The organism is Stenotrophomonas sp. 78350_Sma (assembly GCF_056482105.1).
Window position 1 is genome coordinate 4421017 of record NZ_CM151182.1, and the last position, 115343, is coordinate 4536359.

99 protein-coding genes, 1 tRNA gene and 1 pseudogene (2 of these 101 only partly in view) are annotated in these 115343 nt (G+C 66.2%); 47 read left to right on the forward strand and 54 right to left on the reverse strand.

Annotated elements, in window-relative coordinates; translation table 11 throughout:
• Positions 1-216: the 5' portion of a hypothetical protein gene (locus ACZK4H_RS20375; RefSeq protein ID WP_006399378.1), read on the reverse strand. Its footprint begins 33 nt before the window's first position; the window shows 216 of its 249 coding nt (coding positions 1-216); it begins with the start codon at positions 214-216; its stop codon lies beyond the left edge, outside the window.
• 183 nt (positions 217-399) lie between these two features.
• Here ACZK4H_RS20375 and ACZK4H_RS20380 point away from each other — a divergent pair, with 183 nt between their 5' ends.
• The 3 genes from ACZK4H_RS20380 to ACZK4H_RS20390 all read left to right on the forward strand — a co-directional run bounded on the left by ACZK4H_RS20380 (position 400) and on the right by ACZK4H_RS20390 (position 2725).
• Positions 400-894, forward strand: a complete 495-nt coding sequence (locus ACZK4H_RS20380) for a lipocalin family protein (RefSeq protein WP_099554880.1) — start codon at positions 400-402, stop codon at positions 892-894.
• 13 nt (positions 895-907) lie between these two features.
• Complete coding sequence (locus ACZK4H_RS20385) at positions 908-2116, forward strand: NAD(P)/FAD-dependent oxidoreductase (RefSeq protein ID WP_099554882.1); 1209 nt, start codon at positions 908-910, stop codon at positions 2114-2116.
• Between the two features lie 126 nt (positions 2117-2242).
• Complete coding sequence (locus tag ACZK4H_RS20390; protein ID WP_099554884.1) at positions 2243-2725, forward strand: hypothetical protein; 483 nt, start codon at positions 2243-2245, stop codon at positions 2723-2725.
• 153 nt (positions 2726-2878) lie between these two features.
• Here the strand turns inward: ACZK4H_RS20390 and ACZK4H_RS20395 are convergent, their stop codons facing one another.
• Positions 2879-3313 (reverse strand): PepSY domain-containing protein, encoded by a 435-nt coding sequence (locus tag ACZK4H_RS20395; protein WP_043034271.1) that lies wholly within the window; start codon positions 3311-3313, stop codon positions 2879-2881.
• Between the two features lie 150 nt (positions 3314-3463).
• Between ACZK4H_RS20395 and ACZK4H_RS20400 the strand changes: the two genes are divergently transcribed.
• Genes ACZK4H_RS20400 through ACZK4H_RS20410 form a run of 3 tightly spaced genes read left to right on the forward strand, consistent with a single transcriptional unit; the run spans position 3464 to position 5729 of the window.
• Positions 3464-3754: a PepSY domain-containing protein gene (locus ACZK4H_RS20400; protein ID WP_099554886.1), complete on the forward strand. Its 291-nt coding sequence runs from the start codon at positions 3464-3466 to the stop codon at positions 3752-3754.
• Positions 3754-4413: a response regulator transcription factor gene (locus ACZK4H_RS20405; protein ID WP_099554888.1), complete on the forward strand. Its 660-nt coding sequence runs from the start codon at positions 3754-3756 to the stop codon at positions 4411-4413. Before ACZK4H_RS20400 ends, ACZK4H_RS20405 begins: the two co-directional genes overlap by 1 nt.
• On the forward strand, positions 4410-5729 hold the full coding sequence (locus ACZK4H_RS20410) for a sensor histidine kinase (protein WP_099554890.1): 1320 nt from the start codon (positions 4410-4412) through the stop codon (positions 5727-5729). The genes ACZK4H_RS20405 and ACZK4H_RS20410 overlap by 4 nt, the downstream gene beginning before the upstream one ends.
• Positions 5730-6297: 568 nt before the next feature.
• Here ACZK4H_RS20410 and ACZK4H_RS20415 read toward each other — a convergent pair.
• Both ACZK4H_RS20415 and speA read right to left on the reverse strand, forming a co-directional pair.
• Entirely contained in the window at positions 6298-6618 is a 321-nt protein-coding gene (locus ACZK4H_RS20415; protein WP_012512348.1) for a DUF6122 family protein, read from the reverse strand.
• A gap of 37 nt (positions 6619-6655) precedes the next feature.
• The gene (speA, locus tag ACZK4H_RS20420; RefSeq protein ID WP_012512349.1) at positions 6656-8545 is read right to left on the reverse strand and encodes an arginine decarboxylase; all 1890 of its coding nucleotides are present in this window, start codon (positions 8543-8545) and stop codon (positions 6656-6658) included.
• Between the two features lie 190 nt (positions 8546-8735).
• Between speA and speE the strand changes: the two genes are divergently transcribed.
• Positions 8736-9587, forward strand: coding sequence for a polyamine aminopropyltransferase (speE, locus tag ACZK4H_RS20425; RefSeq protein WP_099554892.1), 852 nt, complete (start codon positions 8736-8738; stop codon positions 9585-9587).
• Positions 9588-9704: 117 nt separating this feature from the next.
• Here speE and ACZK4H_RS20430 read toward each other — a convergent pair whose 3' ends face one another.
• Entirely contained in the window at positions 9705-10610 is a 906-nt protein-coding gene (locus ACZK4H_RS20430) for an aspartyl/asparaginyl beta-hydroxylase domain-containing protein (protein WP_185959249.1), read from the reverse strand.
• A 138-nt stretch (positions 10611-10748) separates the two neighbouring features.
• On the opposite strand from ACZK4H_RS20430, the gene ACZK4H_RS20435 reads away from it, so the two are divergent.
• From ACZK4H_RS20435 to ACZK4H_RS20445, 3 genes are all read left to right on the forward strand, one after another.
• Positions 10749-11768, forward strand: a complete 1020-nt coding sequence (locus ACZK4H_RS20435) for an alpha/beta fold hydrolase (protein WP_099554896.1) — start codon at positions 10749-10751, stop codon at positions 11766-11768.
• A 220-nt stretch (positions 11769-11988) separates the two neighbouring features.
• Complete coding sequence (locus ACZK4H_RS20440) at positions 11989-12648, forward strand: RIO1 family regulatory kinase/ATPase domain-containing protein (RefSeq protein ID WP_099554897.1); 660 nt, start codon at positions 11989-11991, stop codon at positions 12646-12648.
• 118 nt (positions 12649-12766) lie between these two features.
• A complete protein-coding gene (locus ACZK4H_RS20445; protein ID WP_239503842.1) occupies positions 12767-13414 on the forward strand; it encodes a hypothetical protein in 648 nt (215 codons plus the stop codon).
• 172 nt (positions 13415-13586) lie between these two features.
• On the opposite strand, the gene ACZK4H_RS20450 is transcribed toward ACZK4H_RS20445, so the two are convergent.
• A complete protein-coding gene (locus tag ACZK4H_RS20450; protein ID WP_005411374.1) occupies positions 13587-13925 on the reverse strand; it encodes a P-II family nitrogen regulator in 339 nt (112 codons plus the stop codon).
• A gap of 155 nt (positions 13926-14080) precedes the next feature.
• On the opposite strand from ACZK4H_RS20450, the gene ubiK reads away from it, so the two are divergent.
• Together ubiK and arr are read left to right on the forward strand one after the other, a co-directional pair.
• Positions 14081-14332, forward strand: coding sequence for a ubiquinone biosynthesis accessory factor UbiK (gene ubiK / locus ACZK4H_RS20455; protein WP_005419983.1), 252 nt, complete (start codon positions 14081-14083; stop codon positions 14330-14332).
• Between the two features lie 126 nt (positions 14333-14458).
• Positions 14459-14893, forward strand: a complete 435-nt coding sequence (gene arr / locus ACZK4H_RS20460; protein WP_099554867.1) for an NAD(+)--rifampin ADP-ribosyltransferase — start codon at positions 14459-14461, stop codon at positions 14891-14893.
• A gap of 128 nt (positions 14894-15021) precedes the next feature.
• Here the strand turns inward: arr and ACZK4H_RS20465 are convergent, their stop codons facing one another.
• The 5 genes from ACZK4H_RS20465 to ACZK4H_RS20485 all read right to left on the reverse strand — a co-directional run bounded on the left by ACZK4H_RS20465 (position 15022) and on the right by ACZK4H_RS20485 (position 17926).
• A complete protein-coding gene (locus ACZK4H_RS20465) occupies positions 15022-15162 on the reverse strand; it encodes a hypothetical protein (RefSeq protein ID WP_158230224.1) in 141 nt (46 codons plus the stop codon).
• A 36-nt stretch (positions 15163-15198) separates the two neighbouring features.
• A complete protein-coding gene (locus tag ACZK4H_RS20470; protein ID WP_099554866.1) occupies positions 15199-15660 on the reverse strand; it encodes a hypothetical protein in 462 nt (153 codons plus the stop codon).
• Between the two features lie 184 nt (positions 15661-15844).
• On the reverse strand, positions 15845-16243 hold the full coding sequence (locus tag ACZK4H_RS20475; protein WP_099554864.1) for a hypothetical protein: 399 nt from the start codon (positions 16241-16243) through the stop codon (positions 15845-15847).
• 510 nt (positions 16244-16753) lie between these two features.
• Positions 16754-17083, reverse strand: coding sequence for a hypothetical protein (locus tag ACZK4H_RS20480; protein WP_099554862.1), 330 nt, complete (start codon positions 17081-17083; stop codon positions 16754-16756).
• 240 nt (positions 17084-17323) lie between these two features.
• Positions 17324-17926 carry a DUF998 domain-containing protein gene (locus ACZK4H_RS20485; RefSeq protein ID WP_099554859.1) on the reverse strand — a complete coding sequence of 201 codons (603 nt, stop codon included), beginning with the start codon at positions 17924-17926 and terminating at the stop codon, positions 17324-17326.
• 646 nt (positions 17927-18572) lie between these two features.
• Between ACZK4H_RS20485 and ACZK4H_RS20490 the strand changes: the two genes are divergently transcribed.
• From ACZK4H_RS20490 to ACZK4H_RS20500, 3 genes are all read left to right on the forward strand, one after another.
• A complete protein-coding gene (locus ACZK4H_RS20490; RefSeq protein ID WP_099554857.1) occupies positions 18573-18929 on the forward strand; it encodes a hypothetical protein in 357 nt (118 codons plus the stop codon).
• Between the two features lie 46 nt (positions 18930-18975).
• Positions 18976-19362, forward strand: a complete 387-nt coding sequence (locus ACZK4H_RS20495) for a cold-shock protein (protein ID WP_428843488.1) — start codon at positions 18976-18978, stop codon at positions 19360-19362.
• A 165-nt stretch (positions 19363-19527) separates the two neighbouring features.
• Positions 19528-21027, forward strand: coding sequence for a YifB family Mg chelatase-like AAA ATPase (locus ACZK4H_RS20500; RefSeq protein WP_099554855.1), 1500 nt, complete (start codon positions 19528-19530; stop codon positions 21025-21027).
• 240 nt (positions 21028-21267) lie between these two features.
• Here the strand turns inward: ACZK4H_RS20500 and ACZK4H_RS20505 are convergent, their stop codons facing one another.
• From ACZK4H_RS20505 to yidA, 4 genes are all read right to left on the reverse strand, one after another.
• Positions 21268-21654: a hypothetical protein gene (locus ACZK4H_RS20505; protein WP_099554853.1), complete on the reverse strand. Its 387-nt coding sequence runs from the start codon at positions 21652-21654 to the stop codon at positions 21268-21270.
• Between the two features lie 107 nt (positions 21655-21761).
• The gene (locus ACZK4H_RS20510; RefSeq protein WP_099554851.1) at positions 21762-24080 is read right to left on the reverse strand and encodes a TonB-dependent receptor; all 2319 of its coding nucleotides are present in this window, start codon (positions 24078-24080) and stop codon (positions 21762-21764) included.
• Between the two features lie 285 nt (positions 24081-24365).
• The gene (locus ACZK4H_RS20515) at positions 24366-24653 is read right to left on the reverse strand and encodes a colicin immunity domain-containing protein (protein WP_239503761.1); all 288 of its coding nucleotides are present in this window, start codon (positions 24651-24653) and stop codon (positions 24366-24368) included.
• 13 nt (positions 24654-24666) lie between these two features.
• The gene (yidA, locus tag ACZK4H_RS20520; RefSeq protein ID WP_099554849.1) at positions 24667-25500 is read right to left on the reverse strand and encodes a sugar-phosphatase; all 834 of its coding nucleotides are present in this window, start codon (positions 25498-25500) and stop codon (positions 24667-24669) included.
• A gap of 149 nt (positions 25501-25649) precedes the next feature.
• Here yidA and ACZK4H_RS20525 point away from each other — a divergent pair, with 149 nt between their 5' ends.
• On the forward strand, positions 25650-26312 hold the full coding sequence (locus ACZK4H_RS20525) for an exopolysaccharide biosynthesis protein (RefSeq protein WP_099554847.1): 663 nt from the start codon (positions 25650-25652) through the stop codon (positions 26310-26312).
• 90 nt (positions 26313-26402) lie between these two features.
• Here ACZK4H_RS20525 and ACZK4H_RS20530 read toward each other — a convergent pair whose 3' ends face one another.
• The 3 genes from ACZK4H_RS20530 to ACZK4H_RS20540 all read right to left on the reverse strand — a co-directional run bounded on the left by ACZK4H_RS20530 (position 26403) and on the right by ACZK4H_RS20540 (position 28666).
• Complete coding sequence (locus ACZK4H_RS20530; protein WP_099554845.1) at positions 26403-27713, reverse strand: PQQ-dependent sugar dehydrogenase; 1311 nt, start codon at positions 27711-27713, stop codon at positions 26403-26405.
• Positions 27706-28146, reverse strand: coding sequence for a DUF2231 domain-containing protein (locus tag ACZK4H_RS20535; protein WP_099554874.1), 441 nt, complete (start codon positions 28144-28146; stop codon positions 27706-27708). Before ACZK4H_RS20535 ends, ACZK4H_RS20530 begins: the two co-directional genes overlap by 8 nt.
• A gap of 109 nt (positions 28147-28255) precedes the next feature.
• Entirely contained in the window at positions 28256-28666 is a 411-nt protein-coding gene (locus ACZK4H_RS20540) for a hypothetical protein (RefSeq protein ID WP_241896753.1), read from the reverse strand.
• A gap of 252 nt (positions 28667-28918) precedes the next feature.
• On the opposite strand from ACZK4H_RS20540, the gene ACZK4H_RS20545 reads away from it, so the two are divergent.
• Complete coding sequence (locus ACZK4H_RS20545) at positions 28919-30685, forward strand: S8 family serine peptidase (protein ID WP_099554841.1); 1767 nt, start codon at positions 28919-28921, stop codon at positions 30683-30685.
• Entirely contained in the window at positions 30685-31278 is a 594-nt protein-coding gene (locus ACZK4H_RS20550) for a S8 family serine peptidase (protein WP_099554839.1), read from the forward strand. Before ACZK4H_RS20545 ends, ACZK4H_RS20550 begins: the two co-directional genes overlap by 1 nt.
• A 165-nt stretch (positions 31279-31443) precedes the next feature.
• Here ACZK4H_RS20550 and ACZK4H_RS20555 read toward each other — a convergent pair whose 3' ends face one another.
• From ACZK4H_RS20555 to cyoA, 5 genes are all read right to left on the reverse strand, one after another.
• Positions 31444-32115: an SCO family protein gene (locus tag ACZK4H_RS20555; RefSeq protein WP_099554872.1), complete on the reverse strand. Its 672-nt coding sequence runs from the start codon at positions 32113-32115 to the stop codon at positions 31444-31446.
• Between the two features lie 142 nt (positions 32116-32257).
• Positions 32258-32590, reverse strand: coding sequence for a cytochrome o ubiquinol oxidase subunit IV (cyoD, locus tag ACZK4H_RS20560; protein ID WP_478473031.1), 333 nt, complete (start codon positions 32588-32590; stop codon positions 32258-32260).
• A 1-nt stretch (position 32591) separates the two neighbouring features.
• Positions 32592-33227: a cytochrome o ubiquinol oxidase subunit III gene (gene cyoC, locus ACZK4H_RS20565; protein ID WP_005414759.1), complete on the reverse strand. Its 636-nt coding sequence runs from the start codon at positions 33225-33227 to the stop codon at positions 32592-32594.
• Entirely contained in the window at positions 33224-35200 is a 1977-nt protein-coding gene (gene cyoB / locus ACZK4H_RS20570; protein WP_012481499.1) for a cytochrome o ubiquinol oxidase subunit I, read from the reverse strand. Before cyoB ends, cyoC begins: the two co-directional genes overlap by 4 nt.
• A gap of 5 nt (positions 35201-35205) precedes the next feature.
• Positions 35206-36111, reverse strand: coding sequence for a ubiquinol oxidase subunit II (gene cyoA / locus ACZK4H_RS20575; RefSeq protein WP_049435746.1), 906 nt, complete (start codon positions 36109-36111; stop codon positions 35206-35208).
• Between the two features lie 183 nt (positions 36112-36294).
• On the opposite strand from cyoA, the gene ACZK4H_RS20580 reads away from it, so the two are divergent.
• The 4 genes from ACZK4H_RS20580 to ACZK4H_RS20595 are packed head-to-tail and all read left to right on the forward strand — an operon-like array spanning position 36295 to position 40167.
• Positions 36295-37710: an aminotransferase-like domain-containing protein gene (locus tag ACZK4H_RS20580; RefSeq protein WP_099554834.1), complete on the forward strand. Its 1416-nt coding sequence runs from the start codon at positions 36295-36297 to the stop codon at positions 37708-37710.
• Between the two features lie 55 nt (positions 37711-37765).
• On the forward strand, positions 37766-38044 hold the full coding sequence (locus ACZK4H_RS20585; protein WP_012481502.1) for a hypothetical protein: 279 nt from the start codon (positions 37766-37768) through the stop codon (positions 38042-38044).
• The gene (locus ACZK4H_RS20590) at positions 38044-38643 is read left to right on the forward strand and encodes a DUF6436 domain-containing protein (protein WP_099554832.1); all 600 of its coding nucleotides are present in this window, start codon (positions 38044-38046) and stop codon (positions 38641-38643) included. Before ACZK4H_RS20585 ends, ACZK4H_RS20590 begins: the two co-directional genes overlap by 1 nt.
• A gap of 9 nt (positions 38644-38652) precedes the next feature.
• Positions 38653-40167, forward strand: a complete 1515-nt coding sequence (locus tag ACZK4H_RS20595) for an aminotransferase-like domain-containing protein (protein ID WP_099554831.1) — start codon at positions 38653-38655, stop codon at positions 40165-40167.
• A 181-nt stretch (positions 40168-40348) separates the two neighbouring features.
• Here ACZK4H_RS20595 and ACZK4H_RS20600 read toward each other — a convergent pair whose 3' ends face one another.
• Positions 40349-40837, reverse strand: a complete 489-nt coding sequence (locus tag ACZK4H_RS20600; RefSeq protein ID WP_239503758.1) for a hypothetical protein — start codon at positions 40835-40837, stop codon at positions 40349-40351.
• Between the two features lie 86 nt (positions 40838-40923).
• On the opposite strand from ACZK4H_RS20600, the gene ACZK4H_RS20605 reads away from it, so the two are divergent.
• Together ACZK4H_RS20605 and ACZK4H_RS20610 are read left to right on the forward strand one after the other, a co-directional pair.
• Positions 40924-41739: an AraC family transcriptional regulator gene (locus tag ACZK4H_RS20605; RefSeq protein WP_099554826.1), complete on the forward strand. Its 816-nt coding sequence runs from the start codon at positions 40924-40926 to the stop codon at positions 41737-41739.
• Between the two features lie 105 nt (positions 41740-41844).
• Positions 41845-42516 carry a VOC family protein gene (locus ACZK4H_RS20610; RefSeq protein WP_099554824.1) on the forward strand — a complete coding sequence of 224 codons (672 nt, stop codon included), beginning with the start codon at positions 41845-41847 and terminating at the stop codon, positions 42514-42516.
• A gap of 1 nt (position 42517) precedes the next feature.
• Here ACZK4H_RS20610 and ACZK4H_RS20615 read toward each other — a convergent pair whose 3' ends face one another.
• The 3 genes from ACZK4H_RS20615 to ACZK4H_RS20625 form a co-directional block, all read right to left on the reverse strand.
• Entirely contained in the window at positions 42518-43891 is a 1374-nt protein-coding gene (locus ACZK4H_RS20615; RefSeq protein ID WP_099554822.1) for a TPM domain-containing protein, read from the reverse strand.
• 32 nt (positions 43892-43923) lie between these two features.
• Entirely contained in the window at positions 43924-45762 is a 1839-nt protein-coding gene (locus ACZK4H_RS20620) for a M3 family metallopeptidase (RefSeq protein WP_099554820.1), read from the reverse strand.
• Positions 45763-45835: 73 nt separating this feature from the next.
• Positions 45836-46351, reverse strand: coding sequence for a hypothetical protein (locus tag ACZK4H_RS20625; protein WP_099554818.1), 516 nt, complete (start codon positions 46349-46351; stop codon positions 45836-45838).
• 82 nt (positions 46352-46433) lie between these two features.
• Between ACZK4H_RS20625 and ACZK4H_RS20630 the strand changes: the two genes are divergently transcribed.
• A complete protein-coding gene (locus ACZK4H_RS20630) occupies positions 46434-47060 on the forward strand; it encodes a YiiX/YebB-like N1pC/P60 family cysteine hydrolase (RefSeq protein ID WP_099603857.1) in 627 nt (208 codons plus the stop codon).
• 54 nt (positions 47061-47114) lie between these two features.
• Here ACZK4H_RS20630 and ACZK4H_RS20635 read toward each other — a convergent pair whose 3' ends face one another.
• The 3 genes from ACZK4H_RS20635 to ubiA all read right to left on the reverse strand — a co-directional run bounded on the left by ACZK4H_RS20635 (position 47115) and on the right by ubiA (position 50035).
• Positions 47115-47276 carry a hypothetical protein gene (locus tag ACZK4H_RS20635; RefSeq protein ID WP_010482135.1) on the reverse strand — a complete coding sequence of 54 codons (162 nt, stop codon included), beginning with the start codon at positions 47274-47276 and terminating at the stop codon, positions 47115-47117.
• 272 nt (positions 47277-47548) lie between these two features.
• Entirely contained in the window at positions 47549-48973 is a 1425-nt protein-coding gene (locus tag ACZK4H_RS20640; protein WP_197577837.1) for a short-chain fatty acid transporter, read from the reverse strand.
• A 168-nt stretch (positions 48974-49141) separates the two neighbouring features.
• Entirely contained in the window at positions 49142-50035 is an 894-nt protein-coding gene (gene ubiA / locus ACZK4H_RS20645) for a 4-hydroxybenzoate octaprenyltransferase (protein ID WP_049461703.1), read from the reverse strand.
• A gap of 149 nt (positions 50036-50184) precedes the next feature.
• Here ubiA and ACZK4H_RS20650 point away from each other — a divergent pair.
• Positions 50185-50261: transfer RNA gene (locus ACZK4H_RS20650), tRNA-Arg, on the forward strand.
• Positions 50262-50719: 458 nt separating this feature from the next.
• Here the strand turns inward: ACZK4H_RS20650 and ACZK4H_RS20655 are convergent.
• The 6 genes and pseudogenes from ACZK4H_RS20655 to ACZK4H_RS20680 form a co-directional block, all read right to left on the reverse strand.
• Positions 50720-51122, reverse strand: a pseudogene (locus tag ACZK4H_RS20655) (RHS repeat domain-containing protein); the annotation flags it as partial.
• A gap of 181 nt (positions 51123-51303) precedes the next feature.
• The gene (locus ACZK4H_RS20660; RefSeq protein ID WP_143567701.1) at positions 51304-51681 is read right to left on the reverse strand and encodes a hypothetical protein; all 378 of its coding nucleotides are present in this window, start codon (positions 51679-51681) and stop codon (positions 51304-51306) included.
• 52 nt (positions 51682-51733) lie between these two features.
• A complete protein-coding gene (locus tag ACZK4H_RS20665) occupies positions 51734-56428 on the reverse strand; it encodes an RHS repeat-associated core domain-containing protein (protein WP_099554813.1) in 4695 nt (1564 codons plus the stop codon).
• 311 nt (positions 56429-56739) lie between these two features.
• Complete coding sequence (locus tag ACZK4H_RS20670) at positions 56740-58095, reverse strand: Gfo/Idh/MocA family protein (RefSeq protein ID WP_099554871.1); 1356 nt, start codon at positions 58093-58095, stop codon at positions 56740-56742.
• Positions 58096-58160: 65 nt separating this feature from the next.
• Positions 58161-61136 carry a TonB-dependent receptor domain-containing protein gene (locus tag ACZK4H_RS20675; protein ID WP_099554811.1) on the reverse strand — a complete coding sequence of 992 codons (2976 nt, stop codon included), beginning with the start codon at positions 61134-61136 and terminating at the stop codon, positions 58161-58163.
• A gap of 133 nt (positions 61137-61269) precedes the next feature.
• Positions 61270-64629: a TIM-barrel domain-containing protein gene (locus tag ACZK4H_RS20680; RefSeq protein WP_099603856.1), complete on the reverse strand. Its 3360-nt coding sequence runs from the start codon at positions 64627-64629 to the stop codon at positions 61270-61272.
• 322 nt (positions 64630-64951) lie between these two features.
• Between ACZK4H_RS20680 and ACZK4H_RS20685 the strand changes: the two genes are divergently transcribed.
• From ACZK4H_RS20685 to ACZK4H_RS20710, 6 genes are all read left to right on the forward strand, one after another.
• Complete coding sequence (locus tag ACZK4H_RS20685; protein WP_099554809.1) at positions 64952-66118, forward strand: SIS domain-containing protein; 1167 nt, start codon at positions 64952-64954, stop codon at positions 66116-66118.
• Positions 66111-67049, forward strand: a complete 939-nt coding sequence (locus ACZK4H_RS20690) for an ROK family protein (protein WP_099554807.1) — start codon at positions 66111-66113, stop codon at positions 67047-67049. Before ACZK4H_RS20685 ends, ACZK4H_RS20690 begins: the two co-directional genes overlap by 8 nt.
• Positions 67050-67066: 17 nt before the next feature.
• A complete protein-coding gene (locus ACZK4H_RS20695) occupies positions 67067-68401 on the forward strand; it encodes a D-tagatose-bisphosphate aldolase, class II, non-catalytic subunit (RefSeq protein ID WP_099554805.1) in 1335 nt (444 codons plus the stop codon).
• A 33-nt stretch (positions 68402-68434) separates the two neighbouring features.
• Positions 68435-69211 (forward strand): DeoR family transcriptional regulator, encoded by a 777-nt coding sequence (locus ACZK4H_RS20700; protein WP_049453764.1) that lies wholly within the window; start codon positions 68435-68437, stop codon positions 69209-69211.
• Positions 69208-70335 carry an N-acetylglucosamine-6-phosphate deacetylase gene (gene nagA / locus ACZK4H_RS20705; RefSeq protein ID WP_099554803.1) on the forward strand — a complete coding sequence of 376 codons (1128 nt, stop codon included), beginning with the start codon at positions 69208-69210 and terminating at the stop codon, positions 70333-70335. Before ACZK4H_RS20700 ends, nagA begins: the two co-directional genes overlap by 4 nt.
• A 169-nt stretch (positions 70336-70504) precedes the next feature.
• Positions 70505-72307, forward strand: a complete 1803-nt coding sequence (locus ACZK4H_RS20710; RefSeq protein WP_099554801.1) for an MFS transporter — start codon at positions 70505-70507, stop codon at positions 72305-72307.
• A 52-nt stretch (positions 72308-72359) separates the two neighbouring features.
• Here ACZK4H_RS20710 and ACZK4H_RS20715 read toward each other — a convergent pair whose 3' ends face one another.
• From ACZK4H_RS20715 to ACZK4H_RS20775, 13 genes are all read right to left on the reverse strand, one after another.
• Positions 72360-72830, reverse strand: a complete 471-nt coding sequence (locus tag ACZK4H_RS20715; protein WP_099554798.1) for a SecDF P1 head subdomain-containing protein — start codon at positions 72828-72830, stop codon at positions 72360-72362.
• Positions 72827-73378 carry an HdeD family acid-resistance protein gene (locus tag ACZK4H_RS20720; protein ID WP_099554797.1) on the reverse strand — a complete coding sequence of 184 codons (552 nt, stop codon included), beginning with the start codon at positions 73376-73378 and terminating at the stop codon, positions 72827-72829. The genes ACZK4H_RS20715 and ACZK4H_RS20720 overlap by 4 nt, the downstream gene beginning before the upstream one ends.
• A gap of 521 nt (positions 73379-73899) precedes the next feature.
• On the reverse strand, positions 73900-74241 hold the full coding sequence (locus tag ACZK4H_RS20725; RefSeq protein WP_099554795.1) for a hypothetical protein: 342 nt from the start codon (positions 74239-74241) through the stop codon (positions 73900-73902).
• Positions 74242-74332: 91 nt separating this feature from the next.
• Positions 74333-74680 (reverse strand): barstar family protein, encoded by a 348-nt coding sequence (locus tag ACZK4H_RS20730; RefSeq protein ID WP_099554869.1) that lies wholly within the window; start codon positions 74678-74680, stop codon positions 74333-74335.
• Positions 74681-74715: 35 nt separating this feature from the next.
• Positions 74716-74976 carry a guanyl-specific ribonuclease gene (locus ACZK4H_RS20735; protein WP_428843487.1) on the reverse strand — a complete coding sequence of 87 codons (261 nt, stop codon included), beginning with the start codon at positions 74974-74976 and terminating at the stop codon, positions 74716-74718.
• Positions 74858-75184 carry a hypothetical protein gene (locus ACZK4H_RS20740; protein WP_242884696.1) on the reverse strand — a complete coding sequence of 109 codons (327 nt, stop codon included), beginning with the start codon at positions 75182-75184 and terminating at the stop codon, positions 74858-74860. Before ACZK4H_RS20740 ends, ACZK4H_RS20735 begins: the two co-directional genes overlap by 119 nt.
• Before the next feature lie 74 nt (positions 75185-75258).
• Positions 75259-75435, reverse strand: coding sequence for a hypothetical protein (locus ACZK4H_RS20745; RefSeq protein ID WP_478473032.1), 177 nt, complete (start codon positions 75433-75435; stop codon positions 75259-75261).
• 198 nt (positions 75436-75633) lie between these two features.
• Positions 75634-75966, reverse strand: a complete 333-nt coding sequence (locus ACZK4H_RS20750; protein WP_099555203.1) for a hypothetical protein — start codon at positions 75964-75966, stop codon at positions 75634-75636.
• Positions 75963-86372 (reverse strand): hemagglutinin repeat-containing protein, encoded by a 10410-nt coding sequence (locus ACZK4H_RS20755; protein ID WP_099555205.1) that lies wholly within the window; start codon positions 86370-86372, stop codon positions 75963-75965. The genes ACZK4H_RS20750 and ACZK4H_RS20755 overlap by 4 nt, the downstream gene beginning before the upstream one ends.
• 87 nt (positions 86373-86459) lie before the next feature.
• Positions 86460-88142 carry a ShlB/FhaC/HecB family hemolysin secretion/activation protein gene (locus ACZK4H_RS20760; RefSeq protein ID WP_239503692.1) on the reverse strand — a complete coding sequence of 561 codons (1683 nt, stop codon included), beginning with the start codon at positions 88140-88142 and terminating at the stop codon, positions 86460-86462.
• A gap of 256 nt (positions 88143-88398) precedes the next feature.
• Positions 88399-89088, reverse strand: a complete 690-nt coding sequence (locus tag ACZK4H_RS20765) for a ComF family protein (protein WP_099555209.1) — start codon at positions 89086-89088, stop codon at positions 88399-88401.
• An 88-nt stretch (positions 89089-89176) separates the two neighbouring features.
• Complete coding sequence (locus ACZK4H_RS20770; protein ID WP_099555211.1) at positions 89177-90346, reverse strand: L-dopachrome tautomerase-related protein; 1170 nt, start codon at positions 90344-90346, stop codon at positions 89177-89179.
• A gap of 147 nt (positions 90347-90493) precedes the next feature.
• Positions 90494-91819 (reverse strand): chloride channel protein, encoded by a 1326-nt coding sequence (locus ACZK4H_RS20775; RefSeq protein WP_099555226.1) that lies wholly within the window; start codon positions 91817-91819, stop codon positions 90494-90496.
• A gap of 203 nt (positions 91820-92022) precedes the next feature.
• Here ACZK4H_RS20775 and bioB point away from each other — a divergent pair, with 203 nt between their 5' ends.
• From bioB to bioC, 5 genes are all read left to right on the forward strand, one after another.
• A complete protein-coding gene (gene bioB / locus ACZK4H_RS20780; RefSeq protein ID WP_005411515.1) occupies positions 92023-93066 on the forward strand; it encodes a biotin synthase BioB in 1044 nt (347 codons plus the stop codon).
• A gap of 67 nt (positions 93067-93133) precedes the next feature.
• Complete coding sequence (gene bioF / locus ACZK4H_RS20785; protein WP_099555214.1) at positions 93134-94357, forward strand: 8-amino-7-oxononanoate synthase; 1224 nt, start codon at positions 93134-93136, stop codon at positions 94355-94357.
• A 17-nt stretch (positions 94358-94374) separates the two neighbouring features.
• Positions 94375-95154, forward strand: a complete 780-nt coding sequence (gene bioH, locus ACZK4H_RS20790) for a pimeloyl-ACP methyl ester esterase BioH (RefSeq protein WP_099555216.1) — start codon at positions 94375-94377, stop codon at positions 95152-95154.
• A 29-nt stretch (positions 95155-95183) separates the two neighbouring features.
• Positions 95184-95963, forward strand: coding sequence for an SDR family oxidoreductase (locus ACZK4H_RS20795; protein WP_099555218.1), 780 nt, complete (start codon positions 95184-95186; stop codon positions 95961-95963).
• Positions 95964-95975: 12 nt separating this feature from the next.
• Complete coding sequence (bioC, locus tag ACZK4H_RS20800) at positions 95976-96860, forward strand: malonyl-ACP O-methyltransferase BioC (protein WP_099555220.1); 885 nt, start codon at positions 95976-95978, stop codon at positions 96858-96860.
• Between the two features lie 156 nt (positions 96861-97016).
• On the opposite strand, the gene ACZK4H_RS20805 is transcribed toward bioC, so the two are convergent.
• The gene (locus ACZK4H_RS20805; RefSeq protein WP_099555222.1) at positions 97017-97649 is read right to left on the reverse strand and encodes a YdcF family protein; all 633 of its coding nucleotides are present in this window, start codon (positions 97647-97649) and stop codon (positions 97017-97019) included.
• Positions 97646-98608, reverse strand: coding sequence for a pyridoxal-phosphate dependent enzyme (locus ACZK4H_RS20810; protein WP_099555224.1), 963 nt, complete (start codon positions 98606-98608; stop codon positions 97646-97648). The genes ACZK4H_RS20805 and ACZK4H_RS20810 overlap by 4 nt, the downstream gene beginning before the upstream one ends.
• A gap of 159 nt (positions 98609-98767) precedes the next feature.
• Here ACZK4H_RS20810 and ACZK4H_RS20815 point away from each other — a divergent pair, with 159 nt between their 5' ends.
• On the forward strand, positions 98768-99256 hold the full coding sequence (locus ACZK4H_RS20815; RefSeq protein WP_024958802.1) for a hypothetical protein: 489 nt from the start codon (positions 98768-98770) through the stop codon (positions 99254-99256).
• Positions 99257-99804: 548 nt separating this feature from the next.
• Entirely contained in the window at positions 99805-101694 is a 1890-nt protein-coding gene (gene mnmG / locus ACZK4H_RS20820; RefSeq protein WP_099551689.1) for a tRNA uridine-5-carboxymethylaminomethyl(34) synthesis enzyme MnmG, read from the forward strand.
• A 132-nt stretch (positions 101695-101826) separates the two neighbouring features.
• On the opposite strand, the gene smeC is transcribed toward mnmG, so the two are convergent.
• The 3 genes from smeC to smeA are packed head-to-tail and all read right to left on the reverse strand — an operon-like array spanning position 101827 to position 107597.
• Positions 101827-103242, reverse strand: coding sequence for a multidrug efflux transporter outer membrane subunit SmeC (gene smeC / locus ACZK4H_RS20825; RefSeq protein ID WP_099551690.1), 1416 nt, complete (start codon positions 103240-103242; stop codon positions 101827-101829).
• Positions 103239-106388 carry a multidrug efflux RND transporter permease subunit SmeB gene (gene smeB, locus ACZK4H_RS20830; RefSeq protein ID WP_099551691.1) on the reverse strand — a complete coding sequence of 1050 codons (3150 nt, stop codon included), beginning with the start codon at positions 106386-106388 and terminating at the stop codon, positions 103239-103241. The genes smeC and smeB overlap by 4 nt, the downstream gene beginning before the upstream one ends.
• A gap of 12 nt (positions 106389-106400) precedes the next feature.
• Entirely contained in the window at positions 106401-107597 is a 1197-nt protein-coding gene (gene smeA / locus ACZK4H_RS20835; protein ID WP_099551692.1) for a multidrug efflux RND transporter periplasmic adaptor subunit SmeA, read from the reverse strand.
• Positions 107598-107714: 117 nt separating this feature from the next.
• Between smeA and baeS the strand changes: the two genes are divergently transcribed.
• The 8 genes from baeS to ACZK4H_RS20875 all read left to right on the forward strand — a co-directional run.
• Positions 107715-109118 carry a sensor histidine kinase efflux regulator BaeS gene (gene baeS, locus ACZK4H_RS20840; protein ID WP_099551693.1) on the forward strand — a complete coding sequence of 468 codons (1404 nt, stop codon included), beginning with the start codon at positions 107715-107717 and terminating at the stop codon, positions 109116-109118.
• Positions 109115-109804: a response regulator gene (locus tag ACZK4H_RS20845; RefSeq protein ID WP_099551694.1), complete on the forward strand. Its 690-nt coding sequence runs from the start codon at positions 109115-109117 to the stop codon at positions 109802-109804. Before baeS ends, ACZK4H_RS20845 begins: the two co-directional genes overlap by 4 nt.
• An 88-nt stretch (positions 109805-109892) precedes the next feature.
• A complete protein-coding gene (locus ACZK4H_RS20850; RefSeq protein WP_099551695.1) occupies positions 109893-110714 on the forward strand; it encodes a nucleotidyltransferase domain-containing protein in 822 nt (273 codons plus the stop codon).
• A gap of 164 nt (positions 110715-110878) precedes the next feature.
• Positions 110879-111409 carry a gamma carbonic anhydrase family protein gene (locus ACZK4H_RS20855; RefSeq protein WP_099551696.1) on the forward strand — a complete coding sequence of 177 codons (531 nt, stop codon included), beginning with the start codon at positions 110879-110881 and terminating at the stop codon, positions 111407-111409.
• A 125-nt stretch (positions 111410-111534) separates the two neighbouring features.
• Positions 111535-112224, forward strand: a complete 690-nt coding sequence (locus tag ACZK4H_RS20860; protein WP_099551697.1) for an RDD family protein — start codon at positions 111535-111537, stop codon at positions 112222-112224.
• On the forward strand, positions 112221-113213 hold the full coding sequence (locus tag ACZK4H_RS20865; RefSeq protein WP_099551698.1) for a stage II sporulation protein M: 993 nt from the start codon (positions 112221-112223) through the stop codon (positions 113211-113213). The genes ACZK4H_RS20860 and ACZK4H_RS20865 overlap by 4 nt, the downstream gene beginning before the upstream one ends.
• Positions 113203-114825 (forward strand): DUF4129 domain-containing protein, encoded by a 1623-nt coding sequence (locus ACZK4H_RS20870; RefSeq protein ID WP_099551699.1) that lies wholly within the window; start codon positions 113203-113205, stop codon positions 114823-114825. The genes ACZK4H_RS20865 and ACZK4H_RS20870 overlap by 11 nt, the downstream gene beginning before the upstream one ends.
• Positions 114822-115343, forward strand: the beginning of a protein-coding gene (locus tag ACZK4H_RS20875; protein WP_099551700.1) for a DUF4350 domain-containing protein. The gene runs 663 nt beyond the window's last position; only the first 522 of its 1185 coding nucleotides appear in the window; the start codon lies at positions 114822-114824; its stop codon lies off the right edge, out of view. Before ACZK4H_RS20870 ends, ACZK4H_RS20875 begins: the two co-directional genes overlap by 4 nt.

Genomic DNA, 115343 nt, shown 5'->3' on the forward strand with positions numbered 1-115343 from the left:
CTGCTGCAGGGCGTACCAGTCCTGGAACTCTTCCTCGGTGATCTCATCGGGCGCATACACCGCCACCGGGTGCCAGTCGTGGTCGGTCGGCAGCGGCTGGCGCGGGCCGGCACGCAGGCTGTAGGCCACACCCTCGTAGTCGACCAGGTCGTCAACCTGCGGCCACTGCTCGCGTGCGAACGCGGATTCACTCTTCAACAGGATCACCTGGTACATCGGCACCTCCACTTCGGTTGGATCAGGAAAACACGGCGCTGGCGGCAGCATACCGCTGCACCGGTGACAACGGGCACGCCGCAGCGGCGACGGAACGTTCTGGACACGGCCATCGCCCCGGCTTCACCCGCCCATGGCAAGGCCATCGGCATCGTGGAGACTCCCCCCCCGCCACGACCGCCGATGACCGACCACCCGCCGCTGAAGACCGTCGCCGACCTCAAGCTGCCCCGCTACCTGGGCACCTGGTACGAGATCGCGCGCCTGCCGATGCGCCACGAACCGGAAGGCTGCACCGACGTCTCGGCGCACTACACCCTGCTCGACAACGGCAACGTCGGCGTCACCAACCGCTGCCGCATGGACGGCGAGATCGAGGAAGCCACCGGCGAGGCCTGCGCCGTGGACAACGACAGCGCGCGCCTGGAGGTCAGCTTCCTGCCCAAGGGCCTGCGCTGGCTGCCGTTCGCCAAGGGCGACTACTGGGTGATCCAGGTCGCCCCGGACTACAGCGTGGCGCTGGTCGGCAGCCCGGACCGCAAGTACCTGTGGCTGCTGGCCCGCGAGCCGCGTCTGGACGCCACCGTGCAGGACCATTATCTGGCGACCGCGCGCCTGCAGGGCTTCGATCTGTCCGAACTGATCCACACCCCGCATACCGGTCGCCCCACAGCCTGAGCCGCATGCGCCCATGGACCTGAAGAGTGGCTACCCGTGGTGGGCGGTGCGCAACGGACTGATCCAGGCGTTCCCGCCGCTGGAGAAGGACCTGCGCTGCGCCGTGCTGGTGGTCGGCGGCGGCATCACCGGCGCGCTGATCGCCGACGAGCTGTCCCGGCATGGGCACGATGTCGCGGTGATCGAGCAGCGCGACATCGGCTGGGGGAGCACGGCTGCCAGCACCGCGCTGCTGCAGTACGAGATCGATACCCATCTGCTGGAACTGGCCCAGCGCTACGGCCACGACGCCGCCGCAGCGGCCTACCTCGCCTGTGCCGAGGCCATTCCGGCGCTGGGCAATGTGGCGCGCGGCCTGAAGGACGTGGATTTCCAGCGCATGGACAGCCTCTATCTGGCCAGCCGCCATCGCGACGTGCCGCGCCTGATGGCCGAGGGAGAGGCGCGGCGCGGCATCGGCCTGGATGCCCGCTGGCTGGGCCCTGGGGCACTGCAGGCGCGCTTCGACGTGGACGCCGGCGGCGCCCTGCTGACCCGGCAGGCAGCCCGGGTCGATCCGTATCGGCTGACCCATGCACTGCTGCGGCGCGTGCGCCAGCGCGGCGGCCACGTGCATGACCGCACGGTGCTGCACAGCCTCGACGCCAGCGCGCGCGGGGTGACCGCGCGCACCGAGGCCGGCGCCACGATCCGCGCCCGCCATGTCGTGCTGGCCATGGGCTATGCCAACCAGCGCTGGCTCGATCAGCGCGTCGCCCGCAACCGCAGCAGCTATGCCTTCATTACCGACCCCATTGATGCGGACGTACTGGGCCGGCTGCGCAATACAATGGTCTGGGAGAGCGCACGCCCGTACCTGTACCTGCGCGCCACCGGCGACCGGCGCCTGCTGGTGGGTGGGCTGGACGACGCCATCGACATCCCGGCCCGCCGCGACCGGCGCGTGCAGCGCAAAGCCGACAAGCTGATGAAGCAGCTGCAGCACTGGTTCCCACGGCTGGACCCGGTCGCGGCGTTCTCCTGGGGCGGCACCTTCGCCGAGACCGCCGACGGCCTGCCGTTCTTCGGCCCGCACGCTCAGTGGGGCCCACGGGTGCATTTCGCCATGGCCTACGGCGGCAACGGCATCACCTATTCGATGATCGGCGCCCAGCTGCTGCGGGCCCGGATCGAGCGGCGCAGGCATGCGCTGGAAGGACTGTTCGGGTTCGGGCGGTTGTAGCGTGCAGCCAGGCATGGCCTGGCTCTACCGCTAGCGGGTGCCGACAGGCATCATTCAAGCAGCCCCTGCTAGCGTCGGCCTGTACCGCCGCGTGTTGCGTGGCCACCTGTCCGCTGGAGCGCCGTCATGATCCGCCCCCTGACCCTGCTGCTGTGCCTGGCCCTGCCGGGAACCGTACTGGCCCAGTCTGCCGCCGGCGCCACCGCGCCGCAGGCCGCCGGCCTGGACCTGACGCTGCCGCAGGCGCCGATGCGCTACCTCAACGATGCGAGCCTGAAACAGGATCCGCCGGGCACGTACTACGGTGACAAGAGCGGTCCGCGCGTGCACGACGACGCGAAGGTCGCTGACGTGACCGACGACAAGGTCAAGGTGTCCGGCAGCTTCACCACCGGCATCGGCTATTCCAAGAACGGCGGCAACAGCCACTACAACGCCGCCACGCTGAATCTGAGCAAGAACTACACCACCGATGAGGGCAAGACCCACGGGGTCAACGTCAACATCCACGTGAGCGAAGGCAAGGGCCCGGGCTTCTTCGGCCCGTATGGCGGCTACTACGGCCGTGGCCCGGGCTACTGGGACTACCCGCCGCCGTACGGCTGGTAGCGCCCCGCGCCGGGCCTGGGCCGACCAAGGTCGGCCACTACCAGTGCACGTGTCCTGCAGGTGTCGGCCTCGCATGTGCCGGTGGGTGTCGACCTTGGTCGACACGCTTCCTCCCCGTGTGCCGACCAAGGTCGGCGCCTACCGGCACGCGAATCAGTCCAGCCAGCCATCGCGCTCGCTGTGCAGGATGCGGCCGTCGTAACCGCTCAGGCGCACCTCCACCTTCTGGTTGCGGGCATTGCGCGCTTCCAGCGACCAGGTCGCACCATCACGTTCCAACGAATGGATCTCGCGCAGGCCATGTGCCTGTGCCCGTGCCAGCACCTGCTCGGTGGTCAGCAGCGCGCGGCCGTTGTGCTCGTCGAAGATCTCGCCGGTCTTCGGGTCCACGTAGACCTCGCTGAAGCGGCCATCGGCGCGGCTCACGTCCGCTTCCCACAGGCTGTCATCACGCTCGATCTCGTGGATCTGGGTGTAACCGGCCTTGCGCAGGGTCTGTTCAACCTGGGCCATGCCCAGCGGTGCGGCCTGAGCGGCCGGCACGATGGCCAGGGCAGCGACGGTTGCGAGGGCAAGCGACTTCAACATTGGGTTTCTCCTGTTCGTGTTCATGGCCGGACCATCCCGGCAACGCCACGATGCACGGGGTGGTTAACAGCCCCTTAGCCGACCCTGTTAGCCCGCTGTTAGTCGGCCGCTGCACACTCACGCCTGGTTCCCTTCCCTCATACGCCCGCGATGCTCGCCACCCTGCCCCTGCTACTGGCCCTGGCCAACGCCCCGACCGCCGCTGCGCCCGTGCAGGATCCGGCGCAGCAGGTCGCGCGTCGCGCTGTGCAGCAGGGCCGTTACGTGCCGCTGGAAAGCGTGGTGCGCGATGCACTCAAGCGTTACCCGGGGCAGCTGCTGGAAGTGGAGCTGGACGACGGCGTCTACGAAGTGGAGATCCTGCGCGACGACGGTGTGGTGGCCGAGCTGGACTATGATGCGCGCAGCGGAAAGCTGCTGAAGACGGAGCTGGACGACTGATGCGCATCCTGTTGGCCGAAGACGACGCCGCACTGGCGCAGCGCCTGGTGCCCCTGCTGGAACAGGCCGGCTACGTGGTGCACGTGGTCGCCGACGGGCGCGAGGCCGAGGAGATCGGCCAGATCGAGGATCTGCAGGCGGCCATCGTCGACCTGGGCCTGCCCGGCCTGGACGGACTGAGCGTGATCGAGCGCTGGCGTGGCAACGGCCGCACCTTCCCGGTTCTGGTGCTGACCGCGCGCGGGCGCTGGCACGACAAGCTGGCCGGCTTCGATGCCGGCGCCGACGATTACCTGACCAAACCGTTCCAGGCCGACGAGCTGGTGCTGCGGCTGCGCGCACTGATCCGCCGCAGCCATGGCCACGCCAGCCCGCGCCTGCACTGCGGGCCGCTGCAGCTGGACGTCAACGCCGGTCGCTTCGAACTGGACGGACAGCCGCTGGCGCTCAGCCCGCAGGAGTTCCGCCTGCTCAGCTACTTCATCCACCACAGCGGCCAGGTGATCGGCCGTGATCGACTCGGCGAACAGGTGTTCGAAGGCGGTTTGGATCCCGACTCCAACGCGCTGGATGTGCTGCTGGGGCGGGTGCGTCGCAAGCTCGGTACCGAGCTGATCCAGACCGTGCGCGGCCAGGGCTGGCGGCTGGCCGCGCCGTGAGCCGGCAACCCTCGCTGCGGCGGCGCCTGCTGCTGGCCGGTGGCGTCGGCCTGCTGCTGGTCTCGTTGCTGGCCAGTGCACTGCTGGGCGAACTGTTCAAGCGCAGCGCGCGTGATCGGCTGGACCACGAACTGCAGCAGGACATGCTGACATTGCTGGCACAGGCCGAGGTGGATGCGGAAGGGCAGCTGCGCCTGCGCCAGGAACCGAACGATGCGCGCTTCCAGCGGGTGTTCTCCGGTGCGTACTGGCAGATCGCCGGTGCCGACGGCCGCGTACTGCTGCAGTCACGCTCGTTGTGGGATGAAACGCTTCCCGCCACGGCCACTGGCCCGGCTACGCGCAACCTGACCGGCCCGTTGCAGCAATCGCTGCGCGCACGTGTGCAGCAGGTGCGCCTGCCGCGGGCCAGTGAACCGTTCGTGGCCGTGGTCGCCACCGACCGCAGCGCGCTGGATGCCGATGTGGCCGCGTTCCGGCAGCGCACCGCCATCGCTTTGGGTGTGCTGGTCGCAGCGTGGCTGGCGGCGCTGGCCAGCCAGGTGCACTTCGGCCTGCGCCCGTTGCATCGCCTCGGTGCACAGCTGGAACGGGTGCGGCGCGGTGATGCGCAGCGCATCGAGACGCGCGGTCTGGGCGCGGAGGTCGCACCTTTGGGTGAAGAACTCAACGCACTGCTGGACCACCAGCAACGCATGGTCGCGCGCGCGCGCACCAGTGCACAGGATCTGGCGCATGCGCTGAAGACCCCACTGAGCGTATTGGCCACCGAGGCTGACGGCGACGGCGCGCACTGGCGTGCCACCGTGCGCGAGCAGAGTGCGCGCATGCAGGCCAGTGTCGACCGCTACCTGGCCGCAGGGTTGGCCGCAGACCATCGCCAGCGCACCGACGTGGCGGCTGTCGCACAGGCGATGTGCCGGCTGATGGCGCGCGTGCATGGTGAACGTGGCATCACGTTCACGGCGGCAGGCATCGATCCGGCGCTGCAGTTCGCCGGTGCCAGTGCGGATCTGGAAGAGATGCTGGGCAACCTGTTGGACAACGCCGGGCGCTGGGCACAGCAGCAGGTCCACGTCAGCGCGGGCGCCGCCGGCGGCCAGTTGCGCATCGAAGTACGTGACGACGGCCCTGGCCTGGCTGCAGACGCCCTGGAACGGGTCACACAGCGCGGCGTGCGGCTGGATGAGCGCGAAGGCAGCAGCGGGTTGGGCCTGGCGATCGTAGGGGACATCGCCGCCAGTTATGGCGGGCGCGTGGCGCTGGAGAATGCGCAGCCGGGCCTGCGTGCAACGTTGTGGTTGCCGGTGGGGTGACGCACCGCTGCGCTCGCCGGGCGCCGCCCGGCGCTACCGGTTCACCCGCCCTCGGTAGGTGTCGACCTTGGTCGACACGCATCAACAGCGCCGACCAAGGTCGGCATCCACCAGAGCAGTCCGTCAGTTCCGTCCGCCATCGTGCACCCGGCAGGTGTCGACCTTGGTCGACACGCATCAACAGCGCCGACCAAGGTCGGCATCTACCAAAGCAGTCCGTCAGTTCCGTCGGCCCTCGTGCACCCGGTAGGTGTCGACCTTGGTCGACACGCATCAAAAGCGCCGACCAAGGTCGGCATCCACCAGAGCAGTCCGTCAGTTCCGTCCGCCATCGTGCACCCGGCAGGTGTCGACCTTGGTCGACACGCATCAACAGCGCCGACCAAGGTCGGCATCTACCAAAGCAGTCCGTCAGTTCCGTCGGCCCTCGTGCACCCGGTAGGTGTCGACCTTGGTCGACACACATCAACAGCGCCGACCAAGGTCGGCATCTACCAAAGCAGTCCGTCAGTTCCGTCGGCCATCGTGCACCCGGTAGGTGTCGACCTTGGTCGACACGCACCAAGCATCAACGGTGATGCATCCACCAGCAGTCAATCGCGTCCAGCACGATGTGGATCATCAAGCCGATGCCCACCAGCCGCGTCTTCTTCGGCACGCACAGCCCGGCATAGACCGCAATCGCCGGGGCAGTATGCAGCGGATGAAAACCGATGCTGCAGCGGTTGGGCGCGTAGATCGGATCGGCCAGCAGGTGATCCAGATCGATGATCCAACCCAGCAACATCAACAACCAGGCCGAGGCAAAGCGCTTGCGCCAGAACAGCCATGCCAGCAGCGCTGGCACGGCAGCATGCAGGAACAGGTGGAAGATCGCGCGTGCGCTCATCGGCAACGGTAGCGCCGGGCAGGCCCGGCGCCGTCCATCAGACCAGCGGTTCGTCGGACAGGTAGGTGTAACCGGTCAGGCCGGCTTCCAGCGCCTCCGACAGCTCCTGCGCGCGTTCCGGCGACAGCTGGGCCTCGGCCACGCGCTGCGCATAGGTCGCACGCAGTTCGTCCAGGCGGTAACCCACGTAATCCAGCATCACATCGGTGGTGTCGCCACGGCGCTGCTGGGTGATGGCGTAGCCATCGGCATCGGCCAGCACTTCCACCGCGTCGGTATCGCCGAACAGGTTGTGGATGTCGCCCAGGATTTCCTGGTAGGCGCCGACCATGAAGAAGCCGATGCGGTAGCTCTCGCCCGGCTTCATCTTGTGCAGCGGCAGCGAGCTGTCCAGGCTCTCGTTCTCGACATAGGTTTCCACCATGCCGTCCGAGTCGCAGGTCATGTCGGCGATGATGCCGCGGCGGTCCGGGGTTTCGTCCAGGCGCTCGATCGGCACGATCGGGAACACCTGGTCGATCGCCCATACGTCCGGGATCGATTCGAACACGCTGAAGTTGACGAAATACTTGTCGACCAGGCGCTCGTTCAGTTCGTCCAGCACCGGGCGATGGCTCTTCTCGTCATAGCTCAGGCGCGCACGCACGCCGTGGGCGATGGCGTAGAACAGATCGTCGATGCGCGCACGCTGCGGCAGGTCGATCTGGCCCAGCGCGTAGCTGGCCAGGCCTTCGGCATGGAAATGCTGCGCTTCCTGGAACAGCTCCACCGCCGGGCGCACGTCCAGCTCGTCGTGGATCTCGCGCAGGTGGCGGATCGCCGCCGGCTCGTCGTCGTGCTGGTCCGGCACGCGGCCTTCCTGCGCCTCTTCCACTTCCGAGACATTGGCGATCAGTACCGCGTGGTGCGCGGTCATCGCGCGGCCGCACTCAGTAACGATGCGCGGCGGAGTCAGGCCGAACTCTTCGCAGGCATTGGCCAGCGGCTGCACGATGTTGCTGGCGTAGGAATGAAGGCCGTAGTTGATCGAGCAGAAGCTGCGCGAACGGGTGCCTTCATAGTCCACGCCCAGGCCACCGCCCACGTCGACGTGGGTGATCTTCGCGCCCAGGCGCGACAGCTCCACGAAGTAGCGGGTGGCTTCGCGCATGCCGTTGGCGATGTCGCGCACGTTGGAGATCTGCGAACCCATGTGGAAGTGCAGCAGGTTCAGGCAGTCGGCGTACTCGGTGTCACGCAGCGACTTCCACAGGTCCAGCAGCTGGCGCGGCGACAGGCCGAACTTGGCCTTGTCGCCACCGCTGTTCTGCCACTTGCCGGCGCCCAGCGAGGCCAGGCGCATGCGCACGCCCAGGCCCGGCTTCACGTCCAGCGCCTTGGACTCTTCCAGCACCAGCTTCAGCTCGGACGGCTTCTCGATGACGATGAAGGTCTGCAGGCCCAGCTTGCGGCCAATCAGGGCCAGGCGGATGTACTCGCGGTCCTTGTAGCCGTTGCAGACGATCAGGCCACCCGGGCGCGACAGCGCCAGCACGGCCATCAGCTCGGGCTTGCTGCCCGCTTCCAGGCCGAAGCCTTCGCCGTGGTGGCTGGCCAGGGTGCCGGCCACGCCGCGGGTCTGGTTGACCTTGATCGGGTACACGGCGGTGTAGCCGCCGCTGTACTCCCAGTCCTGCTGGGCCTGGCCGAAGGCCGCCTGCAGCTTGCCCAGGCGCTGGCCGAGGATGTCCGGGAAGCGCACCAGCAGCGGCAGCTTGGCACCCGCCGCGCGCGCAGCATCGACCACCTTGGGCAGCGACACCACCGGGCCGTCCGCCCCGGTCGGTCTCACCACCATGTGCCCGGCCTGATCCACGTCGAAGTAACCGTCCGCCCAATGCGGGATCGAGTAGGTCTTGCGGGCTTGGTCGAGGGACCAATCGGTCATTTCAGTCGGCCTTGTTGGCAATAAAAGGGGGGGCATGATAACGCCTATATGCCCACAGGTTCGTTATCATGCGCGCCCGCGCCCGTGACAGGTTTCAACCTGAACGGGCCGATCCGTCCGGATGTGGCATCTGTGCCACGCGGCCCCGCCCGCCAGCCCGGCTTCACCCCTCCGAACAGGACTGTTTTCAATGACTGACAGCAACAACTGGTACATCGAACACTTCGAGCGCACCGGCTCGGCCATCGGCTACCGCATCACCGGCAAGCTGGACGAGGTGCAGTCGCCGTTCCAGAAGATCGAGATCTTCCAGACCACCGACTGGGGCAACCTGATGACCATCGACGGGGCCATCATGCTGACCAGCAAGGACAACTTCTTCTACCACGAGATGATCAGCCACCCGGTGCTGTTCACCCACGCCGCGCCCAAGCGCGTGGTGATCATCGGTGGCGGCGACTGCGGCACCCTGCGCGAGGTGCTCAAGCACAGCGGCGTGGAGAGCGTGACCCAGTGCGATATCGACGAGCAGGTCACGGTGATGGCGCGCAAGCACTTCCCGGAACTGTGCGATTCCAACGATGACGCCCGCGCCGAGCTGCTGTTCGACGACGGCGTGGCCTACATGGCCAACTGCCCGGCCGGCAGCGTGGACGTGGTGATCGTCGATTCGACCGACCCGGTCGGCCCGGGTGAAGGCCTGTTCAACAAGGCCTTCTACGAGAGCTGCTTCAAGGCCCTGAAGGACGACGGCATCCTGGTGCAGCAGTCCGAGTCGCCGCTGATGCAGCTGGACCTGATCAACGAAATGCGCGCTGAGATGGGCAAGGCCGGCTTCGGTTCGTTCAAGACCCTGCCGTTCCCGCAGCCGTGCTACCCCACCGGCTGGTGGAGCGTGACCATGGCGCGCAAGGGCGACAGCAGCTTCGACTTCCGCCAGGCCGACTCGGCCGCCAAGACCTTCAACACCCTGTACTACACCGCCGCGCTGCACACCGGCGTGCTGGTGACCCCGCCGTTCGTGCAGGCTGCACTGAAGTAAGGCGTGCCAACCAGGGTTGGCACCCACCCATGCAAAAGAAAAACCCGCGCTGGCAACAGCGCGGGTTTTTTCATGCTCCGGTAGTGCCGGCCGCTGGCCGGCAACCTCATGTAACGATCAAAGCGCCCAGATACCGGCAATCACCGCCACCACCAGGCCCCACTTGATGACCTGATACGCGACCACGCTGCGCTCGCGCAGCGCCTTGGCCTTCAGGCGCACCTTGTAGACGCTGCCGAACGCCTTGTTGACGCCACCGGTCGGGTCACCCGGCAGGTTTGGCGACGCACCACCGGCCAGCAGCGTGGCTGCCACCGCACGATTGAACAGGCTCGGCAGGCCGAAGCGCAGCGGGCGGGCGATGTCGCAGAACAGGATCACGCGGTCATCGGGCGTCTCGTTGTGCGCGTGGTGGATGTAGGTCTCATCGAACATCATCCACTCGCCATCGCGCCAGCTCTTCTTGATGCCGTCCACTTCGATGTAGCAGCCGTCATTGTTGGGCGTAGCCAGGCCCAGGTGCAGACGCAGCGAACCGGCGAACGGGTCGCGGTGCGGGCGCAGTTCGCTGCCCGACGGCAGCTGCGCGAACATCGCCGCACGCACGTCCGGCAGCGACTCCAGCAGCGCGGTGGTCTTCGGGCACATCGCCTTGGCCGACGGGTGCGAAGGGCCATACCACTTCAGGTAGAAGCGCTTCCAGCCACGGCGGAAGAACGAATTGAAGCCGGCATCATTGAACGTGCTGGAGGCCGCGATCGCCTGCGCATCGCGCAGCGCCAGCGCCTCGTCGCGGATCATCTGCCAGTTCTGGCGCAGCGGCTCCAGCTGCGGGAACTCCTTGGCCGGGTCCAGGAACGGCGTGGTCGGCACCTTCGAGAACATGTACATGACCACGTTGATCGGGGCCATGAAACTGGAATGGTCCAGCAGCTGGCGCGACCAGCGCGCGCGGACCTTGCCACGGAAGTGGATGTACAGCACGCAGGCGACGAACAGCGCTGCAAGTACGATTTTGATGATCAAAACACTTTCCTCCAGCCGCAGCCGGAACGGGAAACGGGGCGATGCACGGCCAGGCGGCCAGCACCGGTGGGGACCGCGGCAGGGACGGGGACGTGCCAGGAAGGGGCGGCCGCCGATGTCGCGGGTTAACAGCTTATGGTCGGCAGGCCGTGCGTCGGGGTCAAGTCAGGGAAACAGGGCATTCAGCGCGGTGTTGCTGAACAGGTGGCCTACACTTCCGCGATGCCCGACTCGCAGACTGCTCCCTATCCCCCCCTCAGCGGCCGCTACAGCGACTTTTTCGACCTTCCGGTAGAGGCCGCCGCCCCACGCAGCGAGGTCGTTGCCTGGGCCCAGGGTCGCCTGAGGATGGATCGACACGGACCTACCGACGCTGGCCTGACCGTACTGCTGGTGCACGGCGCTGGGGGCTATGGCCGCATGTTTGCACCGTTGGCGGCGGAATTGGCAGCCGCCGGATATGAAGTACTGGCACCGGACCTGCCCGGCTACGGGCTCAGCCCCGCACCGTGGCAGCAAGTGGACTACGCCGCTTGGAAGCGGGCCCTGCTGTCGCTGATCGATGCCGAGCATCGGCGCCGACCGCGCCCATTTGTCCTGCTCGGTGCCAGCATCGGCGGCTATCTGGCCTATCTGGTAGCGACTGAATCGCCGTGGGTGCAGGGCTTGGCGGCCACGACCCTGGCGGACCCACGCGACCCGGTGGTCCAGGCGGCGCTGGTGCGGCAGCGCTGGATGCGCAGGCTGCTTCCAGGGTTGCGCCCGCTCAGCAAGGTCAGCCGCGGCCTGCGCGTGCCCGTTCGCTGGTTCACCCACATGCAGCGGATGTCACGCAATCCTGGGCTGACGGCACTGGTCTGCGCCGATCCGTTGGGCGGCGGCAACCGCGTACCGCTTGGTCTCTTGGCCTCGCTGTTCCATACCGCACCGGCACTTGAACCAGAACAGTTCAACCGCTGCCCAGTGCTGATGCTGCACCCCGCATGTGACGACTGGACACCCGTAGCGATCAGCGACCGCTTCTACCAGCGGCTGGCCGCCCCGAAGCAGCGGGTGCTGCTGGACGGATGCGGCCATTTCCCTGTTGAGCAACCGGGGTTGGATCAACTTCGTGCGGCGCTGCTGCCGTTCCTGGCGCGCGCCCATGCTGGATGAAGACGGCACGGCCCTTGGCATGAAAGGGCCCAGCAGCAAGTGAGACAATATTGTCCGATTCCGCGTGACGAACTGTTCCAGCCACGACCCCGACATTTCTCCGACAAATCGTGGAATAGCGAACTGGCGAGTACTAAAATTAACGAAAACTTAGTAACTCCCTGTAACACCGGTTCGCTTGACGCTTTGCGCCACCCACCGGGTCGTCCGAGACCCCGATATGTACTTCCCTGCTACTCCCCCCTCCTCCTGCGGCGATAACGCCGCGGCGCCGCTGCTGCTCAAGCGCGGCGAGCGTTTCCTGGCCCCCGACGTCTACCGCACCTGCCTGGACGGGCGCGAGGCGGTCGTCAAGGACTACTCCCGCTACCGCGGCACCCCCGTTTCGCTGATCGCGCGGCTGATGGTGCGCCGTGAAGCACGCATGCTGCAGCGCCTCGGCGGCTGGAAGCATGCCCCCGCGCTGCTCGGCACCCTGGGCGGCCTGGCGCTGGGCATGGAGTTCATCCCCGGCCAGACCCTGAGCACCGCGCAGGCCGTCGGCAATGACGTGTTCGAGCAGCTGCAACACGCGCTCAGCCGCCTGCACGCCGCCGGCATCACCCACAACGACCTGCATGGCACCAATGTGGTGGTCAGTGGCGGCGTGCCGGTGCTGCTGGATTTCACCTCCGCCTGGCGCGTACCCCGCTGGCTGCGCCGCGGCCCACTGAGCCGGCAGATGCGCCGCAGCGACATGAAGAACCTGCTGAAAATCCGCCAGCGTGTGACCGGCCAGGCCCCGAGCGCCGCGCAGGCCGCACTGGTGGCCGACCCGGGCTGGGTTGCCGCCGTGCGGCAGGGCTGGAAGCGGTTCTACAAGTGGGCGAAGCGGCGTTAAGCGCTGTTCGCCCCTGCATTGCTTGCGCGACTGCCGTATGCCCCTGCATTTGCCCGGGGTCACACGCCCGATTTGCTCTGCGATACTCGTCGGCACGCCACTCGCAAGGACGCTGGGGATGCCGACACCTGAACACACCCGCCTGCTGACTTTAGCCGCAAGATCCATACTGCGCCCCTTGGGCTGCGTGCAAAAGGGCCGTTCGCGCACCTGGCTTGACGACCAGGGCTGGTGGGTCGGGGTGGTCGAGTTCCAGCCTTCGGCATGGGACAGGGGCAGCTACCTCAATGTCGGCGCCTGCTGGCTCTGGGAAGAAAAGGACTATCTGTCCTTCGACGTGGGCGGCCGCGTTGCCGGATTCGAACGCTTCACCGAAAGCGCCGAGTTTGCCTCGGCCGCACAGGCACTGGCCGAGCAGGCCGCCGCCGAGGTACTGGCCCTGCGTGACCGTTTCCCCACCCCGGGGCATGTGCGTGCATTGATGAGCCGCCACCCCAAACCGGGCATCCGCGAACACATTCATGCGGGCATCACTGCCGGGCTCGCGGGCGCTTACGACGAGGGTCGCAGGCACTTGGCACTGGCCGCTACGGAAACCCACCCAGCGCCATGGGTCGATGTGCTGAAGCAACGCTGTGCCGAACTCATGCCGCTGCTGCAACCTGATGGCGGCTTCGAGGCAGAGATCGCCGCCACTGTGACGCGCACCCGTCGTGCGCTCGGTCTGCCGGAGTGGCGGTCGTCCCCCCTCATTCCGCCGGGCTGATCACACCGGGAGGGCTCGTCATCGCATACGGGTGTTCGCGCCGCCCGATCCCGTCTGTAGAGTCGAGCCTGCTCGACTCTACGACAAAGGGGTCAAGCATCCCGGCGCCCAGACTGCGCAGCGGTCCAGCCCCCCCCCCCCCCCCGCTGTAGTTGGCCGCCCACACCCCCACTTACAACGCGTCCGCGTCCAACTCGCCGGTACGAATACGCACAACGCTGCCCAGGTCGTACACGAACACCTTGCCGTCACCAATCTTGCCGGTGCCGGCGGCCTTCACGATGGCCTCAACCACCGCCTCCACCTGGTCATCGGTCACCGCCACTTCCAGCTTCACCTTCGGCAGGAAATCGACCACATACTCCGCGCCACGGTACAGCTCGGTGTGGCCCTTCTGGCGACCAAAGCCCTTCACTTCCGTCACCGTGATACCAGTGACCCCTCGCTCGGCCAGCGCTTCGCGCACGTCATCGAGCTTGAACGGCTTGATCACCGCCATGACCATCTTCATCGTCTATCTCCTGTCTTCCGGCGTGGAGGATAGCGCCTGAACGCGGCCCGTGCGAAGCCGCGAATGCCTGTCCGGGCAGTGGGCGCCAGCAGTATCCTTGTGCCCGAATGGCCTGCCCGCGCCGGATGCACGGGCCCACCCCCACGGAGCACCCCATGATCGACCTGAATCAAATCGATGACCTCGCCCGTCGCCTCAGCGACCTGGTGCCGCCGGGCCTGCGCGAATCGCGCGAGGAGCTGCAGGCCACCTTCAAGAGCGCGCTGCAGGCCGGCCTGGCCAAGCTCGACCTGGTCACCCGCGAGGAGTTCGAAGTGCAACGTGCCGTGCTGCTGAAGACCCGCCAGAAGCTGGACGCACTGGAAACCGCCGTGCGCGAGCTGGAAGGGCGCGGCGCCGCAGAATGAAAAAAGGAGGCGCACCGCGCCTCCCGTTTACAGATTATTTCCCGGATGGGGCCTTGCAGCAAGGCCCACCGGGCGCCCTAGACTCGCCGGCCTGTCGATCCGGCAGGACACGCAGGGGCAGTGCCGATGGCGCAGGACACCGAATGGACACCCGTTTCGCATGACACCTGCGACCAGGTCGCCGGGCCGTTCTATCACGGCACCCGCGCTGATCTGGCGGTGGGCGAGTTGCTGAGCGCGGGCTACCGCTCCAACTATCGCGACAGTGTGGTGATGAACCACATCTACTTCACCACGATTGCCAAGGGCGCCGGGTTGGCTGCCGAGATGGCCCGGGGCGAGGGGCGGCCGCGCGTGTATGTGGTGGAGCCGACCGGGCCGTTTGAGGACGACCCGAACGTGACCAACAAGAAGTTTCCCGGGAACCCGACGCGGTCGTACCGGAGTGCGCAGCCGTTGCGGGTGGTTGGGGAGATTGTGGAGTGGGAGCTCTACGACCCGGAATTCGTTCGGCAGTTGAAGGCGTTTGTTGCTTCGGGGAGTGGGGAGATCATCAATTGATGGGGTGAAGGGCGCCCACTGCGGCTGACGGAAGAGCAATAGAGCTGGATATCGGGCTTTGTCTGATTTCGGCCAAAAGCGGACGCCCCGTACACAAGTCTGAGTGGGCTCGTAGGCGATCGTGCGGTTCAGCACATCGCTCCAGCTTGCCGCGAACTGTTCGCCAGCCAGGCTTGCGAGACCACCAGATTGAGACGGGGCAACGCGCTGTTGTCCGGCATCTGTTCGCGGTTGAGCAGTTCGATGGCGACGATCTCGTAGACGGGCAACCATAGGTGCACGTTTTTCCTATGTTGCGCGAGGTCTCAAAACCTTTGGTTGCAAGGGCCCGCGGATAGGGCAGGCGTCAGCTGCGGACTGGCCCTAGCCATCCACCGATGGTGCAGAGCATCGTCCTCATGCCGCTCCAAACTCGCCGATCCTTGAAAAATGAGCAGATCTCTTGAAGAGCTGGAGGAGGGCGACGGTCGCGCAATGCGGACGAAGCATCCGAATAGTGCCAGCCACTCAGGAGCAACGGGGGCCGTGATCGCCAAAGTGGCGCTCGCTTTGGATCTCGGGCTGTCGCCATCCGCATCGGTGATGAAACACTCGATCTTAGTGACATCAGCACCGTCGCTCGCCAATTGCCACAGCGCCGCCCGCCATGCCACTAGGTGCGCATCGGCGGCCAGCTTTTCCATGATCCGCATACGCCAGCTCGATACGTTGAGCTTCGGGAAAATGGTCTTGAAATCTGCATCCAGCTGTTCCTCGTGCGAGGACATTGGAATGACCCGTAATGGTCGCTCTTGTTCGTAGCATGTGGAGACTGTCGTTGAATCCAACTCAACCGAGATGGAGGCGCACATGCAGCAATTTTTCTACCGGCGTGCTTACAAGCTCACGAAACTGCCAGGGCAAGCCCCCAGTGGTGAACTGACGCACTCCCGATTTCGCGCCGGACGTCCATCAACCGAGTCGCCGTACAACATACTTCCCATACGAAAAATAGAGGAATCCGATAATCAGCGCGTGCACGACTGCAAATGGTATGTACTGCTTCCAGAGAAGAGTCAGCGCCAAGCCCACCCCTGGTATAAGGTAGATCGCAAGAATAGTTGCCCACTTTCCGTCATGCCCGACAGCTAGAGATTCGCCATTCTTGGCGCCTGATCCGGAGATGAACCAAGCCAGCGCAAACGCCGAGACAAGCATGATCCAGAATGGCGGATTACTTCGACCCTCCAGGAAGTCAGCTCCTAAGTATCTCAGCAGCATGATCACGAAGATCGTCTGAAGGACCATAAAGATTGCGACAAGAACCGAACCGCCGAAGCGACGCCAACCTGCGTCGAACTCGGCCCACATCTCCAGGTTGCTCGCAACGAGAAATGCATATGAGTATGGAGCCCGCAAAATTCGCAGCACCCTGGTAGACAATCCTATCGAGCCTCTTGGTGCTTTCCCGGACATCCCAGTAGTCCTCAGCCTGCTGCAATTCGCTTCATATCGGGCCTCTTCCTCATGATCTGAAGAGCACCATCACGCCGTTCCTAATTCTTGACTTCTAAGGACGCCTGCCATTCAGAGAGCTGCTTCCCGGCATTCGGCCCAATGGTGGGAGTGTACTTCAGGTGCCGCATCGGCATGTCGGCCATGCTCTATGTCCACTTCCGGCCAAGAGCGGACATCAATCGCAAGAGCAGGAGCCTTCCAGATCGAGGAACAGTGGCGCGAGAGTCTGGGCCCCGCCAGGCCAGCTGGCTACGCGCTTCTCAAGCTCGACTCTTACCGCGCCACTGCAAGATGATTACCGGCTAGCGACCTCGGTCTATGGGCTGCTTCATGCCAGAACTAGGCATCTACCCCAGCGATTCGTCACTCCCGCCTTTCCGCCTGGATATGGATAGACGAAACACCAGAAACCAAGGAATGGCTGGACCAAGCATCCAGCTCTTCTGCAATTGAGCCACTCAGGAGCCATCCGCGGCCGGTGCACTGAGCCGAAGCCAGGGCAAGAACCACAAATTCAGGCCACGATTGCGCGGCATGACGGGAGCAAGCACTCACCACGAAGCCGCCCTTGTGATATGGCTCGGCGTGGAGATTGCTGACTTCAAGACCTGCTTGCTCAAACATCCGCGCCGCGACCTTGAGAGCCGCCTGCTGCGATGTGCAATTGGTGAACAAGCGCCAGTACAACTCCATGAGTCCACTATCTTCCTGAAGGCCCTCCGGGCGCGGTTGCGCTACTTATAGCAGAAGGCGCGCACGACCTTTCCCCTCTTGCCACCCGAGGTGCCAGCACCAAGGAACAGATGGTTGAAGAGCGCCCACGGCTTGAACAGCGAGCACCCTGGCATGAATCCCGAGAAGATCAACTTGAGCTGGGGCCGGAGAATCGAGAAGTTCTTGATCGGTCCTCTATGTTCCTGTCGCACGCCACCATCAATGCGCAGGCTGCACCTTCAGCGCGCTTGAACCCCTTCGCAGCAGATACAGTGCCACCAGGAACGGCCACAGCGAGTTGATCGACGAGAACAAACGCTGGGTCAGCCCCCTATAGCCCTCCGGATCCGCGCCCACCACGTTCAACCAGAGATAGACGATGCTCGCGATGCTCACCATCGCGGTCACGGCGTACGCCCTTCGGTTGGCAGACCACGCGCTCAATTCGATGTGCGACATCGCCGGTGCAATGATGTTTGCGATGCCGATGGTGTAGAAGCCGTGCATCGGATGGCCCATGGGCCAGAGCCCGTTGGTCAGCATGGAAATGCCGAAGACCAACCAGCAGATCGCGCCTACGGCAATCCGCCGACCGGACTCCCGCCACACCCCGATGGCAAACGCCACGAAGCCCACGCCGGAGCCGAGGGCGGCGATCCTGCCGCAGATGCTTGCGAGCGTTGGCGCCTGCAGCAGCTCGCTGGCGTGCTGCGCAAGCGGGTTGTAGCCCGGTGCGAACACGGCGGCAACACTGGTCCAGAACAGGAACCACGGAAGCGGGACCAGACCCGCGCAGAGAAGCAGTCGGCTGCGGCGTGACATGTACAGTGGTCCTTGTTTGGCCTGCGCCAGTGGGTGGAATCCAGTCGAACGCTGCAGAACCTTCCTACTGCGGCCAGGGCGATCTTGAGTGACTACATCAGTAGTCAGGTTGCGCGCGGCACTCGGTAGGTTCAATAGGCAAGAAGTCATTTAAACCATCTCGCGGGTGTCGCAGCGGTTCGGTTGCATGAGCGATCACACATGCCCGATGAGCGAGTGCTGTCGCATTTGCCGCGCCCTGCGTCTCTGGCGGAAGGTTCTGACGACTCCGTTCCAGAAGTGCCGCTGCGCCTGGCACGCCAAGGCTCTCGCCCCTTTCCACGCTATGCGACAATGCCAAAAGCGTCTCGGGTTTTGGCGGCATTGACCCCTACCCGTTGGCATTCCGCACAACAGCAGGTAATCGTTACTGCGCCACCGTGCATCGGTGGTCGGGACTCGAAAACCCGGATTGCTAGACGTAAGTTTGCGCTTGCCAGCCGGCACCACCGCGCGTGGTGCCGGCTGGCAATCCGTCTGCCGGCTATGGCGGGCGGGGCGTGGGGGCCTCGTGCCCGCCGGCTTTGTCTAGCAACCGGTTTTCGAGCCACGCCCTGTCCGCCACCTTTATCGGTGGCGGCTTCTGCCTGCATGCACGGAGCCCGCCATGACCACACCGCACTCCCCGCCCCCGCGCCCCATCCACGAAGCGCCGTCACCCAAACCTGCGCTGGACCCCAACAGCCTCATCGCCATCCTGCACGCCATCGGCGCGGGCGCTGCGGCCGACGGCCAACCCTGGCCCGAGCGGCACCATCTACGCAGCCGGCAGATGGCGTTGTCCGATGCCGACTGCGCGCTCACCGGCCAGCGCATCATGCAGGAGATCCTGCTGGCGGCCGAGCGCACGCGCCAGAACGGCGAGCGAGAGCAGTACGTGGGTGACCGGGTGATGGAGGGGCTGGTGATGGCCGATCTGGCGCTGACCGCCTTCATCCACGAGCGGATGCGACCCAAGGACTGAGCGCACTTATGGCGCTGGGTTTTCTGCCTGTGTACGGGGGTGACGAATGAAGAAGCACGGCCTGGCCGCTGCGGCGGTGTGCGCCTCGATCATGGCGGCGGTGTGGATGGGCTGGCCCGAGCCAGCGGGCGATCAGGTGTGGGCCTACCAGAAGCTGCAGCCGGCCGATTACCGCCTGCTGCACAGTGATGCGCTGGGCTTCGTCACTGCGAAAGCCCACGAGGGCTTTGAACTGCACGCGCGCCATGCCGGGGCGACGTCCTTCGAGATCCGGTGCAAGGGCGTGCTGGTGATGGACGTGGAGAACGCACCCTCGCGCGTGCTGATCCGGATGCCTGCCGATGCACGATGGCGGGCGCCGGATATCGAACGCGTGCGCATCCGCCTCGAGCGCTGGATGAACTCTCAGCGGAAACTGGGACGGTTACTCTAGGAAGACGCAGAGCCACTGTTGGTCGAGGCGTGCTCTGGGTGCTCTGGCGAGTGTGGACCAGGCGAACACCGGCCAGAATCCTCCTAGCCAATTCGCCAACAATCCCTGATAGCCCCCGCAGACCACCTGCCGCACCATCAAACGCCCCTCCGCAGGAAACCACACATGAGCCTGGCACTGGTCCACAGCCGTGCCCGCGCCGGGGTCAATGCCCCGCTGGTGCGGGTGGAAGTGCACCTCTCTGGCGGCCTGCCTGTCACTCAGATCGTGGGCTTGGCCGAAGCCAGCGTGCGCGAATCCCGCGAGCGCGTGCGTGCCGCCCTGCTCTGCGCGCGCTTCGACTTTCCGCAGCGGCGCATCACCTTGAACCTGGCGCCCGCCGACCTGCCCAAGGAAGGTGGGCGTTACGACCTGGCAATTGCGCTGGGCATTCTTGCCGCGAGTGGTCAAGTCGATCCGCAGTCGCTGCTGCAGTACGAGTTCCTGGGCGAGCTGGGCCTGACCGGTGAACTGCGCCCGGTGGCGGGTGCACTGCCCGCCGCAATCGCCGCCGCTGAAGCCGGGCGCATCCTGGTGGTGCCGCCGGGGAATGCGGCCGAGGCGGCGTTGGCCGAGCATGCCGATGTGCGCGTGGCCCGCACGTTGCTGGAGTGCTGCGCCGGGTTAGGCAATCCGCGTCTGTTGCCACCCGTGGAGCGTGTGGACGCGACACCGTTGCCGCTGCCGGATCTGGCCGACGTGCGCGGGCAGGCGCATGCGCGGCGAGCGTTGGAAGTGGCCGCAGCGGGTGGACACCATTTGCTTCTGATCGGCAGTCCCGGCTGCGGCAAGACGCTGCTGGCCTCGCGCCTGCCCAGCCTGTTGCCGGATACCGAGGAAGCCGAGGCTTTGCAGCTGGCTGCGATTGCATCGGTGAGCGGTGAGGGGCTGGACCCAAGACGATGGCGGCAACGGCCCTTTCGGGCACCGCATCACAGTGCCAGTGCGGCGGCGCTGGTGGGTGGGGGCAACCCGCCCTGCCCCGGTGAAATCTCGCTGGCCCACCAAGGAGTCCTCTTCCTTGATGAGCTTCCAGAGTGGAACCGCAGCGCGCTGGAGACCCTGCGCGAGCCACTGGAGTCCGGCCACATCCGCATCGCCCGCGCGGCACGCAGCGTGCAGTACCCCGCGCGGTTCCAACTGGTGGCCGCGATGAATCCCTGCCCGTGCGGCTGGGCCGGTGACCGCAGCAACCGCTGCCTGTGCAGCGACGAACGTATCAACCGTTACCGTGCGCGGGTGTCCGGCCCACTGCTGGACCGTATCGACCTGCATATCGGCGTGACCCGGATGGACGCGGTGGAGCTGCGGGAGAGCACGCCGCTGGGTGAGCCCAGCGCATCGGTGCGTGAGCGGGTGGAAGCCGCGCATGGCCGGCAGCAGGCGCGTGGTGGGCTCAATGCGCATCTGTTGCCGGCGGCACTGCGTGCCTGCACGAAACTGAGCGAGGCCGATCAGGTTCTGTTGGAGCAGGCCATCGAGCGTCTGCAGCTTTCGGCACGGGCGATGCACCGGATTCTGCGCGTGGCGCGCACGATTGCGGATCTTGCGGGTTGCGAGGTGATCCAGACCGCGCATCTGGCTGAGGCGATCGGGTATCGGCAGTTGGATCGGGGAAATGCATGAGCCTGATTGCCGGGAGCCCTCATCCGCACGGGAGCAGCAACAATCAAAAAAATACCCCGGCCGCATGCCCAGAAGGACAGAGACGGTAGCGGGGTGTACCTGACCACGCTACCGCACGGGAGACAAGCATTGCGATCAGCCGCAGTGAATGCGGAAGGTGCATCTACCACGCACGGCCTTCTACCTACAGTTGGGTGCGAAGAGCGGTCGACCAACAGTCGTCCCCACCAAGGGCGTGCATCACGCTGCGGAATCCACCCGCCCCCGCTTCGCCAGCAACGCCACCCGACGGCTGACCAGCGCGTGCAGCTCCGCCAGCTCCGACGCCCGGTCAGCCGTCATGTTGTCGCCGAACAGCACCCGCGACAGTCCCGCCGCGTCGCTGTCGTTCGGGTGCTGCCAGCGGTCCCGGTACACCTTCTGGCACACCAGCCAGGCCAGACGCAGCCCCCCACCGGGCAACGGACGGACCACGCGCTCGTAGACGTGCCAGAACTGGTACTCGGCCTGCAGGTCGATCACAGGCGTCACGGAGGGCGCCTGCCTGAGCCGTCCCGGGCTCCGGATGTCAAACAACGGTGATCGCGGGTTGTACTGAGCCATGCCGACAGGATGACCCAGCAACATTGTGGGAACCTTGCGCCGCCGCCAGAAAATCCCTGTTGATTGCCCAAGGGGGGGCCAGGTGGATTGGGGGGGGCCGCCAAGTGCATCCACGCATGGCGTGGATCTACCTAGAAGGCCATCGAGGTGCTGAACATCAGCTGCCGGGGCGCGCTGCGCTGCAGGGTCTGGTAATCGCCCGAGAACGACGAGCCGGCGATGGTGGCAGTGCCGATGTTGTGGCGGTTGAACAGGTTGCTCACGTCCAGCCGCAGCTCCAGGCCGGGCACGGCGCTATCCGCACCGAAGCGGTAGGCGGCATAGGTGTTGACCTGCCAGAAGGTCGGCACGCGGATGTCGTTCTCGTAGGTAAAGGGCTGGCGCAGGTAGGAGGTGCTGGTGGCACCAAAACGCCAGTCACCGAAATGCGCCGACAGGTCGCTGACCAGCGAGATCTGCGGGTAGCCCGGCTGGGCGTTGCCCTTGATCGGGTACACCGTGTCGCCCACCACGAAATCGCTGTCGTAGTACGAACGGGCCACGGCCACACCCTGGTAGAACTGCAGGTGGTCGGTGAGGTCCGCGGTGATGCCGAGGTCAGCGCCGATCACGTGCATCTTCGGCATCAGCCGCACCGTGTTGATCTGCGCGAACTGGGTGCCGATGGCGGCCGACAGCAGTCGGTTGCGGATGTCGTTGTAGAACACATCGCCGGTGATCGTCAGCCGGTCGAAGCGATGCGATGCGCCCACGGTGAGGTTCCAGTTCTTCTCCGGGCGCAGCGTGCCCGCCACGCGGTCGAACTCTTCCTGGTCGGTGATGGTCCACGCCGAGGCGGTGTAGCCGATGTTGCCGCGCTGGGCGACGCGATAGCCGTTCATGGTGTTGGCCAGGTCGATGAAGGCATCAGTGGATTCGGTCGGGCTCCAGAACAGCGAGACATGCGGCAGGAAGCTGCTCTTCGCGCGCAGCGTGCCGTTCACCGGTCGATCCTTGGCGTCACCGAGGCCGCCGCCGCTGGTGCGGAAGTCCACGGCCTTGAAGCCGACACCCAGCTTCAGTGTGTCGTTCAACACGATGTCGTCCTGCAGGTAGAACTGGCGCGAGCGGGTCACCCAGCTCGATGCGTTGTCGGTCTTGAACGCTGGACCGTACACGTCGAACGGGCCGGTGGCCTTCAATGGCGGGCCTTCGCCCAGCAGCGGCTGCTGGTACCACTCGGTCTTGGCCGCGGCCTTGCTCTTCTCCTGCCAGAAACCGGCAGTGAAGGTGTGCGCGCCGGTCTCGAACTGCAGGTTGAGCATGCCCCCCAGGCGGTTGAGGCGCGGCGTCTGCACCTGTTCGGAGAACGGTGCGCCGTTGGGTGACGGCACGGAGGGGTCGGTCAGCGTGGCCTGCGTGTGGCTGTTGGCGTTGTACAGCTGCACGTTGCCGTTCAGTGCCGGGGTGATCTGGAAACGATGGTTGATCGAGGACACGCGGTCGCGGGTGGTCTGGCCGGTGTCGTACGGAATCAGTTCGGAAAGCTCGCCACAGGTATAGGCACCGCAGGATTTGTCCGCGTTCTCCGGCGAGGCCACGTACCAGGCCCAGGCGTAGTCCGGATAGAAGATGTCGGCCTTCCAGCCCAGCTTGCGGATCATGTCGAAGGAGATGTTGTTGTAGCCCCACACCTTGGCCTTGCTGTCGGACAGGAACACGGTGAAGTCACCCCAGGCGACGTCCTGCTGCAGCTTCAGGTCGCCGCGCAGGAAGTTCTGCGTGCCCTCGCCCTGGTACTTGTCGGCCGACACACGCTGCAGGTCGACCAGCACCTTCGGGCCATGCTCGCCCAGCTGGCCGCTCTGCCCGGATACGGTGGTGACCAACGTGTTGTTGCTGCCCACGCCCTGCTTCACGCGCAGACTGGGCGTGTCCTGCAGCTCGCGCAGGCGGTATTCCAGGCTGCCGCCGTTGACGCTGCTGGAGAACACGCTGACCGGTGCGCCACCCGGGCTGACCGTGATCGCGCCGATGCCATCGGGCACGCCCACGTTCACCACGCTGGTGCCGGTAAGCGAGAGGAAGCCGTTGTCGTTCAGCGGCACGCCTTCGAAGGTGATGCCCATTTCATTCATGCGGAAGCCGCGCACGAACAGGCTGGTGGCCGAGATGTCCAGGCCCAGCCCGTCGGTGGCGGTGTAGCTGGCGCCGGGTACCTGCTTGAGCATGGCCAGGCCGTTGTTGCCGGTGACCATCGCGTCGAGGTCTTCGGCCTTGATGATGTAGCGGTTCGGGCCAACCACCTGGGTCGGTGCAACGGCGGCGCCGCGCGGCGTTGCGATGACCTGCAGGGCGTTGAGCGTGGTGGGCGAGTCGTGCGCGGCATCGTGCGTTTCTGCGGCGTACGCAGGTGCGGTGATGGCCGCGATGATGGCCAGGGCGAGGCACGTCGTGGGTGGGGTGTTCATGGGCAGATCCAGGGTGCAGGGGGAGAGCGGCGCAGGCGCACGCCCAGCGCGATGCAGCGCCGGTGTCGGCGCCCTGGCTGGCGATGCGATTGCGTTGAAGGGATGACCGCGCGGTGCGCGCCGGTCAGTGGCAGACGAGGACGATCATCGGCCGTGGCATTCGATGGCGTGATTTCGACGTGCGAAATTCTTGCATCGCACTGCCGCATCCGCCATTGCACCGTGGTACAGCGTCGATGGCGGTGGGGATGGGTGGGCTATACGCAGGTATAGATCCAAGCCAGGCTAGCGAGCAGTCGTGGACTGCTTCCACTCATCGATCAAAGCCACAACGGCAGCATGCAGCTGGGCGGCATCAAGCTCATACGCATGGCGATCCATCTCTTCGCCGCAATACATGTCGGCAGCACAGAAGATGTTGGACAGGCACGTTGAAAGCGCTGCGTCATCCAAAGCCAGCACGTCAAGATCCCGCTCGATCCTCCACAGCTCGATGTAGGACTCGGAGAAGACCTGCGCCGACATCCGCTCGTTGGCAAAGGACTGAGCAAACATCATCAACGTCCAGCTCATGATGTGCTCCGGATCACTGCAGAACGAAGCGCTCAATCGCGCGCGCCACGCCTTCATCGGCGTTGCTGGTGGTTTCAAATCGCGCCACCGCCTTCACCGCATCGATGGCATTTCCCATCGCCACGCTGGTGCCGGCGTACTGCAGCATGGTGAGGTCGTTTTCCTGGTCGCCGATGGCCATGACGTTGGCGCGGTCGATGCCCAGGTACTCGGCCAGCTTCTGCAGGCTCGGCCCCTTGCCGGCGCGGTGGTCGAACACTTCCAGGAAGAACGGTGCACTCTTCAGCACCGCGAAGCGCTCGGTCAGCGCGCTGGGCAGGCGCGCGATGGCGGCATCCAGCACGTCGGGCGCGTCGATCATCATCAGCTTGATGAAGGACATGGACGGGTCCATGTCTTCCACGCGGCGGTAGGACAGCGGCATCCGCGAAAGATGCGAGTCGGCCACGGTGTAGTAGCTGATGTCCTGGTTGGGCGTGTACATGCGCTGGCTGTCCAGCGCCTGGAAGTGCACGCCCAGTTCGCGGGCCACCTGCTCGCAGAACAGGAAGTCGTCGAAACTGAGCGGGTACTCGACCACGGTTTCACGGGTGCCGATGCGCTGCACCAGGCCGCCGTTGCAGGCGATGCAGTAGTCGTCGTCGCCGGTGATGCCCAGCTCGTGCAGGAACGGTGCCAGTCCCGGCACCGGGCGGCCACTGGTCAGCACGATGTGCACGCCCAGCGCGCGCGCCTGCGCGATGGCCTGTTTGACCCGCGCGGTGAGCGTGTGGGTAGGGTCCAGCAGGGTGCCATCCATGTCGATGGCGACCAGTTCGATGGTCGATTGCCTGCGGCCCATGTCCATTGCGTTCAACTCGTGCGGGGCACGCCAGTTTACCCCCTCATGCCCGGTTCACCTCTTTGCCCACGCTGGCCGGGATACTGCGGGAGCCTGTGCGTCCCCCACCGCAGGACGGCCCATTGACCGCCCTTCCCTGGAGAACCTTGCGACGCATGACCTACCGTGCCCCCGAAACCAACGACAGCGCCCCCCTGGCCCAGCAGATCGAGCAGATGATCGACGAGCTGCCCGGCGAACAGGTCAGCGTCGGCACCCTGCTCAGTGCGCTGGGCGATGAAGGCCTGCTGCTGATCGTGATCCTGCTCTCGGCCATCTTCATCATTCCCGTATCGATTCCCGGCCTGAGTACGGTGTTTGGCGCTTCGATCCTGCTGATCGGCCTGAGCCGGGTGCGCAACCGCCCGCTATGGGTGCCGCAGAAGCTCGCCCGCCGCGAGATCGCCACCGACAAGCTGAAGGCCAACCTCGGCCGTGCGCTGAAGTGGGTGCACCGCATGGAGCGGCTGTCGCGGCCGATGCGGCTGGCGGTGATGGTGCGCTCGAAGAAGATGATGCGCCTGAACAACCTGGCGCTGGTCGTGGCCACCCTGCTGCTGATGGCGCCGGCCGGGCCGATTCCCTTCAGCAACACGCTGCCGGCCCTGGCGCTGATGTCCTTTGCGATCGGCTTCATCCAGCGCGATGGCGCGGCGGTGGCGGCGGGCTACGCGTTCGTGGTGGCCACGATGGTGTATTTCGGCGTGCTGCTGGGCGGCGTCGGGTTTGCCGCCGAGTCGGTGTTCAGCGGGTTCCGCAGCAGTACCGCGGAACTGTAGAGCCGAGCCCACGCTCGGCTGCTCTTCGTTCGGTGCACGGAAACCCGCGCGCTGCGCGCGCAAGCCGAGCATGGGCTCGGCTCTACAGAATTACTTGGCCGACACCCGCCACACCACGTCGCCCACGTCGTCGGCCACCAGCAGTGCACCTTCGGCATCCATCGCCATGCCCACCGGTGCGCCCATCAGGGTCTTTTCATCCTTCGAGGCAAAGCCGCTGACCACGGTCTGCGGCCGTCCGGTCGGCTTGCCGTCCTTGAATGACACGTAGACCACTTCGTAGCCGCTCAACGGCGAGCGGTCCCAGCTGCCGTGCTCGCCGATGAAGGCGCCGCCGTGGTACTGCGCCGGCAGCGCCTGCCCGGTGTAGAACAGCAGGCCCAGCGGTGCCACGTGCGAGCCAATGGCATAGTCCGGCACGATCGCCTTGGCCACCAGATCGGGCCGCTGCGGCTGCACGCGCTCGTCCACGTGCTGGCCGTAGTAGCTGTAGGGCCAGCCATAGAAGCCATCTTCCTTCACCGAGGTGAGGTAGTCCGGCACCAGATCGGCACCGATCTCATCGCGCTCGTTCGCGACTGCCCACAGTTGGCCGGTGCTCGGCTCCCAATCCAGCCCGGTGGGGTTGCGGATGCCCGAGGCGTAGATGCGGCTGCCACGGGTGGCCACGTCCACCTCCAGTACCACTGCGCGCCGGTATTCAACGGCCAGGCCGTTCTCGGTGATGTTGCTGTTGGAGCCCACGCCCACGTACAGCTTGCTGCCATCGCGGCTGGCCAGCAGTTCCTTGGTCCAGTGGTGGTTGATGGTGCTGGGCAGGTCGGTGAACTCGCGGCCCTTGTCGGACATGCGGGTTTCGCCGGGTACGTAGTGGTACTGCATGATGTTGCCGGTGTTGGCCACGTACAGCGTGTCGCCGATCAGCTGGATGCCGAACGGCGAATGCAGGCCTTCGATATAGACGTGTTGGGTCCAGGCGTTGGAGCCGGGCGTGCGCCGCAGCAGGGTGACCCGGTTGCCGCCCTTGCCGGCCTTGCCCGAGCGCGCCTTCACCTTGCCGGCGATCCACTGCTTGGGCGTGGTGACCGGCTCTTCGCCGGGGCCATTGCCCTCCACCACCAGCACATCGCCATTGGGCAGGGTCAACAGCCGCCGCGGATGCTGCAGGTTGGCGGCGATGCGTTCGATCTGCAGGCCTTCGGCCACCGTGGGTGACTGGCCATCAGCCCAGCCCACGCCCCGCGGCACCTGCATCGGTGGCATCAGGAAGTTCTTCGGTGCCGGCAGCGGCGGCTTCGCACCGGACTGGTCGGTGGGGTGGTATTCGGCCTTGCCGGCGCAAGCCGACAGGGTGACGGCCAGTGCCAGCGCAGCCAGGGTGGGCGGGATGTGCTTAGCCATGACGACCTCCCCGCAGCACCGGCGGCTGCAGTGACAGCAGGATCAGGCCCAGGGCGATCAGGGCCACGGTCAGCGCCGACAGGATCGTACCGGGCACCGCGACGGCATAGGCATCGCGGCTGTGCACGAAGGCATTCCAGATGGCCAGCACGACCGCGACCAGGTTGAGGAAGAAGTCGATGCGGTCGATGCGGGTAGCGGTGCCGTTGCGGCGCCAGACCGCGAACAGGTTGATCAGGCGCGGCAGGATGGCGATCAGCAGGCCGAAGGTGATCAGCCAGGCCGCAGCCTTGCCCCACATCACCTCGGCGCTGTTGAGGTAGATCGCATCGAAGATCAGGGCGCCGACGAAGAAGCCGAAGGGTATGGGGTTCAACAGGCTGAACAGCGTAGTGCCAAGGCCGCGATGGGCCTGGGCGAGCGGATTGACCATCATCGTGCTCCGATGCGGAAGGGTGCACGGGGTGTAGTAGCACAGCGGGATGTGAGGGCGCGCGATGACGCCGGGATGGGATTGCCACTCCCGCCGAACAGGCACCGCGCTACGCGGATTCGTCCTCGCGCACCTCGTGGAAGGGCAGCATCGTCTCGAAGCCGAATTCGTGTTCCATGCTGGTGCGGACCAGGCCGCCAATGGCGTAGCGGCTGGTGTTGGCATGCACGTCGATGCCACCGGGCCGCCACTCGGTGCGCAGATGCAGCGTCTCTACGCGTCGCATGACGATCCGCTCCTCCTGTAGCAGCGCGCGACGGTGCTTCTTCATCAACAGGCGCAGCGGTTTCACCGTGGTGATGCCGAATGCTGCCAGCTCGGGCAGCAACTCAGCGATATCGGCATCGTCGCCATAGTCGTGGCTGCGCGTATGCACGGCCAGCACCACCTTGCGGATGGCGGCGACCGAGAGCGGGGTCTGGTCTGCGCGCGCACGGCCGCGCTGCCGTTCGTTCTTCATGTGTGTGGTCATCTGCAAGTAGTTCTCCCTGTTTCCCACGACTCAAATTCAACCGCGCGAAGATGGCGTGAAGATATTTGTGTGCACTGTCATAACCAGACGCACTAAGCGTTTGTGACGTAATTGGCACATCTGCAGATTGAGTGTGTGAAGAGGTAGGGGGTTCTTCGTTGTGTCGCGTTTGGCTCGTTGCGATGGGGCAGTTCCGCCCCGCCGTCCTGCCATGCCGATTCACAACAGAAGGATTCGTGTATGAAGCGACACACGCAACGCTCCGCGCCACCGCGCTCCGCGCGCCTGGCCCTTGCCACTGCCCTGGTGCTGGGCAGCCTGGCCGTCACCGCCCAGGCCCAGCAGGCTGACCCGCTGGCCGGTCGCCAGTGGCACCTGCTCAACACCGGACAAGCCGTGCTGGGCGATACCCGGCCTGTGGCCGGCAACGATCTGAACGTGGACGGGCTGTTCCGCAACGGCATCCGCGGCCAGGGCGTCACCATCGCCATCGTCGATGATGGCCTGCAGATCGCACACCCGGACCTGGCTGCCAACATCGCGGCAGTCGCAGGCAAGAACTTCGCCAACGGTTCCAACAATCCGACGCCGCCTGATCCCGACGTCGACAACCACGGCACCATGGTCGGTGGCATCGCCGGCGCGGTCGGGGCCAACAATCTGGGCGTGCGCGGCGTGGCTCCGGCAGCGACGCTGAAAGGGTTCAACCCGATTTCGAGGGCTGCCCAGGGCAACCAGCAGAGCAACATCGAATATGCCTGGTGGGACGGTGCCGAATCGGCGGATGTACAGGTCTTCAACAACAGCTGGGGCGCAGGCCCTGGCAATCCAAACCTGCCGTTCGCATACAGCCAGAATGACATCACCGCCTACGAGCAGGCCTTGTCAGGCACCCGCGGTGGCCGCGGCGGCATCTATGTGAAGGCAGCGGGCAACAACTTCGACAATGCTGCGATCAACCAGTTCCAGGACGTCTGCACCAACGACACCAAGAACCGCAGGACCGGCTGTGTTCCGGCTGGCCGCGATCCACGCAACAACCTGTTCAACGTGATCACCGTGGCTGCGGTGCGTGCCGACGGTGTCCGCTCCTCGTACTCGTCCACCGGCTCGGCACTGTGGGTGTCCGGCTTCGGCGGTGAGAACGGCTGGCAGCGGCAGGTCGTGCCGGGGCAGCTGGCGATCCGCTACGATCCCGCCATCCTCACCACCGACGTCACCGGCTGCGCTCAAGGCAGCAACAAGAACAGCAGCCTGCGGAACACCCTGGACGGCGACCAGTCGGCCATCGACAGCACCTGCAACTACACCGGCAAGATGAACGGCACCTCGGCCGCCACGCCGATGGTGTCGGGTGTCGCGGCACTGGTGCTGGAAACCAACCCGAACCTGTCCTACCGCGATGTGAAGTACATCCTGGCCACCACGGCCACCCGCAACGACCCGAACCAGGCGGCAGTGACCCATTCCGACGGCCGCGTGCTGGTGCCCGGGTGGACAGTGAACGCCGCCGGCCGCGCCTACAGCAACTGGTACGGCTTCGGCGTGGTCAATGCCGCGCGTGCAGTGCAGGTGGCGGAGAACTTCCAGTCGCTGGGTGCGCTGGTAGACAGCGGCTGGCGCAATACGACGCGCACCGTGGCCATCGGCAATACCTCGGCGGCCGCCGCACGCCTCACCTTCCAGCTAGCCAACGGCGCGCGCAACATCGAAAGCGTGCAGCTGGGCTTCCGCGTCAGCCACACCAACACCCGCCAGCTGCAGTTCGTGCTGATCTCGCCCAGTGGCACCCGCAGCGTGGTGCAGCCGGCTTTCACTGCGATCGGCTCGGGTACCGGTGGCGTGCAGCGCAACTTCACCAGCTGGGACCTGTTGTCCAGCAATGCCTTCCTGGATGAGAACGCCAGCGGCACCTGGACACTGGAAGTGACCGACCTGGGGCAGGCCGCGAACGCTGCATCGCGTGGCAACCTCGAATTCTTCAAGATCCGCGTTCTGGGGCACTGATGATGAAGACGACCATTCTGTTGAGCACCCTCGCCCTCGCGGCGATGACCACCACCACCTGGGCCCAGAGTTCGGGCCAGACGCCGCCAGACAAGACCCTTTCGACCGTGGATGCACAGGCGCTGAAAGCGGCAGCCACCGGCCGTTCGTTCGATGTGGGCGGCTCACGCTTCCAGCTGGCGCCTTCGGCGACCGTGCAGCAGGCCAGCGGGGGTCAGTTCAAGATCACCCAGGGCAGCGCTGCCAGCGCACCTGCAGCGGGCACCCGCAGCAAGCGCTCTACCGATGCCGCGTCGGGCGCGGCCGCACGCCTGGATGCCGGAGCCAGCAAGTTCGCCGCCGCCGTCTCCAACGATGGCGCACCGGTAGTGGCGACCTCGCGGGTCAAGGTGTTCTTCACCGATGCGGCCTCGGCCCAGCGTGCAGCCACCGCCACCGGCGGCACCGTGGTGAAGGTATCCAAGGCCTCGGGCCGCGCGATTGTGGAGTACCCGTCGGTGAATGCGGCGCTGGATGCGACCACCAAGCTGCTGTCGACCGCCGGCATCAAGGCGGCCGAGCCGGACGTGGTGCAGTGGGAAGAATCCAAGTAAAGCGTTGAGTGGTGCCCCCGGCCGGTTGGCTCTCCTGGCCGGCCGGGGGATTGGTGTGGGGGGATGTGCCGACCAACGGTCGGCACCCACGTGTCGACCAAGGTCGACATCTACCGGGGCAGCGGGCGCGACGAACAGGCGGCATCAGCCGCGCATGGCCCGGCATTACCGGGCAGCGAGCGTGTCGCTGTGCTTGCGGTTGCAGCTGGCCAGTGCGTCGTTGCCGGCGGCTGGATGAGCGGGCTCCAGCAGCAGGCGCTGCACGTCGGAGAACAGCTTCTCCACCGGCATGCCATAGGGCGCGAACAGGCGCAGACGGCCTTGGCGGTCGAACACGTAACCGCCCGCGATGTGGCTCATGGTGTAGGTCTCCGGCACCTGGCCGGGTTCCTTCTCGTAGAACGCCTTGAAGTCGCTGGCCATCGCGGCCAGTTGTGCTTCGTTGCCGACCAGTGCGATGGCCTTGGGGTCGAACGCTTCCACGTAGGTGCGCGCAACCTCCGGCGTGTCGCGCGCCGGGTCGACGCTGACGAACACCACCTGCAGCTGGTCGGCATCCTTGCCCATCAGGTGCTTGACCTGGCTCAGCTCGACCATCGTGGTCGGGCACACGTCCGGGCAGCTGGTGAAACCGAAGAACAGATAGGTCACCTGCCCCTGCAGGTCCTTCGGGCCGCGCACGGTGCCGTGGCTGTCGGGCATCGACCACTGCTGGCCGAGCTCTTCGCAGGCGATGTCCTTGGAGTAGAAGTCCATGCGCGACTGCGCACTGCAGCCGGCCAGCAGGCCGATGGCCAGGCCGGCCAGCAGCGGCAGGCGGAATCGGGGAAGGAACAACAAACGGGCAACAGCAGCAACACGCTTCACGGGTACCACCAACGCAGGCGCGGGCGGGGTCTCGGTCAGGCCTGCCCTTGGGGAAAAGAAGGCTGAGGTGCCGGGATGATCGTGCGGTCCATGCCGATCACCCCGGCCACGGTCAGTTGATCATCATGTGGTAGTGCATGCTCCAGATGATCCACACCGACAACGCGACGATGATGAACAGGATCAACAGGGTGAACACGAAGCTGGCCAGGTTCCAGCCACCTTCGGACTTGCGGTCCATGTGCAGGAAATAGACCAGCTGCACCAGGATCTGCGCCACCGCGAAGCCGACCAGCAGGAACAGCGTGAGCGGCCGCGACAGCACCGGGCTCATCACCAGTGCGAACGGCACCACGGTCAGCAGCGCGCACAGCACGAAGCCGATCAGGTAGGACTTGGTGGAGCCGTGCGCATTGCCGGCGCGCGAGGTTTCGACGTGGGCCATGTCAGAAGGCTCCGATCAGATAGACGAAGGTGAAGACGCAGATCCACACCAGGTCCAGGAAGTGCCAGAACAGGCTCAGGCACGACACGCGGGTGATGTTGGTCGGGGTCAGGCCACGGCGGTAGACCTGGTGCATGACCACCGCCATCCAGATCAGGCCGCTGGCGACGTGCAGGCCGTGGGTGGCGACCAGGGCGAAGAACGCCGACAGGTAGGCACTGGTGCTCGGGCCCGCGCCTTCGTGGATCAGGTGCGAGAACTCGTAGATCTCCATGCCGATGAACGAGGCACCGAGCACGAAGGTCACGCCCAGCCAGCGCAGCACCGCCGAGGTGTCGTGGCGATGCATCGCCAGCACGGCCTGGCCGTAGGTGATGCTGGAGACCAGCAGCAGGAAGGTCTCGGCCATCACGAACGGCAGCGAGAACAGCTCCTTGCCGGTGGGGCCGCCGGCATAGGCGGTGCTGAGCACCGCGTATGAGGCGAACAGCGAACCGAACAGCACCAGGTCGGACATGAGGTAGACCCACATGCCGAACACCTTCATGCCGCCCTGTTCGTGGCCATGGTCGTGTTCGTGGTGGTCCTCGTGCGCCTGCGTGTCGCTGGCCAGCTCGGGGCGGGTCAACAGGTTCATGCGCGTACCTCCTTCAGCTTGGCAAGGTTGGCTGCTTCGGTGCGCGCCACCTCTTCGGAACTGACGTAGTAGTCCACGTCCTCGTCATAGGACCGCACGATCAGGGTGACGATCATCGCGATGAAGCTGGCTGCGGCCATCCACCAGATGTGCCAGACCAGGGCGAAGCACAGCACCAGGATCCAGATGTTGAGGATCAGCGGCACGCCGGTGTTCTTCGGCATGTGGATCGGTGCGTACTTCTTCGGCGGCGGCGGCAGGCCGCGCTTCTTCGCTTCGTGGAAGGCGTCCAGCTCATCGGCCTTGGGCACCACGGCGAAGTTGTAGAACGGTGGCGGCGACGGCGTGGCCCATTCCAGCGTGCGTGCATTCCACGGGTCGCCGGTCAGGTCCAGGTTGCGCTTGCGGTCGCGCACGCTCACGTAGATCTGCACCAGCATCAGGATGATGCCCGCGAACACGAACAGCGCACCGATGAAGGCGGCGATCAGGTACGGCGTCCACGCCGGGTTGTCGTACTGGTTCATGCGGCGGGTCATGCCCATGAAGCCCAGCATGTACAGCGGCATGAAGGCCAGGTAGAAGCCGATCACCCAGCAGGCGAACGACCACTTGCCGAGGCGCTCGTTGAGAGTGAAGCCGAACACCTTCGGGAACCAGTAGGCGAAGCCGGCCAGGTAGCCGAACAGCGCGCCACCGATGATGGTGTTGTGGAAGTGCGCGACCAGGAACAGGCTGTTGTGCAGCAGGAAGTCCGCGCCCGGGATGGCCAGCAGCACGCCGGTCATGCCACCGATGGTGAAGGTGACCAGGAAGGCGATCGTCCACAGCATCGGGACGCTGAACTCGACGCGACCGCCATACATGGTGAACAGCCAGGTGAAGATCTTCACGCCGGTGGGGATGGCGATGATCATCGTCATGATGCCGAAGAAGGCATTGACGCTGGCACCCGAGCCCATGGTGAAGAAGTGGTGCAACCACACGATGAACGACAGGATGCCGATCGCCAGCGTGGCACCCACCATCGACTTGTAACCGAACAGCTTCTTGCGCGCGAATGTGGCGGTCACTTCGGAGAAGATGCCGAACGCCGGCAACACCAGGATGTACACCTCCGGATGGCCCCAGGCCCACACCAGGTTCACGTACATCATCGGGTTGCCGCCCAACGTGTTGGTGTAGAAGTTGAAGTCCAGGTAGCGGTCCAGGGTGAGCGCACCCAGCGCCACGGTCAGGATCGGGAAGGCGGCGATGATGATCACGCTGGTGACCAGCACGGTCCAGGTGAACACCGGCATCTTCATCAGGGTCATGCCCGGCGCACGCATGCGCAGGATGGTGATGAACAGGTTGACGCCAGTCAGCAATGTGCCGACGCCGGACGCCTGCAGTGCCCAGATGTAGTAATCGACACCCACGCCTGGGCTGAACTCGATGCCCGACAGCGGCGGATAGGCGACCCAACCGGTCATGGCGAATTCGCCAACGCCCAGCGAGATCATCATCAGCGCTGCGCCGACCACGAAGATCCAGAAGCTGAAGGCGTTGAGGAACGGGAACGCCATGTCGCGCGCGCCGATCTGCAGCGGCACGATGATGTTCATCAGGCCGACCACGAACGGGGTGGCCACGAAGAAGATCATGATCACGCCGTGCGCGGTGAAGATCTGGTCGTAGTGCTCGGGCGGCAGGAAGCCATCACTGCCCGGCCCGGCTGCCGCCAGCTGCGCGCGCATCATCAGCGCATCGGCGAAGCCACGCACCAGCATGACCAGCGCCACCACCACGTACATGATGCCGATCTTCTTGTGGTCCACGGTGGTGAACCAGTCGCGCCACAGCGGCCCCCACAGCTTGAAGTACGTCACCGCGCCAAGCAGCGCGAGGCCGCCCAGCACCATGGCCGCCAATGTGACCACGACGATCGGCTCGTGCAGCGGCACGGCCTCCCACGTCAATTTACCCAACATGTTCGTTACTCCTGGGAAACCTGGGCACCGCCGGCAGCGCCCGCCGGGGTAGCAGCAGCGGTGTTCTCACCGACGCCGATGAACTGGTCGATGACCTTCTTGAACAGCAGCGGTTCAACACTGGAGAAGTGCTGCACCGGTGCGTTCTTCGACGGTGCGGCCAGCGCCTTGAACTGCGTGAAGCTGAGCGCGTCCGGCGCGCTGCGCACCTCGGCCACCCAGCGCTCGAAGTCTTCGTTGCTGCTGGCGGTGGCGATGAACTTCATGTTCGAGAAGCCATGCCCGCTGTAGTTGCCGGACATGCCACGGAACTGGCCGGGCTCGTTGGCGATCAGGTGCAGCTGCGTGCGCATGCCGGCCATCGCGTAGATCTGCCCCCCCAGCTGCGGGATGAAGAAGGTATTCATCGTCGAGTTGGAGGTGATGTTGAATGCCAGCGGGCGGTTGGCCGGGAAGTTGAGCTGGTTGACGGTGGCGATGCCCAGGTCCGGGTACACGAACACCCACTTCCAGTCGGTGGCGATCACGTCCACGTGCAGCGGCTCACCGGCCACGTCCAGCGGCTTGTACGGGTCCAGCTCGTGGGTCGACTTCCACACGATCACCGCCAGCACCGCGATGATGATCAGCGGCACGCCCCAGACCACGATCTCCACCTTGGTGGAGTGCGACCAGTCAGGCATGTATTTCGCTTTGGTGTTGCCGGCGCGGTAGCGCCACGCGAACACGAAGGTCAGCACGATGGCCGGTATCACCACGATCAGCATCAGGCCGATGCAGATCAGGATCAGGTCGCGCTGGGCGAGCCCGACCATGCCCTTCGAATCCAGCAGCACCCAGTCACAGCCCGACAGGCCGACGCAGGCCAGGGCGACCAGCGCCAGGCGGATGCGGTTCCAGCAGATATTCATTGGAGGTCAACCCTGTTGAAGAAGCGCGCTTGACCGGCTCGCCTGCGCGCAGCGCCCGGGCGTGGAGCGGCTACACTGTGGGTACGAGGTCGCCTACAAGCAGGCGAACCACTCCAATCAAGCCCATACAAGATACAGCATTGTATGGACTTGTGCATCTGCACGTATGGAAAAAACTGACCGATGACGCCACCTGCCGCCGGCCGCCGCCTGAAACACCCCAATCGCACCTGGGTTCGCCCCTTTCGCGAGGGCGCCGGCCCGCTGTACCTGCAGATTGCCCAGCAGGTGCGCGAGGCGGTGGATGACGGCGTGCTGCGTCCCGGCGACCGGCTGCCGCCGCAGCGCGACCTGGCCCAGCAGGTGGGCGTGGACCTGACCACCGTCACCCGTGCCTTCGCCGAGCTGCGCCAGGCCGGCCTGCTCGATGCGCAGGGCGCCGGTGGCACCTTCATCGCGCTGTCGGCCGGCAACCGCAGCACCTCGGTGGACCTGAGCATGAACATCCCGCCGCTGCTGGGCAGCGCGCCGTTCGCACAGGGCATGGAGGCGGGCTTCCAGCACGTGGGCCAGCAGCTGGGCCAGGGCGAACTGATGAGCTACCACGTCGGCGCCGGCACCCGTGAGGACCGCGCCGCCGCGGTGCAGTGGCTGGCGCCGATGCTGGGCACGGTCGGTGCCGACCAGGTGGTGATCTGTCCCGGCGCGCAGACCGCGCTGTGCGCGCTGATCCTGGCCCGCACCCAGCCGGGCGAGCTGATCGCCGCCGAGCAGCTGACCTACCCGGGCCTGCTGGCCGCCGCGCGCGTGCTGCAGCGGGGCGTGGTGCCGGTGGCGATGGACGCCGAGGGCATGCTGCCGGAGGCGCTCGAGGAGGCCTGCCAGCTGCGTCGCCCACGCCTGCTGTACCTGGTGCCGACCATCCAGAACCCGACCACGGCGACGATGTCGGCGCAGCGTCGGCAGGCCCTGCTGGCGGTTGCGAAGCGCCACGATCTGACCGTGATCGAAGACGATCCCTACTGGTTGCTGGCCGGAGACGCCGCACCGCCGCTGGCCGCCCACCGCGACGCCGGCTGCCCGGTCTACTACATCTCCACTTTGTCCAAGTGCCTGGCGCCGGGCCTGCGCACCGCCTACCTGGTGGTGCCGGCCGGCGAGCCGATGGAACCGGTGCTGGATGCGCTGCGCGCAATCGCGCTGATGCCGACCCAGTCGATGGTGGCGGTGGCGTCGCAGTGGATCCGCAGTGGCCAGGCCCAGGACATGGTGCAGCGCTTCCAGCAGGAACTGCGCGAGCGCCAGGCGATTGCCGCGCAGTACCTGCCGTCCCGCGCCCAGGCGCATCCGGCCGGCCTGCATGTGTGGCTGCCGCTGCCGCCACGGCTGGACCAGTACCGGCTGATCCAGGCCGCCCAGGAACAGGGCCTGGGCATCGCCAGCTCGGATGCCTTCAGCGTGGAAGAGCCGCCGCCGGGCAACGCGATCCGCCTGTCGCTGGGAGGCGCAGTCGACCAGGGCGCGCTGGCCGGGGCGCTGGCCAAGCTGAACGAGATCCTGTCCGAAGCCCCCGAGGCCCGGCACAACGCCATCGTCTGAACCGGACGCATAGCGCTGCATCCATACAAGATGATATTTTGTATGCAATGTATGGATGAAGGGACGTGCATCGATGCGCGCCGAGAAACTGAAGTTCCACCTGGTGATGGCCGGGTGCGGTGGCTTTGTGGTGTTGATGCTGGCCGCGCTGGCCTGGGTCTGCCTGCAGCCGCAGACCGTGGACGTGCAGGCCGCCGAACGCCACGCCATCGAGCAGTGCGTGCAGCGCAGCGAGGATCCCTCGCGTAGCGAGATCCAGCGTCGCGCGCAGGCCGACTCCTGCCGCGAGATGCGCAAGCAGTACGTGCACAAGTTCGGCGGGGAAGCGTCCTGATGGGCGCAGCCGCGCCGCGTCGCCGCTGGCTGCTGCCGACGATGATCGCCCTCGCCTGCCTGTTCATGGCCGGCGTGGCGGCTGCGCTGTGGCAGTACTTCGGCTACAGCGCACAGTCCACGTTCACCGAACAGGCCATCGTCTTCGATGATTCGCAGCTGCGCCTGCCGGCCGATCTGGCCGGTGATACCAGCCGCATCCGCGTGGTGCATTTCTGGGACCCGGCCTGCGGCGTGTGCAACCGCGAGACCGGCGCGCACCTGAGCTACCTGATCAGCATGTACCGCCGCGCCGGCATCGACTTCTATGCGATCCGCCGCCCGGGTACGCAGGGTGAGCTGCCCGAGCCTCTGCGCAACAAGGTGATCAACCTGCCGACCATCGACGGCATCGAGCACATTCCGGCCAGCCCTGCAGTGGCGATCTGGGACCGCCGGGGCCACCTCGCCTATGCCGGCCCGTACAGCATCGGCATGGTCTGCAACTCGGCCAACAGCTTTGTCGAACCGCTGCTGGACAGACTGGTGCGCGGCGAGACCGTGCGCCCGAAGGGACTGCTTGCCGTGGGCTGCTACTGCCCCTGGCAGGCCAAGCGCTGAGGACGCGCAATGACATCACTGACGCTGGCCGGTGCGGCCGCCGCAAACAACAACGGCGGTCACCTGTCCGAACCGACCGATGGTTATGGACAGGCTCCCGCCGTTGGAAGCAACGATACGCCCCGACATGCTCCGTACATGCCGCGACCGGATGTCGCAGCCCGCGAATGGGTGCAGGACGTGCTCGCGCACAACGGGCCGATCTACCTGCGCATCGTCAATTCACTGGAGCGTACAGTGCGCCGCGGTGGCCTCGCGCCGGGCCAGCGCCTGCCCTCGCAGCGCGCGTTGGCGCAGCAGCTCGGTATCGACCTGACCACGGTCACCCGCGCCTTCGATGAAGCACGCAAGCGCGGCCTGATCGAAGCACGCGGGCCACAGGGCAGTTTCATCGCACCGCCCAAGGCCGGCTTCGACCAGGTGGTGGACCTGAGCATGAACGTGCCGCCGGTGCCCGACGCCGATGCGCTGGCCGAGACCCTGCGCCGCGGTGCCGCCGCCGTGCTTGCACGCAGCAACGCGCCGAACCTGATGACCTATCACCTGGGTGGTGGCAACCCCACTGATCGCCATGCTGCGGCGCGTTGGCTGCAGCCGATGCTGGGAAAGGTGGACGACGCCTGCCTGCTGCTGACTGAAGGGGCGCAGGTGGCGCTTGCAGCGATCCTGGTCAGCCAGGGCCGCGACGACGATGCGATCCTCTGCGATGCGCTGGTCTATCCGGGCCTGCTGCAGGCCGCCGCCGCACTGGGCCGGCGGCTGCTGCCGGTGGACAGCGACGAACACGGTATGTGCCCCGAAGCGCTGCTGCGACAGGCACGTAGTAGCGGTGCACGGCTGGTCTATCTCAACCCCACCTGCCAGAACCCGACCGCGCTGACCCTGCCGCTGCAGCGGCGCGAGGCGCTGGCGCGTGCTCTGGAGAGGGAAGGCCTGCTGGCGATCGAGGACGATCCTTACTGGCACCTCGCCGAAGATGCACCGATACCGTTGGCAACGCTGGCACCGCGCCACGTGTTCTATGTGGCGACGCTGTCGAAGGTGATCAGCCCCGGCCTGCGCACCGCCTTCGTGCACTGCCCAAGTGCCGCACACGCCGAGGCGATGACGGCCGCGCTGCGGGCAACGCGGTTGATGGGCCATCCACTGGTGTCAGCGCTGGCCAGCCAGCTGCTGCTGGATGGCTCGGCACAGTCACTGCTGGCGCAGGTACGCAGCGAGGCATGTGAGCGCATATGGATGGCGAGGCACCTGCTGGCGCCATCGCTGCTGCAGCGTGCCGAAGGCCTGCATGCCTGGTGCCGGATACCGGCGCCGTGGACCGATGCGGCCGTGGTGCGTACCGCGCAGCTGCAGGGGCTGGCGATCGCACCATCATCGGCATTCTGCCCGCCAGGCGTGTCGCATCCGAATGGCGTGCGGCTGTCGCTGGGGCTGGCAGCGGACCGCAGGCAACTGGAAAGCGCGTTGCGCCGGATCGACCGGCTGTTGTTATCGGACGCGTTACCGGCGATCGAGCGGTAGGTGCAAGGAAGTGCCAACCAAGGTTGGCACCTACCAGAGCAGTAGATCCACGCCATGCGTGGATACGCGGCGCCCAGGATGCAGTAGCGCCGGGCCATGCCCGGCGGAAGATTTCCCGGCACGGTCGGAATGTGCCAACCAGGGTTGGCACCTACCAGAGTCCACCAGCGGTGTGCCGGGGCTAGTCCGTAGTCTTGCCGCCGAAGCCAAGACGGGCCGGCCGGGCCGTCCGCAGTGGAAAGAACAGCATGCCAATGGACACCATCTGGAACGGCGTGAACAGGAACCAGATGTTGTCGGTGCCGACCGCCAGGATGTTGAAGTCCAGATCGCCGATGCACTCCAACCGCTGCAACACCGTCACCAGTCCCCCAATGGTCGGAACCGGCAGAACGCCATGACCGGCCAGCAGCAACGTCGGTGTCAGCAGCCCGGCCAGGAGCGCGAAGCCGGCGCGGTACACCCAGGGATTGCCCTTCCAGTACGGCGCGCAGCGCCACATCAGCAGCAGCAATGCCAGGGTCAACAGCCAGGGCAACAGCCACTGGTTAACCACCATGTCCATCATTGGACCGGCTCCATTGGGCTGGCATCCCACGTCGTCGATCGCACGCCCCTTACCTCCCCCTTCATCCATGATGCGGGCATTGTTGCCGGTATGCAGGCACACGCAAAGCCCCGGCACCGCAAGAACTGCTAAACGCCAAACCTGCCGATCCGCTACTGTGCCGGGCACTGGATTCGGGGAACGGCAGGATGAGTGCGGCAGGCAAGGCGTTGTGGTACATCGAAACCCATGCGGATCGACCGCTGGCACTGGCCGACGTCGCTGCTGCGGCGGGGCTGTCGCCGTTTCATCTGTCGCGCCTGTTCCAGGCCCGCACCGGTACCTCGGTGGTGCGCTACCTGCGCGGACGGCGCCTGACCGCGGCCGCGCAGCGGCTGGCCGACGGCGCAGGCGACATCCTGCAGGTTGCGCTTGGGGCCGGCTATACCACCCATGCGGCGTTCACCCGTGCCTTCAGCGACCAGTTCGGGCAGACACCGGAGCGGGTACGCGAACAGGGCACCGACGGCCTGGTACTGGTGCAGGCGATCCGCGTGGACGAGGCGCCTGTACCCTGCGATGAGGCACCGCGCCTGCTCGACACGCCCGCCTTCCAGCTGGTGGGTATCGGCATGCGGCATACCCGCGGCAGCGGTGGTGCGATACCCGGACAGTGGGCGCAGCTCAACCGCGAATGGCCGACGCCTGCACCGGTCAGCTTTGGCGTGTGCTGCAACAGTGATGACGATGGCGGCTTGGACTACATCGCCGCACTGCCGGCCAGCGCGGTGCCGAGCGTACCTGCGCACTGGCAACGCGTGGACATTCCGCCGCGTCGCTACCTGGTGGCCTGGCACGGCGGGCATATCTCGACCATCCGCTCGACCTGGTTCTGGCTGCTGGATCACTACCTGCCCGGCTCCGGTCTCAGCCTGGCCGATGCACCCGATCTGGAACGCTACGACATGCATTTCGATGAGCACAGCGGCAACGGCGGCGTGGAAATCTGGCTGCCAGTGGAGTGATCTTCGAGCGCGGCACCCACCGTAACGAATCGTTGCGCCCGCGGTGACACCCACGCAATCCCGCCAGGTCTACACTCGGTGCGTGCGCTCCACGGAGGATCGATCATGCGCCTGTTGCACCTCACGCTGCCGGTATCCGATGTTGGTACCGTGGCCAGCTACTTCCGCGATGTGCTGCAGCAGCGCGTGATCGGCAATCATGTGCACATCGGCTGGAGCACGATCGAGTTGCAGCCCGCTGAAGGACGTCCGGTCGGAGGCGTGCACCTGGCCTTCAACGTACCGGACAACCGCTTTGGCGAGGCAATGACCTGGTTGCGCGAACGCACGCCACTGCAGCGCAATCCGGCAGGGTTGGATTATTTCGCCCTGGAAAGCAGCTGGCAGTCGCAGTCGGTGTACTTCACCGGCCCCGATGGTTTGATCCTTGAACTGATCGGCCGCCGCCGCTTGCCGGACAGTACGCATCAGGGCGCTTTCCACGGCAGCGAACTGACCTGCCTGAGCGAGGTCGGCCTGCCCAGCCACGATGTCGATGCTGTGCGCGAGCAGTCCAGCCTGCGGTTTGGCCTGCAACCGATCAGCCCGCCTTCGCCGCAGTTCGCGCCGATGGGCGACGACGAAGGGCTGCTGATCGTGGTCGCTGCGGACCGGCGCTGGTTCCCCGAGCAGAAGGACCTGCCCAATGCGCAGGGCCTGTTGCTGCAGGTCGGCGACGTGGCCGGCCCGGGTGTTGTGGAGGACACTGCACTCGGCTGGCGGGTGCAGGCGACCTGATCTACCAGCTGCCCGACGCACCACCTCCGCCGCTGCGGCCACCGCCTCCGGACCAGCTGCTGGAGCCGCTCGACGACGAACTGCTGGATGACGAACTGGACGCGCTGCGCTCACGGCGTGACGAAACCCGGCCATGCGCGCGCTCGCCCGGCAGCATGGTGAACAACCATACGAAGTACAGCAACACGCCACACACACCGGACACGATCATTGCCAGCAGACGTGGATCGTGCCCTTCGGCACGATGGATCGCCAGCAACGCACCCGCGGCGTAGCCGAGGGTCAACAGCACCAGCACCGTCATGCGCACGACGAAGCTGCTGCGGTTCTTCTTCCAGCGTGTGCGACAGGCCTGCACCAGCAGGAACACCATCAGGGTGACAACGCCCGCGGCGGCCTGCAGCAGCAGGTGCCGGGCCAGGCTCGGTGGCAGCTGGCCACGAAGCAGCGCCTGCACCAGGAAGACCGCGCCGGTTACCAGCATGCCACACAGGACGATGCGCACCCCACGGCTGCGACGCCAGCACCAGCCGAGCAGGGCCGCCACCGGCACGCCCAGCGCCATCACGAAGCACAGGCCCGGCAGCAGGTGGCGTGGCAGCAGCAACGCCACGGACAGCGCGCCTGCGGCAACCACCGCTGTCAGCAGCATCGGACGCCCCCAGGCCGGCAAGGTCGGCCAGCTCGGCCTCGGTGCCGACGCATTGGCGGCCAGCGCCTTGCGCCGCCGCTCCCGACGGCTGCCGCTGAAATCGTCCTCGGTCTTCGCCGGCGGGAGGGGCGGCGGCGAGCGCCACAGCCCGGCCAGGAAGCCGGCCAGCAGGGTCAACGCCACCACCGAGTCTGCGCGTCGCCAGTCCGCAGGCAGCACATTGCTGGCCGACGGTTCTTCCCATGCAGGCAGGTCCTCGCCTTCGATCAGCGCCACCATGATCGTCGTGCCATCGAGCACGCCCTGGTCGAAATCACCCTCACGGAAGCGCGGCACGATCGCGTTGTCGATGATGCGAGCGGCGTACGCGTCCGGTAACGCACCTTCCAGGCCATAGCCGGTCTGGATGCGTACGCGGCGGTCCTGCACCGCCACCAGCAACAGCACACCGTCGTCGACACCGGTGCGACCCAGCTGCCACTGATCGAACACCCGCTGTGCGTAGGCCTCGATGCCCTCGTTGCCCACGCTGGGGACCACCAGCACCTGCAGCTGTGCACCTTTCTGCACCTGCAGCTGCAGCGCCTGCCTGCGCAGGGTGGCGCGGGTTTCAGCGGACAGCGCGTTGGAGGTGTCCACCACGGGATCGTCCAGCGCCGGGACCGGGATCGCCGCCAGCGCCGCCATCGGCAGCAGGCACAGCAGCAACAACAGCCACGTCATGGCTGCGGTCTGCCGTCCTGCGCGCAGCAGGCTCACGTACCCTGCCCTGCCTCGATCCGCGCATGCAGCGCCTGCAGTTGCGCGACCTCCTGGTTGAACACCTGCAGATCGGCATCCACCAGGGCCGCCCAGTCAGGCGCGTGCCCCAACAGCTGCGCCACCTGCTCGTTCGGCGCGCGATCGAAGCCCTCGCCAAGCACGGCAAGATAGCGCGCACGGAACCCTTCGGGGTCGCGCTGGTCCTGCACATACAGCTGCACGGCCAGCAGCCCTGCATACAGGTAGTTCACCAGATAGTTCGGGTCTTCATACATCAGGCGCTTGCCGATCCAGGTGTTGCGCAGCTGCGGGTAGCGCTCCGGTTGCTGGCCGAAGCGCGCCAGCACCTGCCCGGTCAGCGCGTCCAGGTCATCGGCGGTGCCCAGCGTGCCGGCGGCAACGCCCTGGTAGATCGACTGCTCCAGCTGCGCTTCCTCGGAAGAGGTGAACAGCTGCAGCACCATGTCGTCCAGCAGCGATTTCAGGTAGTAGGCCTTGGCACGCGGGTCCTGTGCCTGCTGGTACAGCTGGTCGCGGAAGCGCAGCTCGTTGTAGATCGCGAACGCCTCGGTCAGCCACTGGCTGCCATTGCGCTGCAGCGGCGACGCATGACCGCGCTGCATCCACTCGCCATGCACGGCATGGCCAGCTTCATGCGCGATTTCGACATCGCTTTCCAGATCGCCACGGCGCACGCCAACGAACAGCATTGCCGGCACACCGGGAGCACTCACCGAGAACGCGTCCTGGCTGCGGTCACCGCGTTCGGAGGCCAGATCCATACGCTGGTTGGCCGGATCGAGCAGCGCGCGCAGTTCGGCGACGTACGCCGGCCCCAGGTGCTGCATGGCATCGGCGGCGCTGTCGCGCAGCTGCGCCAGCGTCAGCACCGGTGGCGTGTAGCCGGCATCGGGCACCGTGGTATCCCAGATCTGCGGCGCGTCGATGCCGGATCGCGCAGCGTGGTGCAGCAGCATGTCCTGGTAGGCGCGGCGGTCCCCCGCGTGCTGTTCGATTGCAATCAGCGTCGCATCCACTGCCGCTGTATCCAGACCCATGCGCTGGTAGCCGTGTGCCGGCGCCGAGCCATCGCCCTGCAGGCGTGCGGCGGCGTCATTCACCTGCACCAGCCCCAGCAGCACCGACGCCATCGGCTCACGACGCGAGTGCAGCCCCTGCCAGTAGCCCTTCCAGCCGGCCTCGCGCAGAGCGCGGTCGGGCTGCTGGGCCAGCGCCTGCTTGTCGCGCCCCGTGTCCCAGTGCCGACCGCCGTGCTCGAGCTGCGGGTACTCGGCGCTGCGCAGGATCTGCCCGCGCAGGCGCGCGAAACTGTCCAGCGCCGGATCGGCCAATGCCTCCACGGCCTCGTCCAGCACAGCGTTGGCCGGGGTGGCGGCTTCCTTCAACGCACGTGCGCGCAGGAAGCCATATGGTGCTGCCCACGTCGCATCTGCGGGCGCCTCGCGCAGTGCAGCGCGACCGCTGCGGGCGATGCGGCTGCACAGCCCCATTGCCTGGTCCATCGCCTGGGCCGGGCGATGATCGCGGGCGTTGCGGGCGGACTGCAGGTGCAGGTAGCCGAGATGCCGCAGGCACTGCGCCTCCAGTGCCTCGGCCTGCTGGAAGCGTTCCGCCGGTGCAAGGGTGGACGCCTGCTGCAGGGCCTCGACGCGCTTGCCCAGCGCGTCGCGCGCGGCTTGTTCGGCGGTGGCATTGGCGAAGTAGGCGCGGTCATCGGCATGCACCGACTGTGCCTGGGCGCCGCTGAAGGGGGCTATCGCCAATACGGCGGCGACGGCGGCGGTGGTAGTGCGCTTCCTGAAAGCCTGCATCGGCGTCTCCCTGCCTGGACCAGGCTTCGAGCCTAGCAGCCAGCCGCCCGGCTCGCCTGTGCCGAGTCAGGCCTCAGATCGACTCATCCTCACGCTTGACCAGTGTCCAGCACGGCGCCTGCGCGAAGGTATAGGTCTGCTGGTCGCTGCTGTCCGGCGTGCGGACCTGCACCTGCCGCTGCCCATCGGCCAGGGCACTGACCTGCATTTCGCGGCCCTGCCCGGCCAATGCGGCAGGATCGGGCATCACCGGCCACTCGACATCGGCCAGCGCCAGCCGGCTTTCCACCTTGCGCGGTTCCGGCTCAGCCTCCGCATCGATGTAGCTGTCCAGCAGCGGATCGGCAGTGGTCTTTTCCTGCAGCGCGATCTCGTTGCCGAAATGCTTCAGGAACGTATCGAATTCCGGGTAGGGGCATTCACTGGGTGCAGCCGCAGGTGTGGGCTCGGCGGCGGTCGCTGGCGCGGCTGGAGCAGGCACGGCTGGAGCAGGCGCCGCCTCGGCCGCTGTCTGCGGCGCTGGTGTGCAGGCAGCCAGAACCACGCCGCAGGCAAGCGTCAGCAGAACGGCAGAACGGTATCGACACATGGGCTCATCCTGAATCCGGTCCGGTCGCTCCATGCTACCGCGCACCCTACAATTCCGGCATTCCGCCTGTCCGAGAGTCCTCATGCATCGCCTCCTGCTCCTGATCGGCCTGCTGCTGCCCGCCCTGTGGCCGACTGTGGCGTTGGCCGTCGATGTCCATGAAGGCGATCTGCTGTTCGTCACCGCCGGCCGCAGCGGCCTCAGTGCGGCCATCGACGATGCCACCGGCAAGCAGGGCGCGCTCAGCTTCGATCACGTTGCCCTGGTCGCTTCCACGCCGAAGGGCTGGGAGGTTTTGCATGCGGACGAGAAAGGATCGCGCCGGCAATCGCTGGTCGAGTTCCGCCAGGAGGCGCGCGCCAAGCAACGGCAGATCGTGGTCTATCGCCTGCGCGCGCCGCAGCAGGCGGCCATCAGGGATGCGGTCGCCACCGCGCGCACGATGCTGGGAAAGCCGTACAACACGTCGTATGTGTTGAGCGAGGACAGCTACTACTGCTCGGACTTCATCGAACGCGCCTTCCGTGCGCACCACGTGTTCGCATTGCAGCCGATGAACTTCCGCAACCCGCAGACCGGGGAGATCGCCCAGCACTGGGTGGATCTGTATCGCGGCATGGGCATGGACGTGCCGCAGGATCAGCCCGGTACCAATCCGAACGACATGTCGGCAGCGCCGGTGCTGCAGCGTATCGGCGTGCTGGAATAAGCAAAGCCCCGCACGGGGCGGGGCCTTGCCGGTCACGTTGCATGCGCAACGCGGTCATTCTTCTTCGTCGTGGCCGCCCTGCTGCTGGTTCTGGTTGCGCTTCTGCTGTTCCTGCTGCTGTTGCTGCTGCTGGTCGCGGCCACGGCCCTGCTGCTGATCCTGCTGGTTCTGCTGGCCCTGCTGCTTCTGGTTCGGGTTCTGGTTCTGCTGTGCCATGTCCGATCTCCAAAGCCACTCGCGGAATGCGGTGGACGTGGCCATCGTCTGCAGCGAATGGTTAATCAGGCGTGGGTGGGCGGCTACATCTGTGTGTACGCCTGTGAATGAACGCGCAGAAGCCCTTGCGGCACAAGCAGCTGAAGAATTCATGCGGGTTCGGCATGTGCTCATGCCTTCGTCAGCCTGCACGCATTCATGGCGTTCGCCGCCGGAAACACGCGCTGAACGAGGCTGGCTTCCCGGCTCACGCAGGGAAGCCAACCCTGCATTCAGGGCATCACCGGCGGCACATACGCCAGGGTCATCCCCAGCAGCCACAGCAGGCCCAGCACCAGCGGGATATGCACCAGCAGCTGGATGAAGGTGAAGCCGACGATGTCCCGCGCCTTCAGGCCCAGCACGCCCAGCAGCGGCAGCATCCAGAACGGATTGATCAGGTTCGGCAGCGCTTCGGCCGCGTTGTAGACCTGCACCGCCCAGCCCAGGTGCGCCTTCAGTTCGTTGGCGGCCTGCATCACGTACGGCGCCTCGATGATCCACTTGCCGCCACCGGAGGGCACGAAGAAGCCGAGCACCGCCGAATAGACGCCCATCACCAGCGCGAAGGTATCGGTGCTGGCCACGTGCACGAACAGGCTCGACAGCCGGTGCGCCAGGGTCTGACCGTCACCGCCGGCAGCGTGGGTGAGGATCATCGCGATGCCACCGTACAGCGGGAACTGGATCAGCACACCGGTGGTGCTCGGTACCGCCTTGGCCACCGCGTTGAGGAAGCTGCGCGGGCGCCAGTGCAGCAGCAGGCCCAGCGAAATGAACAGGAAGTTGTAGGTGTTGAGGTTGGCGATGGCGGTGACCACCGGCTTGTTGGCGAACTCGTTGAACAGCCAGCCGAACGCCAGCAGCGAGAGCAGTACGGTCAGCAACGGACTGTACTCCAGCCACTCGCCCGGGCGCGTGCGACGCTGCAGCGGCTCCGGCTCGGCCTGCGCGGCGCCGGGGAAGTCTTCTGCGGTGCGGGCACTGCCGGCGGCCGGTGCGGTCAACCAGGCGATCAGCAGCGAGACCAGGATCAGCACTGCGGTCAGCGCGATCGACTGCCACAGGAAGATGGTTTCGGTGAACGGCAGGACGCCAGTGATCTCGACCAGCCCTGGCGGCATGCTGGCCGGGTTGGCCTGCAGCTGTGCGGCAGACGAACTCAGCCCCATTGCCCACACCGCACCCAGGCCGAGATAGGCCGAAGCACCGGCCGCGCGGTAGTCCATGCGCAGTTCGGTACGGCGCGCCAGCGCGCGCACCAGCAGGCCGCCGAACACCAGCGAGAAGCCCCAGCTGAGCAGCGAGGCCAGCATGCTGACCAGGCCCACGTACACCACCGCACCGCGGCCGGTGCGCGGCACCCGGGCGAGGAAATCGATGAAGCGTGCGACCACCGGCGCGGTCGCCACGGCGTAGCCACCGATGACCACGAAGGCCATCTGCATGGTGAAGGGAATCAGGCTCCAGAAGCCGTCGCCGAAGGCACTGGCGGTGGCCTGCGGGGTCGAGCCGAAGCTCATCGCAGCCAGCGCGACGATGACCACGCCGAGCACCGCGAACACGTACGCATCGGGGAACCACCTTTCCGCCCAGGCGGCCGAGCGCAGCGCTGCGCGCGCCATCCAGCCGTCCTGTACTGCTGCCGTCGAGGCCATCGCCTACCCTCCCAGGTTCGATGGTTCGATTCTGGGCGGTGGGGTGCGGGCTGTCAGCCACCTATTGGTCGTAGGTAGCGGAGGATGGTCGTGCCGGCCGCTGGCCGGCAACCTCGGGATCGCGCACGGCTGCAGCCGGCCAGCGGCCGGCTCTACCTCACCTTGGGCTCAACGCAGCGCCAGATCCACGGCGATGCCGGCGAACAGCGCGGCACCCACCCAGTTGTTGTGCAGGAACGCCTTGAAGCAGGGGCCGCGCTCGCGGTTGCGGCAGATCCAGAACTCGTAGACCACCAGCACCGTAGCCACGGCCACGCCGGCCAGGTAGTAGCCGCCCAGCCCGCCGCGCACGCCAACCAACGCCATGGTGGCCAGGAACAGCGCGTACAGCACGCCCTGGATGACCAGATCCAGGTCACCGAACAGGATCGCAGTGGAGTGCGAGCCCATCTTCAGGTCGTCCTCGCGGTCGACCATGGCGTACCAGGTGTCGTAGGCGGTGGACCACAGGATGTTGCCGGCATACAGCAGCCAGCCCAGCATCGGCACCTCGCCCTGCACCGCGGCGAACGCCATCGGGATGCCCCAGCCGAACGACATGCCCAGATAGACCTGCGGCAGATGGGTGTAGCGCTTCAGGTACGGGTAGCTGGCCGCCAGGAACACGCCGATGAAGCTCAGGCCGATGGTCAGCCCGTTCAGGGTCAGCACCAGGCCGAACGCCACCAGCATCAATACGGCGAACAAGGCGAGCGCGGCACGGCCGCTGATTGCGCCGGTGGCCAGCGGACGCGCCTTGGTGCGTTCCACATGCGGGTCAAGCCAGCGGTCGGCGTAGTCGTTGATGACGCATCCGGCCGAGCGGGTCAGCCACACGCCGGCGGTGAACACGAACAGCGTCCACAGCGGCGGCAGGCCGCCCGCGGCCAGCCACAACGCCCACCAGGTGGGCCACAGCAGCAGCAGCGTGCCGATCGGGCGATCAGCGCGCATCAGACTCCAGTAATGCCGCCAACGCGGCGTCGCCGGCGACTGCGGCGAAGTGAGGGGGGTATCAGCCATGGCGATAGGATACTCCTGCCCCTCTGGCAGGGCTTTGCCCGTGGGGGGAGATTTGTTCGGCGAAACTGGATAGAATGCCGGTCCCGCACCGCTTCATGGCGCTGCGATGCCCGCCCCGGCACTGGTCGATGGCGCGGCGGTTCTACAACGCGCCCGTAGCTCAGCCGGATAGAGTAGTGGCTTCCGAAGCCATTGGTCGGGGGTTCGAATCCCTCCGGGCGCGCCATCTTCCCCTGTGTTGCCTGCACGTCGCCAGCCCGCGCGGGACGTTGCCACGTGCTTCATCAACACTGCGCGCATGACGCCACTTCCTGCGCTTCGTCACCACCCTCGACTATGGCGCGCGCGCTCAGCTTCACCCGGCCAGGCCACTATCCGCCACCCTCCATCGGGGTGGCGCCGCCGTTCGAACTAGATGACCGTGCGCCGGTACTGAATGGCGAGCTTGACGGCATCCCCCTTCGCCTGTGGCTGGACACCGGCTCACGCAACCCGCTGAGCCTGAGCAGCCCGTTCGTGCGTACCCATGGTCTGTTAGAGAAATACCACGTCAGGGGGAGGGGTGCTTGGATGGGGCTTCGGTGGCCCGGGCCGCGCGCGACCGACCCGGCTCGGTGTGCTGCGCATGGGGCAGCCTCGAGGTCACCGGCCTAACAGGTGATCTACCCGGCATTGACAACGGAGCGCACTCGGAATCTGGTTGCCGAACACCTCACTCTTGTTGCTCCACTCCCAGATCGCGACATTCCGCGCCGGGTCGATCACCACGCGCGGTGTGCCCAGATGATCCGGCTGCACGTAGACCAGTTCCGGCACGCAGGTAGCCGGCACATTGATCAGCGCCACCGGGCAATTATCCAGCCAGATGGCCCTGCTGCTGCGCCTGCCCCGTGGCCGCGTAGTTACCCATCCACTGCCCTGCTTCGTCATACAAGGTGATCTGAGCCGCGCTACCGGTCGGGACGCGCAGCACGCGCTCGCCGCGGTGGTTGTAACTCTGGCTTTCCAGAACGCTACTGCGCTGCTTCACCGAGTTCATGCGGTTGGCATCGTTGTAGGTGAACGTGTCGCTGCCAGCGCCGGTGGTCAGGTCTTCAAGGACTACCTCTTATCGCTGCAAACCGAAACCGGCCTGGAGCAGGACTGAAGGCGTTGCGCGCCAGCACTGAATCCACAGATTCCTTCGCTTGCCGGAGACGGATCGGGGTGAAATACCCGATTTTCCAAACGACTCCAGACCCCCTTTCATTAACCAGCTGAGCGCAATGCTATTTCTTCGTACTCGCACCCGCCTTTCGGTTTAAAAGCAAGAAGGACACAGCACTTGAAATTGCACCCCAAACCGGCGTCATTAAAACAGCACTTATAATTCCGAACGACACCAACGCCTGCCACATGAAATCTGCATTGAACGAAGAAAATCTTTCACGCTCAACGAAAATTACTATCGCCTGAGCAAAAACTCCAGCCACCATGCCAACACCCCCGCCCCAGGCCGCGCATTTCCAAAAACTCCCCTTTCCATAGGGCCTGAGCAATACACCAAATAGAACCAAGCCTGCCAGATACAACCAAGGAAACAACCTATCAGTATCAAACTGATACATATCCCATAGAGGCTCCGGAATTCCAACATACATCACCATCGAGATGACCAGTGAAATCCCAGAATAGAGTAAATTCCGCCCCCCCATTGAATCACCTCTTTGGAGAATAGACCCTGACCTTAATTCCGGGAAGCTTTGACAAAGACTTACCCAATGTTGCAGGCGTAAATTTAACACCGAGACTCTTAAATGGTCCAACTCCATTGATTGCGGAGGATGTTTGGATGGCGCAAAGCCCTCCGGTCGCTGTCCCCAGCTGCTCGGCATAGTCTTGAATCTGAAGCTCGCTATATTCAGTCGTATCAAAGCTGAGCGTGTATACCGTTGACCCTTCAGCCAAATGATGATTCACGAAACTCGTGAGATTGGCGTCAACACCTGAAAATATGTCGCCGGTTCCGCGCGTGGGCGCATTCGGGTTGGCACCTGGATAGCCTCCGGCCGGATCATACAAAACTCCCTCCCCATCCTTGCCATCGACACGCACGGCAGCATGGGTGCCTATGCCCAATTTTGAAGTGACAATAACTGTTGTCTTCAAACCATAGGGATCACCATTACCCGACGGATTCCCATGCGCGTAAAGAAAAGCGGATATTCCACCCTCCAATCCAATCGGATCACTCTGCGAATAGCGCCCCGCTGCCGGGTCATACTCCCGCTGGTAGTTGTAGAACAACCCACTCGCATTCGTCGCCTGTTGGCCCGGGAATCGCAGCGCCAGCTCGAACGCCACACCATCGCCATCCGGATCAGCACTCGGAATCTGGTTGCCGAACACCTCGCTCTTGTTGCTCCACTCCCAGATCGCGACATTCCGCACTGGGTCGACCACCACGCGCGGTGTGCCCAGATGATCCGGCTGCACGTAGGCCAGTTCCGGTACGCCGGTAGCCGGCACGTTGATCAGCGCCACCGGGTAGTTGTCCAGCCAGATCGCCTGCTGCTGAGCTTGGCCCGTGGCCGAGTAGTTACCCAGCCACTGCCCTGTCTCGTCGTACAGCGTGATCTGAGCTGCGCCACCGGCCGGGGTACGTAGCACGCGCTCTCCACGATGGTTGTAGGCGTAGCTTTCCAGGACGGTACTGCCCTGTTTCACCGCGTTCATGCGGTTGGCATCGTTGTAGGTGAACGCCTTGCTGCCGATACTGGTGGTATTGCCCACCGCGTCATGGTTGCGCGTTTCACCATCCACTGCAGTCAGGCGATGACTGGTTGCTGGATAGGTGTAGCTGGCGGTGCCTGCCGAGGTGGTCAATGCGATGCGATTGCCGGTGGCGTCATACGCATAGGTTTCAATCGGAGTGCCGGTCGTGCCGTCCTGGGTCTGGGTCAGGCGGCCCAGCGTGTCGTAGGCGTACTTGGCGAGCACCGCCGAGCCCGCGCCGTTCTTCAGTTCGGTGATTGAACCGACCGGGTCATAGCCATAGCCCAGCGACAGGCCGCCTGCGGCCGGGTCGTGCACCGCTTGCGGGCGGTAGTCCAGATCCAGCGGACGCTGCAGCTGGCGGCCGTTGCCATAGGTCCAACCGGTCGCCGGGCCGAAGGCTGCGTAGGTCACGTTGTTCACCACGATCTGGCGGGCTTGGCCGGGCCGGGTCAGGCCGATCTGACTGATGCGCCCCTGGGTATCGCGCACGTAGTCGACCACACTGCCATCGGGGTACGTCAACGCCGTCAGGCGGCCCGACTTGCTGTAGGCATAGCGCAGGGTACTGGCCACCCCATTGAGCGTCTGCACCTTGCGGGTGACCTGACCGAAGCGGTCATGGCAGTACTGGGTGCTGCCATTGACGTGCAGCACCTGCCCCAGTCGTCCCTTGGCAAAGCGCTCGTCGGCGGTGCAGACCGCTGGCGCCACGTCATAGCTGTAGCCCACATCCAGATTGGGATCCGGATAGGCAATGCCGATCAGACGGTTGAGTACATCGTAGTGATAGGTGGCGGTGACGCCACGCGCATCGGTGGCCGTCTTGCGGTTGCCGGCTGCATCTGAGGTGAAGCTGCTGGCGCCACTGTCCGGGCTGACCTGGCCGGTCAGGTCACCGAACCCGTTGTAGGTATAGGTCGTATGCAGGCCTTTCGGGTCGGTGACCTGGGTGACCTGGTCCAGCGCGTTGTACTGGCTGCGGATCTCCGCCGCCACGCCGCCCACGTCCTGCAGGGTCTGGGCCAGGCGGTTCAGCGGGTCGTACTGCTGGCTGGTCACGCGCTGCAGTGCGTCGGTCACCGTCTGCGGGTTGCCGTTGGCATCGTAGGCAAAGCCCGTAGCGTGATTGCCCGCATCCTTCAGCGCGGTCAGCTGGCCGAGCGTGTTGAACGTCCGTGCAAGGGTACGGCGCAGGGTGCCGCTGGCATCCAGCGTGTCTTCCTTGAGGCGGTTACCGGCGTTGTCCAACGCGTAGTGGATCGTATTGCCGCTGCTGTCCGCAATGTCGGTCAGGCGCTGCGCTGCGTCGTAGACATAGGTGACGCTGCTGCCGTCAGGCTCGGTGACCTGTTGCACCTGGCCGGTCGGCCAGTAGCTGATCTGGGTGACCCGATTCTCGACAGTAGTTGCGCCGCGCACGGTGACCGAGGTTGGCCAGCCGCGGGCATGGTAGGTGTAGTCAGTGACCACGCCGTTGGCGTCCTTCACCGACAACGGCCGTCCCAACGCGTCGTAGGCCAGGGTCTCAACCGTCTGGCCGAGCGCATTGGTCACGCTGCGCAGGTCACCCTTGCGATAGCTGCAGGTACCATTGGCCGCGCATCCCGCGTCGTCCGCGGTGTAGTAGGCATAGGTAACGGCGTCAACCACATCGCTTCGCGGGCCATCCACGCTACGCAGCAGTCCCACCAGCGGGCACTCCGGGCCCTCTGCCTCACAGTAGACCTGCGTGGTGACGCGGGTGTCACCGGTCACCATGTCGCGCACGGTGATGGTGGTCGGCTGAAGGCGCGCATTGCGTGTGATGCGGATCTCACGGTTACCGACGGTCTGCTGCACCAGCCGATTGCTGTCCATGGCAACGCGCGTTTCGCTGATGCGCTGATCCGGAGTGCCGGCCGCTTCGGTGGTGGTGGTCACGCTGACGGCGCCTACGGCAGCATCGCTGGCCTCGGCATAGGCGTAGCTGGTGACGACACCACGGCGATCGGTCACCGACTGCAGCCGACGCCGGAAATCGGTGCCCTCGGGCAGATAGGCGCGGCTTATGCTGCCGTTGCTCTCGGTGATGCCATTGACCTTGCGCGGAAGGCCACTGGACCCGATGGCGGTCAAGGCGTAGGTGCTCTGCTTGCCCAGTGCGTCGGTGACGATGGTGGTTCCTGCCGGGGTGTACTCCAGGCGCACGCCATCAATGCCCACGTCGGCCTGGCTGCAATCACCGGAATGGCGGCTGCAGGTGACCCGCCCCTTGGCGTCATAGCCAAACCAGCTGTAGCGCCGGGCGTCTTCGGCGGTAACGCCGGTCAGGTATCCCGGGAAACGGGTGTCCTCATAGTGATAGGTGCGGTTGGCGCCGTCCGCGTAGGTCGCACTGATCAGTTCGCCGGCCGGGGAATAGGCGTAGCTCACCACAGGCTGGCCTGCAACCACCAGGGCCGAGATCAGTGAATCGTCGGCTGGCGCGAGATACTGGACATCCACACGTCGACCGGTTGAATGGGTGATGCTGAGCAGGCGACCACGGCTGTCGTGTGCATAGGTCAGCGAGGTTCCGTCCTGGAACTCGTGGCGCTGTACCAGGCCCGTGGCATCAAACCGAATGCGTTCCTGAGCTCGCGACAGCAGCCATTGGCTCCCCTGCTGAGCGATGCGGTCGCCACTGCCATCCATTGCCTCATACGCCGCTCCCACCTTCCTGAAGGCAAGCTGGCCACCCTCAGCGTCAATCAGACCCACCTGGACTTCCGAACTCGGCGGAAAACTCGTGTCGTCGACGCCTAGCGTCAAGTGAATATTGTGCGAGTGCGTCCATCCTTGGCCAATGGCTCCGCCGCTGGTGCTGGTCAAGGAATGATACTGGCGATCGAAGCGGACCCACCCGAGATCAAGGTCCGCTTCCGGCTGAGACTTGTCGCCGGTGGTGGGGTCGCATGGATTACCGACTTTGCACTGCTGCGGCGGCAGCGGAGAAGTCCAGTAGGCCAGCAGCATTGCCATGTTTGGGTCGTCCTGCTGGATCAGGGCACACATGCCCAGGTTCTCGTCCCACATCATCGTGGGGTGATTCATGCATTTTGCGGTTCTACTCCGATATGCGTTGTCCCAAAAGACCAGCTCCGAGCAGGACTTGGTCCCCTCGTAGTAAATGTTCTTGACGAATTTGTAGCGCTTGCTTTCGTTGATGACGCTACCGTCATCTCCCACTCCAAGCCCGCCAACCTCCTCCCAGGCTTCTTCAGTCATGACGGTGGCAGCGCACCGCGGATCGCTCGCATTCTTCGACAAGAACATGCTGCGGACGGCATCCTCCGTGGTGTACTTCTGATGGTTCTGCTCATACACCCAATCCGTGGTGACGATCTTCTCGGGCTTGACGCGATAGTCATAGATCGTCTTGTTAGGAAGGGCCCTCTGGCGCTTGACCTCCCAAACGAAAGGCTTATCGACCTCATATTCGGCGAAGAAGGCCCGTATGTCTTTCTGGACAGCCGCCTCTGTGGAACGGGGCTCTCCCATCGAGAAGTAGCTTTCCCATTTCTTCTCGATCTCCTGCGCCTGCACGCTAGACGTCGAGCACGCCAGCACGAACAGCGCCAGACTGATGAGCGAAGTGCCAGAGTCTGCCTTCAACATCCCTGTTCTCCTTCCTGGACGGACACAGCGCCGGCGGGAACGAGAACGTGGGGCAGCAGCAGCCTCACGTCATGCTTCGGATCGTCCCTGGTCCGGAATGCGGCGTGGCCGCATGGGGGACGTTATCTCCGATGTGGTTTACACATTCAAGTCAAAAACTGTGGAATGAGTCGAGTTTCAGAATTTCTGATGCAGGGGGGCGTGTCGGAAATGCAGCCGAGCGTGGGCTCGGCTCTACAAGGCGAATGCCCCAGAAACAGAAACGCCGGGCATGGCCCGGCGTTTCCGTCACCGCATGGAAGGGGTAAACCTCAGTACCTGCCGTCGAACGCAAAAATCGGCTTGCGCTGCTTCCATGCACCGGCGGTGAAGTCCGGGAATTCCAGCGTCTGGAAGCTGTTGGCGATCGACTGCTCGCTCAGCGGCGTGATCGCGCTCCAGGTCACTGCGTCGTAGATGTCGATCGGCATCGGCGCCTTGGCCTTCAGCGCCTCGACGAACGCATGGATGACGAACCAGTCCATGCCACCATGGCCGGCACTGGCAGCGGTGTCGGCATTCTGCTTCCACAGCGGGTGTTCGTACTCGTCCTGGTACTTCTTGAACTCTTCCCACTGATGCGGCGGGCTGCGGCCTTCGATGTGGATCGAATGGTTCACATCCATCCACAGGCCCTTGGTTCCCTGCACGCGGAAACCCATCGAGTATGGGCGCGGCAGCGAGGTGTCGTGCTGCAGCAGGATGGTCTCGCCGTTCTCGCAGGCCAGCGTGGTGGTCACGATGTCGCCCAGCTTGAACTTCACCTTGGTGCTGGGATGCGTGGTGCCGCCACTCTTGGCCACGGTGTATTCGTGCAGGCCACGCGCCTTGGTCGCGAAGGCGTTGATATGGGTGAAGCGGTTGCCGCGGTTGATGCCGGTGTACATCGCGCAGGGACCGATGCCGTGGCTGGGGTACAGCTCGCCATTGCGTTCCACCGAATGCTCGGTGCGCCAGCGGGCCTCGCTCCAGCCCTTTGGCCCGAACTCCACGCCACTGTCGTAGGGCTGGTTCGGGTCGCCGGAATTGAACTTCACGCCGCGCAGGTCGTGCTGGTAGCCGGCCTGCAGGTGCACCAGCTCGCCGAACAGGCCCTGGCGCACCATCTGCAGCGCGGCCATCACGTCGCGGCGGTAGCAGACGTTCTCCAGCAGCATGTACGGGGTGCCGGTGCTCAGCTGGGTCTTCAGCACGTCCCAGTGGTCCTGCAGGGTGATGCCGGCCACCACTTCGCAGCCCACGGCTACGCCGGCCTGCATCGCGGCAATCGCCATCGGTGCGTGGTATTCCCACGGCGTGGCGATGATCACGCCATCGATGCCCTTCTGATCCAGCAGGCGCTTCCAGGCATTGGTATCGCGATCCTGGCCATAGGTCTTCGGCGCCGGCTTGCCGGCCTTGCTGACCATCTCCACGGCGCGGCCGAGCATGATCGGCTCGATATCGCAGACGGCGACCACCTCGACGTCGTCGCGGCGCACCAGTTCCTTCAGCAGCACCAGGCCACGCATGCCGGTACCGATCATGGCCAGGCGCACCTTGCGTCCGCGTGCCCATGCCGGGGTCTGCGGCAGCAGGCTGCTGGCGGCGACAGCGGCACTGGCCGCGATGAATTCCCTACGCTTCATGGCAAACATCTCTCCTCTTGGCAGCGTGCCGGCCGCAGCCGGCACGCCAGGTCACGCAAACGGAATTACTTGAAACGGTAGCCGATGGTCACACTGTAACCACGGCCGAAGATGGTTGCGTAGTCACTGGAGTCACCCAGGAAGCTGTTCGGATCGTAGAACGGCAGGCGATCGAACAGGTTCTTGACGGTGAAGCTCAGGTTCCAGGCATCATCCGGGCGCCAGGTGACGCTCATGTTGGCGGTCCACCACGACGGCGCACCATCGCACTTGCTCTTCTGCAGGGCCAGGTAGCCGCCGGTGCAGGTTTCCTTGTTGTTGCTCACCTCATCAACCTGGTCGGTGGCCCACTTGGTGCCGCCCACGTAGTTGACGAACATGCTGGTGGTCACCTGCTTGTAGGTCCAGTCGGCATTGAGCGTGGCGCGCAGGCGTGGGTTGTTGTAGTAGCCCACCACGTCGCCGTAGTACCAGCCGTTGGCTTCATCCATGTAGAAACGGTTGCGGTTGGCGATGGTGGCAGCCAGGCCGATGTTCAGGTTGCCCCAGTCACCCAGCGAGAAGCGGCTGCGCGCATCGATGTCGAAACCGTCGATCAGGGTCTTGCCACGGTTCTTGTACTGGCCCACCACGCTGGCCACGTTGCCGGCGGAGTAGCCCGGCAGCACCGACGGGCAGCTCACGCCACTGGCCGGGTCGGCACACATCGCCGCCAGCTGCGCCAGGTTGGCGCGGTCACTGTCGGTGATCGGCGAGCGCGACGAGGAGATGATGTCTTCCATGCGGCGGTAGTCCGGCGCGACGATCTCATTGTCGCGATAGATGAACCAGTAGTCGGCCGACACCGACAGCCAGGTCGCCGGCTCGTAGACGAAGCCGAGGGTGGCGATCTTCGCCTTCTCCGGCTTCAGGTTCTTGTTCGGCTGGGTCATGCGTGCCACGGTGCGGCTGCAATCCACGTTCAACAGGTTCTTGCCCAGATCGACATCGCCCGGGCGCTGCGACTTCAGCAGCAGGTTGGCGATGGCGTTGGTCTCGTTGCAGCGCAGCTCGTCACGGTAGCCACCCAGCTGGGCGAACACGCCACCGTTGCCGGATTCGGCCAGGCTCGGTGCACGGAAACCGGTCGAGTAGGTACCGCGCAGCATCAGCTGGTCGAACGCCTGGTACTTGAAGCCGATCTTCGGCGCCACGTTGGCGCTGAAGTTCGGGTACTTGTCCACGCGCACCGCCGCATCCAGTTCCAGCTTGTCGGTGATCGGCGCCACGGTTTCGGCGAACAGCGCGTAGGTGTTGCGCTTGCCGTCGAACCAGGAGCCGCCCTGCTGGGAGATCAGGCCGTTGGCCGCATCGGCATTGCCCGGGGTGTAGAAGGTTTCGCGGCTGGCGTTGAAGCCGAACGCGGCGCGCATCTCGCCGGCCGGCAGCTGGAACAGCGGGCCTTCGATCTTGCCGTCGAGGGTGTGCAGGCGGGTCCACGACTGGATGTCGAAGGTCGGGAACGCTTCACGGATCAATGCGGCGTTGGCTTCACTGATCTCGCCGAACTTGTACGCCGGGTGGTCGGAGATGATCACGCGGCCGGTGCCCGGATCGATCGAGTACGGGCCGAACGCCTTCTCGAAGCCCTTGATGTTGACGTTGATCGTCTGGTACGTGGTGGAGTGCGTACCGGCGCTGGCGAACGCGGTCTCCCAGTTCCAGTCACCCCGGTTGCCACGCGCACCGGCCAGCACGCGGTAGCTCTTGTCGGTGTTGCGCTGGCCGAAGTAGTTCGGGCCGGCATCCTGCAGCAGGTAGTTCAGGCCGACCACGCCACCCATCATCGCCTTCATTTCCGGGCTGGCGTGGTTGTACTCGTTGTTCGGGCCCAGGAACGGGTACAGGAACTGGTTGACGGTGTTGCCGGTATTGCGCGAGAACCAGCTGGTCGGGTTGCCGGTGGTGGTGCCGTAGGTGCGCGGCGTACCGCCGTTGGCGCGCAGGTCGATATCGGTGTAGGTGGCCTCGGCAAAGATCTCGGTGCTGTCGCCCACCAGGAAGGTGCCGTTGAGGTAGGCGGTGTTGCGCTCGGACTTGGCGCCGGCATCGATCTCGTTGTTCATCCAGGTTTCCCAGACGCAACGCGGGCCGGCCGCTTCACTGGTCAGCACGTTCTTGCAGCCCGGTGCAGCTTCCTGCACACGACGGCCGGTGACCGGATCGAAGGCGAAGTAGCTGCCCGGGTTGAACTCGCCCGGCTTGCTGCCCACGCCCAGGCGCAGGTTGTTGAGGTAGTTCGGGTTGTTGACGTAGTACTGGTCGGGCCGCTTGTCGTAGAAGTCGCTCAGCGGGATCGCGTCGCGGCGGTACATGTTCACCGCGCCGTAGATGTTGAAGCGGTTTTCGGCCAGGTCACCGAAGCCGGCGGTGATGCTGGCCTGGCGCTCGCCGTAGGAGTCGATGCGCGAGGAGGTGTCGTTGGTGAAGCTGACCTCGGCACCCTGGAAGTTGCGCTTGGTGATCACGTTGATCACGCCGGCCACCGCGTCGGTGCCGTACACCGCCGAGGCGCCGTCGGTCAGCACTTCCATGCGCTCGATGGCCGCGGCCGGGATCGCATCGATGTTGACGAACTGGGTCTGGAAGCCGGCCGGTGCACCGTAGTACGACAGGCGACGGCCGTTCAGCAGCACCAGCGTGCCCTGCGCGCCCAAGCCACGCAGGTTGGCCTGCGAGGCACCATCGGAACCGGTGAACAGCGAGCGCGCATCCTGCTGCGCCGGGCGTGCGGCGGGCAGGTTGTCGAGCACCTGCAGCAGCGTGCGCGCGCCCATGTTCTGGATGTCCTGCTTGCTGATCACCTGCACCGGGGACGCGGTTTCCACGTCGGTGCGGCGGATGTTGGAGCCGGTGACCTCGATGCGGGCCAGGTCGGTGGCCTTGTCCTTGCTCTCCTGGGCGAAGGCAGGAACGGCGACCGACAGCAGCACGCCGGCGATGGCCAGCGACAGCGGAGCGATCGAACGACAGGGGGGGCGGTGGTGGCGTGCGGGCAACATCGGGGTTCTCTCCTGGCAGGGGTGCAGCGCAATAAGTGAGCGCGTGGGCGTTCGGCGGGCAAAACGCTCCCGGGCCACGGCCATGAGGGCCGTAGTCGGAATGGGCGGGGGGAGGAGCGGTGTTACGAGGGAGTCATGGGGCGACGATGCTGGCGGAGTCGCCCTCCTGGCCGATCAGCACGGCGTTGGCCCAGTTGGCACAGACCTGGGCGGGTTGGCTGCCCTGCGCACCCAGCGTGCGCAGGCTCAGGGTGGAAAGGCCACGGATGTCCAGCTCCGGCTTGACCACGCCGGGTGCCTTCACCAGGCCGCTGTCATACAACAGGCGGTTGTCACCCCAGACCTGGAACTGCAGGCCACCGGCGGTGCGGCAGGCGTCGTCGATGCCGAGGTCGGCACGCAGCAGGTGCCAGCCACCCTGCAGGCGCAGGTCGATGCGGCTGGTGGCGCCGACGCCCAGGCCACGGCGGAACTGCAGGCCGTTCATGCGCATGCCGGCGTCGCCACGGAAGGACTGGTCGGTGCGCACCTGGCTGGCCAGCGCGGCCGGCACCGGCAGCTCGGAGAGATAGCGCTGCCGGGCCGGTCGCTCCGGTTCCTGGTGTTCGAGGATGTGGAAGGTAGACAGGGCGATCGGGCCGACGTCGCGCGGCTGCAGTGCATCGAACGCGCGGGCGCTGCCCTGTGCGGCCGTGACCATCGGGTCGGTGCTGCTGGCGCCGCCGCCTTCCGGGTTCTGCACGCTCAGCACGCGGAAGCGCAGCAGGCGTCCGGCATGTGCCGGGAAGTCGATGCGCTGCACGCCTTCCTTCAACTGCAGGCGGCCACGTGCGATCGGCTCGCCCCACTCGCCGTTGCTGTCGCCCAGGTAGACCTCATAGTCGCGTACCTGGCCGTGCTTCCAGTTCTTGTCGTTGCGCGGTGCGATGTCGATGCCATCGATCATCCTGCGCTCGCCGAAGCCCACCACCCATTCGTGGGCACCGGTACGCACGGCCTGGTTGCGCACGCTGCGGAACCAGGTGGCCGGATCATCATCGAAGGCGTTCTCCAGCGCATGGCCAGGCTCTTCGGCCGGGCGATTCACCACCAGCAGGCTGTCGGCCGGCAGTTCACGGCCCAGCACCGGCGCGGCCGGATAGGCATCGTCGGCGGCCGCGGCGGCCACCGCAAAGTCCAGAGCCAACTGCAGCGGCTGACGGATGTCCTGGGTGGCGGTACGCACGTGCAGCGTGCCGCGGCGTTCTGCGGCATCGAAGTACCAGCCTTCAGCCGCACCGTTGAACGCAGCGGCATCAGCCAGCGCCGGCAGCGCGCGGCCACCGGCCTGCACCGCACGCGGCGCCTGGCGGCTGAGCACGCGCAGGCCATAACGACGCTGCGCCAGCTGGCCGTTGTACTGGCCCTGCACCGCATCGATCTGCACCTGCACCGGGCCACTGCCCTGCGCCGGGGCCTGCACGCGGATCTGCTGCGTGCTCGACTCGCCCTGCTGGTAGCGGCGCGTGTTGCCATCGTCTTCGTACAGCGTGTACTGCGAATCGCCCTGCGGGTACAGGTCGAACGTCACTTCATCCAGCGGCTTCTCGCCGTCGAACAGCATCGACGGGTACATCGGCAGGATCGCACCGGCACGCACGAACACCGGCAGCGTGGCCAGGTCCACCTGGCGGTCAAGCTGGCGGCCATCGGCGGCGGCCTGCACGCGGCGGCCGTCCCAGTAGTCGATCCAGCCGCCGGCCGGCAGATGGATGTCGCGGCGCCAGCCACGGCTGGCGGCCTGGCTGCGGTATACCGGCGCGACCAGCAGATCGCGGCCGAGCAGGAACTGGTACTTGTAGGTTTCATCCTGCGCATGCGGATCGCGCGGGTTGTCCCACATCAGGCCACGCACCGGCGGCGCGCCGGTCTGCGCTGCCTCGTGCACCAGCCCGTACATGTACGGGGTCAGGCGCATCTTCAACTTCAGGTAATCGCGGTTGATGCTGCGATAGGGTTCGTCGTACCACCAGGGGTGCTTGCGTGCGTTCGACGACCAGCCGCTCATGCCCATCAGCACCGGCGTGAACGCCTTCCACTGCAGGTCGCGGGTGAAGGTTTCGGCGCTGCCGCCGAAGATCGCATCGACATCGCCACTGGCGTAGGCCATGCCGGACAGGCCCGAACCGACCAGGGTCGGCACGTGCCAGCGGATGTAATCCCAGCTGCTGCTCTGGTCGCCGGTCCAGGCCACGGCATAGCGCTGGATGCCGGCCCAGCCCATCACCGTCCACAGGAACGGGCGCGAATCGGAATTGTCGAGGATGCCGTTGAACGCCTGGCGGTTGGCGTCCATCGCGAACTGGTAGCCCTTGCCGGTCCAGGCCACGTCCAGCTTCTGCACGCGGCTGCCCGCCTTGCCCACTTCCCAGGCGATCTTGTCGACGCCGTTCTCGGTCCACAGGCCGGTGCGGAAACCGTACTTGGCCAAGCCCTGCACGGTTTCCGGCAGCTTCTTGTAACCGCAGCCGTAACCATCGTTGGGCAGGATCCAGCCACCGGGCATGTCGTTGGCGCGGTACTGCTTGGCCACGGAGTCGATCACATCGGGCGTGGTGCCGGTCGGGCCGTCGCTCCAGCCCTCAGGTACGGTGCCGGGCTTCTTGCTGTTGTCGCCGTCGTTGTAGCAATCGGCATCGCCGTAGGACAGCGCCCAGCGCGCGACCATGTTCGGGCGGCCGGTCAGCTGGGTGTAGCGCTCGATCAGTTTCGGCAGGTCGGCGCCCACGAAGTAGTACGCATCGAAGCGGTCTTCGCGATGCAGCAGCGTGGCCTGGTCGGCCTCGCGCAGATCGTAGCTGCCATCGCTCCAGGTATTGCGGAGCATGCCCCAGCCACGGCTGCTCAGCAGCATCGGTGCGGGGCTGGGGCGGTCGCCCTCTTCCCAGCCGCCGGAGTAGGACACCTCCAGCTCGCGGCCCTTGAACTGGTAGCGGCCGTTCTGCTGGCCGCCACCGAAGTAGCCTTCATCAGCCTGCGAGGACAGCACCTGCACGCTCTGCGTGGCATCCAGGTCCAGCGGTTGCAGTTCCTGCCACAGCGCGGTGGGCTGGCCGTTGTCCAGGCGTTCCAGGCGCAGGCGCAGCGGCTGCCGCTGTACATGCAGCACCAGTGCATCGGTGCGCACGCGGATTTCCTGTGCGTCTTCTTCCAGCTGCGCCTGTACGTTCGCCTTGGGCTGCGGCAGCACGATCGGTGCGGCCTTGTCGCCGGCACCGGTCAGCGTGCCGTTGCGGCCCGCCTGCACGCGGATGATGTCGGTGGCGGGCAGTTCGATGCGGATGCGCGCGCCGCTGTCGGTCTGCAGGTCCCAGCGCTGCACGCCGTCACGGCTGGCGCTGGCGCTGACCGAACGCAGGTTGCCGACCGGCTCGGCCTGGGCCGATGTCGCAACCAGCAGCAATGCTGGCAGCAGGGCCAGCAGCAGCGGCGAGCGACGAACGCAGTTTTCCACGCGGACTCCCAACCCGTTCACCGGGCGTTTCGAAAGCGGTTGGGCCGACTCTAGGGCAGCGATTCGAAAGATGTCAACAAATTGAAAGGAAAAAGGAAGATATATTCCGTTGAAACGAAAGTTGTTGCGTCGCAATACTTTGTGTAAGCGCTTGCAGTCGCCTGTTAAGCATTGTGCGATACGGCATTCGCCGGTTTCTTGCGTTTTCCGGGATGCACTAGGTAGAGCGAAGTCGGCATCACATTTTCTTTCTTTTTACTTTCGCTATTTGACATTTCGAAAGAAAACACAGATGGTGCGCTGGCCCAACTGGAACCTCCGAATGGACGTCACCCTGCTTTCCGATGTGTCCGCCTGGCAGCGCCTTGGCGGAGCCGATACCGCTACCGAAATCGCCCAGCAGCCAGTGCTGTGGGACGCCCTCGCACAGGACCTGTCGCGTGCGCGCGACCGCCTGCAGGCCTTCCTCGGCGACAGCCTCAACGATCCCAACCAGCGCGTGCTGTTCACCGGCGCCGGCAGCTCCGGCTTCATCGCCGAAATGGTGGCCGACGCGATCAATGCGCAGTGGCCGGCCGAGGTGCGCGTGGTGCACACCACCAGCCTGCTGACCCACCCGGCGCTGTACCTGCAGCGCGACCGCCCGACCCTGCTGGTGTCGTTCGGCCGCAGCGGTTCCAGCCCGGAAAGCGTGGCCGCGGTGGACCGCGTGCGCAGCGATGTGGATGACGCGCGCTTCCTCGACATCACCTGCAACGCCGATGGCGAACTGGCCCGCCGTGGCGCCGGCCGTGCCGATACCTGCACCCTGCTGATGCCGTCGGCCAGCTGCGACCGCGCCTTCGCCATGACCAGCAGCCTGACCTGCATGCTGCTGGCCGCGCTGACCGTGTTCGATCGTTCGCCGTGGGATGCGCGCGTGGCGCGCCTGAAGCAGATCGCCGCGCTGGCCCGCGAAGGCCTGACGCAGTGGGATGCACCGGTGGCGGCGCTGGCGCAGCGCCCGTTCAACCGCATCATCTACCTCGGCAGCGGCCCGCTGGAAGCACTGGCACGCGAGTGCGCGCTGAAGGTGCTGGAGCTGACCGCTGGCCGCGTGCTGGCGCTGGCCAACACGCCGCTGGGCTTCCGTCATGGCCCGAAGTCGACGCTGGATGGCAACACCCTGGTGGTGCTGCTGCGCAGCGTGCAGCCACTGGCGCGGCGCTACGAACAGGACCTGCTGGAAGAACTGCGCCGCGATGGCGTGGCCGGCCAGGTGCTGGCGATCGGCCCGCACTCGGATATCGGCGTCGATGACGAGTACACCCTTGTGGTGCCGCCGCTTCACACTACATTCGACGACCCGTGGCTGGCGCCGGTGTGGCTGGGCTTCGCGCAGCTGTTCGCGCTGCAGCGCTCGACCGCGCTCGGCCTGACCCCGGACAACCCGTTCCCGGACGGCACCGTCAACCGCGTCGTCAAGGGCGTCACCATCCACCATGGCTGAGCTGATCGCCCACGCCTGCTACGGCATCGACATCGGCGGCACCAAGATCGAGCTGGTGGCGTGCGATGCGGCGATGCAGGTCACCTGGCGCCGCCGGGTCAGCACCCCACAGGGTGACTACGACGGCTTCCTCCAGGCGGTGGTGGCGCTGGCGGCAGAGGCAGATGCTGCACTTGGCCGCAGCGATGCGGCCATCGGCATCGCCCTGCCCGGCGTGCGCGATCGCCGCACCGGCCGCCAGCTCAGCGCGAATGTGCCTGCACTGACCGGCCAATGCGTGGCGCAGGATCTGCAGACACGGCTGCGGCGCCCGCTGCACTTCGGCAACGATCTGCAGTGCTTTGCCCTGTCTGAAGCACACGGCGGTGCGGCTGACGGCTACCCCAGCATGTTCGGCGCCATCCTCGGCACCGGCGCCGGCGGCGGCTTCTGCCTGCAGGGCCGGCTGCTGTCCGGCTTCAATGGCCTGGCCGGCGAATGGGGCCACTGGAGCGTGCCCGGCCACCTGCTGCAGCGCCATGGCCTGCCACTGATCGACTGCGCCTGTGGCCTGCAGGGCTGCGTGGAGCGCTACGTGTCCGGCAGCGGGCTGGCGATGATCGAACGCCATCTGGGTGGCGGTGCGGTGGATGCCAGCGCGGTGATCGCCCTGGCCGAGGCCGGTGATGCCCGTGCACGCCAGGCGCTGGACATCCACCGGGACCTGCTCGGCCACAGCTTGGCCGCGCTGGTGCTGGCGCTGGACCCGCACGTGATCGTGCTCGGCGGTGGCCTCTCGCAGTACGCACCGCTGTACCAGCAGCTGCCGGCGGCCATCGCCGCCCATCTGTTCAATGGCGTGCAGGTACCGCCCATCGTACCGCCGCGCTTCGGCGATGCCGGGGGTGCACGCGGTGCCGCCCTGCTCGCCTGCCAACCCTCGTTTTCCTGATCGACCGGAGCCTGACCATGTCCCCGTTGCAGACCCTGCTTGCCTCCCACCGCGCCGGTGCCAACGTCGGCCTGTACAGCGTCTGCTGCAGCAACGAACAGGTGCTGCGCGCGGCCATGCACGTGGCGCTTGCGCACGGTACCGTGCTGCTGATCGAGGCCACCTCCAACCAGGTCGACCAGTTCGGCGGCTACACCGGCATGACCCCGCCGCAGTACCGCGACTACGTGGGCACGCTGGCCGATGAGGAAGGCTTCCCGCGCGAGCGGCTGATCCTGGGCGGTGACCACCTTGGCCCGAATGCCTGGCAGAAGCGCCCGGCCGTCGAGGCGATGACCCACGCGCGCGTACTGATCGAAGCCTACGTCGCCGCGGGTTTCCACAAGATCCACCTGGATTGCAGCATGTCCTGCGCCGATGACCCGGTGCCGCTGCCGGACGCGATCGTCGCCGCGCGTTCGGCCGAGCTGGCCGAAATCGCCGAGCGCACCGCTGCGGATCATGGCCTGCCACCGCCGGTCTACGTGATCGGTACCGAAGTGCCGATTCCCGGTGGCGAAGCCTCGCTGGCCGAAGGCCTGCAGGTGACCACGCCCGCTGCTGCCGCGCAGACCCTGGCCATCCACCAGCAGGCGTTCGACACGCCGCAGCTGCGCGATGCGTGGCAGCGCGTGATCGCGATGGTGGTGCAGCCGGGCGTGGACTTCGACCACAGCAGCGTGCACGAGTACGACGCGGCCGCTGCCAGCACGCTGGCCGACTTCCTCGAACAGCAGCCGCGCATCGTGTTCGAGGCGCATTCCACCGACTACCAGCGCGAAAGCGGCCTGCACGCGCTGGTGCGCGACCACTTCGCGATCCTCAAGGTCGGCCCGGCGGCCACCTTCGCCTACCGCGAAGCGCTGTTCGCGCTGGCCGCGATCGAGGCCGAACTGCTGCCGGCCGCGCAGTGCTCGCGCCTGCCGCAGGTGCTGGACGAAGTGATGGTGGCGCAGCCGAAGTACTGGCAGTCCTACTACCAGGGCGATGATGCCGCGCTGCGCCTGCTGCGCAGCTACTCCTTCAGCGATCGCTGCCGCTACTACTGGGGCGAGCCCGCGCTGGTGCAGGCGGTGCAGACCCTGTTCGCCAACCTGGAACAGCACGCGCCGCCGCTGGTGCTGCTCAGCCAGTACCTGCCGGAGCAGTACCGCGCCGTGCGCGAGGGCACCCTGGCCAATACGCCTACCGCGCTGGTGCAGCACCGCATCGGCCTGTGCCTGGGCGAGTACGCCCGTGCCTGCAGCGCCAACCAGGCCGGAACCCGCACGCACCACGCAGGCGCGGCTGCCGCCGCTGCTGCGAACGGCTAATCTCTACCTTTCCCCGCGACACCGAGAATGGCCATGCGCAACACCCGCTCCCGCCGGCAACAGATCCTGCAGCTGCTGATCGAGCACGGCTCGGTGCAGGTAGCCGATCTGGTCGAGCGCTTCGGCGTGTCGGCGGTGACCATCCGTGCCGACCTGACCCACTTCGAATCGCAGGGCCTGGCCAACCGTACCCACGGTGGCGCCACACTGGTGCGCACGCCGCCGCAGGAACAGGACATCCACGAAAAGGACGCACTGAACCTGCCGCTGAAGGAATCGATCGGCGCGTGCGCCGCGCGCCTGGTACGGCCTGGTGACAACATCATCATCGACTCCGGCTCGACCACGATGACCCTGGCCCGCCACCTGCGCAGCCAGCGCGACGTGACGGTGATGACCAACGGCCTGAACATCGCCTGGGAACTGGCCAACGCGCCCGGCATCAACGTGCTGCTGACCGGTGGCCTGCTGCGCCAGCAGTCGTTGTCGCTGCAGGGCAGCCAGGCCGAAGCCAGCCTCAATTCGTACAGCTTCGACACGCTGTTCCTGGGCGTGGACGGCCTGGACCTGCAGTTCGGCCTGACCACCCACGACGAAGCCGAAGCCCGCCTCAACCATCGCATGGTCGAGCGTGCACGCCGCATCGTGGTGCTGACCGACGCCTCCAAGTTCGGGCGCGTCAGCCTGCACCGCATCGCCCTGCTGGATCAGATCCACACCATCATCACCGATGCCGGCATCGACGACGTCTCCCGCGAGGGCCTGCAGCGGCTGGGCATCGAAGTGATCATCGCCGAGCCCGCCGCATGACCGACACCCGTTCCCTGCATGGCCGCATCCTCACCCCGCTGGGCTGGCGGCGTGGCCAGGTCCACTTCGATTCCCACGTGCGCCAGCTGCAGGTGGATGACCACAGCGGTGCCGACGACCTGCAGTTGCCGGTGATCCTGCCCGGCTTCATCGACCTGCACGTGCACGGTGCGGCCGGCGTGGACCTGATGCAGGGCGGCGACGTGGCGCGCACCATCGCCCGTACCCATCTGCGCTTCGGCACCACCACGCTGCTGGCGACCACCATGACCGCCGGCCTGGATGAGATCGAGCACGCGCTGCACGGCGTGGCCGCGACCATGGCCGCACCCGATGCAGACGCCGCCAGCATCGTCGGCGTACATCTGGAAGGGCCGTTCATCAGCCCGCAGCGGCTGGGCGCGCAGCCCAACCGCACCATCGAGGCGACGCTGGCGCTGGTGCAGCAGCTGCATGCGCTGGCGCCGATCCGGGTGATGACGCTGGCACCGGAGATCGGCGAGCACACCGCGCTGATTCCTGCGCTTTCCGCGATGGGAATCCGCGTGCAGCTCGGCCATAGTGCCGGCACCTACGAGGAAGGCGTGGCCGCACTGCAGGCCGGCGCCTCCGGTTTCACCCATCTGTTCAACGGCATGACCGGCGTCGATCACTATCGCCCGGGCATTGCGGCGGCGGCACTGGCACATGCGCAGTACGCCGAAATCATTCCCGACCTGCAGCACATCCACCCCGGCGTGATCCGCCTGGCCGCGCGCGCGATCCCGCGCCTGTACGCGGTGACCGATGCCACGGCCGCCACCGGCATGCCCGATGGCGAATACGCGCTGGGCGAGCAGCGCGTGCACAAGTGCGGCGGCTGCGTGCGCCTGGCGACCGGTTCTCTGGCGGGTAGTGCACTGACCATGGACCAGGCGCTGCGCAACCTGGTGCAGGTGGGCCTGGAGCTGGCCGATGCCTCGCAGCGTGTGTCCACCTTCCCGGCCGACTACCTGGGGCTGGATGATCGCGGCCGCATCGCGCCCGACGCCCGCGCCGACCTGGTGGTGATGGACGCCGAACTGCGCCTGCAGCAGGTGGTGGTGGGTGGGCGCGTGGTCAATTTGAACGCCGCAAACGCCTGATATCTGCGTTTCTGTAGAGCCGAGCCATGCTCGGCTGCTTTTCATACCGACATCGATGACGTCCGTGCCGCGCTTCGCACGGCAAGCCGAGTATGGCTCGGCCCTTCATGAAGCGCGCAAGCGCAACGCCTCAGCCACGCACCATCCCCGTTATTCCAGGAATACGCCGATGACCGCCGCCGCCGCACCTGCCGTACCCGCTTCCACCGCTCCGCGCTGGCCCGTACGTTACCTGCTCTTCATCGGCGGCCTCGGTGGCCTGTTGTACGGCATCGACATCGGCATCATCGCCGGTGCCCTGCCCTACCTGGAGGCAACGGCCAGCCACGCGTGGCAGCTCAGCAGCCAGCAGCTTGGCTTCGTGGTGGCAGCGGTGCTGCTGGGCAGCGTGTTGTCGTCGCTGTTCGCCGGCATGGTCGCCGACCTGATCGGCCGCCGCGGCGCGATGCTGCTGGCCGGCCTGTTGTTCACTGCCTCGATTCCGATCATGGCACTGGCCTCCGGCTACACGCCGCTGCTGCTGGGACGCCTGCTGCAGGGCATCAGTGGCGGCCTGATCGGCGTGGTCATTCCGTTGTACTTGGCCGAAGTGCTCAGCCCCGAACGACGTGGGCGCGGCGCGGCCATGTTCCAGCTGCTGCTGACCGTTGGCCTGGTGCTGGCAGCCCTGATCGGCCTGTACCACGCCCACGCCGTGGATGCCGCCGCCGAAGCCGTGCGTTCGCTGCCGGTCGCGCAACAGGCGCAGGAACTGTTCACGGTGAAGGACCATGCCTGGCGCACCATCTTCTGGACCTGCCTGGCGCCAGGCCTGCTGTTCTGCGCCGGCATCTTCTGGCTGTCCGAATCGCCACGCTGGCTGGTACGCCGCGGCCGCATCGATGAAGCCCGCCGCAGCCTTCAGCGCGTCCTTCCCGCCGCAGACGTCGAGCCCACGCTGGCGCAGATCCAGGCGCCGGAATCGAGCAGCAGCGATGGCAAGCGTGACCCGCTGCTCAGCCGCCGCTACGTGGTGCCGTTCCTGCTCGCCTGCGTGGTGCTGGCCTGCACCCAGGCCACCGGCATCAACTCGGTGCTGGCCTACGCGGTCAACATCCTCAACCAGGCCGGCCTGTCCGGCTCGGTCGCCAATGGCGCCGACGTGGCGATCAAGCTGCTCAATGCGGTGATGACGGTGGTCGCGTTGCTGCTGGTCGACCGCAAGGGTCGCAAGTTCCTGCTGATGCTCGGCAGCGGCGGCATCTGCGTGGCCCTGCTGGCGGCCGCCACGCTGTTCTTCCAGGCCGAGCGCGGCCGTGCCGATGTGCAGCCGCAGCTGCAGGCGGCGGTCAGCGGCGACGGCCTGCAGCTGGTGCTTGATGACGCGCAGTGGCAGCGCCTGGGCAATGGCATCGACAGCCAGGGCCGACCGATGCAGCTGACCGTGTCGTACGCCTATGGTGACTTCACCAACGTGCGCGCCCTGCGCAGCGACAACCTGACCGATCGCGAGCTGCGCATCGAGCGCGCCGGCACCGTGCAGCCCGACAGTGTGATTGGTGCGTTCTTCCGCAAGCTGCATCTGAACCCGTTCGCCGACCCGGCCAGTGCCGCGCAGGCGCCGCTGCGCATCGAACAGGCCCGCATCGGCCCGGTGCCGCCGCCGGCACATGGCTGGGCGGTGGCCGCCTGCATCCTGGTATTCGTCGCGTTCTTCGCGGTCGGCCCCGGCGTGTGCGTGTGGCTGGCGCTGTCGGAGCTGATGCCGAACCGCATCCGCTCCAACGGCATGAGCATCGCACTGCTGATCAACCAGTTCGTGTCGACCACCATTGCCGCCATCTTCCTGCCCACGGTGGGCCACTACGGCTACGCTAGCATGTTTGTGTTCTGGGCGGCCTGCACCTTCGTGTTCTTCCTGGTAGCCGCGTTCTGGCTGCCGGAGACCAAGGGCAAGTCGCTGGAGGAGATCGAGGCACGGTTCGCCCGGTAGCGGTCGACCTTGATCGACCCCCGCGCATGGCGCGGCGGTGTTGGCGCGCCCGTCACTGACCGGTGATGTGCTTCGCCAACGCCTGTGCCTCGGCAATGCTCGGCAGCCCGCTCAGCATCATCGATTCACCGAACGGGCCTTTCACCGTCGCCACCATCAGCACGCGGCCATCCACACTGATCGCTGCTCGCTGGCCCACCAGTGCTGCCGTGCCATCGTGGATGCGCTGATGCGCTTCCGGCCGATAGCGGATCTGCAGGCCGGGCTGCTGGCCTGCGTCCTGCACATAGCGCACATCGGCAATGTCGGCGCTGCCGGCAATCGGCGGCTCGCGCAGCGCAAGGGTCTCGCCCTGCCACTGCGCTTGCGTGCCTTTGCCGTCCGCATCAACCGCGCTCAGGCGCACATCCACACCGGGCCGCGGCGCATGCTCCTTGCCTGCCAGGACACCGGGTGTGGCACCCGGCGTGCATCCGGTGATGGCCAGTGCCGCGCCCAGCAGCAGCAGAAGCGCCGTTCTCACTTCAGCTTCCGCAGCTTGAATGCCACCAGCACCTGCAGCAGGCCGTACAGCAGGCTGCCGATGCCGATCCACAGCGTGGTTACCGCCACGCCGGCATATGGATTGGCCGCAAACAGCAGGCCCAGCACCACCGCCAGCACGCCGCTGAGGATCAGCAACCATTCGCCCTGGATCTGCTTGCGCACGCGGATCGCGAACACGATGCGATAGATGCCGGCCACCAGCAGCCACGCCGCCAGGAACAGCACCAGCACGCTGGCCGTTGCCAGCGGATTGATCACCGCCAGGATGCCGAAGCCCAGCGAAGCAATGACATACAGCGCAAGCCAGCCGCGCGAAGCGCCGCTACCGCCGCTGATCAAAGCGAACAGGCTGATGACACCCTCGACGATGGCCATCACGCCCAGCGTCCAGGCCAATGCCATGGCCGCCGACAAGGGCCAACCGATGGCGATGATGCCAAAGCCGAGAGCGACCAGGCCATACAGCAGCAGGATCCACCAGCTACGGCCGATTGCCGACAACAGGGGAGACAAGGGGGAATTCATGGCCACTCCTTCGATCCGTAATCGGGTTCATCGTAGCCCGTTGTGATGAAGAGGGGGATCACTGTGGTTCTGGATCGGCTTGGCACAGGCCCGAAGTCAACTAATGATTCACAGTTTTCCTCACTAAACGAAAAACCTCTTTTCGCGGCACGTCATCGTGAATATCAAGCCCCGCTTAATCCTTCCGGAGCGTGCACGTCAGCAGTACAGAATATGCTGAACAAGCAAGCACTCAGCCCCTAGGTATCGAGCTGAAGACCTCCACTATCGCGCTGCCGGCAGCGATGTCCGAACGCGTGGCGCTATCGTCGTTCTTCTTCGTGTCGCCCGGCGGGCTCAGCCCTGCATCAGCCATGCTCCCCAGCGGGTCGCATCGCCCCCGGCATCAGTCCAAGCTACTTTGCCTTTGGCTGCAACAGGCAGGATTCGAGTCCGACGAGAAGATACGGAATCGGGTAATGCAGGGCGCCTGGTGAATTCGGCGATTGAACTAAATATCCCCGACTGGGCCGGGGCTGCTTTCAACGCTTACCTGCCAAATCAAGAGCAACCGCCAGCCTAATCCTCCCCCACTGCGAACGAAGCGATCTCTCGTAGTCCTTCACGCCAGCAATCTGAAAATCCACAACTTTCCCACCAAGCCTTGAAACTTCAAGCTGAATCACTTCCACCCCATTGACCAGGACCGTGTATAGATCCTCAGATTGTTCAGGCGTCCAATTCAACACAAAAGCGCTATCAATCAAGCCGAGCCTGCCCACCATGATAGAGAACAACTGATTTCCCGGCTCTCTAAGCCCAGCCCATGACGCAGATAGCTCCTCACGAAAAGATTGTTCCGTAAGGCTTCCAATCAGCTTCATTTAATCCCCCCAGAGTAGCCCTCAAGTTACCAAGCTTATCAGTTAGATCCGGTCGAAGTTACCCGGAGCAATTTCGATACATTTACCCAAACTAGCTAGCTAAAATACATTCCACTCTACATTGATCGCCTTCTCTAAAGAAAACTTCGAACTCATGAACTTCACTTCCTGACCAACTGGCAACTGCATCACGCAAGATTTCCAAGTAAATCTTCAAATCTTCGTCCACAAAATTTGGAAGCCGCTCATGTACAACAACAATTTTTTTGCAGGGAATCCACTCAAAATCATTCAAACAATCATACAGAGCATCCCAATTAAACCCAAAATACCCTGGAAACCACAGCAAATAATACAGAGCCCTCAACAACTCGTCCGGAACAGATATATGAGGATCAACCCTCACATAAAACACTTCCGCAGAACTGTATGACGGCATCGACTCATAATACTTTATCGACAATTAATTAACCCTCAATTATTGATCGGAATAAATGTCTTATAGTGATCTGCAGTGTAGTACATCTCACCCCCCTTTCCGACAACTATACGCTGAGCTCCAGGCCCTGTGACTCCCGGGGTAGGGTGTACATACTCCGTATAATAGCCAGCCGGCTTAACCGGCAAATCTCCTGCACGATTTTGGAATATAGAACCATCGTTTCTGTGAGGGTAGGATCCACCTGACCTTATCCGGGTGCAGCTGCCGATTGAACCGGTCCCCGGCCACCGCAATGTTGGCGCCCCTGCTTCCACCCAGAGCACCACCCACCATCGCGCTGCCGACTTCCATCAGCGACTGGTAGTCCTCCCAGCTCAGGCTGTCCTTGTTGTTCTCCAGGTAATCCGAGATCGCCTTCTTGGCCTTCTCCGCACCGGCAGCACTCACCGCGCCCTTCAGCGCATCGGCCCCACCCAATGCGGCCATCGCTGCACCGGCCATGCCGTGCAGCAGTGCGCGTCCGTTGCCGCCATCGGCCCAGAACGCCTTGCCTTCTTCGGTCTCCGCCTTCTGGCTCAGGTAGCCACCCAGGTCCCCCCCCCCCCCCCCTTGAACAACAGCTGCCCGCCCAGCTGCATCACCTCGGCACGCTCCCGCATCTTGCGCAGGTCAACGGCCGACATCGCGCTGTTCAGGTCACCCGCGGTGGCGACGATGCTGACGTCGCCCTGGCTGCGGATGCTGCTGCCCACCGCCGACTGGTCGTGGCTGGTCTGGCTGGCACTGGAGCTGGAGGCAACCGATGCAGATAGGACGGACTAGCCCTCAACTGAAAGTACCAGTTCCGCCATCATTCTAAATTTTTCATTTCAGCGCCTGCCACTCTGATTCTCAAGGATTCTTCATCGAGTCAAAGGATCCTGGACATTTGAGACTGACGGCGCGAAAAACTACTGAGAATATCTAAACTGAGTGGTCACAGTCTTATCGGAATTGATCATAATATCAAACTCCCTCCAATCCCCCCCCGTATGCTCCTTCATTACATCATGGAGATCACACACCAAATCAACACAACCCCTACCACCAAAATCATTCAACAATGCAGATACGGAGATTCCACCGATCGTGTAAAAAAATGAGGAATCAACGCCAAGAGATCCATCCTCCTCCGGAAGATAGCGGAATCTACACACAGCATCCGTGTAACCATCCTCAGCACTTGCATCCATCGCCCTATACAGAGAATCAATTATCTCAACCTGCTTTTCGACGTAACTCATAGACCACCACCGTACTCATTCTTAAAAGTTCTCGAGGACATCTTACCATCAATGCTATATACAACAGTAACCGTATCTGGCCTCGCATTACCCTGCGATGATCTTGCAAATTTCACAGTTACATCTCCGACACTCCTTCCCTCCTTCAGAGCGGAAGTTATTTCATTCTCAAACCTTTTGTATGCGCTCGAATTGAAGTTCGAATTCTGAGGGAAAATATTGTAACGATCGCAAGTTCCACCATGGCGGCAAGCTTGAATGTGCCCTCCAACATCACCTGCAATCCCTTCTTTTCCAACTGCAGTCTGACGCCCATCGCGAGTCCCAGGGATATTGTTTGGGCGATAGGTTATTTCCTCCACAAACCCGCTTCCATTGGTCTTGAAGACCGTTCCATTTGTGAGTTCAACTTTAGAATTCGGCGGTGGATTATTTAGAATCTCGTACTCCCTCGTCCCCTTTTGCGCGAGCGACGGATCAATCTTTCCCTCTCGCCCCAAATTGGTGTTAGTTGCAACGCGATCCGCTCCAGGAAGCTCCTTCTGCGCAAGCACCCTTCCGCCCACTCGGCTGATCGCCTGCTCGGCAGCCATCCGCACGAGTGAAACAGCAGCACCCGCCAAGGGATTCTGATCACCTTGATAGGTTGAAGCGTTGAAGGAATCCAGAACCCTCTTTCCCTGCACCGAGTTGTAGGACCCCAGGGCGGAGTCCAGACCATCCATACCGGATTTGGCCGACAGGACGGCCACGCCAGCCAGCCCAATCGGTGCCGCGCACAACACGACAGTCCCACAACCGGGCGTAGTTGCCACCGCGCCGGCGGTTGCACCTACTGCTCCAGCCGCACCACCGACTGCCTGCACCCCTCCCTTGATTCGCATGAATGACTCATCGAACCGAAGGATCTGGTCATTCACTTGATCGATCGTTGAGTAGCCAAGGAAAGCATTGGCGCCCTTGATAAGCTGCTGCTCTGCCGCGTATCCACGTCCGCGTTTCTCCGAGGCCTCCAGTTGGGCCTTGTTCGGATCGCTATCCGGTACGCCGGCGGAACAATGAACCAGGGCACACATTGCGTCGTTCAAGCGCTGCTGCTCATCAGCAGTCTTGCCCTGCTTCAACGCATCCAGCTTCTTTGCTTCGTCAAGGTGCAGCTGCCGATTGAATCGATCTCCTGTAAGGGCAATGTTGGCGCCGGTGCTGCCACCCGCCAGCCCACCCACCATCGCACTACTGACCTCCATCAAGGACCGGAACTGCTCGGGGCTGATCTCGCTCTGATTGGCGGTGAGGTAATCCGAGATCGCCTTCTTGGCCTTCTCCGCACCGGCAGCACTCACTGCGCCCTTCAGCGCATCCGCACCACCCAATGCGGCCATCGCCGCACCGGCCATGCCGTGCAGCAGCGCGCGGCCGTTGCCGCCGTCGGCCCAGAACGCCTTGCCTTCTTCGGTGTCCGCCTTCTGGCTCAGGTAGCCGCCCAGGTCGCCCACGCCCTTGAACAACAGCTGCCCGCCCAGCTGCATCACCTCGGCGCGCTCCTGCATCTTGCGCAGGTCAACGGCCGACAGCGCACTGTCGGTATCAAAGCCGGTCGCGGTCCGATCAAGACCGGCCAAGGCACTCTCATTGCCATCGCGCACCACCACGGTGCCGGCGGCGATGTCCGAGTGCGTGGTGCTGCTGTCGTTCTTCTTCGTACCGCCCAGCAGGCTCAGCCCTGCGCCGGCCGCGCTCCCCAGCGGGTTGCTGATGCCACCACCGCTGCTCATACCGGTGCCGATGCCACCGCCACTGGTCTTGGCGCGGGATTCGTTCTCGATGTCGACAACGGTCAGGCTGCCGGTATCCAGGCGGTTCTTCGACGCATCGGCAGTACTGCCGATCACGCCGCCTTCCAGGTGCGTGTTGCCGCCCACGGTGATGTTGAAGCCACCGTTGCCGGCAACGATGCCACTCTGTTCCTGCACGCTGCGCAGGTGGCTCTCGACCTTCTGCTGGCCGATGTTGACGGTGCCGCCGCTGCCATACACGAAGGTGCCGCCAGCCTGGGTCTGCTTGCTGGCGTAGTCGTCGGTGTCCTGCTCGCTGATGATGGACAGGTTGCCGCCGATGCTGGCCACCACCTTGTCGCCGCTCAGCTGGGCCCCCTGCAGCGTGGTGTCCTTGCCGCTGATGACGGTCAGGTTGCGGTCGGCGTCCACCACGGTTTCGACGTGCATGGTGCCGTTGCCGCTGCCCTTGCCCTTGGCGGTGCTGGCCGACACGTACCAACCGGTCTGCGCGCCGATGCTGAAGCCGATCTCACCGCTGCCGCTCTTGTTCTTCGACGACTGCGTGTGGTCTTCCGCTTCGCTGCGCAGGGTGATGTTGTCCCGCGCGGCCAGCGCCACGTTGTCACCCTTCACCTGGCTGCCGATGATGTTCAGGTCACCGGCGGTGGCGACGATGCTGACGTCGCCCTGGCTGCGGATGGTGCTGCCCACCGCCGACTGGTCGTGGCTGGTCTGGCTGGCACTGGAGCTGGAGGCGCCGATGCCGATGCGCAGGCTTACGCCGTCAGTAGCGCCGGAAGCACCCTGCTGCATGGCGCCGCCCACGCCAGCGGCGGCATTGGCCGCCTGCACCGCGTACAGCGCCTTCAGGCGGTCATCCTGCGCGTTGCCGGCCGCCTTGGCCGCACCATATGCCGCCAGCGCGGCATCCACCACGCCGCCGGTCAGGCCCACGTTGATGCCGGCACTCTTCTGCTTGGTGCTCTGGTGTACGTCGGTGGTGCCCTGTGCCGCGTCGATCACCACCTGCCCGCCCACCAGCTGCGTACCGGTCTTCGACAGCACGTCCGAACCGGTGATGTGCAGCGTGTTGCCGGCGCTCAGGTTGACCCGGCCATCGGTTGAGCCGATCAGGCTGCCCTGTGGCGCGCTCTGCTCGATCTCCAGGCCCTTTTCCAGCTTGCTCTGGCCGATGGTCAGATTGAAGCCACCACCGCCGAACACGCCCGAGCGCTTGACGGTCTTGTCATGCTCTTCGCTGTGCGTGGAGGTGGCCGTGCCGATGGTCAGGTCACGGGTGGCGGCCACCACCACATCACCGGTGGCAGCCACCTGCGCCGCCTGCGCGACGACGTCACGGCCGGCGCCGATGGTGACCGTCTCGCCGCTGAGCGTAGTGCCCACCACCAGGCTGTCCCGGGTCGCGTCGTAAGTGGTGGTGGTCTTGCTCGACAGCAGGCCCTTCTTCCTGCGCGTGGTTTCCTGCTCCCAGCTGTGGTCCTCCTGTGCCGCCAGCAGATTCACGTCGCGCGTAGCGGCAATGCTGATGCCGCCATCGGTGCTGCCGACCTGCGTGGCAGTGAGGTTGGCATCGCGCCCGGCCACCAGCGCAATGTCACCGCCGGCCTGCAGCGAAGTGCCGTGCACGGTCTCGTCCATGCTCTGCGTGGTCTGCGAGAAACGCTTGCCACGGCTCTGCTGCTGGCTGGTGTTGGTGGTGGTTTCGGCCTGCAGGTTGAGATCGCGCCCGGCCACCACGGCCAGGCCGTCGCCGGCCTTCAGCTGCGCGGCCTGCAGGTTCACGTCCTGCCCGGCCTGCATGCCCAGCGAGCCACCGGCCTCGATGCCACTGGCGTTGAGGGTTTCGCGCGTGTAGCGGTTACTGCCCCAGCCGCCCTGTTCGGTGGTGGTCAGTGCGTTGAGGTTGATGTCGTTGCCGGCCGTGGCATGGACGCTGCCACTGGCCTTGGCGGTCACTGCCGTCAGGTTCAGATCGTGGCCAGCGTCCAGCGACAGGCTGCCGCCGACATCAAGCGTGGTGCGGCGCAGGCTGCCATCACCCTGCATCTGCGTGGTGAGGTTGAGGTCGCGGCCGGCCTCCAGCGCCGCGTTGCCGCGGGCACTGGCCTGCGAACCGACCAGTGCCAGGTCACGCCCGGCTTCCAGCGCCAGGCTGCCGCCGCTGCGGATGCTGGCCACGTCGATGCCGCTGACACTCTTCAGGTCGCGGCCGGCCACCAGGGCCACGTTGCCGCCCTGGATCAGGCCGCTGTTGTTGAGGATGTCCTCCACGGCGGTGATGCGGGCATTGCCACCCGCGGAAATGCCACCGCGATCGTTGAGCAGGCTGCCGGTGTCGATGGTCAATCGATCATCGGCGCGGATCATGCCCTGGTTGGACACATTGCCGGCGCGGATCTCCACCGACTCGCCAGCGATGGCGGCGCCCCCCAGATGCAGGCGGCTGGCGGTGGCCTGGGACAGGTACACCACCGGCACCAGCACCTTCTGCCCGTCCACTTCCTGGGCGACCATCCACACGATATCTTCGTTGAGCGCGGCCACCTGTTCGGCCGACAGTGCCACGCCCACGCTCAGCTGCTGGCGCGCGGCTTCGCTCACGCCGGCATCCATCATGGCGCGGTATTGGCCCATGCCATCGCCCTGGTCGGCATCCAGGTAGCGACGCCCGGTCAGGCCGGTGATCTGTTCCATCACCAGGCGCTGCTCGTAGAAGTCGTCACCCATCCGACGCAGCTGCTTGTCGGGGTCCAGGTTCAGGCGCTGGAACATGTAGTCCGAGCCGATCCACTGCCCGAAGTTGGCGAAGCGCGGATCGGTTTCCACCAGCCAGCGCTGGTTGCCCGGATTGACCGTGTACAGGCCGCCACTGGGCAGCGACAGGCCCGGCAGCGGATTCTGCGGGCTGCCCACCACCTGCGGCGGCGGCACCGTGGTGACACGGCCCGGTCCCGGTGTGCCGGTATCACCGGCCGTGCCGGCGCCCTGCGCCTGCGCGCTGGCCGGACCGGTGGCCACGCCCTGCTGTGCATCCGGTGCGCCAGCGTTGCCGCCGACCGCGCCGGCGCCCTGCTGCTGGCCCAGTTCGGGTGCGTAGGCGTTGTTGCCCTGCCAACCGGCAACGTCCAGCGGCGTGCCACCGCTGTGCGCGGTGACCACGGCGTTGTTGACCTCGCGCGCTTCGATCTGCACCTTGCGGCCGGCGGTGATGCTGGCATTGCCACCAGCCAGCGTGACCTGCTTGGTGACCGTGCTGGTGCCCAGCGCACGGCTGCCGCCATAGATCTCGAAGTCGCAGCGGCTGGGGCAGGGGCGGTAGGTGTAGTCGATGGTCGACGTACGCTGGACCACCTTGTAGCCGGCCAGCGCCTCGTTGTTGACCACGCCGGCCCAGTCATTGGGGTCTTCGCTGTTGGACGAGCCGCGGCCGTTGATCGAGAGGTTGCGACCGGCGGCGATGGCCGAGTTCCGGTTGTCGACCGAGCCGCCGGACATCTGCATGTCGCGACCGGAAATCAGCTGCGACGCCGCGCTGGCGGCGATGACGGTGGTGCCTTCCAGCACCAGGTCCTTGTGCTCGGTCCAGACCTCCAGCACGGCACAGTCGCCCGGGCACAGCTTGCCCGGCGGTGCCGGGCCGTCGATGCCATCGACCCTGAACGTCCCGCTGTCCGGATCGGCAGCGCCTTCGTTGCCGCTGTAGACCTTGTGCTGGGTGACCAGCACACGACGTTCGTTGGCCACGCCCAGTGCAGCAAGGATCAGGTCGTTCTCGGCCTGGATGCGCCCGGAACGGTTGCGGATCTGCTGGGCATTGCCGCCGTTCCAGCCCTGCAGGCGGATGTCGCCCAGGCTGAAGAGCTCGCCGTCGAGGTTGTCGATGTAGTTGGCATACAGGTTGATGCGGCCGGTGGCCGCCATCAGCCCTTCGTTGTAATCGCGAGCGACCAGCGTGTCGCCTAGGTCGCGGCCGTTGGTGATGCGCGAGGCGCGCAGTTCCAACGCGTTGCCCATCAGGGTGCCGGTGTTGGTGATGGTGGCAGCCGACACCTCCACCGTATCGCCGTCCACGCGACCGGCATTGCTGAAATCGCCCGCCGTACTCAGCGCGACACGACCACTGCCATTGCCTGCCGTGGCGTTGATCTGCCCGCCAGCGCTGTTCTCGATCCGGGCCGCCGAGACTTCAAGGGTGCCCTTGCTCTCCAGGCGCCCCTGGTTGACCAGTGCACCGGCCACGTCCAGCTTCAGCAGCCCGTTGCTCTCCAGGCGCTGGCCGTTGCCATGCACGTAGTCACCGGCCAGCGTCAGGCGCAGCTCGCTGCCGCCGAACAGGCGGCCGATGCCGCTGAAGGCCTGCAGGCGTGCGCCGAGTGCTTCATAGGCGCTGATTTCGCCACCACCATTGGCCAGGCTGCCCAGCGTCAGCTGGCTCTGGCGACTGAGCAGCCGGCCGTTGCTGTTGTCCAGCGCGGCAAGATCCAGGCGCAGCAGATTGCCTGCGCTGAGCTGGCCACCTACGTTGAATACCTGTGCGCCGGCGCGCTCCAGGTACAGGGTATTGGCGGCATGGACCATGCTGCCGGCGTTGTCCAGCGAAGCGGTCTGCAGGCGCAGGTCGGTTCCAGCCACCAGCTTGGCCTGGCCGCCTTCGGCGCGGTTGTCCACGCTGCCTGCGGTCAGCGTCAGCGCACCACCGGTGCTGCCCAGGGTGCCGCCACGGTTGTCCAGCGCACCGGCCGATTCCAGCGACAGCTGCCCGATGCCGTTGGCCACGATGCGGCCGCCACGGTTGCCCACCGAAGCAGCGCGGATGTTCGCAGCGCCCTGTGCTTCGATGTTGCCCTGGCTGTTGTCCAGTGCCTGGCGGATCTGCAGATCCAGCGAGGTGCCGCCGTGGACCAGGCCACGCTGGTTGGCCAGCGCACCCGCAACGTCGAGCCCGAGTTCCTGGCGAGCGTACAGGTTGCCATCCACGTTGCGCAGGTCGCCCGTGCGGCTGGTCACGCGCGCACTGCCCTCGGCGCCCAGCAGGCCATTGCTGTTGTCCAGCTGGGAGGCCAGCACCTGCAGCTGGCCGACACCACGCTGCACGATGGTGCCAGTGCGGTTGTCCAATGCCCCCGTGGCGTCCACGGTAAGGGTGCCGCCGGCATCAAGGCGGCCACCGGCGTTGACGATCTCCGTACCGGTCACGCGCGCACCGGTGCCCGCGGTCAGCGTACCGCCGCTGTTGTCGAGGCGACCAGCAACGGCCACGTCCGCCTCGCCGTTGCCGACGATCAGGCCAGCACCGCTGTTGTCCAGCGTACCGGTCTCGATCTTCAGCACACCCGTGCCCGCGTGCTCGATGCGGCCGCCCTGGTTCAGCAGCTGCGCAGCTTTCAGGTGGACACTGCCAGCATTGGCGGCGATGCGCCCGCCGGTGTTGCGCAGAGCACCTGTCAGGCTCAGTTCAAAGGGGTCCGTACCGGTCTGCAGCAGTTCGCCGGCGCTGTTGTCCAGCGCGGCTGCGAGCAGGCCGATGCGCGTGCCCTGCAGGCTGCCCGCATTGCGCAGCAGGTCGGTGGCACGCAGGTCGAGCAGCCCGATCGCGGTCAGGCTGCCGCCGGTATTGCGCCACTCACCGCTGCGCGCCTGCGCCAGCAGGGTGCCACCCGACCAGACCTGGCCACCCTCCAGCAGCAGGCTGTCGCCCAGCAGGTGAACCTGCTGGCCGGCGTTGATCTGGCCGGCATTGCGCAGCTGCTGGCGCGCATCAAGGGTGACGCTGCCGGTGCTGCCGACCTTGCCGTCGGCCAGCAGGCCCGCCACGATCACGCCGCTGTTGTCGATCTGCCCTGCCCGTACCTCGATGTCACCCGAGGCCAGCATGCGTCCGCGGTTGCTGGCCTGGGCGGCCTGCAGCGTGACGGTGCGCGCCTGCACGTCTGCCGTCGTGCGCAGTGCCTGCGCGGCCTGCAGCGAAAGCGCGCCGCTGGCGAACAACGCGGCCTGGTTGTCCAGGTCGCCACCGCTGCGCACCTGCAGATCGGCAGCGCTGTCGATCGTTCCCTTCAGCGTCACGTCGGCATCGGCGGACAGCACGACGCCCTGCTGCGCAAAGACCTTGCCCGACTGCTCCAGGCTGCCGCCCGCGTGGGCGGTGAGCGTGCCGGCGGCCAACGTGCGCCCGCCCAGCACCAGTGTCTGGTCACTGCTGAGCTGCACGTTGCCACGCTCGCTGCCCAGTTCACCCTGGCTGTGCAGGGTCCGGCCCCGCACCTGCAACGCCTGGCCGGCTACCAGGCTGCCCTGGTTGTCCAGCGAATCGCGCGCGGTGACATCGACATCACCGGCGCCGTAGAGGTCGCCACGGTTGTCGATCACATCGGCCGTAGCCGTCAGTGCCCCCTTGGCGAACACGTTGCCTGCGTTGTCCAGCGTCACCGCATCCAGCTGCAGCGACTGCGCACTGGACAGGTTGCCGCCGGCGCGGTTGTGCAGCGCGTCGGTACGCGCGTCAAGCGCGCCATCGCTGGCGACTACACCCGCGTTGTCCAGCGTGGTGGTACGCAGCCGGGTGCGATCACCACCATAGATCACGCCGCTGTTGGCCAGTCCGGAGGCGTGCAGATCCAGGGTCTGCTGGCCGTGCAGGCGACCATCATTGGTCACCTTCTGCATGTCCACGGCCAGCACGCGTGCCAGCGCCGTGGCGGCCGCCTGCTGGCGCAGGGTGCCGCCCTGCAGGGTCAGGGTGCCGCCTGCTTCAAGCCGGTTGCGGTTGTCGAGCGTGGCAGCGGACAGACGGGCATCGGCTGCACTGCCGATGATGCCGGCGTTGTCCAGCACATCCGCGTCGACCTGCAGGCCCTTGCCACCCTGGATGCTGCCGGTGGCGTCATTGTCAATGCGTGCGTTGGCCTTCAGCGCCAGCAGATCCACCGCCTGCAGCGTGCCGCCGTTGCGCAGACGGTCGACCGTCAGCGAGGCCTGGCGGGCCTCAAGGGTGCCTTGGTTGTCCACGCCGCCGGCAGACAGTTCCAGCGCCTGCTCGGAGAGGATATGCCCGGCGTTGTCCAGCTGCTGGCGCGCCTCGGCCTTCAGCAGTGCGCCCGCAGACAGCTCGGCACCCTTCACCTGGGTGATGCGGTCGGCCGCTGCACGCAGGTTGGCACCGGCACCGATGATGCCCTCGTTGTCGATGCTGACCGCGTCGAGATCGACGTCGGCGTCGCTGTACAGCTGCCCTGCGTTGTGCAGCTGCGCGGCCTGAATCCGTACGCTCTGGTTGCCCAGCAGCAGGCCGGCGTTGTCCACCTGGCGGGCCTGCACGTCCAGCGCCTGCGCGCCCAGGCGCGCGCCCTTGTCCTGCACCAGCGTGTCGGCGCGCACGGCAAGCCCGGCGCCTGCGGTCACCTGTGCACGGTTCTGCACCTGTGCGGCAGCCAGCGCGATGCTGCCCGCGCTCTTCACCGTGTCAGCCAGGGTCAGCATGCCACCGGCGTCCAGCTGCATCTGCGCGGCCTGCGCGCTGCCAGCCAGGTCCAGATTCTGGATGGCGCGTACCGCCATCGCACCGCCTGCCGACGTGGAACCGGCAAGCGACGCCTGCCGGGCACGGATCTGAAGATCGCCCTGCGCGTACTGCGTGCCGTCGGCCTTCAGGTCGCCGTCGGTCTCGATCTGCAGGCGGCCCGCGGCCGCCGTGCGTCCATTCAGACGGACATCGCCGGCCTGGGTCAGGATGAAGTCGCCTGCATCGGCCACCATCTGGCCGGCGCTGCGCACGCCCACACCGGCCTCGGTGCCGACCAGGCGGATCTTGCCTGCATACATGCCACCGAGAGCGGCAACGTCCAGGCCGAACTGCGGGCGTTCGCCTTCTCCGCTGATCGCCTGCGTCGCCAGCGTCTGGGCATCGATCTGGTTGGCGCCGGTGACCACGTTCACCTGGCGTGCCCACAGGCCGGCGTTGAGCTGCACCGCGCGGGCCAGCAGGTCGACGCCTTCCAGGTTGCCGGCATCCAGGCCGTTGCCTTCCAGGCGGATCGTTCCACGGGACACCCGGAACGCCGACAGGCTGCCATCGTTGCCGAACACCGGGGTGCCGGTGGTCAGCGTGCCCCGGGTGGTGTTGATGAAGCCGCAGCCATCGCAGGTGATGCCATTGGGGTTGGCGACGATCACCGCCGCCGAGTGGCCGGCCACCTCGATATGGCCCTGCAGGCGCGAGGCGTTGGTGGACGTCACCTCGTTGAGGATCAAGCGTGCCGACTGGCCCGGCTGCAGGTTGCCGTTGCCCTGGATGTAGCCACCCAGCTGGGTCTGTACGGTGCTCGCGCTGTTGTTGAGGATCTGTCCCTCGCGCCCGACGTTGTAGTCCTGGAAGCGGTTATGCGAGACACCGCCGGCGTTGGGGCGGTTGATCTGGATGACCGGCACGCCGTTCGCCGACTGGTCGGCCCGCGCCTGCTCGCCGGCCTGCACCTGCACCTGGGCAAATGAGCTGCCCGGGGCCAGGAACGCCATTGCCAGGGTGGCGCTCGCCATCGTGATGCGCAGGCGCGTGGCCCAGACAGCGCCCGAAGCGGACAGGGACAAACTGCGGAATACGTTCTTCATGCCAGGTACTTCCATCAACCCAGGGGGAACTGCACACACACAACAACCCGGTCACGTCGCCACCCGGCGACGGTGCTTCCAGCCGGATCAGAACTGCCAGGACGCGCGGAATCCGATCACGTGCCCGCGTGCCTCATGCTTGAGCCACGCCGGGCGGCTCATCGGTACGCCGACGAAGCCATCCCACGCCAATCCGCCCAGCTCGCCACGTGCACCCAGGTGCGCACCGCTGAGGGTTCCGCCGCCGATACCCTGGCGGTCGTCGCGCTCGATGTGGCCGATATCGATGCCCGCGTAGGGCGCGATGGCGCGATGTGCCATCCAGCTGATGCTGTTGCGCCAATAGCCACCGCGGCTGCCGCCGAGTGGCACCTCGCCGTCGAAGCCGTTGACGGTATAGCGGCCACCGACGCTGATGAACTCCGAGCCATACAGCGTGTCCTCGCTCCACTGGTAGCGGAGCGCGGTGTTCCATGCCAGCGGGCGCGGCCCGGAGGTCAGTGCGCCACCGGCGCCGATATCCAGCGTAGTCAGCCCATAGCGGAACGTCGGCGCCAGGTCATCGCGGCCCACGGCGTCATCATCGCCTCCCAGCCAGGGCACGCCGCGGCGGTGCGCCAGGCGGACATCGGCCTGGACCCGCCCCAGGTACTGGCGGTGCAGCAGCGCCAGCTCGACCGAGGTGGTACGGCGGCGCTGGCCTTCGATCTCCACGCCTTCCACGTAGCTGTGCGACGACCGTTGCGCCACGCGCAGTTCAATGCCGCTGCGATAGCTCTGGCCACGCACCAGCAGCCGTTCCACGGCCAGATCGACGTTGCTGGAGGTGCCGGTGCTGGCGAACGTGTCGGCGTTGCTGGCGATGGTCTGCTTGTAGCGCGAGCTGTAGGTACTGGTGCTGAAACGCCAGTTGCCCAGCGGAACCGACCACGATGCATTGAAGCCGTGGGTACCCCGGCCCTTGTCGGCACTGCCGTCGCTGCTGACGCCAATGCTGAGCAGGTCGTTGACGCGAGCAAGGTTGTCTACCCAGGCGGTCGCGCCGACCTGCTGCTTTCCGGTCGCACGGCTGCCGGCATCGTCCAGCGACACCGAGGCACGCCAGCGCTTGCCGTGGCGGATGCTGATGACCACGTCCGATTCGCCGGGCGCCTCGCCCGGCACCAGCTCCATGCTTACGTCCTGCGACGGAACGCGCTTGAGCTGTTCCAGGCCCTGTTCCAACGCGCGCAGATTGAGCACGTCCCCCGGCCGCGCGGGAAACGCGCTCTTCCACATCGAATCGGGTACCTCTTCCACGTTGAAGCGGATCTGCCGGATCACGCCTGGCACCAGCTGCAGGCGCAGGGTTCCGCTGCCCAGGCTCTGCTCGGGCAGGCCGATGCGGGTGGTCACGTAGCCCTTGGCCAGCGCCAGATCCGACGCACGCCGGACGATCAGCGCAATGCCCTGCTGGCCCACGCAGCGGCCACGGTAGCGGTCGAGATAGCGCTGCAGGAACGCGAACCGCCCCAGATGCGCGCCGTCAAGCTGCAGCTGTTGCAAGGTGAAGCACGGTTCTTCGTCCGGCAGTTCCAGCGAATGCATATCGGTGGCAGCGGCCGGTTGTTCGCGCGATACATCCGGCAATGCCTGCCGCTGCTCACGCTCGCGTGCCTCGCGCTCGGCGCGTTCGCGCAGTTCCTGCTGCTCGACGAACGAAGGACTGGCCGACTGCGCATGCACGACGCCGATCCACAACAGCCCCGCGGTGCCCAGAACGGCACGCATGCTGCATCCTGCTTTCCTGTTACCCATCAACGACTTCCTTGTCCAGCATTGGTACAGACCTGAAGCTGTGAACAGACATCGTGCAGATAGAACGTGCGGCCAACACCGACTCGACCGCCAACCGCTATCGGCGGGAGTGCGCGGAACTTTAGGGTCTTTGCATCCGCGCACCCATTGCGGCGACGCAGTCGAGCACCGCGCGCTGAAGGATGGGCATCCTTCAGCAGCCGTCATATGGTGTCAATCGCTCCGGCCGTCACGGCACCCGTGCGCACACCCAGACCCGCACGTCCTTGGCGCCCGCCAGCCGCAACGTCTCGGCGATTTCCATCACGGTGCTGCCGGTGGTCATCACGTCGTCCACGACGGTCAGCCGTGTGGGTGGCGACAAGCGCGTGCCGAATGCGTCAAAGAGATTGTCCCGGCGCTGTTCTGCGCTGCGCTCGGATTGCGGCGCGGTGTGGCGGCGCCGGTAAAGCCCCTGCCAGACCGGCATCGGCAACAGGCGGCACAGTTCGGCGGCCTGGTTGTAGCCACGCTGGCGCAGGCGTCGCGCATGCAGCGGCACCGGCACCAGCGGCGCGCACGACCAGGGTGGTGGCGCGCGCTGCATCAGCTGTGCGAGCAGGCGCCCGGCCGCCAGGTCCTGATGGAACTTGTAACGCACCAGCAGCTGATCGACGGGTGGAAGGTACAGCAGGCTGGCATGCGTGGCGGCCTGCGGCGGCACCTCGTCGCGGCATATGCCGCAGACAATCAGGGCGTTCCCGGGTAGCGGGAGTGCGCAGCGCAGGCAGGCACGACCGGCCCAGGGCAGTTCGGCAAGGCAGGCGCGGCACAGGTCAAGTTCATCGTGGCCCGGCTCGCCACAGACCAGGCAGCGCAGTGGCAGCAGCACGCGAAGTGCTGCCTGCAGAAGACGAGTGGGCGTGGACAGGGCTGGCATGCGCTACAGCCTGAACGCGCCGCGGTCCCGAGGCCATCAGGCGCACGCTCTTCAGCCCGTAGGCATCCTTACCAGTTTACGGAGCACTTCACCGCGTCGGCGCAGGCTTCGCATCCACCCGGGTGCGATACACCATGTACGGCGTCTGCCGGCGATCCACGCCACCATTGAAGCCAGCCTGTCGATGCAGCTGGTTGGCGGTGAAGTACAGATAGCCGTCCGGCCCCATCGACAGCGTATCCGGCCACAGGATGCGCGGGTCGTGCACCACCGTCGTCCATCGCCCCTGCGCGTCGCGGGCATGGATGGCGTTGTGCTCGTAATCGCTGGCATACAACCGCCCGTTGGCGTCCATCTCCATGCCATCGGAGGCGCCCTTGTCGCCCAGGTCGACCACAGCTGCCGCCAGTGCCGCCTCACTCACCTTCGGGTCGCGCAGCAGCGCGGTCGGCACGCTGTACAGATGACGACTGGACAAGGGCGTGTAGAACAGCGTGCCGCCATCGGGCGACAGGGCGATGCCATCGGCGGCCACGGTAAACGGCGCCGATGAACCATCGGCGTTACGCAGCTGCATCTGCTGCCCTTCCACGATCGGCACGAAGGCGGCATCGGCCGAGGTGGATACGTGGCCGACCAGTCGCTTGGACGCGACGCCAGTGGCGAGGTCGATCACGATGATGCCGCCGATACCGCTCAGCGACGAGTCGGTCACGTAGGCCACGCCCTCGCGGCCAACCCGGAAATCGAAGCGCACATCGTTGACATAGGTGCGCGCGTCGATGACGTTGGCCGGGAACACCAGCGTCTTGACCACGGTGTTGGTGGCAAGGTCGATCGCCACCAGTTTGGCACCTCCGGCCTGTGGCGCAGAGAACCCGGGCGCGGCGGTGTCCAGCACCCACAACCGGCCCTGGCCATCGGCCACCACGCTCTGCACGCTGATGAAGTGTGCAGCCGGGTCCGCTCCTTCCGCGCTGTTGATGCGCGCATCCGGATAGGGCACGGCGCGGCCGTCGCGCCATTCGGCCACGCTGTAGGCCACCTCATCGCCCCAGCGCGGGAAGTTGACGAAGATGCGCCCGGTTTCAGATACCGCCACGCTGGTGGGCATGGCGCCTTCGAAACGCGCCACCGGTTCGAGGGTGCCGATGCTGCGCTCGCTGGGCAGCAATGGGGTACCGGCGATCGCCAGCATGGGGGAACTGGCCAGGGCCAGGACGGCAGCCGCCAGGCTGCGGATACGGCAGTTGATCATGGTCGCTCTCGATGCAGGTCCGGGTGCAGCCCCGGCGTGGGTGCATCTTCAGCGGCGCACCTGGCATCGAGTAGACGGTGCAACGGGGAATCAGCTTCACTGCAGGAGTGAAGATTGCGACCTGATTGATCCTGTTGATCAAGGTAATCAGCGATGCCTATCAGCTGGCTCTGCTTGCGGCGCCATCAACACCTCCGCCAACCCGCGGTAGATCGGCACGCGGCAGACCAGCCCGGACACGCCGCGCGCGATCAGCACCGTGGCCAGGATCGGCAGCAGCAGATCGCCGCTGTCGGTCAGCTCCAGCGAGATCACCGCCGAGGTCAGTGGTGCCTGGGTGACGCCGGTCAGGTAGGCGCACATGCCCAGCAGCACGAACGCGCGCGGGTCCACGCCCGGCATCAGTACCGCCAGGTTGTGGCCCAGTCCCGCGCCGACCGCCAGCGCCGGCGAGAACAGGCCGCCGGGAATGCCGGCCACGTACGATGCGAGGTTGGCCAGCAGCTTCATCAGTCCGAACTCGTGGCCGACCATCGCCTGCCCCTGCACCAGGCTGCGCGCCTGCTCGTAGCCGGTGCCGAACGCGCCTTCACCGAAGACCAGGGCGAGCAGTACCACCACCAGGCCGCAGCCTGCGGCCAACAGAACCGGATGCCGCTGCCGCAGTTGCCCGAGCCAACTCGGGCGGCCCGCCGCACTGGCCAGCACCGCGCGCGCGAACAATCCGCCCAGCAACCCAGCCACCACGCCGCATAGCAGGATGGCCAGCCAGCCCTGGCCGAGCGGCAGGCGTGCGCTCACATGGCCGAAGTAGGTGTAGTTGCCCAGCAGGCCCAGCGACACCACGCCACCGACGATCACCGCGGTCAGCAGGGTGCCGGAGAAACGATGCTCGAAACGGCCGCTGAGCTCCTCGATGGCGAAGACGATTCCGGCCAACGGCGTGTTGAACGCCGCCGCGATACCCGCCGCACCACCGGCCAGCAGGAAGTGCGAGAGCTCGCGGGGATCCTTGAAACCGAACCAGCGACCGAACAGATACATCAGGCTGGCGCCCACATGCACCGTGGGACCTTCGCGCCCGACCGACGCGCCGCCGAGCAGCGACAACGACGTCAGCAGCAGCTTGCCGGCTGAGACCGCAGGCGAAAGATTGGTCTTCCGGAATGGCTCATCGGGCTTGTCCAGCGCAGCGATGACCTGCGGAATACCGCTGCCCCGCGTGGGTTTCAGCACACCGGCGGTCAACCAGGCCAACAGCGCGAAGATGCCGGGCGTGAGCAGCAGGGCCCACCACGGCGAGTGCGTTGTGATCCGCTGGAATAGATGGAAGGCCGCGTCGCTGGCCTTGGCGAACAGGATGGCCACCAGCGCCACGGCCACGGCGCCGCCCCAGAGCGCAGCACGGCGGCGCCAGGCCTCGCTGAGAACCAGCGCGGTGATGCGGCCGCGGAGGCTGTAAAGATCAAACATGGGCAGGAGTCTGCGCGCTGTCGTACCGGTTGGGCAGCGGCCACTGTGGCCGAAGGCCTTGCTGGATACGGTGAAACACCGCATTTCCACCGCACCTGACTGGATGCGCGCACTGTAAACCATTGTTCGAATAATATTGTTGACAGCCTTCATCTACCCACCCACACTGCCGCCCTCGCTCCATTCGTACCCAAGGTCCCGCCATGGCTGCTGCCATCCGCCACGACTGGCAACACGACGAACTGCAGGCGCTGTTCGATCTGCCGTTCCCCGAGCTGCTGTTCCGCGCCGCCGCGGTCCATCGCGAGCACTTCGACCCAGCGCAGGTGCAGGTGTCCACGCTGCTGTCGGTGAAGACCGGTGGCTGCCCGGAAGACTGCGCGTACTGCCCGCAGGCGCAGCGCTACAGCACCGGGGTGAACGCGCAGAAGCTGATGGAGACCGATGCGGTGCTGGCCAAGGCACGCCAGGCCAAGGCCGCCGGCGCATCGCGCTTCTGCATGGGCGCGGCGTGGCGTTCGCCGAAGGACCGCGACATCCCGAAGGTGGCGGCGATGATCGCCGGGGTGAAGGCACTGGGGCTGGAGACCTGCGCCACGCTGGGCATGCTCAGCGGCGAGCAGGCGCGTGCGCTGAAGGATGCGGGCCTGGACTACTACAACCACAACCTCGACACCGCGCCGGATTACTACGATTCGATCATCCACACGCGCCAGTACCAGGACCGCCTGGACACGCTGGAGCATGTGCGCGATGCCGGCCTGAAGACCTGCTGCGGCGGTATTGTCGGCATGGGCGAGACGCGCGCGCAGCGCGTTGGCCTGCTGCTGGCGCTGGCCACGTTGCCGGCACACCCCGATTCGGTGCCGATCAACAAGCTGGTGCAGGTGGCGGGCACGCCGCTGCATGGCAGCGCCGAACTGGACCCGTTCGAGTTCGTGCGCATGATCGCGGTGGCCCGCATCGCCATGCCGCGCTCGATGGTGCGGCTGTCGGCCGGCCGCGAGGCGATGAGCGACGAACTGCAGGCGCTGTGCTTCCTGGCCGGTGCCAATTCGATCTTCTACGGCGACAAGCTGCTGACCACCGGCAACCCGGAAAGCGAACGCGACCTGGCCCTGTTCGCGCGGCTGGGTCTGCAGCCAATGGCAGTACAGGTGGATGCCGAAGGCCACGACCACGGCGGCACCGTGCACGCCGATATCAGCGCCGATACGCCCGGCTGCGGCTGCGCTCACGCGGCCTGAGACGGGCCGCAAGCAGGCGCAGCGGCAACGCGCTACCCTAGCCGCCCCGTCGACGCATTCAGCCACCATGGCCCGCCCCGACCTGACCGCCCGCCTCCACGCCCAGCGCGCTCTGCGCGATGCCCAAGGCCGTCGCCGCCCGCGACGCACGGTCACCCGTCGTGATGGCGTGCGCCTGGAAGTGGACGGCCAATGGCTGACCGGCTTCTGCAGCAACGACTACCTGGGCCTTGCCCAGCAGTTCAGCGTGGTCAACGCGCTGCAGGACGCCGCCGCACGCGAAGGCGCTGGCGCTGGTGCCTCGCACCTGGTCTGCGGCCACCACGCGATGCACGACGCACTCGAACGCGAGGTGGCCGAGTGGCTGGGTTACCCGCGTGCATTGCTGTTCGGCAGTGGCTTCGCCGCCAATCTGGCGGTGCAGCAGGCACTGCTGAGTGAAGAGAACGATGTCTGCGTACAGGACAAGCTCAACCACGCCAGCCTGCTCGATGCCACCCGGTTGGCCGGCGCACGTCTGCGTCGTTATCCGCATCTGGATGCGGAAGGCGCGATGCGTCAGCTCAAGCACGCGCCCGATGGCGCGGCAATGCTGGCCACCGATGGTGTCTTCAGCATGGATGGCGACATCGCACCGCTGCGTGCATTGTCGCTTGTGGCACGCCTGCAGCAGGCGCTGTTCTATGTGGATGATGCGCACGGTGTAGGCGTGGTCGGTGATGGCCGTGGTGCCGTGGCCGCCGCAGGACTGGGCGTGGACGATGTGCCGCTGCAGCTGGTCACACTGGGCAAGGCGCTGGGTGGTTCCGGTGCACTGGTGCTGGGCCGCGACGACCTGATCGAGCATCTGGCCGAAACCGCGCGCCCGTACATCTACACCACCGCCGTGCCACCGGCGATGGCCGCCGCTGCACTCGAAGCGGTGCGTCTGGCGCGCAGGGACAACTGGCGCCGCTCCAAGCTGGCCGACCTGATCGCGCTGTTCCGCAGCGAAGCACGCCGCCACGGGCTGGACCTGATGGCCTCGGAAACGCCGATCCAGCCGCTGCTGTGCGGCGATGACCACAGCGCCATGGCGATGTCCAAGGCGCTGGAACAGGCCGGCTGGCTGGTCGGGGCGATCCGCCCGCCGACGGTGCCGGAAGGCAAGGCGCGCCTGCGCGTCACGCTGTCCGCACTGCATGCACCGGAACAGGTGCGGGGTCTGGTCGAGGCCATCGCCAACGCGCGCGATCGCGTCGACCTGGCCGTACGCGAAGCCGCCCCACCGCCGCTGCCCGCTTTTGCCTGAGTTCCGTGTAGTTGCCCATGCATATTGAAGTCACCGGCCGTGGGCCGGACCTGGTGTTGATCCACGGTTGGGCCCTGCAGGGCGGCGTGTTCGCGCCGCTGGTACAGCGGCTTACGGACCAGTTCACCCTGCATCTTGTCGACCTGCCCGGCCACGGGCACAGCCGCGAGGACACCACGTCGCTGCGCCTGCCGTTCGTGGTCAGTGCCATTGCCGCGGCCACGCCGCCGGCGGTGTGGTGCGGCTGGTCGCTGGGCGGCCTGTTCGCATTGCACGCGGCGGCAACGCTGCCGAAGGTACGCGGCCTGGCAATGATCGCCGCCACGCCGCGTTTCGTGCGTGGCGAGGATTGGCCGCACGCGGTGGAACCGGCGGTGTTCGAGCAGTTCGGGCGCGAGCTGGCCAACGATTTCGGCGGCACCCTGGAGCGCTTCCTGGCACTGGACGTGATGGGCTCGGCGCACGCCCGCGAGGAGCTGCGCACGCTGCGCCAGCGCCTGGTCGAGCGCGGCGCCCCCACTGAACGCGCCCTGCTGGAAGGCCTGCGCCTGCTCGAAAGCACCGACCTGCGCGGCGCCCTGCCAGCGCTGGGGAAGCCCAGCCTGTGGATCGCCGGCCAGCGCGACCGCCTGGTGTCACCGGTCGCCATGCAGGCCGCTGCGGCGCTGGCCCCGGGCGCGCAGGCGCTGACCATCGCCCACGGCGGCCATGCACCCTTCCTCGGCCATGCCGATGAGGTGGCAGCCGCCCTGCAACACTTCGTTGCCGGCCTGTCACCGGCCGATGGCGGACAATGAGCGCCTACCGAATTCCGCAGGACTGACGCATGGATCTGGGTATCACTGGTCGCTGGGCACTGGTCTGCGGCGCAAGCAAGGGGTTGGGCCTGGGCTGCGCGCGTGCACTGGTGCGCGAGGGCGTGAACGTAGTGATCGTGGCTCGTGGCGAGGCTGCACTGCAGATCGCTGCCGACGAACTGCGTGCACTGCCCGGTGCCGGTGAGGTACGCACCGTCGTCGCCGACGTCACCACCGAGGCCGGCCGCAAGGCGGTACTGGCCGCCTGCCCGCAGGTGGACATCCTGGTCAACAACGCCGGTGGCCCGCCGCCCGGTGATTTCCGCAATTTCGAGCGCGACGACTGGATTGCCGCGCTGGACGCCAACATGCTGGCGCCGATCGCGCTGATCCGCGCCACCGTCGACGCGATGATCGAGCGCGGCTTCGGCCGCATCGTCAACATCACCTCGTCGGCGGTGAAGGCACCGATCGACATCCTGGCACTGTCCAACGGCGCGCGCAGTGGCCTGACCGGCTTCGTCGCCGGCCTGTCGCGCCGCACCGTGGCCCACAACGTCACGATCAACAACCTGCTTCCCGGCCAGTTCGACACCGATCGCCTGCGCGCCAACTTCGCCCACAGTGCGGGCAAGGACGGCGACGCCGGCGACGTGGCTGAACGCCGGCGCCAGCAGATTCCCGCCGGCCGCTTCGGCACGCCGGACGAATTCGGCGCCGCCTGCGCCTTCCTGTGCAGTGCACAGGCCGGTTACCTCACCGGGCAGAACCTGCTGATCGACGGCGGCGCCTACCCCGGTACGTTCTAAGAGACTTTCGCAATGCCGTCCCACTTCGATGCCCGCCATGTCCGCCGCGCGTTCGCGCGTGCCGCCACCAGTTACGACGCTGCTGCCGCCCTGCAGCGCGAGGTGCAGTCGCGGCTGATCGAATCGCTGGACTACCTGGAGGCACGCAAGCCCGAGGTGGTGCTGGACATTGGTTCCGGCACCGGCCACGCCAGTGCGCTGATGAAGAAGCGCTGGCCCAAGGCACAGGTGATCGCGCTGGACGTGGCCTTGCCGATGCTGGACCAGGCCAAGCGCCAGGCCGGCTGGTGGAAGCCGTTCCAGCGCCTGTGCGGTGACGCCGCTGCGCTGCCGCTGGCCGACAACAGCGTCGACGTGATCTTCAGCAACCTGTGCCTGCAGTGGGTGGACGACCTGCCGGCGGTGTTCGCCGGGTTCCGCCGCGTGCTCAAGCCGGGTGGCCTGCTGCTGTGCTCGACCTTCGGCCCGGAAACCCTGGTGGAACTCAATGAAGCCTTCGCCGCCGCCGACGACCGCCCGCACGTGAGCCGCTTCGCGCAGATCGCGCAGTTCGGCGATGCACTGATGATGGCTGGCTTCCGCGACCCGGTGCTGGACCGCGATCTGTTCACCCTGACCTACGACGACCTGCCCTCGCTGATGCGCGAGCTGCGCGCGATGGGCGCGACCAATGCACGGGTAGACCGCCGTCATACCCTGACCGGGCGCGGACGTTTCGCGGCGGCGGCGGCGGCGTACGAACCGATGCGCCGCGCCGACGGCAAGCTGCCCAGCAGCTGGGAAGTGATCTACGCCCACGCCTGGGCACCGGACCCGGGCGCGCCGATCCGCGAGGGCGGGCATGACGTGGCCGCGGTGCCGGTGTCGGCGATTCCGATCCGTCGCAAGCAGACCTGATCGAACGATCGCGGGTCTGCTTTTGGTAGGTGCCAACCTTGGTTGGCACAATCCATCAGATCGCGGTGCCGCCAGCATCGTGCCGACCAAGGTCGGCACCTACCAAAGGCAGGTATGGGCCAGCACGACAACCCGGGCGATCGTAGCGGCAGCTGCTCAGGTGTTGGCCGGCGAACTCAACGGCGGGCGCACCAGGTCGCGGTGGAAGAAATAGATTTCCTGCACCAGGAAGCGCCAGCTGGTATGGAAGCTGCGGAAACGCGTGCTGGGCGTGGACGAGGCCAGCGCATCGATGCCCAGCGCCTTGCTCAGGCGCAGCGCGCGCGCCATGTGCAGCGGGTCGCTGACAATGATCACCCGGTGCAGGCTGCGCTGGTCCATCAGCCGCTTGGCTTCCACCAGGTTCTGCACGGTATTGCGCGAGGCGGTCTCGATCAGGATCGCGTCGTCCGGCACGCCGTGCTTGAGCGCATAGCGCCGCGCGACCTGCGATTCGGAGAAGCGGGCACCGGTACCGCCATAGCCACCGGTGAAGATCAGCAGCGGCGCATAGCGCGCTTCATACAGGTCCAGCCCATGGCGGATGCGTTCTTCAAACACGGGTGACGGCTTGGCGTCATAGGCGGCGGCACCCAGCACGATGATGGCGTCGGCCTTGGCGGCCTGGTCACGTTCCCCCACCCAGACGATCCAGGCGGTCACGCCCAGCAGCCAGATCACCAGCAGCACGAACAGCCGCCACAACCAGCCCAGCAGGCCGGTGCGTTCGCGGTGCCGCCCGCGGCTCACGCAGCCCCCCAGCGCAGCGCTGGCAGGTCGACGTTGCCGCCAGACAACACCAGGCCCACGCGCAGGCCGGCGAAGCGCTGTGGCTGCGCCAGCACCGCAGCCAGCACGGTGGCCGATGAGGGTTCCACTACCTGCTTGAGCACGTCCCACAGCAGGCGCATCGCCGCCAGCGTTGCGGCGTCATCGACCACGATGACCTCGGCACCGGCGGCGCGCAGCAAGTCGAAATTGGGCGCGCCGATCAGGGTACGCAGGCCATCGCAGATGGTGTCCGGGGTGAACGCGCCCTGGCGCTCGCCGGTGGCCAGCGAGCGCGCGGTGTCATCGGCACCGGCCGGCTCGGCCAGAATCAGCCGGGTCTGCGGACTGGCGTGCTGCAGGGCGAGCGCGGTACCGCTGGCCAGGCCACCGCCGCCTACCGGCACCAACAGCGCATCGAACGGGCCGTCGCTGTGCAGCAGTTCCAGGGCCGCAGTGCCCTGACCGGCCATCACCGCCGGGTCCGCGTACGGATGGACCAGGGTCGCGCCCGTATCGGCCTGCACCCTGGCACAGGTGGCCTCGCGGTCGGCGATGGTCGGCGGGCAGCGCCAGAGCGTGGCGCCGTGGCGGGCGATGTTGGCCAGCTTGGCGGCCACCGCCCCTTCCGGCACCACCACATGGCAGGGGATGCCCCGGGTGCGTGCGGCCAGGGCCAGCGCGGCACCGTGGTTGCCGGAGGAATGGGTCACCACGCCGGTACTGGCACGATCGGCATCGAGCGACCACACCGCATTGCAGGCACCACGGAACTTGAATGCGCCACCGCGCTGCAGGTGCTCGGCCTTGAACGCCAGCTGTGCGCCGGTCATCGCATCGAGCGTGCGCGAGCGCAGCACCGGGGTCACGCTGGCATGCGGGGCGATCCTCGCAGCAGCAAGCAGGACGTCATCGGCGCGGGGCAACAGTGAATCGCTCATGACGCAAGATTAACGTATGCCCCTGCGCTGGCGACCGGGGCACAGGTCATGCCAGCATGCGGGCCTACGCCTCCATTCATCCTGGCCAGCCGGATTAAGGGCCGATTCAATGCCCGCGCACGAAGCTGACTGCACACCCGTCCTCTGGGGGGACCCACCATGAAAATGCGCCTGTTGCTTGCCGGTGGCCTGTTGCTGGGCCTGACTGGCTGCACCACCTACGACTATGTAGGCGGTGGCCGCGGTGGCGGCTACTACCACGGCGCGCCGTCGGTGGAGTACCGCTACCCGGCCGGCTATCCCTACAACTACGGCTACCCGTACTACGGTGGCTATGGCGGCTATTACGGCGGCTATGGCAACCCGTACTACTCGCGCCCGATCTACCGCCCGCCGCACAACCACCGCCCGCCGCCGCGCCCGCCCGGCAACGGTGGCGAGAACCGTCCGCCGCCGCCGAGGCCGTCGTACAACGGCGGTTCCCCGTGGCGGAACATGGATTCGATGCGTCGCCCGCCGCAGTCGAACATGCAGCCGCCGGCGCCCGCACCGCAGGCCCGCCCGGCCCCGGCACCGAGTGCGCCGAGGATGAACGGTTCCCCCTGGCGCAACATGGATCGTGCGACGCAGCGCACAGTTGAGCGCTGAACCGTCTTGCATTTCACACGGTCTAAGCCGCAATCTACGCGGACAGTGACGGCCCGCGTCACAAAGTGACAAAAACGACACGGGCCGCCGCAGAAAGCTCTACGTCGATATCCGACAGGAACATCTGGATCCCCCCTGTTCCGGCCCTGTCGGATGTCGGCACCTCTGAAGGCAGACGGCCCCGCAATGCGGGGCCGTTTGTTTTGGCGGGACGCCGACCGGCGAGGCCCCTGCTTCAGTAGATCCACGCCATGCGTGGATGGGGCCTTTCCCGGCGCCCCAAAAAACAGGGCCGGACAGTCCCCCGACTGCCGGCCCTCTGCTCCCCCATCGTGCACCTGTACCGGCCCCTGTTCCAATTCCGGTCACGGGCGCCTACGGCGCCAGCCACGATGGGTGCTATTGGGTTATCTGCAAAAATCCTGCCAACTTTAGGGTTGATTTCGACGCCAACTGGCCGGCGCCGGCGTCCTGGCCCCGAATGGCGCTAAAATCGCCACCCCGGCGCCGCCCCCCGGCCGCGCCCGCCCCCAGCTGAACAGCCTCCCATGAACCCGTCCTTCCATCGTTACGACGTCATCGTCATCGGCGGTGGCCACGCAGGCACCGAAGCCGCGCTGGCCGCAGCCCGCACCGGCGTGCGCACCCTGCTGCTGACCCACAACATCGAAACCGTGGGCGCGATGAGTTGCAACCCGGCCATCGGCGGCATCGGCAAGGGCCATCTGGTCAAGGAAATCGACGCCCTGGGCGGTGCGATGGCGCATGCCGCCGACCGCGCCGGCATCCAGTGGCGCACGCTCAACGCCTCCAAGGGCCCGGCCGTGCGCGCGACCCGCTGCCAGGCCGACCGCAACCTGTACCGCATGGCGATCCGCGCCATCGTCGAAGGCCAGGCCAACCTGACCGTGTTCCAGGCCGCCGTCGATGACCTGGTCATCGAAGGCGACGCCGTGCGCGGGGTCATCACCCAGACCGGCCTGCGCTTCGACGCCGAAGCCGTGGTGCTGACCGCCGGCACCTTCCTGGCCGGCAAGATCCACGTCGGCCCGACCCAGTACGCCGCCGGCCGCATGGGCGACCCGCCGGCCACCACGCTGGCCGCGCGCCTGCGCGAGCGTCCGTTCCAGGTGGACCGCTTGAAGACCGGCACGCCGCCGCGCATCGATGGCCGTTCGCTGGATTACAGCGCGATGGACGAGCAGCCCGGCGACACGCCGCGTCCGGTGATGTCCTTCCTCGGCTCGGTGGACGAGCATCCGCAGCAGGTCAGCTGCTGGATCACCCACACCACCGAGCAGACCCACCAGATCATCCGCGACGCGCTGCATCGCTCGCCGCTGTACAGCGGCCAGATCGAGGGCATCGGCCCGCGCTACTGCCCGTCCATCGAGGACAAGGTGGTGCGCTTCGCCGAAAAGGCCAGCCACCAGATCTTCGTCGAACCCGAAGGCCTGGGCATCGTCGAGATCTACCCCAACGGCATTTCCACCTCGCTGCCCTTCGACGTGCAGCTGGAGATGGTGCGCAGCATCCGCGGCTTCGAAAACGCGCATATCACCCGCCCCGGCTATGCGATCGAGTACGACTTCTTCGACCCGCGCGGGCTGAAGGCTTCGCTGGAAACCAAGCTGGTCAACGGCCTGTTCTTCGCTGGCCAGATCAACGGCACCACCGGTTATGAAGAAGCCGCCGCGCAGGGACTGCTGGCCGGCCTCAACGCCGCGCGCCAGGTGCGCGGGCTGGACGGCTGGTGCCCGCGCCGCGATGAGGCGTACCTGGGCGTGCTGGTGGATGACCTGATCACCCACGGCACCAACGAGCCGTACCGCATGTTCACCAGCCGCGCCGAATACCGCCTGCAGCTGCGCGAGGACAATGCCGACCAGCGCCTGACCCCGGCCGGTCGCGAGATGGGCCTGGTCGATGACCGCCGCTGGAACGCGTTCGAGACCAAGCAGGCTGCCGTGGCCGCCGAGCGCGTGCGATTGGGTGCACTGTGGGCGACCCCGGCCAATGCGCTGGGCCGCGAAGTGCAGGAAACGCTGGGCGTGGCGGTCAGCCGCGAAACCAATGTGCTGGACCTGATCAAGCGCCCCGAGCTGGATTACGCGCAGCTGATGCAGGTGCCGTCGCTGGGCCCGGCCGTGGCCGACGCCAAAGTCGCCGAACAGGTGGAGATCGGGGTGAAGTACGCCGGCTACCTGGATCGCCAGCGCGAGGAAATCGAGCGGCAGCAGCGGCATGAGGCCACGCCGATCGCCGAGGCGTTCGACTATGCGACCGTGCGCGGGCTGTCGGCTGAGGCACTGCAGAAACTGGAACGTGTGCGCCCGCAGACCATCGGCCAGGCGCAACGTATCCCGGGCATGACCCCGGCGGCGATCTCGCTGCTGCTGGTGCACCTGGAGCGGGCGCGGCGCGGACGCGTGGCGTAAGCAGTCACACCTGCTTCTGGTGGGTGCCGACCTTGGTCGGCACGAATCAGCAGATCGCGATGCTGCATGCATTTGTGCCGACCAAGGTCGGCACCTACCGGAGCGGAAGACACACCCACATTGGCGGGCGCGTTACCGTGCGTCCGCGCCTCCGCCCAGCACCTTGAACAACGTCACCCGGTTGCCCGCTTCCTGCTGCTGCAGGGCGATCAGGTCCTGCTGCGCGGCATACAGGCTGCGCTGCGCGTCCAACGACTGCAGATAGCCATCCAGTCCGGTGCGGTAGCGTGCCTCGGCCAGCGTGTAGCTGCGCTGGCTGGCGGCCACCAACGCGCGTTGCGCATCGATCTGCGCGGCCAGGTGATCACGCGTGGCCAGCGCATCGGCCACTTCGCTGAAGGCCTGCTGGATCGCCTTCTCGTACTGCGCGATGCCGATGTCCTTGCCGATCTTCGAGGCATCCAGCGACGCCTTCAGTGCGCCGGCATGGAAGATCGGCGCGGTGATGCTGGGCACGAACGACCAGCCACGGGTGCCGGCCGAGAACAGCGTCGACAACGCGGTGGAGCTGTGCCCGTAGTTGGCAGTCAACGTCAGCGTCGGGAAGAATGCAGCGCGCGCGGCACCGATATCGGCGTTGGCTGCCTGCAACGCATGCTCAGCGGACAGCACGTCCGGGCGCTGCAGCAACACGCTGGAGGGCAGGTTGGCGGGCAGCGGTGCCAGCGCGACGCTGCCTTCCAGCACCTGCGTTGTCGGCAGCAGGGCCGGATCCAGCGGCGCCCCCGCCAACAGCTGCAATGCATCACGATCCTGCGCCTGCTGCGTCTGCAGCTTGGCGAGCGCGCCGCGCGCGGCTTCCACGCTGGTCTGCACCTGCGACAGGTCCAGGCCCGAGGCCACCCCCTGCGCATGGCGGGCCTCGGTGCGCTGCAGGGTCTGCTGCTGGCTGTCCAGGGTCTGTTGCGTGAATGCCAGCGACTGCCCATCGGCGGCCAGCGCCAGCCACGCCGTCGCCACTTCGGCGACCAGGCTGGTGCGCGCCGCGCGCTGGTTCTCGGCACTGGCCAGCCAGTTCTGCATGGCCTCGTTCTTCAGGCTGCGGATGCGACCGAACAGGTCCAGCTCCCAGCTGCTGATGCCCACCTGCACCGCATCGGACTCGGTCACCTGGGTGGCCCCGGTCTCACTGTTGGCATCGCTGACCCGCGAGCGGGTGACACTGCCGCTGGCATCCACCGACGGCAGCAGCGCTGCACGCTGGATGCGGTACTGCGCCCGCTCCTTCTCCACCTGCAGCACGGCCACGCGCAGGTCGCGGTTGTTCTGCAGGGCCAGCGCGATCACCTGCTGCAGGCGCGGTTCGAGGAACACCTCACGCCATGCCGGCATCGCCAGCGCAGGATCAGCTTCGCCGGTCGCTGCATTGCCGAACTGCATCGGCACCGGCGCCTCGGGCCGCTGGTAACGCGGCGCCATGCTCACGCAGCCACCGAGCACGGTGGTCATCGTCGCGGCCGTCAGGGCGCGCAGCAGCAACGGCTTCATGGGCTTGCCTCCGGGGCAGTGGCTTGGCTTGCGGCGCGGCCCGGGAACATGCGGCGCACCAGCAGGTAGAACAACGGCACGAAGAACATGCCCAGCACCATCGAGGCAACCGTACCACCGGCCACGCCGGTACCCAGCGAACGGCGCGCAGCCGAACCGGCGCCGGTGGCAAACACCAGCGGCAGTACGCCCATCAGGAACGCCAGCGAGGTCATTACGATCGGCCGCAGCCGCAGATAGACGGCCTGCAGGATCGCTTCGCGGGTGCTCTTGCCCTGCTGTTCGAGGATGCGCGCGAACTCGACGATCAGGATGCCGTTCTTCGCTGCCAGACCAATCGTGGTCAACAGGCCGACCTGGAAGTACACATCGTTGTTGAGGCCACGCAGGTTCATCATCAGCACGGCACCGAACACGCCTACCGGCACGGCCAGCATCACCGCGAACGGCACCGCCCAGCTTTCATACAGCGCGGCCAGGCACAGGAACACGAACAGCAGCGAGATGGCATACAGCATCGGCGCCTGGTTGCCCGACAGCTGTTCCTGGTAGGCCATGTCCGACCAGGCGTGGCTGAAGCCTTCCGGCAGTGTGTCGGCCAGGCGCGCGATCTCGGCCATCGCCTCGCCGGAGCTGACACCCGGCGCTGGTTGGCCGGTGATTTCCATCGCCGAGATGCCGTTGTAGCGCTGCAGCGCGGCCGGTGCGCTGGTCCAGTGGGTGCTGACCAGCGACGACAGCGGCACCATCTGCTCGGCCTGGTTGCGCACGCTCCAGCGCTCGATGTCCTGCGGCTGCATGCGTGCTTCGGCAGTGCCCTGGATGAACACCTTCTTGATGCGGCCCTTGTAGATGAAGTTGTTGACGAAGTCGCCGCCCAGCGCCGCGTTCAAGGTGTCATTGATGTCCTGCGGGCTCACGCCCATCGCCTGCGCCTTGGCGTCGTCCACCTTCACCGCATACACCGGTGCATCTTCCAGGCTGGCATAGCGCACGTTGACCAGCCTCGGATCCTTGGCAGCTTCCTTCAGCAGGGTGTTGCGCGCGGCCACCGCGGCCGCATGGCCGGCACCGCCTTCGTCCTGCAGTTCCAGGGTGAATCCGCCCGCATCACCCAGGCCGAGGATGGCCGGTGGCGAGGTGATGAACACCTGTGCATCGGGCACGCTGGCCATGGCTGTAGTCAAGCGCGCGGCGATGGTATCGGCATCATCCTTGCGGTCATCCCAATCCTTCAGGCGGATGAAGGCCTGACCGACGTTCTGGCCGCTGCCGGTCACGCTGAAACCGGCGGTGGCCTGGATCGACAGCACGCTGTCGTCCTTCACCGCGGCGGCACTCAGGCGATCCATCACCGCCCGCGTCTGCTCCAGCGTGGAACCGGCCGGCAGCTTCACCAGCGCGTTGAGCATGCCCTGGTCCTCATCAGGCAGGAATGCACCCGGCAGGTGCCATAGCAGCAGGCCGGTGGCCACGCTCAGCACCAGGTAGAACACCACGCCCAGCGTGCGCCGGCCGAGGAATCCATCCACCCGACGACGCAGGCCGTTGGAGGTGCGTTCGAAGCGGTGATTGAACCAGATGAAGAACTTGCCCAGCAGGCTCGGTTCGCCGCCGTGGTCTCCATGCGGGTGGCCGCCCTTGGGGATCTGATGCAGGATGCTGCCGCACAGCGCGGGGGTGATGGTCATCGCCACCAGCACCGACAGGATCATCGCTGCAGCAATCGTCACCGAGAACTGGCGGTAGATCACGCCGGTGACACCGCTGAAGAACGCCATCGGCAGGAACACCGCGGTCAGCACCAGCACGATGCCGACCAGCGCGCCGGTGATCTGGCCCATCGCCTTGAGTGTGGCCGGCTTCGGCGCCAGCCCTTCGAAGGTCATCACCCGTTCCACGTTCTCCACCACCACGATGGCATCGTCCACCAGCAGGCCGATGGCCAGCACCAGTGCGAACATGGTCAGCGTGTTGATCGAATAGCCGAACGCGGCCAGCACGCCGAACGTGCCCAGCAGCACCACCGGCACCGCGATGGTCGGGATCAGGGTGGCGCGCCAGTTCTGCAGGAACAGGTACATCACCAGCACCACCAGGATGATCGCCTCGATCAGGGTGATCACCACTTCCTTCAGCGAGATGGTCACGAACGGCGTGGTGGTGAAGGCCACGTGGGCGGTGTAGCCATGCGGCCAGTACTTCTGCAGCTGCTGAAGCCGTGCATCGATGGCCCTGGAGACGGCGATCGCGTTCGCACCGGCATTGAGTTCAATGCCCAGCGAGGCCGACGGCTTGCCGTTGAAGGTGCTGATGCTGTCGTAGCTCTCCGGCCCCAGGCCGATCGTCGCCACGTCGCCCAGGTGCACCACGCTGCCGTTGGCATCGGCCTTCAGCACCACCTGCGCGAACTGCTCGGGCGTGTGCAGGCGGCTGCGCGCGGTCACCGTGGCGTCGAGCTGCTGGCCCTTCAGCGCCGGCTGGCCGCCGAGTTCACCGGCCGACACGTCGGTGTTCTGCGCCTGCAGTGCGGTCTCGATGTCCGACGGCATCAGTGCGTACTGGCGCATCTTCTCCGGATCCAGCCAGATCCGCATGGCGTACTCCTGGCCGATCGGCTGGATGTTGCCGACACCGCTGACGCGGCTGATCTGGTCGTCGATGCGCGCTTCCATGAAGTTGGCGACATCGAAGTTGTCCATGCTGCCGTCTTCGCTGGTGAACGACAGCACCTCGAAGATCGAACCACTGGACTTGGTGATGGTCAGGCCGTTCTGCTGCACCGCCTGCGGCAGCGTGGCCATGGCGGCCTGCAGCTGGTTCTGCACCTGCACCTGCGCGGTGTCCGGGTTGGTACCGGTGGCGAACACCAGGTTGACCTGCGCCGAGCCGTCGGAGGCGCTGGTGGAGGTCATGTACATCAGGTGGTCCAGGCTCTGCTGGGACTGCTCGATGACCTGGGTGACCGCGTTTTCCACGGTCTGCGACGAGGCGCCGGTGTAGGTGGCGCGGATGGTGATGGTGGGCGGGGCGATCTGCGGATAGCGGTCCACCGGCAGGATCAGGATCGCAAGCAGGCCGAGCAGGCTGACCGCAATGGCGATCACCCAGGCGAAGATCGGCCGGTCGATGAAGAAACGAACCATGCGCGGCAGGCCTCAGTGCGACTTTTCGTCGGTGTTGCCGTTCGGGTCGATCGCTGGCATCGCGGCCAGCTGCGCCGTCGTGGCCGCCACCGCCTTCACCTGCTGGCCCAGTGATACCGCACTGCCGTTGCTGACGATCACCCGTTCGCCGGCCTTGAGGCCATCGGTGATCTGCCACTGGTTGCCGACCACCTGGCCGGTGCTGACCCGGCGCTCGACCACATGATCCCTGGCGTCGAGCAGGCGCAGCAGCGGCTCGCCGCGCTCGTTGCGCATCACCGCCTTCTGCGGCACCAGCAGCGCGCGCGCGTCGGTGGCCATCGGCAGCACCGCCTTCAGGTACATGCCGGGCAGCAACAGACCGTCCGGGTTCGGGATGACCGCGCGCAGCACCACGTTGCCGGTGCCCGGATCAACCGCGCTGCCAACGAACTCCAGGGTGCCCTCATGCGCATAGGTGCTGCCGTCCTCCAGCAGCACCTTCACCTGTGCCTTGCCATCGATGGCCTTCACCAGGCCGGCATCGAGCTGCTTGCGCAGCGCCAGCATCTGCGTGCTGGACTGGGTGACATCCAGGTACACCGGGTCCAGCCGCTGGATGGTGGTCAGCGCGGCATCCTGCCCGGCCGCGACCAGCGCACCAGCGGTCACGCTGGAAGTGCCAATGCGACCGTCGATGGGCGCGGTCACCCGCGTGTAGTCAAGGTTGATGCGGGCGGCCTGCAATGCAGCGCGCGCGGCGATCACGTTGGCCTGCGCCTGCTTCAGCGCCGAGGTGGCGTCGTCGGCATCCTGCTTGCTGGCCGCATCCATGCTCACCAGCGCGCGGGTGCGCTCGGCCTTCGGCTGTGCCGACAACACAGTGGCCTCGGCCTGCGCCAGCTGCCCGCGCGCGGTATCGAAAGCAGCCTGGTACGGCGCCGGGTCGACCTGGTACAGCAGCTGCCCTGCCTCGACCTGCTGGCCTTCGGTGAACAGACGCTGGCGGATCAGGCCGCCGATCTGCGGCCGCACCTCGGAGATCTCGAACGGCACGGCGCGGCCGGGCAAGGTCTGCTGCAGTGCCAGCGGCTGCGCTCTGGCGGTGATGACGCCCACTTCGGGCATGGCCGGGGCTTCAGTCCTGCCCGCCGAACAGGCCGCCAGGGCCAGCAGCAGGGGCAGCAGCAGGGGACGCGGGGAACGGGACAGCGGGCGCAGGAGGGACATGGGGGGCGTGGGGGCCTTGCGTGGACCCGTGCACGCTGCCGTGGAACTGTGCAGAGAATATGGAGATTGTGCGACCGGCTCAGCTGGCGCTTGCTTTCGGCGCCGCATGCGCCGCTAATGGCCTCCGCGATGGCGAAGATTCGACTCAAATTCGGCCTGACCGCGAAGACCTTCCTCGCGATCTTCACCGCCTGCCTGCTGGTGCTGGCAGTGAACGGTATTGCCAGCCGCGTGGCCTTCCAGACCGGATTCCTGGACTACCTCAACGACCAGGGCGATCTGCGCATGCAGCGGTTGATGCCGCACCTGCAGCGCGAGTACCGCGAGCACGCTGGCTGGGAACATCTGCACGGTGATGGCGACCGCTGGGCGCGGTTGCTGCGCCCGGATCTGGCCCATGGGCACGAAGGACCGGTGCCGCCGCTGTCCGACCAGACCGGCGTGCCCTCGCGTCTGGGCCTGTTCGATGCGCAGCACCGCTTCGTGGCCGGCAACCCCGACGCCACCAGCGATGACGAGCCGCACGCGGTGCAGGTGGACGGGCAGACCGTAGGTTGGCTGGGCATGGTCCCCTTCCAGACCGTCATCGCCACCAACGACCTGAATTTCTACAACACCCAGGTGCGTGCCTGGTGGGTGATCGGCATCGCACTACTGCTGGTGACGGTACTGCTGGCCTGGCTGGTATCGCGTGCGCTGCGCAAGCGCCTGGCCAAGCTGGCCGCGGCCACGCACCGGCTGGCCGCCGGTGACTACGCCACCCGCATCGAGCGCACCAGCGACGATGAGCTGGACGCACTGGTCAACGACTTCAACCGGATGGCGCAGGCGCTGGACGATACCGAGCGCAACCGCCGCGCCTTCATTGCCGACATCTCGCATGAACTGCGCACGCCGCTGGCGGTGGTGCGCGCCGAGCTGGAGGCGATCGAAGATGGCATCCGTCCGCTGGACCGCGCCAACCTGGTGGGCCTGCAGGGCGAGATCCGCCAGCTGGGCAAGCTGATCGACGACCTGCACGACCTGTCGATGACCCAGTCCGGCGGCCTGGCGTACCGCTTCGCGCCACTGGACCTGGTGGCGCTGCTTCGCAGCGAACTCAATGGCATGCGCGTGCGCTTTGCCAATGCAGGCCTGGCGCTGGAAGAAGATCTGCCCGCCACGCCGTTGCAGGTGTCCGGTGACGAACGGCGCCTGCAGCAGGTGCTGGCCAACCTGCTGGAAAATGCACTGCGCTACACCCACGCCGGTGGCCGCGTACTCGTGCAGGCAGCGCGCGTGCCTGCCGGCCTGCAGCTGATCGTGGAAGACACCGCGCCGGGCGTGCCGGCCGACAAGTGCGCGCTGCTGTTCGAACGCTTCTACCGCGTGGAAAGTTCGCGCAACCGCGCCAGTGGCGGCAGCGGGCTGGGCCTGGCCATCAGCCACAACATCATCCTGGCCCACCACGGCGTCATCCACGCCGAGCCCTCGCCACTGGGCGGGCTGCGCGTGGTCATCACCCTGCCGGAGCCTGCATGAGCACGTCGCCCGCCACGTCCGCGAAGATCCTGATCGTCGAGGACGAGCCACGCCTGGCCTCGGTACTGCGCGACTACCTGGCCGCTGCCGGCATGGCCAGCGAGTGGGTGGACGACGGTGGCCAGGTGATCGAGGCGTTCGCGCGCTACCAGCCCGACCTGGTGCTGCTGGACCTGATGCTGCCGCAGCGCGACGGCGTGGACCTGTGCCGCGAACTGCGCGCCGGCAGCGATGTGCCGGTCATCATGGTCACCGCACGGGTGGAAGAGATCGACCGCCTGCTGGGCCTGGAGATCGGTGCCGACGACTACATCTGCAAGCCGTTCAGTCCGCGTGAAGTGGTCGCTCGGGTGATGGCGGTGCTGCGCCGCTACCGCCCGGACCCCGGTGCGCGCGCCAACGGCGGCCTGCACATCGACGAGCCGGCCGCACGCGCCACCTGGAACGGCAAGGGCCTGGACCTGACCCCGGTGGAATACCGCCTGCTGCGCACGCTGCTGGCCACGCCGGGCCGGATCTGGGCGCGCGATGAACTGCTCGACCGGCTGTACCTGGACCATCGCGTGGTGGTCGACCGCACCGTCGACAGCCATGTGCGCAACCTGCGCCGCAAGCTGGCCGACGCCGGCATGGAAGGCGAACCGATCCGTTCGGTGTACGGCATGGGCTACAGCTACGAGCCGTGATCGCGTTCGCCTGGCTTGGCCCGGCAGGCGCAGTGTGTTCGATCTGCGCTACATTCGAGAACGCTCGACATCAACGAATCACGACTGCATGGACGACATCCACCCGATCGCGCCGGACAAGCGCGCCGCCATTCTTTCCACCCTCGCCGACATCGAACAGCGCCACGATGTGCGTGTGCTGCTGGCCTGCGAATCCGGCAGCCGCGGCTGGGGTTTTTCCTCGCCGGACAGCGACTACGACGCGCGCTTCATCTACGTGCATCGCCAGCCGTGGTATCTCACCGTCAACGAGAGCACCGGCCCCGGTGAAGCACAGCGCGATGTGATCGAACTGCCGATCGACGATGAACTCGACGTCAGCGGCTGGGACCTGCGCAAAGCGCTGCGCCTGGTTTCAAAATCCAATCCGACACTGATCGAGTGGCTGCGCTCGCCGATCATCTACCAGCAGGATCACACCGCGGTGTCGCAGCTGTGGAAGGCAGCTGAGTCGTTCCATTCACCACTGGGCACGTGGTGGCACTACTTCAACATGGCGCGCTCGAACCATCGCGGCTACCTGCGTGGCGAAACGGTACGCACCAAGAAGTACCTGTACGTGCTGCGCCCACTGCTGGCCTGCCAGTGGATCGAACACGAGCAGACACCCCAGCCGATGGCCTTCGAGGATCTGCTGGACCGGCTGCTGCCACATGGCCCGGTGCGTGAAGCCATCGATGCCCTGCTGGTGGTGAAACGCGCCAGTGCCGAGGTCAGTGCCGGACCGCGCATCGCGGCGATCAGCGATTTCATCGATCGTGAGCTGGCCGCCCGCGTCGAGCAGGCCCCGCATCTGCCCGCTGGGCAGGGCGACAGCACCCGGCTGGACGCGCTGTTCCGGCAGATGCTGGCCGAGCACGCGCCGGCCTGAGCGGTTGCACCCGTTTCTGGTAGCTGCCGACCTTGGTCGGCACCGAGATCACCATCCACGCATGGCGTGGATCTACTGCGTATCCGCGCGGCCCCAGGGCGGTACCTCCCCCAGCGGACGCACGCGTATCATCGTCGCGAATGCCCTGATTTCCGGAGACACCGATGAACCCGCTGCGCCCCTTCCGCGACAAGATGCCCGTCCTCGGCGAGCGCGTGTACATCGACCCGGCCTGCACCGTCATCGGCGACGTGGACCTGGCCGACGACGTGTCGGTGTGGCCGGGCACGGTCATCCGCGGTGATGTCAATTACGTGCGCATCGGTGCGCGCACCAACGTGCAGGACGGCACCATCATCCATGTCAGCCACCACAGCCCGTACAACAAGGCCGGTTACCCGACCCTGATCGGCGAGGGCGTGACCGTCGGCCACGGCTGCATCATCCATGCCTGCACCATCGGCGATTACAGCCTGATCGGCATGGGCGCCTGCATCCTCGACGGTGCCCGCGTTGAACGCCACGGCTTCGTCGGTGCCGGCGCGGTGATCGGCCCCGGCAAGGTGGTGGGCGAAGGCGAGCTGTGGGTCGGCAACCCGGCCCGGCCGGCGCGGACGCTGAGCGACAAGGAGATCGAGTCGCTGCACTATTCGGCCGACCACTACGTGCGCCTGAAGGACGAGTACCGGGGCTGAGCAGCCAACGCCGCCACGCGGCTCTGCTAAAGTCTGGGCCCGACCAGGACCTGTCGAGACCCCCCCATGCCTGTGGTTGCCCGCCGAAGAGGACTCCGGCGCCCACAACGAAGGCCATCGCGCTGATGGCCGCACCGATGCTCGATACCTACCGTGAGGTGGTGACGCCGGAGGGCGTGCTGCTTCAATTGCCGGTAGCCGGGCCGCTGCCGCGGGCCATGGCGTGGCTGGTCGATCTTGGCGTGCGCATCGCGGTACTGGTGCTCATGGCAATCCCGCTGGCGGTGCTGGACGAATTCGGCTCCGGCCTCAACCTGGTGCTGATGTTCCTGGTCTACTGGGTCTACCCGATCGTGTGCGAGGCGCTGTGGGGCCGCACGCTGGGCAAGCGCGCGCTGGGCCTGCGCGTGCTGTCCCGCGATGGCGCGCCCGTGGGCTGGATGGCGGCGATCACCCGCAACCTGCTGCGTACGGTGGACATGCTGCCGTTTGGCTATGCACTGGGCCTGGTCAGCAGCCTGTTCGATCCGCACGGCCGCCGCCTCGGCGATCTGGTTGCCGGCACCGTGGTGGTACACGCGCCTGTACCGTACCTGCCGCCCCCCCCCACCATCGACAGCGTGCTGGCCCCACCGCAGCCGCTGCGGCTGGAGGAACAGGCCGCGCTGATGGCCTTCGCCGAGCGCGCCCCACGTCTGTCCGCGCCCCGCCAGCAGGAGTTGGCCGGCATTGCCGAACCCCTGACCGGCAGCCTGGGCCAGATCGGTGTGCTGCGCCTGTATGCAATGGCCAACTGGCTGCTGGGGCGGCGATGAAACAGGAACAGTTCGTCGCCCGCTACCACCAGGAATGGGAGGAGCTGGAACAGTGGCTGCTGCTGCGTGCCGGCGCCTCACGCCGCGCGCGCCGCAAGGCCAGCGGCCTGGCACTGGACGATACCGCCGTCCCGCAACGCTATCGACGCCTGTGCCAGCAGCTGGCGCTGGCCCGCGAGCGCGGCTACAGCCCGCAGCTGGTCCAGCGCCTGCAGCAGCTGATGCAGCAGGGCCACAGCGTGCTGTACCGCACACGGCCGACGCGCTGGCGCGCCGCGCTGGAATTCCTGGTGGCCGACTTCCCGCTGCTCGTGCGCAGCCAGGCACGCAGCATGTGGGTAGCGCTGGCGATGTTCGCGCTGCCGGCGATCGCCTGCTTCGTGCTTGCACAGGTCCATCCGGACCTGATCCACACGCTGATGGACAACCGCCAGATCGCCGCGATGGAGCGCATGTACGACCCTGCTGCCGAACGACTGGGCCGCGACAGCGGCACCGACTGGATGATGTTCGGCCACTACATCCTCAACAACATCAGCATTGCCCTGCGCACCTTCGCCAGCGGCCTGCTGGCCGGGCTGGGCACGCTGCTGGTGCTGCTGTTCAACGGCGTAACCATCGGTGCGGTGGCCGGCCACCTGCAGCACATCGGGCACGGTGGACCGTTCTGGCGCTTCGTGGTCGGCCATGGCGCATTCGAGCTGACCGCGATCGTGATCGCCGGCGGTGCCGGCCTGCAGCTGGGCATGAAACTGCTGGCACCGGGCCGGCGCAGCCGCCTGGATGCGCTGGTCGACGGTGGCCGCATCGGTGCCCGGCTGTGCCTGGGCGTGGCGTTCATGCTGCTGGTCGCGGCCTTCATCGAAGCGTTCTGGTCGTCGATCGCCGAAGTCCCCGCATGGATCAAGTTCAGCGTCGCCGGAGTGCTCTGGGCCGGCGTGCTGCTGTGGCTGTGGCGTGGCGGGCGTGGAGACGGCCATGCGCATTGACCGCCTGGACGTGGTGCTGCGTGCACGCAGCGGCTGGGAAGCGATGGAGCTGGGCACTGCCCTCTCCCGCCGCCATGCGCGCGCAGTGTGGGGCAGCTGGCTGCTGGCCAGTGCCCCCTTGTTCGTGATCTTCAACGTGCTGGGAGGGTGGCTGGATGCCTTCGGCTGGGCCTGGCTGGCGATGTGGTGGTGCAAGCCGCTGTTCGAGCGTGCGCCGCTGTATGTGCTGTCGCGCGGCATCTTCGGCGAACCGGTCAGCACGCTTTCGGCCCTGCGTGCGCAGCGCCACTGGGGCAACACCGGTTTCTGGGGCTACCTTGGCTGGCGTCGCTTCAGCGTGCTGCGCAGCCTGTGCCTGCCGGTGAACCTGCTGGAAGGCAACGCACCGGGCCAGCGCGGTCCACGCCGCCGTGCGGTGGCGGCCGGCGCCGCAGGTGCGGCGACAGTGCTGACCGTGACCTGCATGGCGTTCGAAGCGGTGCTGGTGTCCGGTGCCATCGGTGCAGTGTTCATGTTCATGCCGCTGGACCTGATGTCCGAATCCTGGCGCGCGGCGTGGGACATGATCGGCAAGGACACGCCCGCATGGGCACGCTTCGGTTTCAATCTGGCCTGCTGGCTGGCCTCGGCGCTGATCGGCCCGTTCTTCGTCGGTGCGGGCTTTGGCCTGTACTTGAACCGGCGTACGCAGATGGAAGCCTGGGACGTCGAGATCGCCCTGCGCCGCCTGCGCGATCGCCTGCTGCCGGCGGCATCGACGCTGGCCCTGCTGCTGTGCCTGGCATTGCCGCTGGCCTCCGCACCGGTGCACGCGCAGGACGCAGATGCCGAGCCCGAACGCGCAATGGGCAAACCCAGCGCCAGCGGCATTGCCGCCGAAGAGGACGACGAAGAACCGACCATCGACCCGGCCAACACGCCGGCCACCATCTTCGGTGGCACGCCGGTGGACACTGCCGGTTTCCGCCAGGCGGTGAATCGCGCCTACGAGGATCCGCTGCAGCGCCCGACCCGCCAGGTCACCCACTGGAAGCCGATCGAACAGGCCGAGGAAAAAAAGAAGGAAGACAAGCAGCTGCAGAGTGACAGCAGCGCCCGGGGCGAACGCAAGGCGCGCAAGGATGGCATCGCCTGGCTGGCACGGTTGGCCGAGTGGGGCTTGTGGGGCCTGCTCGGCGTCCTGCTGCTGGTGCTGCTGCTGACGGCGCGGATGTGGTTGCCCTGGCTGCGCGGCAGCGGCCGGCGCAAGGCCGATGCACCACCGCAGGTGATGGAGGAACAGGTGGAACTGCCCGTGGTGCTGCCGCCGGACGTGGCCACGCAGGCCGGCCTGCTCTGGGACCAGGGCCGACCCCGCCAGGCGCTGGCCCTGCTCTACCGTGCCAGCGTGGGTACCGTGGGGGAGCGCAGTGGCATCGCGCTGCCCCCCGGCGCCACCGAAGCACAGTGCCTGCGCGCATCGCGACGCATGCCTGACGCCACCGACCGTGACCTGTTCGCGCGCATCGTCCGCATGTGGCAGTACGCGGCCTACGGTGGCCGCCTGCCCAGCCGCAGCGATTTCGACGCACTGGCCGCAGCGCTGCGCCAGCAGTACGGGTGGCAGGCATGAGCCCGCGCCTGTTCTGGTCGTTGCTTCTGGGCGTGCTGGTTCTGTTCGGCGTGCCGCTGACCATCCTCTACCTGCGCACGCATGAGCGCGTGACCGAGACCATCCGGCTGCCGCCGCAGGGCGAAGCCGGCTACAACCCGCTGTACGTGCTTGGCCAGGCCCTGCGTGCCGACGGCATCGACGTGCATTCGCTGCCCCGGCTGGAACTGCAGCAGATGACGCTGGGGCCGCACGACACGGTGGTGCTGCTGCAGGACAGCAGCGAGCTGCCGCCGCCCGTCGCCAACGCCCTGCTGGATTGGGTCGAGGATGGCGGCCACCTGCTGGTACGCACACCGCCGCCGGCCGAGGACGATGCCGGCAGCACGCAGGGGCCGCTGCTGGACCGGCTGGGCGTGGACAGCCTGTTCCAGCGCAGCGACTGCCAACCCTTCCATGTCGACGATGATCCGGGCCACGTTGAATTCTGCGGTGGCCGCCGTTTCACCCTGGGCTTTGCGGCCAGTGCGCAGGCCGAG

Bases quoted from the DNA above. Each gene is read 5' to 3' on its own strand.
- ACZK4H_RS20380 (WP_099554880.1), top strand. From the start codon at position 400: ATGACCGACCACCCGCCGCTGAAGACCGTCGCCGACCTCAAGCTGCCC.
- ACZK4H_RS20385 (WP_099554882.1), top strand. From the start codon at position 908: ATGGACCTGAAGAGTGGCTACCCGTGGTGGGCGGTGCGCAACGGACTG.
- ACZK4H_RS20390 (WP_099554884.1), top strand. From the start codon at position 2,243: ATGATCCGCCCCCTGACCCTGCTGCTGTGCCTGGCCCTGCCGGGAACC.
- ACZK4H_RS20395 (WP_043034271.1), bottom strand. From the start codon at position 3,313: ATGTTGAAGTCGCTTGCCCTCGCAACCGTCGCTGCCCTGGCCATCGTG.
- ACZK4H_RS20400 (WP_099554886.1), top strand. From the start codon at position 3,464: ATGCTCGCCACCCTGCCCCTGCTACTGGCCCTGGCCAACGCCCCGACC.
- ACZK4H_RS20405 (WP_099554888.1), top strand. From the start codon at position 3,754: ATGCGCATCCTGTTGGCCGAAGACGACGCCGCACTGGCGCAGCGCCTG.
- ACZK4H_RS20415 (WP_012512348.1), bottom strand. From the start codon at position 6,618: ATGAGCGCACGCGCGATCTTCCACCTGTTCCTGCATGCTGCCGTGCCA.
- speA (WP_012512349.1), bottom strand. From the start codon at position 8,545: ATGACCGATTGGTCCCTCGACCAAGCCCGCAAGACCTACTCGATCCCG.
- speE (WP_099554892.1), top strand. From the start codon at position 8,736: ATGACTGACAGCAACAACTGGTACATCGAACACTTCGAGCGCACCGGC.
- ACZK4H_RS20435 (WP_099554896.1), top strand. From the start codon at position 10,749: ATGGTCGGCAGGCCGTGCGTCGGGGTCAAGTCAGGGAAACAGGGCATT.
- ACZK4H_RS20440 (WP_099554897.1), top strand. From the start codon at position 11,989: ATGTACTTCCCTGCTACTCCCCCCTCCTCCTGCGGCGATAACGCCGCG.
- ACZK4H_RS20445 (WP_239503842.1), top strand. From the start codon at position 12,767: ATGCCGACACCTGAACACACCCGCCTGCTGACTTTAGCCGCAAGATCC.
- ACZK4H_RS20450 (WP_005411374.1), bottom strand. From the start codon at position 13,925: ATGAAGATGGTCATGGCGGTGATCAAGCCGTTCAAGCTCGATGACGTG.
- ubiK (WP_005419983.1), top strand. From the start codon at position 14,081: ATGATCGACCTGAATCAAATCGATGACCTCGCCCGTCGCCTCAGCGAC.
- arr (WP_099554867.1), top strand. From the start codon at position 14,459: ATGGCGCAGGACACCGAATGGACACCCGTTTCGCATGACACCTGCGAC.
- ACZK4H_RS20470 (WP_099554866.1), bottom strand. From the start codon at position 15,660: ATGTCCTCGCACGAGGAACAGCTGGATGCAGATTTCAAGACCATTTTC.
- ACZK4H_RS20475 (WP_099554864.1), bottom strand. From the start codon at position 16,243: ATGTGGGCCGAGTTCGACGCAGGTTGGCGTCGCTTCGGCGGTTCGGTT.
- ACZK4H_RS20480 (WP_099554862.1), bottom strand. From the start codon at position 17,083: ATGGAGTTGTACTGGCGCTTGTTCACCAATTGCACATCGCAGCAGGCG.
- ACZK4H_RS20485 (WP_099554859.1), bottom strand. From the start codon at position 17,926: ATGTCACGCCGCAGCCGACTGCTTCTCTGCGCGGGTCTGGTCCCGCTT.
- ACZK4H_RS20490 (WP_099554857.1), top strand. From the start codon at position 18,573: ATGACCACACCGCACTCCCCGCCCCCGCGCCCCATCCACGAAGCGCCG.
- ACZK4H_RS20495 (WP_428843488.1), top strand. From the start codon at position 18,976: ATGAAGAAGCACGGCCTGGCCGCTGCGGCGGTGTGCGCCTCGATCATG.
- ACZK4H_RS20500 (WP_099554855.1), top strand. From the start codon at position 19,528: ATGAGCCTGGCACTGGTCCACAGCCGTGCCCGCGCCGGGGTCAATGCC.
- ACZK4H_RS20505 (WP_099554853.1), bottom strand. From the start codon at position 21,654: ATGTTGCTGGGTCATCCTGTCGGCATGGCTCAGTACAACCCGCGATCA.
- ACZK4H_RS20510 (WP_099554851.1), bottom strand. From the start codon at position 24,080: ATGAACACCCCACCCACGACGTGCCTCGCCCTGGCCATCATCGCGGCC.
- ACZK4H_RS20515 (WP_239503761.1), bottom strand. From the start codon at position 24,653: ATGAGCTGGACGTTGATGATGTTTGCTCAGTCCTTTGCCAACGAGCGG.
- yidA (WP_099554849.1), bottom strand. From the start codon at position 25,500: ATGGACATGGGCCGCAGGCAATCGACCATCGAACTGGTCGCCATCGAC.
- ACZK4H_RS20525 (WP_099554847.1), top strand. From the start codon at position 25,650: ATGACCTACCGTGCCCCCGAAACCAACGACAGCGCCCCCCTGGCCCAG.
- ACZK4H_RS20530 (WP_099554845.1), bottom strand. From the start codon at position 27,713: ATGGCTAAGCACATCCCGCCCACCCTGGCTGCGCTGGCACTGGCCGTC.
- ACZK4H_RS20535 (WP_099554874.1), bottom strand. From the start codon at position 28,146: ATGGTCAATCCGCTCGCCCAGGCCCATCGCGGCCTTGGCACTACGCTG.
- ACZK4H_RS20540 (WP_241896753.1), bottom strand. From the start codon at position 28,666: ATGAAGAACGAACGGCAGCGCGGCCGTGCGCGCGCAGACCAGACCCCG.
- ACZK4H_RS20545 (WP_099554841.1), top strand. From the start codon at position 28,919: ATGAAGCGACACACGCAACGCTCCGCGCCACCGCGCTCCGCGCGCCTG.
- ACZK4H_RS20550 (WP_099554839.1), top strand. From the start codon at position 30,685: ATGATGAAGACGACCATTCTGTTGAGCACCCTCGCCCTCGCGGCGATG.
- cyoD (WP_478473031.1), bottom strand. From the start codon at position 32,590: ATGGCCCACGTCGAAACCTCGCGCGCCGGCAATGCGCACGGCTCCACC.
- cyoC (WP_005414759.1), bottom strand. From the start codon at position 33,227: ATGAACCTGTTGACCCGCCCCGAGCTGGCCAGCGACACGCAGGCGCAC.
- cyoB (WP_012481499.1), bottom strand. From the start codon at position 35,200: ATGTTGGGTAAATTGACGTGGGAGGCCGTGCCGCTGCACGAGCCGATC.
- cyoA (WP_049435746.1), bottom strand. From the start codon at position 36,111: ATGAATATCTGCTGGAACCGCATCCGCCTGGCGCTGGTCGCCCTGGCC.
- ACZK4H_RS20580 (WP_099554834.1), top strand. From the start codon at position 36,295: ATGACGCCACCTGCCGCCGGCCGCCGCCTGAAACACCCCAATCGCACC.
- ACZK4H_RS20585 (WP_012481502.1), top strand. From the start codon at position 37,766: ATGAAGGGACGTGCATCGATGCGCGCCGAGAAACTGAAGTTCCACCTG.
- ACZK4H_RS20590 (WP_099554832.1), top strand. From the start codon at position 38,044: ATGGGCGCAGCCGCGCCGCGTCGCCGCTGGCTGCTGCCGACGATGATC.
- ACZK4H_RS20595 (WP_099554831.1), top strand. From the start codon at position 38,653: ATGACATCACTGACGCTGGCCGGTGCGGCCGCCGCAAACAACAACGGC.
- ACZK4H_RS20605 (WP_099554826.1), top strand. From the start codon at position 40,924: ATGAGTGCGGCAGGCAAGGCGTTGTGGTACATCGAAACCCATGCGGAT.
- ACZK4H_RS20610 (WP_099554824.1), top strand. From the start codon at position 41,845: ATGCGCCTGTTGCACCTCACGCTGCCGGTATCCGATGTTGGTACCGTG.
- ACZK4H_RS20615 (WP_099554822.1), bottom strand. From the start codon at position 43,891: ATGACGTGGCTGTTGTTGCTGCTGTGCCTGCTGCCGATGGCGGCGCTG.
- ACZK4H_RS20620 (WP_099554820.1), bottom strand. From the start codon at position 45,762: ATGCAGGCTTTCAGGAAGCGCACTACCACCGCCGCCGTCGCCGCCGTA.
- ACZK4H_RS20625 (WP_099554818.1), bottom strand. From the start codon at position 46,351: ATGTGTCGATACCGTTCTGCCGTTCTGCTGACGCTTGCCTGCGGCGTG.
- ACZK4H_RS20630 (WP_099603857.1), top strand. From the start codon at position 46,434: ATGCATCGCCTCCTGCTCCTGATCGGCCTGCTGCTGCCCGCCCTGTGG.
- ACZK4H_RS20635 (WP_010482135.1), bottom strand. From the start codon at position 47,276: ATGGCACAGCAGAACCAGAACCCGAACCAGAAGCAGCAGGGCCAGCAG.
- ACZK4H_RS20640 (WP_197577837.1), bottom strand. From the start codon at position 48,973: ATGGCCTCGACGGCAGCAGTACAGGACGGCTGGATGGCGCGCGCAGCG.
- ubiA (WP_049461703.1), bottom strand. From the start codon at position 50,035: ATGGCTGATACCCCCCTCACTTCGCCGCAGTCGCCGGCGACGCCGCGT.
- ACZK4H_RS20660 (WP_143567701.1), bottom strand. From the start codon at position 51,681: ATGGTGATGTATGTTGGAATTCCGGAGCCTCTATGGGATATGTATCAG.
- ACZK4H_RS20665 (WP_099554813.1), bottom strand. From the start codon at position 56,428: ATGTTGAAGGCAGACTCTGGCACTTCGCTCATCAGTCTGGCGCTGTTC.
- ACZK4H_RS20670 (WP_099554871.1), bottom strand. From the start codon at position 58,095: ATGAAGCGTAGGGAATTCATCGCGGCCAGTGCCGCTGTCGCCGCCAGC.
- ACZK4H_RS20675 (WP_099554811.1), bottom strand. From the start codon at position 61,136: ATGTTGCCCGCACGCCACCACCGCCCCCCCTGTCGTTCGATCGCTCCG.
- ACZK4H_RS20685 (WP_099554809.1), top strand. From the start codon at position 64,952: ATGGACGTCACCCTGCTTTCCGATGTGTCCGCCTGGCAGCGCCTTGGC.
- ACZK4H_RS20690 (WP_099554807.1), top strand. From the start codon at position 66,111: ATGGCTGAGCTGATCGCCCACGCCTGCTACGGCATCGACATCGGCGGC.
- ACZK4H_RS20695 (WP_099554805.1), top strand. From the start codon at position 67,067: ATGTCCCCGTTGCAGACCCTGCTTGCCTCCCACCGCGCCGGTGCCAAC.
- ACZK4H_RS20700 (WP_049453764.1), top strand. From the start codon at position 68,435: ATGCGCAACACCCGCTCCCGCCGGCAACAGATCCTGCAGCTGCTGATC.
- nagA (WP_099554803.1), top strand. From the start codon at position 69,208: ATGACCGACACCCGTTCCCTGCATGGCCGCATCCTCACCCCGCTGGGC.
- ACZK4H_RS20710 (WP_099554801.1), top strand. From the start codon at position 70,505: ATGACCGCCGCCGCCGCACCTGCCGTACCCGCTTCCACCGCTCCGCGC.
- ACZK4H_RS20720 (WP_099554797.1), bottom strand. From the start codon at position 73,378: ATGAATTCCCCCTTGTCTCCCCTGTTGTCGGCAATCGGCCGTAGCTGG.
- ACZK4H_RS20725 (WP_099554795.1), bottom strand. From the start codon at position 74,241: ATGAAGCTGATTGGAAGCCTTACGGAACAATCTTTTCGTGAGGAGCTA.
- ACZK4H_RS20730 (WP_099554869.1), bottom strand. From the start codon at position 74,680: ATGCCGTCATACAGTTCTGCGGAAGTGTTTTATGTGAGGGTTGATCCT.
- ACZK4H_RS20740 (WP_242884696.1), bottom strand. From the start codon at position 75,184: ATGGCCGGTGCAGCGATGGCCGCATTGGGTGGGGCCGATGCGCTGAAG.
- ACZK4H_RS20750 (WP_099555203.1), bottom strand. From the start codon at position 75,966: ATGAGTTACGTCGAAAAGCAGGTTGAGATAATTGATTCTCTGTATAGG.
- ACZK4H_RS20755 (WP_099555205.1), bottom strand. From the start codon at position 86,372: ATGAAGAACGTATTCCGCAGTTTGTCCCTGTCCGCTTCGGGCGCTGTC.
- ACZK4H_RS20760 (WP_239503692.1), bottom strand. From the start codon at position 88,142: ATGCGTGCCGTTCTGGGCACCGCGGGGCTGTTGTGGATCGGCGTCGTG.
- ACZK4H_RS20765 (WP_099555209.1), bottom strand. From the start codon at position 89,088: ATGCCAGCCCTGTCCACGCCCACTCGTCTTCTGCAGGCAGCACTTCGC.
- ACZK4H_RS20770 (WP_099555211.1), bottom strand. From the start codon at position 90,346: ATGATCAACTGCCGTATCCGCAGCCTGGCGGCTGCCGTCCTGGCCCTG.
- ACZK4H_RS20775 (WP_099555226.1), bottom strand. From the start codon at position 91,819: ATGTTTGATCTTTACAGCCTCCGCGGCCGCATCACCGCGCTGGTTCTC.
- bioB (WP_005411515.1), top strand. From the start codon at position 92,023: ATGGCTGCTGCCATCCGCCACGACTGGCAACACGACGAACTGCAGGCG.
- bioF (WP_099555214.1), top strand. From the start codon at position 93,134: ATGGCCCGCCCCGACCTGACCGCCCGCCTCCACGCCCAGCGCGCTCTG.
- bioH (WP_099555216.1), top strand. From the start codon at position 94,375: ATGCATATTGAAGTCACCGGCCGTGGGCCGGACCTGGTGTTGATCCAC.
- ACZK4H_RS20795 (WP_099555218.1), top strand. From the start codon at position 95,184: ATGGATCTGGGTATCACTGGTCGCTGGGCACTGGTCTGCGGCGCAAGC.
- bioC (WP_099555220.1), top strand. From the start codon at position 95,976: ATGCCGTCCCACTTCGATGCCCGCCATGTCCGCCGCGCGTTCGCGCGT.
- ACZK4H_RS20810 (WP_099555224.1), bottom strand. From the start codon at position 98,608: ATGAGCGATTCACTGTTGCCCCGCGCCGATGACGTCCTGCTTGCTGCT.
- ACZK4H_RS20815 (WP_024958802.1), top strand. From the start codon at position 98,768: ATGAAAATGCGCCTGTTGCTTGCCGGTGGCCTGTTGCTGGGCCTGACT.
- mnmG (WP_099551689.1), top strand. From the start codon at position 99,805: ATGAACCCGTCCTTCCATCGTTACGACGTCATCGTCATCGGCGGTGGC.
- smeC (WP_099551690.1), bottom strand. From the start codon at position 103,242: ATGAAGCCGTTGCTGCTGCGCGCCCTGACGGCCGCGACGATGACCACC.
- smeB (WP_099551691.1), bottom strand. From the start codon at position 106,388: ATGGTTCGTTTCTTCATCGACCGGCCGATCTTCGCCTGGGTGATCGCC.
- smeA (WP_099551692.1), bottom strand. From the start codon at position 107,597: ATGTCCCTCCTGCGCCCGCTGTCCCGTTCCCCGCGTCCCCTGCTGCTG.
- baeS (WP_099551693.1), top strand. From the start codon at position 107,715: ATGGCCTCCGCGATGGCGAAGATTCGACTCAAATTCGGCCTGACCGCG.
- ACZK4H_RS20845 (WP_099551694.1), top strand. From the start codon at position 109,115: ATGAGCACGTCGCCCGCCACGTCCGCGAAGATCCTGATCGTCGAGGAC.
- ACZK4H_RS20850 (WP_099551695.1), top strand. From the start codon at position 109,893: ATGGACGACATCCACCCGATCGCGCCGGACAAGCGCGCCGCCATTCTT.
- ACZK4H_RS20855 (WP_099551696.1), top strand. From the start codon at position 110,879: ATGAACCCGCTGCGCCCCTTCCGCGACAAGATGCCCGTCCTCGGCGAG.
- ACZK4H_RS20860 (WP_099551697.1), top strand. From the start codon at position 111,535: ATGGCCGCACCGATGCTCGATACCTACCGTGAGGTGGTGACGCCGGAG.
- ACZK4H_RS20865 (WP_099551698.1), top strand. From the start codon at position 112,221: ATGAAACAGGAACAGTTCGTCGCCCGCTACCACCAGGAATGGGAGGAG.
- ACZK4H_RS20870 (WP_099551699.1), top strand. From the start codon at position 113,203: ATGCGCATTGACCGCCTGGACGTGGTGCTGCGTGCACGCAGCGGCTGG.